This window comes from Pseudomonas sp. GW821-FHT09C09 (assembly GCF_059418105.1).
Window position 1 is genome coordinate 400,278 of sequence record NZ_JBWKPF010000002.1, and the last position, 112,641, is coordinate 512,918.

General features: G+C 60.4%; 107 protein-coding genes and 1 pseudogene (2 of these 108 running past the window's edge). 33 read left to right on the forward strand and 75 right to left on the reverse strand.

What is annotated here, in order from left to right; all coding sequences use genetic code 11:
• Both AC07NR_RS06785 and AC07NR_RS06790 read right to left on the reverse strand, forming a co-directional pair.
• Positions 1–635: the start of an ATP-binding protein gene (locus tag AC07NR_RS06785; RefSeq protein ID WP_495078136.1), read on the reverse strand. It extends 700 nt beyond the left edge of the window; only the first 635 of its 1,335 coding nucleotides appear in the window; the start codon lies at positions 633–635; its stop codon lies beyond the left edge, outside the window.
• Positions 632–1,357: a response regulator gene (locus tag AC07NR_RS06790; protein ID WP_134826812.1), complete on the reverse strand. Its 726-nt coding sequence runs from the start codon at positions 1,355–1,357 to the stop codon at positions 632–634. Before AC07NR_RS06790 ends, AC07NR_RS06785 begins: the two co-directional genes overlap by 4 nt.
• A 146-nt stretch (positions 1,358–1,503) precedes the next feature.
• On the opposite strand from AC07NR_RS06790, the gene AC07NR_RS06795 reads away from it, so the two are divergent.
• Positions 1,504–1,830, forward strand: a complete 327-nt coding sequence (locus tag AC07NR_RS06795) for a hypothetical protein (protein WP_495078137.1) — start codon at positions 1,504–1,506, stop codon at positions 1,828–1,830.
• The gene (locus AC07NR_RS06800) at positions 1,830–2,510 is read left to right on the forward strand and encodes a DUF3313 domain-containing protein (RefSeq protein WP_495078138.1); all 681 of its coding nucleotides are present in this window, start codon (positions 1,830–1,832) and stop codon (positions 2,508–2,510) included. The genes AC07NR_RS06795 and AC07NR_RS06800 overlap by 1 nt, the downstream gene beginning before the upstream one ends.
• Positions 2,511–2,521: 11 nt before the next feature.
• On the opposite strand, the gene AC07NR_RS06805 is transcribed toward AC07NR_RS06800, so the two are convergent.
• The 3 genes and pseudogenes from AC07NR_RS06805 to AC07NR_RS06815 form a co-directional block, all read right to left on the reverse strand.
• Positions 2,522–3,808, reverse strand: a complete 1,287-nt coding sequence (locus AC07NR_RS06805) for a carbohydrate porin (RefSeq protein WP_495078139.1) — start codon at positions 3,806–3,808, stop codon at positions 2,522–2,524.
• Positions 3,809–3,891: 83 nt separating this feature from the next.
• The gene (locus AC07NR_RS06810) at positions 3,892–6,297 is read right to left on the reverse strand and encodes a glucose/quinate/shikimate family membrane-bound PQQ-dependent dehydrogenase (RefSeq protein ID WP_265814453.1); all 2,406 of its coding nucleotides are present in this window, start codon (positions 6,295–6,297) and stop codon (positions 3,892–3,894) included.
• 272 nt (positions 6,298–6,569) lie between these two features.
• Positions 6,570–7,691 (reverse strand): annotated as a pseudogene (locus AC07NR_RS06815) (aminotransferase class V-fold PLP-dependent enzyme); the annotation flags it as partial.
• A 148-nt stretch (positions 7,692–7,839) separates the two neighbouring features.
• Here AC07NR_RS06815 and AC07NR_RS06820 point away from each other — a divergent pair.
• Positions 7,840–8,451 carry a dTMP kinase gene (locus tag AC07NR_RS06820; RefSeq protein ID WP_248739669.1) on the forward strand — a complete coding sequence of 204 codons (612 nt, stop codon included), beginning with the start codon at positions 7,840–7,842 and terminating at the stop codon, positions 8,449–8,451.
• Here AC07NR_RS06820 and AC07NR_RS06825 read toward each other — a convergent pair whose 3' ends face one another.
• Positions 8,452–9,018 carry a TetR/AcrR family transcriptional regulator gene (locus AC07NR_RS06825; RefSeq protein WP_248739670.1) on the reverse strand — a complete coding sequence of 189 codons (567 nt, stop codon included), beginning with the start codon at positions 9,016–9,018 and terminating at the stop codon, positions 8,452–8,454.
• Between the two features lie 118 nt (positions 9,019–9,136).
• Here AC07NR_RS06825 and AC07NR_RS06830 point away from each other — a divergent pair, with 118 nt between their 5' ends.
• Genes AC07NR_RS06830 through AC07NR_RS06840 form a run of 3 tightly spaced genes read left to right on the forward strand, consistent with a single transcriptional unit; the run spans position 9,137 to position 14,861 of the window.
• Positions 9,137–10,294, forward strand: coding sequence for a MexC family multidrug efflux RND transporter periplasmic adaptor subunit (locus AC07NR_RS06830; protein WP_248739671.1), 1,158 nt, complete (start codon positions 9,137–9,139; stop codon positions 10,292–10,294).
• 27 nt (positions 10,295–10,321) lie between these two features.
• Complete coding sequence (locus tag AC07NR_RS06835) at positions 10,322–13,453, forward strand: multidrug efflux RND transporter permease subunit (protein WP_495078140.1); 3,132 nt, start codon at positions 10,322–10,324, stop codon at positions 13,451–13,453.
• Between the two features lie 4 nt (positions 13,454–13,457).
• The gene (locus tag AC07NR_RS06840) at positions 13,458–14,861 is read left to right on the forward strand and encodes an efflux transporter outer membrane subunit (protein WP_305832966.1); all 1,404 of its coding nucleotides are present in this window, start codon (positions 13,458–13,460) and stop codon (positions 14,859–14,861) included.
• 82 nt (positions 14,862–14,943) lie between these two features.
• On the opposite strand, the gene AC07NR_RS06845 is transcribed toward AC07NR_RS06840, so the two are convergent.
• The 3 genes from AC07NR_RS06845 to AC07NR_RS06855 form a co-directional block, all read right to left on the reverse strand.
• On the reverse strand, positions 14,944–15,510 hold the full coding sequence (locus AC07NR_RS06845; RefSeq protein ID WP_305832965.1) for a TetR/AcrR family transcriptional regulator: 567 nt from the start codon (positions 15,508–15,510) through the stop codon (positions 14,944–14,946).
• Between the two features lie 134 nt (positions 15,511–15,644).
• Positions 15,645–16,565 carry a LysR family transcriptional regulator gene (locus AC07NR_RS06850; RefSeq protein ID WP_495078141.1) on the reverse strand — a complete coding sequence of 307 codons (921 nt, stop codon included), beginning with the start codon at positions 16,563–16,565 and terminating at the stop codon, positions 15,645–15,647.
• Positions 16,566–16,601: 36 nt separating this feature from the next.
• A complete protein-coding gene (locus AC07NR_RS06855; protein ID WP_495078142.1) occupies positions 16,602–17,576 on the reverse strand; it encodes a quinone oxidoreductase family protein in 975 nt (324 codons plus the stop codon).
• Positions 17,577–17,850: 274 nt separating this feature from the next.
• Between AC07NR_RS06855 and AC07NR_RS06860 the strand changes: the two genes are divergently transcribed.
• Positions 17,851–18,510 (forward strand): carbonic anhydrase, encoded by a 660-nt coding sequence (locus tag AC07NR_RS06860; protein ID WP_085709845.1) that lies wholly within the window; start codon positions 17,851–17,853, stop codon positions 18,508–18,510.
• Between the two features lie 189 nt (positions 18,511–18,699).
• On the opposite strand, the gene AC07NR_RS06865 is transcribed toward AC07NR_RS06860, so the two are convergent.
• From AC07NR_RS06865 to AC07NR_RS06890, 6 genes are all read right to left on the reverse strand, one after another.
• Positions 18,700–19,059: a DUF6124 family protein gene (locus AC07NR_RS06865; protein WP_495078143.1), complete on the reverse strand. Its 360-nt coding sequence runs from the start codon at positions 19,057–19,059 to the stop codon at positions 18,700–18,702.
• A gap of 530 nt (positions 19,060–19,589) precedes the next feature.
• Entirely contained in the window at positions 19,590–19,910 is a 321-nt protein-coding gene (locus AC07NR_RS06870) for a hypothetical protein (protein ID WP_495078144.1), read from the reverse strand.
• Positions 19,911–21,094: 1,184 nt separating this feature from the next.
• The gene (locus tag AC07NR_RS06875) at positions 21,095–21,547 is read right to left on the reverse strand and encodes a hypothetical protein (protein WP_495078145.1); all 453 of its coding nucleotides are present in this window, start codon (positions 21,545–21,547) and stop codon (positions 21,095–21,097) included.
• A 294-nt stretch (positions 21,548–21,841) separates the two neighbouring features.
• Positions 21,842–23,173, reverse strand: a complete 1,332-nt coding sequence (locus AC07NR_RS06880; RefSeq protein WP_495078146.1) for a KAP family P-loop NTPase fold protein — start codon at positions 23,171–23,173, stop codon at positions 21,842–21,844.
• A gap of 173 nt (positions 23,174–23,346) precedes the next feature.
• The gene (locus AC07NR_RS06885; RefSeq protein ID WP_495078147.1) at positions 23,347–23,538 is read right to left on the reverse strand and encodes a hypothetical protein; all 192 of its coding nucleotides are present in this window, start codon (positions 23,536–23,538) and stop codon (positions 23,347–23,349) included.
• 62 nt (positions 23,539–23,600) lie between these two features.
• A complete protein-coding gene (locus AC07NR_RS06890; RefSeq protein WP_495078148.1) occupies positions 23,601–23,882 on the reverse strand; it encodes a hypothetical protein in 282 nt (93 codons plus the stop codon).
• A 103-nt stretch (positions 23,883–23,985) separates the two neighbouring features.
• On the opposite strand from AC07NR_RS06890, the gene AC07NR_RS06895 reads away from it, so the two are divergent.
• The gene (locus tag AC07NR_RS06895) at positions 23,986–24,618 is read left to right on the forward strand and encodes a hypothetical protein (RefSeq protein ID WP_495078149.1); all 633 of its coding nucleotides are present in this window, start codon (positions 23,986–23,988) and stop codon (positions 24,616–24,618) included.
• A gap of 673 nt (positions 24,619–25,291) precedes the next feature.
• Positions 25,292–25,852, forward strand: a complete 561-nt coding sequence (locus AC07NR_RS06900; protein ID WP_495078469.1) for a class-II aminoacyl-tRNA synthetase family protein — start codon at positions 25,292–25,294, stop codon at positions 25,850–25,852.
• 129 nt (positions 25,853–25,981) lie between these two features.
• On the opposite strand, the gene AC07NR_RS06905 is transcribed toward AC07NR_RS06900, so the two are convergent.
• From AC07NR_RS06905 to AC07NR_RS06930, 6 genes are all read right to left on the reverse strand, one after another.
• Positions 25,982–26,575 (reverse strand): hypothetical protein, encoded by a 594-nt coding sequence (locus AC07NR_RS06905; protein ID WP_495078150.1) that lies wholly within the window; start codon positions 26,573–26,575, stop codon positions 25,982–25,984.
• A gap of 98 nt (positions 26,576–26,673) precedes the next feature.
• Entirely contained in the window at positions 26,674–27,441 is a 768-nt protein-coding gene (gene phnE / locus AC07NR_RS06910) for a phosphonate ABC transporter, permease protein PhnE (RefSeq protein WP_495078151.1), read from the reverse strand.
• Positions 27,438–28,265, reverse strand: a complete 828-nt coding sequence (locus tag AC07NR_RS06915; protein WP_495078152.1) for a PhnE/PtxC family ABC transporter permease — start codon at positions 28,263–28,265, stop codon at positions 27,438–27,440. Before AC07NR_RS06915 ends, phnE begins: the two co-directional genes overlap by 4 nt.
• Positions 28,259–29,056 carry a phosphonate ABC transporter ATP-binding protein gene (locus AC07NR_RS06920; protein WP_495078153.1) on the reverse strand — a complete coding sequence of 266 codons (798 nt, stop codon included), beginning with the start codon at positions 29,054–29,056 and terminating at the stop codon, positions 28,259–28,261. Before AC07NR_RS06920 ends, AC07NR_RS06915 begins: the two co-directional genes overlap by 7 nt.
• Positions 29,053–29,913: a putative selenate ABC transporter substrate-binding protein gene (locus tag AC07NR_RS06925; protein ID WP_085709856.1), complete on the reverse strand. Its 861-nt coding sequence runs from the start codon at positions 29,911–29,913 to the stop codon at positions 29,053–29,055. Before AC07NR_RS06925 ends, AC07NR_RS06920 begins: the two co-directional genes overlap by 4 nt.
• 100 nt (positions 29,914–30,013) lie before the next feature.
• A complete protein-coding gene (locus AC07NR_RS06930) occupies positions 30,014–30,910 on the reverse strand; it encodes a LysR family transcriptional regulator (protein WP_085709857.1) in 897 nt (298 codons plus the stop codon).
• Positions 30,911–31,075: 165 nt separating this feature from the next.
• Here AC07NR_RS06930 and AC07NR_RS06935 point away from each other — a divergent pair, with 165 nt between their 5' ends.
• On the forward strand, positions 31,076–31,825 hold the full coding sequence (locus AC07NR_RS06935; protein WP_495078154.1) for an SDR family NAD(P)-dependent oxidoreductase: 750 nt from the start codon (positions 31,076–31,078) through the stop codon (positions 31,823–31,825).
• Positions 31,826–31,835: 10 nt separating this feature from the next.
• Here AC07NR_RS06935 and AC07NR_RS06940 read toward each other — a convergent pair whose 3' ends face one another.
• On the reverse strand, positions 31,836–32,507 hold the full coding sequence (locus AC07NR_RS06940; RefSeq protein ID WP_085709859.1) for a paraquat-inducible protein A: 672 nt from the start codon (positions 32,505–32,507) through the stop codon (positions 31,836–31,838).
• A complete protein-coding gene (locus AC07NR_RS06945) occupies positions 32,504–33,100 on the reverse strand; it encodes a paraquat-inducible protein A (protein ID WP_114882977.1) in 597 nt (198 codons plus the stop codon). The genes AC07NR_RS06940 and AC07NR_RS06945 overlap by 4 nt, the downstream gene beginning before the upstream one ends.
• 166 nt (positions 33,101–33,266) lie before the next feature.
• On the opposite strand from AC07NR_RS06945, the gene AC07NR_RS06950 reads away from it, so the two are divergent.
• Positions 33,267–33,953 (forward strand): alpha/beta hydrolase, encoded by a 687-nt coding sequence (locus AC07NR_RS06950; RefSeq protein WP_495078155.1) that lies wholly within the window; start codon positions 33,267–33,269, stop codon positions 33,951–33,953.
• A gap of 23 nt (positions 33,954–33,976) precedes the next feature.
• On the opposite strand, the gene gstA is transcribed toward AC07NR_RS06950, so the two are convergent.
• The gene (gene gstA / locus AC07NR_RS06955; protein WP_495078156.1) at positions 33,977–34,588 is read right to left on the reverse strand and encodes a glutathione transferase GstA; all 612 of its coding nucleotides are present in this window, start codon (positions 34,586–34,588) and stop codon (positions 33,977–33,979) included.
• A 107-nt stretch (positions 34,589–34,695) separates the two neighbouring features.
• Between gstA and AC07NR_RS06960 the strand changes: the two genes are divergently transcribed.
• On the forward strand, positions 34,696–35,592 hold the full coding sequence (locus tag AC07NR_RS06960) for a transcriptional regulator GcvA (RefSeq protein ID WP_495078157.1): 897 nt from the start codon (positions 34,696–34,698) through the stop codon (positions 35,590–35,592).
• A gap of 122 nt (positions 35,593–35,714) precedes the next feature.
• The gene (locus AC07NR_RS06965) at positions 35,715–36,131 is read left to right on the forward strand and encodes a cupin domain-containing protein (protein ID WP_495078158.1); all 417 of its coding nucleotides are present in this window, start codon (positions 35,715–35,717) and stop codon (positions 36,129–36,131) included.
• Between the two features lie 100 nt (positions 36,132–36,231).
• On the opposite strand, the gene AC07NR_RS06970 is transcribed toward AC07NR_RS06965, so the two are convergent.
• Entirely contained in the window at positions 36,232–36,393 is a 162-nt protein-coding gene (locus AC07NR_RS06970) for a hypothetical protein (protein ID WP_495078159.1), read from the reverse strand.
• Between the two features lie 185 nt (positions 36,394–36,578).
• Between AC07NR_RS06970 and AC07NR_RS06975 the strand changes: the two genes are divergently transcribed.
• Complete coding sequence (locus tag AC07NR_RS06975) at positions 36,579–37,037, forward strand: GNAT family N-acetyltransferase (RefSeq protein ID WP_495078160.1); 459 nt, start codon at positions 36,579–36,581, stop codon at positions 37,035–37,037.
• A gap of 108 nt (positions 37,038–37,145) precedes the next feature.
• On the forward strand, positions 37,146–38,576 hold the full coding sequence (locus tag AC07NR_RS06980; RefSeq protein ID WP_495078161.1) for an amino acid permease: 1,431 nt from the start codon (positions 37,146–37,148) through the stop codon (positions 38,574–38,576).
• Positions 38,577–38,589: 13 nt separating this feature from the next.
• On the opposite strand, the gene AC07NR_RS06985 is transcribed toward AC07NR_RS06980, so the two are convergent.
• Both AC07NR_RS06985 and AC07NR_RS06990 read right to left on the reverse strand, forming a co-directional pair.
• Positions 38,590–39,009, reverse strand: a complete 420-nt coding sequence (locus tag AC07NR_RS06985) for an organic hydroperoxide resistance protein (RefSeq protein WP_085709867.1) — start codon at positions 39,007–39,009, stop codon at positions 38,590–38,592.
• A 125-nt stretch (positions 39,010–39,134) separates the two neighbouring features.
• Positions 39,135–39,752, reverse strand: coding sequence for a LysE family translocator (locus AC07NR_RS06990; protein WP_495078162.1), 618 nt, complete (start codon positions 39,750–39,752; stop codon positions 39,135–39,137).
• A 66-nt stretch (positions 39,753–39,818) separates the two neighbouring features.
• On the opposite strand from AC07NR_RS06990, the gene AC07NR_RS06995 reads away from it, so the two are divergent.
• The gene (locus AC07NR_RS06995) at positions 39,819–40,736 is read left to right on the forward strand and encodes a LysR family transcriptional regulator (RefSeq protein ID WP_495078163.1); all 918 of its coding nucleotides are present in this window, start codon (positions 39,819–39,821) and stop codon (positions 40,734–40,736) included.
• A 13-nt stretch (positions 40,737–40,749) separates the two neighbouring features.
• Here the strand turns inward: AC07NR_RS06995 and AC07NR_RS07000 are convergent, their stop codons facing one another.
• Both AC07NR_RS07000 and AC07NR_RS07005 read right to left on the reverse strand, forming a co-directional pair.
• Positions 40,750–42,123, reverse strand: coding sequence for a sensor histidine kinase (locus AC07NR_RS07000; RefSeq protein WP_248741603.1), 1,374 nt, complete (start codon positions 42,121–42,123; stop codon positions 40,750–40,752).
• A complete protein-coding gene (locus AC07NR_RS07005; protein WP_119430041.1) occupies positions 42,101–42,793 on the reverse strand; it encodes a response regulator transcription factor in 693 nt (230 codons plus the stop codon). Before AC07NR_RS07005 ends, AC07NR_RS07000 begins: the two co-directional genes overlap by 23 nt.
• Before the next feature lie 117 nt (positions 42,794–42,910).
• Between AC07NR_RS07005 and AC07NR_RS07010 the strand changes: the two genes are divergently transcribed.
• The 4 genes from AC07NR_RS07010 (at position 42,911) to AC07NR_RS07025 (ending at position 49,360) form a co-directional block, all read left to right on the forward strand.
• Positions 42,911–43,600, forward strand: a complete 690-nt coding sequence (locus AC07NR_RS07010) for a response regulator transcription factor (protein ID WP_114882989.1) — start codon at positions 42,911–42,913, stop codon at positions 43,598–43,600.
• 104 nt (positions 43,601–43,704) lie between these two features.
• Positions 43,705–45,123 carry an efflux transporter outer membrane subunit gene (locus AC07NR_RS07015; protein ID WP_495078164.1) on the forward strand — a complete coding sequence of 473 codons (1,419 nt, stop codon included), beginning with the start codon at positions 43,705–43,707 and terminating at the stop codon, positions 45,121–45,123.
• Positions 45,120–46,286, forward strand: coding sequence for an efflux RND transporter periplasmic adaptor subunit (locus AC07NR_RS07020; RefSeq protein WP_495078165.1), 1,167 nt, complete (start codon positions 45,120–45,122; stop codon positions 46,284–46,286). Before AC07NR_RS07015 ends, AC07NR_RS07020 begins: the two co-directional genes overlap by 4 nt.
• Positions 46,283–49,360 (forward strand): efflux RND transporter permease subunit, encoded by a 3,078-nt coding sequence (locus AC07NR_RS07025; protein ID WP_495078166.1) that lies wholly within the window; start codon positions 46,283–46,285, stop codon positions 49,358–49,360. The genes AC07NR_RS07020 and AC07NR_RS07025 overlap by 4 nt, the downstream gene beginning before the upstream one ends.
• 3 nt (positions 49,361–49,363) lie before the next feature.
• Here AC07NR_RS07025 and AC07NR_RS07030 read toward each other — a convergent pair whose 3' ends face one another.
• Both AC07NR_RS07030 and AC07NR_RS07035 read right to left on the reverse strand, forming a co-directional pair.
• Positions 49,364–50,428: a YncE family protein gene (locus AC07NR_RS07030; protein ID WP_495078167.1), complete on the reverse strand. Its 1,065-nt coding sequence runs from the start codon at positions 50,426–50,428 to the stop codon at positions 49,364–49,366.
• Between the two features lie 37 nt (positions 50,429–50,465).
• Complete coding sequence (locus AC07NR_RS07035; RefSeq protein WP_495078168.1) at positions 50,466–52,325, reverse strand: ABC transporter ATP-binding protein; 1,860 nt, start codon at positions 52,323–52,325, stop codon at positions 50,466–50,468.
• A 296-nt stretch (positions 52,326–52,621) separates the two neighbouring features.
• Here AC07NR_RS07035 and AC07NR_RS07040 point away from each other — a divergent pair, with 296 nt between their 5' ends.
• The gene (locus AC07NR_RS07040) at positions 52,622–53,062 is read left to right on the forward strand and encodes a hypothetical protein (RefSeq protein ID WP_085709877.1); all 441 of its coding nucleotides are present in this window, start codon (positions 52,622–52,624) and stop codon (positions 53,060–53,062) included.
• A gap of 59 nt (positions 53,063–53,121) precedes the next feature.
• On the opposite strand, the gene ybiA is transcribed toward AC07NR_RS07040, so the two are convergent.
• From ybiA to AC07NR_RS07095, 11 genes are all read right to left on the reverse strand, one after another.
• On the reverse strand, positions 53,122–53,667 hold the full coding sequence (ybiA, locus tag AC07NR_RS07045; protein ID WP_495078169.1) for a riboflavin biosynthesis intermediates N-glycosidase: 546 nt from the start codon (positions 53,665–53,667) through the stop codon (positions 53,122–53,124).
• Positions 53,668–53,750: 83 nt separating this feature from the next.
• Positions 53,751–53,972 (reverse strand): hypothetical protein, encoded by a 222-nt coding sequence (locus AC07NR_RS07050; protein WP_495078170.1) that lies wholly within the window; start codon positions 53,970–53,972, stop codon positions 53,751–53,753.
• Between the two features lie 154 nt (positions 53,973–54,126).
• Positions 54,127–54,531 (reverse strand): DUF4259 domain-containing protein, encoded by a 405-nt coding sequence (locus AC07NR_RS07055; RefSeq protein ID WP_495078171.1) that lies wholly within the window; start codon positions 54,529–54,531, stop codon positions 54,127–54,129.
• Positions 54,532–54,638: 107 nt separating this feature from the next.
• Complete coding sequence (locus AC07NR_RS07060) at positions 54,639–55,094, reverse strand: hypothetical protein (RefSeq protein WP_248741613.1); 456 nt, start codon at positions 55,092–55,094, stop codon at positions 54,639–54,641.
• Between the two features lie 249 nt (positions 55,095–55,343).
• The gene (gene dmpG / locus AC07NR_RS07065; protein WP_495078172.1) at positions 55,344–56,363 is read right to left on the reverse strand and encodes a 4-hydroxy-2-oxovalerate aldolase; all 1,020 of its coding nucleotides are present in this window, start codon (positions 56,361–56,363) and stop codon (positions 55,344–55,346) included.
• Positions 56,364–56,373: 10 nt separating this feature from the next.
• Positions 56,374–57,315: an acetaldehyde dehydrogenase (acetylating) gene (locus AC07NR_RS07070; RefSeq protein WP_495078173.1), complete on the reverse strand. Its 942-nt coding sequence runs from the start codon at positions 57,313–57,315 to the stop codon at positions 56,374–56,376.
• Between the two features lie 58 nt (positions 57,316–57,373).
• Positions 57,374–58,165, reverse strand: coding sequence for a 2-keto-4-pentenoate hydratase (locus AC07NR_RS07075; RefSeq protein WP_495078174.1), 792 nt, complete (start codon positions 58,163–58,165; stop codon positions 57,374–57,376).
• Positions 58,162–59,913 (reverse strand): bifunctional 3-(3-hydroxy-phenyl)propionate/3-hydroxycinnamic acid hydroxylase MhpA, encoded by a 1,752-nt coding sequence (mhpA, locus tag AC07NR_RS07080; RefSeq protein ID WP_495078175.1) that lies wholly within the window; start codon positions 59,911–59,913, stop codon positions 58,162–58,164. The genes AC07NR_RS07075 and mhpA overlap by 4 nt, the downstream gene beginning before the upstream one ends.
• Before the next feature lie 13 nt (positions 59,914–59,926).
• Entirely contained in the window at positions 59,927–60,937 is a 1,011-nt protein-coding gene (locus AC07NR_RS07085) for a VOC family protein (protein WP_495078176.1), read from the reverse strand.
• A 9-nt stretch (positions 60,938–60,946) separates the two neighbouring features.
• Positions 60,947–61,816, reverse strand: a complete 870-nt coding sequence (locus AC07NR_RS07090) for an alpha/beta fold hydrolase (RefSeq protein ID WP_495078177.1) — start codon at positions 61,814–61,816, stop codon at positions 60,947–60,949.
• Positions 61,817–61,985: 169 nt separating this feature from the next.
• A complete protein-coding gene (locus AC07NR_RS07095; protein WP_085710178.1) occupies positions 61,986–62,591 on the reverse strand; it encodes a TetR/AcrR family transcriptional regulator in 606 nt (201 codons plus the stop codon).
• 195 nt (positions 62,592–62,786) lie between these two features.
• Between AC07NR_RS07095 and AC07NR_RS07100 the strand changes: the two genes are divergently transcribed.
• Positions 62,787–63,860, forward strand: coding sequence for an amidohydrolase family protein (locus tag AC07NR_RS07100; RefSeq protein ID WP_495078178.1), 1,074 nt, complete (start codon positions 62,787–62,789; stop codon positions 63,858–63,860).
• A gap of 110 nt (positions 63,861–63,970) precedes the next feature.
• Positions 63,971–65,266: an OmpP1/FadL family transporter gene (locus AC07NR_RS07105; RefSeq protein ID WP_495078179.1), complete on the forward strand. Its 1,296-nt coding sequence runs from the start codon at positions 63,971–63,973 to the stop codon at positions 65,264–65,266.
• On the opposite strand, the gene AC07NR_RS07110 is transcribed toward AC07NR_RS07105, so the two are convergent.
• The 11 genes from AC07NR_RS07110 to AC07NR_RS07160 form a co-directional block, all read right to left on the reverse strand.
• A complete protein-coding gene (locus AC07NR_RS07110) occupies positions 65,267–66,220 on the reverse strand; it encodes a fumarylacetoacetate hydrolase family protein (protein WP_248739711.1) in 954 nt (317 codons plus the stop codon).
• A 67-nt stretch (positions 66,221–66,287) separates the two neighbouring features.
• Entirely contained in the window at positions 66,288–67,358 is a 1,071-nt protein-coding gene (locus AC07NR_RS07115; RefSeq protein ID WP_495078180.1) for a 2,4,5-trihydroxytoluene oxygenase, read from the reverse strand.
• A gap of 211 nt (positions 67,359–67,569) precedes the next feature.
• On the reverse strand, positions 67,570–68,811 hold the full coding sequence (locus AC07NR_RS07120) for an OprD family porin (protein WP_495078181.1): 1,242 nt from the start codon (positions 68,809–68,811) through the stop codon (positions 67,570–67,572).
• 103 nt (positions 68,812–68,914) lie between these two features.
• Entirely contained in the window at positions 68,915–69,970 is a 1,056-nt protein-coding gene (locus tag AC07NR_RS07125; protein ID WP_495078182.1) for an amidohydrolase family protein, read from the reverse strand.
• Positions 69,971–70,071: 101 nt separating this feature from the next.
• Positions 70,072–71,280, reverse strand: coding sequence for a 3-(3-hydroxy-phenyl)propionate transporter MhpT (mhpT, locus tag AC07NR_RS07130; RefSeq protein ID WP_248739715.1), 1,209 nt, complete (start codon positions 71,278–71,280; stop codon positions 70,072–70,074).
• An 84-nt stretch (positions 71,281–71,364) separates the two neighbouring features.
• Positions 71,365–72,375, reverse strand: coding sequence for a 4-hydroxy-2-oxovalerate aldolase (gene dmpG, locus AC07NR_RS07135; RefSeq protein ID WP_495078183.1), 1,011 nt, complete (start codon positions 72,373–72,375; stop codon positions 71,365–71,367).
• A gap of 10 nt (positions 72,376–72,385) precedes the next feature.
• Positions 72,386–73,321 (reverse strand): acetaldehyde dehydrogenase (acetylating), encoded by a 936-nt coding sequence (locus AC07NR_RS07140; protein ID WP_495078184.1) that lies wholly within the window; start codon positions 73,319–73,321, stop codon positions 72,386–72,388.
• 12 nt (positions 73,322–73,333) lie between these two features.
• Positions 73,334–74,122: a 2-keto-4-pentenoate hydratase gene (gene mhpD / locus AC07NR_RS07145; RefSeq protein WP_495078185.1), complete on the reverse strand. Its 789-nt coding sequence runs from the start codon at positions 74,120–74,122 to the stop codon at positions 73,334–73,336.
• 14 nt (positions 74,123–74,136) lie between these two features.
• Complete coding sequence (locus AC07NR_RS07150) at positions 74,137–75,015, reverse strand: alpha/beta fold hydrolase (protein ID WP_423203473.1); 879 nt, start codon at positions 75,013–75,015, stop codon at positions 74,137–74,139.
• Positions 75,016–75,031: 16 nt separating this feature from the next.
• Positions 75,032–75,985, reverse strand: a complete 954-nt coding sequence (mhpB, locus tag AC07NR_RS07155; RefSeq protein WP_495078186.1) for a 3-carboxyethylcatechol 2,3-dioxygenase — start codon at positions 75,983–75,985, stop codon at positions 75,032–75,034.
• A 1-nt stretch (position 75,986) separates the two neighbouring features.
• A complete protein-coding gene (locus AC07NR_RS07160; protein WP_495078187.1) occupies positions 75,987–77,645 on the reverse strand; it encodes a bifunctional 3-(3-hydroxy-phenyl)propionate/3-hydroxycinnamic acid hydroxylase in 1,659 nt (552 codons plus the stop codon).
• Between the two features lie 135 nt (positions 77,646–77,780).
• Between AC07NR_RS07160 and AC07NR_RS07165 the strand changes: the two genes are divergently transcribed.
• Complete coding sequence (locus AC07NR_RS07165) at positions 77,781–78,569, forward strand: DNA-binding transcriptional regulator (RefSeq protein WP_423203476.1); 789 nt, start codon at positions 77,781–77,783, stop codon at positions 78,567–78,569.
• Between the two features lie 188 nt (positions 78,570–78,757).
• Here AC07NR_RS07165 and AC07NR_RS07170 read toward each other — a convergent pair whose 3' ends face one another.
• The 19 genes from AC07NR_RS07170 to AC07NR_RS07260 all read right to left on the reverse strand — a co-directional run bounded on the left by AC07NR_RS07170 (position 78,758) and on the right by AC07NR_RS07260 (position 98,025).
• Positions 78,758–79,273 (reverse strand): cupin domain-containing protein, encoded by a 516-nt coding sequence (locus AC07NR_RS07170; protein ID WP_248739723.1) that lies wholly within the window; start codon positions 79,271–79,273, stop codon positions 78,758–78,760.
• A gap of 118 nt (positions 79,274–79,391) precedes the next feature.
• On the reverse strand, positions 79,392–81,002 hold the full coding sequence (locus AC07NR_RS07175; RefSeq protein ID WP_495078188.1) for a gamma-glutamyltransferase family protein: 1,611 nt from the start codon (positions 81,000–81,002) through the stop codon (positions 79,392–79,394).
• A 25-nt stretch (positions 81,003–81,027) separates the two neighbouring features.
• A complete protein-coding gene (locus AC07NR_RS07180; RefSeq protein ID WP_495078189.1) occupies positions 81,028–82,119 on the reverse strand; it encodes a polyamine ABC transporter substrate-binding protein in 1,092 nt (363 codons plus the stop codon).
• 20 nt (positions 82,120–82,139) lie between these two features.
• Positions 82,140–82,919 (reverse strand): amino acid ABC transporter ATP-binding protein, encoded by a 780-nt coding sequence (locus AC07NR_RS07185; RefSeq protein WP_495078190.1) that lies wholly within the window; start codon positions 82,917–82,919, stop codon positions 82,140–82,142.
• 2 nt (positions 82,920–82,921) lie between these two features.
• A complete protein-coding gene (locus tag AC07NR_RS07190) occupies positions 82,922–83,698 on the reverse strand; it encodes an amino acid ABC transporter permease (protein WP_085709894.1) in 777 nt (258 codons plus the stop codon).
• 11 nt (positions 83,699–83,709) lie between these two features.
• Entirely contained in the window at positions 83,710–84,516 is an 807-nt protein-coding gene (locus tag AC07NR_RS07195; RefSeq protein WP_495078191.1) for an ABC transporter substrate-binding protein, read from the reverse strand.
• A gap of 79 nt (positions 84,517–84,595) precedes the next feature.
• A complete protein-coding gene (locus AC07NR_RS07200; protein WP_495078192.1) occupies positions 84,596–85,264 on the reverse strand; it encodes a GntR family transcriptional regulator in 669 nt (222 codons plus the stop codon).
• A 281-nt stretch (positions 85,265–85,545) separates the two neighbouring features.
• Positions 85,546–86,421, reverse strand: coding sequence for an SDR family oxidoreductase (locus AC07NR_RS07205; protein WP_495078193.1), 876 nt, complete (start codon positions 86,419–86,421; stop codon positions 85,546–85,548).
• Between the two features lie 25 nt (positions 86,422–86,446).
• Positions 86,447–87,595, reverse strand: a complete 1,149-nt coding sequence (locus AC07NR_RS07210; protein ID WP_248739727.1) for an acetyl-CoA C-acetyltransferase — start codon at positions 87,593–87,595, stop codon at positions 86,447–86,449.
• A gap of 78 nt (positions 87,596–87,673) precedes the next feature.
• On the reverse strand, positions 87,674–88,729 hold the full coding sequence (locus tag AC07NR_RS07215) for an acyl-CoA dehydrogenase family protein (RefSeq protein ID WP_495078194.1): 1,056 nt from the start codon (positions 88,727–88,729) through the stop codon (positions 87,674–87,676).
• Positions 88,730–88,739: 10 nt separating this feature from the next.
• Positions 88,740–89,906: an acyl-CoA dehydrogenase family protein gene (locus AC07NR_RS07220; RefSeq protein ID WP_495078195.1), complete on the reverse strand. Its 1,167-nt coding sequence runs from the start codon at positions 89,904–89,906 to the stop codon at positions 88,740–88,742.
• A 10-nt stretch (positions 89,907–89,916) separates the two neighbouring features.
• Positions 89,917–90,672 (reverse strand): enoyl-CoA hydratase family protein, encoded by a 756-nt coding sequence (locus AC07NR_RS07225; protein WP_495078196.1) that lies wholly within the window; start codon positions 90,670–90,672, stop codon positions 89,917–89,919.
• A gap of 11 nt (positions 90,673–90,683) precedes the next feature.
• Positions 90,684–91,751, reverse strand: coding sequence for an NAD(P)H-dependent flavin oxidoreductase (locus tag AC07NR_RS07230; protein WP_495078197.1), 1,068 nt, complete (start codon positions 91,749–91,751; stop codon positions 90,684–90,686).
• Positions 91,752–91,753: 2 nt separating this feature from the next.
• Positions 91,754–92,626 carry an enoyl-CoA hydratase gene (locus tag AC07NR_RS07235; RefSeq protein ID WP_248739732.1) on the reverse strand — a complete coding sequence of 291 codons (873 nt, stop codon included), beginning with the start codon at positions 92,624–92,626 and terminating at the stop codon, positions 91,754–91,756.
• Positions 92,627–92,650: 24 nt separating this feature from the next.
• Entirely contained in the window at positions 92,651–93,445 is a 795-nt protein-coding gene (locus AC07NR_RS07240) for a CoA-transferase subunit beta (RefSeq protein ID WP_495078198.1), read from the reverse strand.
• Between the two features lie 12 nt (positions 93,446–93,457).
• Entirely contained in the window at positions 93,458–94,339 is an 882-nt protein-coding gene (locus AC07NR_RS07245) for a CoA transferase subunit A (protein WP_495078199.1), read from the reverse strand.
• Between the two features lie 11 nt (positions 94,340–94,350).
• The gene (locus AC07NR_RS07250; RefSeq protein ID WP_495078200.1) at positions 94,351–95,247 is read right to left on the reverse strand and encodes a VOC family protein; all 897 of its coding nucleotides are present in this window, start codon (positions 95,245–95,247) and stop codon (positions 94,351–94,353) included.
• A gap of 347 nt (positions 95,248–95,594) precedes the next feature.
• Positions 95,595–96,716 carry an LLM class flavin-dependent oxidoreductase gene (locus AC07NR_RS07255; protein ID WP_495078201.1) on the reverse strand — a complete coding sequence of 374 codons (1,122 nt, stop codon included), beginning with the start codon at positions 96,714–96,716 and terminating at the stop codon, positions 95,595–95,597.
• 124 nt (positions 96,717–96,840) lie between these two features.
• A complete protein-coding gene (locus AC07NR_RS07260; RefSeq protein ID WP_495078202.1) occupies positions 96,841–98,025 on the reverse strand; it encodes an acyl-CoA dehydrogenase family protein in 1,185 nt (394 codons plus the stop codon).
• A 257-nt stretch (positions 98,026–98,282) separates the two neighbouring features.
• On the opposite strand from AC07NR_RS07260, the gene AC07NR_RS07265 reads away from it, so the two are divergent.
• The 6 genes from AC07NR_RS07265 (at position 98,283) to AC07NR_RS07290 (ending at position 104,802) form a co-directional block, all read left to right on the forward strand.
• On the forward strand, positions 98,283–98,798 hold the full coding sequence (locus AC07NR_RS07265) for a flavin reductase family protein (protein WP_248739738.1): 516 nt from the start codon (positions 98,283–98,285) through the stop codon (positions 98,796–98,798).
• Between the two features lie 9 nt (positions 98,799–98,807).
• A complete protein-coding gene (locus tag AC07NR_RS07270; RefSeq protein WP_495078203.1) occupies positions 98,808–100,487 on the forward strand; it encodes an FAD-binding protein in 1,680 nt (559 codons plus the stop codon).
• Entirely contained in the window at positions 100,475–101,230 is a 756-nt protein-coding gene (locus tag AC07NR_RS07275; RefSeq protein WP_495078204.1) for a glucose 1-dehydrogenase, read from the forward strand. The genes AC07NR_RS07270 and AC07NR_RS07275 overlap by 13 nt, the downstream gene beginning before the upstream one ends.
• Before the next feature lie 13 nt (positions 101,231–101,243).
• Positions 101,244–102,329: a 2Fe-2S iron-sulfur cluster-binding protein gene (locus AC07NR_RS07280; RefSeq protein ID WP_495078205.1), complete on the forward strand. Its 1,086-nt coding sequence runs from the start codon at positions 101,244–101,246 to the stop codon at positions 102,327–102,329.
• A gap of 100 nt (positions 102,330–102,429) precedes the next feature.
• Positions 102,430–103,176: an SDR family NAD(P)-dependent oxidoreductase gene (locus AC07NR_RS07285; protein ID WP_495078206.1), complete on the forward strand. Its 747-nt coding sequence runs from the start codon at positions 102,430–102,432 to the stop codon at positions 103,174–103,176.
• A gap of 69 nt (positions 103,177–103,245) precedes the next feature.
• Positions 103,246–104,802 (forward strand): FadD3 family acyl-CoA ligase, encoded by a 1,557-nt coding sequence (locus tag AC07NR_RS07290; protein WP_495078207.1) that lies wholly within the window; start codon positions 103,246–103,248, stop codon positions 104,800–104,802.
• A 39-nt stretch (positions 104,803–104,841) separates the two neighbouring features.
• Here AC07NR_RS07290 and AC07NR_RS07295 read toward each other — a convergent pair whose 3' ends face one another.
• Together AC07NR_RS07295 and AC07NR_RS07300 are read right to left on the reverse strand one after the other, a co-directional pair.
• A complete protein-coding gene (locus AC07NR_RS07295; protein WP_495078208.1) occupies positions 104,842–105,711 on the reverse strand; it encodes an SDR family NAD(P)-dependent oxidoreductase in 870 nt (289 codons plus the stop codon).
• Positions 105,708–107,453 (reverse strand): FAD-dependent oxidoreductase, encoded by a 1,746-nt coding sequence (locus tag AC07NR_RS07300; protein WP_495078209.1) that lies wholly within the window; start codon positions 107,451–107,453, stop codon positions 105,708–105,710. The genes AC07NR_RS07295 and AC07NR_RS07300 overlap by 4 nt, the downstream gene beginning before the upstream one ends.
• Before the next feature lie 275 nt (positions 107,454–107,728).
• Between AC07NR_RS07300 and AC07NR_RS07305 the strand changes: the two genes are divergently transcribed.
• The 3 genes from AC07NR_RS07305 (at position 107,729) to AC07NR_RS07315 (ending at position 111,736) form a co-directional block, all read left to right on the forward strand.
• Positions 107,729–109,306 carry a DUF1302 domain-containing protein gene (locus AC07NR_RS07305; RefSeq protein WP_114883137.1) on the forward strand — a complete coding sequence of 526 codons (1,578 nt, stop codon included), beginning with the start codon at positions 107,729–107,731 and terminating at the stop codon, positions 109,304–109,306.
• A 23-nt stretch (positions 109,307–109,329) separates the two neighbouring features.
• Positions 109,330–110,709 carry a DUF1329 domain-containing protein gene (locus AC07NR_RS07310; protein ID WP_305832895.1) on the forward strand — a complete coding sequence of 460 codons (1,380 nt, stop codon included), beginning with the start codon at positions 109,330–109,332 and terminating at the stop codon, positions 110,707–110,709.
• Between the two features lie 76 nt (positions 110,710–110,785).
• The gene (locus AC07NR_RS07315; protein WP_495078210.1) at positions 110,786–111,736 is read left to right on the forward strand and encodes a 5'/3'-nucleotidase SurE; all 951 of its coding nucleotides are present in this window, start codon (positions 110,786–110,788) and stop codon (positions 111,734–111,736) included.
• A gap of 46 nt (positions 111,737–111,782) precedes the next feature.
• Here AC07NR_RS07315 and AC07NR_RS07320 read toward each other — a convergent pair whose 3' ends face one another.
• Positions 111,783–112,641, reverse strand: partial view of a 3,4-dihydroxy-2-butanone-4-phosphate synthase gene (locus AC07NR_RS07320; RefSeq protein ID WP_495078211.1) — the 3' portion only. The gene runs 254 nt beyond the window's last position; the window shows 859 of its 1,113 coding nt (coding positions 255–1,113); its start codon lies beyond the right edge, outside the window — the gene reads right to left on this strand; it ends in the stop codon at positions 111,783–111,785.

Sequence of the window (112,641 nt, forward strand, 5' to 3'; positions counted from 1 at the left end):
ATCTCGATGGGCGGTGCGTTCAGGTCGACGCCAAAACGCCTGGCGGCCCCGGCAAAGCGTTGCAGCGGATTGGCCAGTTGGCGGGTGGCGATCCAGGCAACCAGCAACGTGGCGATCAGGCCGAGAGAGGCAATCACCGCGATCCGGGCGTTCAGGGTCAGGCCCCAGCTACGCTCCGGCGGCGTGAAGGACAGCCAGCTGCCATCGGTCAAAGGGATGAGGGCGACATAGTGAGCCTGCGCACTGCCGGCCGGCCAGTCGTCAGGATTGAACACTTCGACTTCCCGATGACTGCCCAGCAATTGCTCCAGCGCCGGAATTTTCGAGGTCTCGACCGCGGCGCCGTCCCCGGGGAAATTGAATGAGGCGCGCTGTGCATTCCACACCACTTCAAGCGTCGGGGTGCTGGCGGCGCTCGCCAGCTGCGGGCGCAATGGCGCGGGCGCCGCTTCGATCACTCGTGTGGTCGCCGCAATTCGTTCCAAAAGGCCGGTGCGTTCGATGGGCGGACGGGCCCAGATGCCCGCCACCTGCACGAACAGGGCATTGAGGAGCAGTGAGGCGAGCATCGCCGCGACAATCGTCAGGGCGATCCGGCGACTGAGGGTGTCGCGCGGCAGGATTCGACCGATCATGAGCGGCTGACCTTGGCCGTGAACATGTAGCCGCCATTGCGCACGGTGCGGATCAGGTCCGGGCGTTTGCTGTCCGGTTCGATCTTGCGCCGCAAGCGGCTGACCTGCACATCGATGCTGCGATCAAAGGCGTCGTGGCCCTGGCCGTGGGTCAGGTCGATCAGTTGCTCGCGGGTCAGGATCCGTTGCGGATGTTCGAGAAAGACCAGCAGCAGATCGAATTCCCCGCCGGACATCGGAATCATCACGCCCTCGGGTGAGCGCAGCTCGCGGCAGGTAATGTCCAGGTGCCAACCGGCGAAGGTCATCACCGGGCGTGCAGGCTCGCTGGTGCGGTGGCCATGCTCGCCGGCGCGGCGTTGCAGCGCACGCACCCGGGCCAGCAATTCCTGGGGTGCGAAGGGCTTGGTCAGGTAATCGTCGGCCCCCAGTTCCAGACCGACAATCCGGTCACTCAATTCAGCCATGGCTGTCAGCATGATGATCGGGATCCCCATCTGCGCGCGGATTTTCTGGCACAGGCTCAAACCGCCTTCACCCGGCAGCATCAGGTCGAGAATGATCGTGTCCGGCCGCGCCCGGTCAATGGCCGCCCACATGGCCTGGCCATCCGTTACCACCTCGACTTCGTAGGCGTGCTGAACGAAGAACTTCTTCAGCAGGGACAGAATTTCTACGTCGTCATCGACGATCAGCAGTCTGCTCACGTTTGCAGGATCCATGAATCAAAAGAGGGCATCTAAAACCATTTTGATCGCGGGGTCATTTATTTCAATCCAGCAACATTCCTTCCGGGCGGACATCAGCCGGACATCCTCGGGCAAAAAAACTCGGGCACTCTGCCGGCATTCCATCCAAGGGGGTTCATATGAAGGATATGAAAAGCGCTTATTCGACTCAGGAGCATGGTGCCGTGCGCCCGCTGATCCTGACCCAGCGCACCACTAGCAGCGTGTTCAACGCGCCGATCTTCTTCCAGGAAACCTGCCTGGGAATCGCTCCGGACCAGAGCCAACTCGTCATGCGCCGCTACTTCGAGCGCTTCAGTCCGGCCGACAGTCATTGGGTGGAATACATCCACTCCATCCCCACGACCGAATTCATCCACTGGATCATGACCCACGGCCAGTTGCGCATCGAGTGTTCTGAAAACACGCCGTTCGGCCAGATTCAGACCGCAGGGGAAGCGCATTGATGAGAAACCGTCATTCGCTGGTGCTGTTGTTGGCAGCGACTTTGAGCCTGTCGGCCTGCAGCAGCAAAAAAGTCGAACCGGACATGTATTCCGGGTTTCTCAACGACTACAGCATGTTGAAGGAGCAGCAGACGCCCTCGGGGCAGACGATTCTGAGCTGGGTCAGCCCGGCGTTATCGACTGGGCGTTACACCCGGGTTTATCTGGCGCCGAGCCAGTTCTATCCGCAGGTTCAACCCACGGGGCGAATTCCGCAGAGTACGTTGTCCGGTGTGACCCGCTACTACGACGCAGCCCTCCGGCAGGAACTGGGCAAAACGCTGCCGCTGGCCTCCGGGCCCGGCCCGAACACACTGGTTGTGCGACCCGCGATCACGCAAGTCGCCACCAGCACTCAGGGTCTGCGGTACTACGAATGGCTGCCGATCACGCTGGTTGCGGCCGGCGTGAGCACCGCTGCCGGCATTCGTGATCAGGACAGTGAAATCGCCACGGAAGTGTCGATCGAGGACGGATCCACCGGTGAGGTGGTGGCGAAAGTCGTGCGCAAGGGCACGGGCGTGCCATTGGAAAACGACAAACAGGTGATGACCGCCGAGAACGTCAAAGGCGTGCTCGACGGTTGGGCCAGCGATCTGAGCCAAACCTGTGTCGCCGCGCGCAAGGTGACCGCGCGGTGACAGCCGCTACGTCACAGCGCCGCTTTTACCTGTAGGCCCACAACCAGTGCATTGTCGATGTCCTGACCGGAGAACGCGCCCGGCTCGATGATGTACTGCAGGTTCGGACGCAGGGTCAGCCATGGCGTGGCTTGATAACCGTAACCGAGCTCGATCAGTTGTTCGGCGCCGTCGATATTGGAGAGCGGCGTGCCGTTGGCCAGTGCGGCGTCTTGTTGCACGTCGCGGCTGCGTGGGTTCTGTACGGCGCGGCCGTAGCCCAGGGCGACGGTGTCACGCGGGCGGCCTTCGAACGGTTTGTACAGGACCACCCCGGCGCCATACCACTTGCTGAACGGCGAAGCCGCTTCGCTGGCCGCCGAGTATTGACCGAAAGCGTGCAGGCTGCGGCCTTCGGAGGTTGGCGAGCTCCACACGGCCTGATCGATCAGCAGGTAGTGGCCGCCACGACCGGACACTTCCTTGTCGCTGCCGATGCGTTTCACGTCGGAGCTGTCGTAGTAATAACCGAGTTTGTACTCGCTAGGCAGGGTGCCGGCATGTTTGTAGACCAGTTCGACCGGCACCACGGTGCCGGTGGTGTGTTTCGGTCCGAGGTGCCAGGCGCGGCTGGAGTTGCCGTTGCTTTCGGGATCGACGTTGAACGCCGCCACGCGCAGTTGCCATTCCGGCGAAAGGTCGTATTTCACCCGCACACCCAGGTGCGCGTTGGGGTAGTTGGTCCAGCCGCTGCCGCCGGACATGTTCAGCGGATGGCCGCAGAAACCGGCGTTCATGAAGTTGCAGAGAATGCCGCTGTCGAGGCCGCCGAGGTCATTGCCCATGGCCATGTAGCCGAGTTTGACGTTCAGCGCCGGGGTGAACAGGGTGCGCTCGTAACTCAGTTCGGTGAGGCGGGTGTAGAGCCCGCCGTAGTTTTCCTGGATCGGCAGACGGTTGCCGACCAGATCTTCCGAGGCGCTGTTGCCGCGCCGGTCGTTGATGGTGAGTTGGACCTTGCCGGCGTTGTCGACGCCATAGATTTTGCTCAGATCAAATTGCGCGCCGAGCTTGATGTTCTGTGAGTAACGGGCGGAGCGATGCAAACCGCCATCGGCGTTGTAGGCGGTTTCGCCGGTGTAGTCGCCGGTGAACTTGACGCCGTCTTCGTCGAGCTGGTGGCGCAGGCCGCCCCAGTCGCCGGTCAGGGTGTTGCGGGTGAACACGTTCGAATCGGTGTCAGCGAAAGCGGGCAGGGCGGTGCTGCAGGCAAGAGCGAGCAGTACGCCAGTGTGGGAAAAACGAACAACGAATGACATTGCTGAAATCCAGAGCCAGGAACATGAAACGGCGCGACACCCGAAGGTGCCGCGCGCAGTGAAATGAAGGAGGGCGCAGCGGTTTACGGCAGGGCGTACGCCATGACGTAGTCACCACGATCAGTCGACTGACGGGCGCCACCGGCGGTGATGACCACGTACTGCTTGCCGGTTTTCGGCGACACGTACGTCATCGGGCCGCCCTGGCTGCCGACCGGCAGACGGGCTTTCCAGATTTCTTCACCGTTGCCGCTGTTGTAGGCGCGCAGGTAGAAGTCCTGGGTGCCGGCGATGAAGATCAGGCCACCCTGGGTCGACAGGGTGCCGCCGAGGGTCGGCAGACCGATCTTGATCGGCAGGTGCATGCGGATGCCCAGTGGACCGGTGTCTTCAACAGTGCCGACCGGAACCTGCCAGGCGACTTTCTGGGTCTTCATGTCGATCGCGGTCAGGGTGCCGAACGGCGGTGCCTGGCACGGAATGCCGGCCACCGACAGGAAGCGGTTCTTGTTCACCGCGTATGGCGTGCCTTTCAGCGGAACGGCGCCCATGCCGGTGTTCAGCGCTTCGCCACCGGAGGTTGCCTGACCTTTGTTCTGCGACGGAATCATCTGAATCCACAGACCCAGACGCATGTCGTTGACGAAGATGAAACCGTGCACCGGGTCAGTGGAGATGCTGCCCCAGTTCATGCCGCCCAGCGAACCCGGGAAGCTCAGGGATTTGTCGGTGCCCGGCGCGGTGTACAGGCCTTCGTAACGCATCGACTTGAAATCGATCCGGCACAGCAGCTGGTCGTACGGGGTGGCGCCCCACATGTCCGACTCGGTCAGGTGCTGGGCACCGATCTGCGGCATGCCCACCGATTTTGGCTGGGTAGGCGAGTAAGGTTCGTTCGGAATGTTCGACGCCTTGACCGGTACTTCTTTGACTTCGGTCAGTGGTTTGCCGGTGGCGCGATCCAGTACGTAGATCTGCCCGGCCTTGGTGCCGATCACCAGCGCCGGTACGGTTTTGCCGTCCTTGGTGAAGTCGATCAGGCTTGGCTGCATCGGCAGGTCGAAGTCCCAGAGGTCGTTGTGCACGGTCTGGTAGACCCACTTTTCTTCGCCGCTGTTGGCGTCCAGCGCCAGGATCGAAGCACCGTAGGTGTGGTCGAGCTTGTTGCGTTCAACACCGTAGATGTCGGTCGACGAACTGCCCATTGGCAAGAACACGGTGTTGGTTGCCGGGTCGTAAGACATCGGCGCCCAGCTGTTCGGCGTGCTGCGAACATAGGTCTTGCCATCGGCCGGGGCCTTTTTATCCTGCGGGTTGCCCGGGTCGAAAGCCCAGCGCATTGCACCGGTCATCACGTCGAAACCACGGATCACGCCGCCCGGCATGTCGGTCTGCACGTTGTCTGCCACGCGACCGCCAACGACCACGGTGGTGCCGGCCATCAGAGGGGCGGAGGACAGTTGATAGTAGCTGTCCGGGACATCACCCAGACCGGCCTTCAGATCAACCTGGCCGTTGTTGCCGAAGCCCTGGCAGAACTCGCCGGTGTCGGCATCGACCGCGATCAGGCGGGCGTCGATGGTGTTGGTCAGCAGACGGCGGGTGCAGTTGGCGGCAGGAGCGGCCGGGGTTTCGGTGACTGGCGAGCTGGCCGGTTTGGCAACGGCTGCGCTGGCATCGAAGTAGGCCATGCCACGGCAACGCTGCCAGACTTTGGACTTGGCGTTGATCGCGTTTTTCCAGAGTTCCTTACCGGTGTCGGCATCCAGCGCAATCAGGTTGTTGTGCGGGGTGCAGATGAACACCTTGTTGCCGATCTGCAATGGGGTCAACTGGTCTTCGGCGCCATTGCCATCGCTCTCGGCGATGTCGCCGGTGTGATAGGTCCACGCGACTTTCAGTTTGTCGACGTTGCTGCGGTTGATCTGGTCCAGCGCGGCGAAGCGGCTGCCACCTTCGGTATTGCCGTAGTGCGCCCAGTCTTTCTGCGCCTTTTCCGGCTCGACCGGGGTCAGGCCCGGGCCGGTGCCGGTAGGGGCGACGGTCGGGTGCGCGACGAACATATTGCCGGCAGCCACGGCCAGGCCAACTGCCAGGACAGCGGCAACGCCGTAAGCACCGCGACCCGCAACGCCGCCATTGGCGCGTTTCAGCATCGGGTAGACCAACGCAACTGCCAGACCCACGGCGCTGAACATGAACAGGCGCGAGAACACCGGCCAGAACACCAGGCCTGCGTCGCTCACTGCCCAGATCGCAGTCCCGACCAGAAACGCTGCGAACAGCCAGGCGCCGGCAGGCTTGCGGCGAGCGATCAGCAGACCGGACAGGGCCATGACCAGACCACCCACCAGGAAGTACCAGGAGCCTCCCAGGCTGACCAATTTCACACCGCCAGCCGCCAGTGCCAGGCCGAGCAGGGCGATGATCACCCCGAGCCCGACCAGAATGAATGTTGATATGCCCGAGAGGCGTTGACTCTGCTTCACGTTGAATGTCCCGTTGAAATGAGGCGGGCAGTATATCGTTAGGTAACTACCTAGTTAAATCACTAATTCAGAATGAAAGGGGTTTTTGCGCTCAATGGTGCGACGAATCGACGCTGGCCTTGTCCTCGCGGGTCCTCATGGACAATAGGAACGGTGGAAAAATCTTTTATTTGCCAGCAGATATGGAAGTTATGACAGGTTGATCAAGGCTGATGGTTTCCGCCGAACAGGATCGGCGGAAACGGTATTTGCTGCGGGCGAGAGTAGGGCCTCACCTCATCCAGTGCCTGCTCAAGCGTGCTGACCGTACGCTCGATGTTATGCAGCTTTTCCAGTCCGAACAGGCCGATACGGAAGGTCTGGAAGTCGGCCGGTTCATCGCATTGCAGCGGCACCCCGGCGGCGATCTGCAGGCCGTGGCTGGCAAACTTCTTGCCGTTTTTGATATCGGCATCATCGGTGTAGCTCACCACCACGCCCGGGGCCCGAAACCCGGCAGCGGCCACGCTTTTGAAGCCCTTGCCGGTCAACATTGCGCGCACCCGGTCACCGAGAACCTGTTGTTCGCCGCGGACCTTTTCGAAACCGTAGGCTTGGGTCTCGTTCATTACGTCGTTGAACCGCGCGAGGGAATCACTGGGCATGGTCGCATGGTAGGCATGTCCGCCCTGTTCGTAGGCCTGCATGATCTGCAGCCACTTCTTCAAGTCGCAGGCGAAGCTGCTGCTTTGCGTGTGCTCGATGCGCTCGAGGGCCAAGGCACTGAACATCACCAGAGCGCAGCAAGGGGAGGCGCTCCAGCCTTTCTGCGGTGCGCTGATCAGCAGGTCGACGGCACATTTGTGCATATCAACCCAAAGCGTGCCGGAAGCGATGCAGTCCAGCACGAACAGCCCACCCACCGCATGCACGGCGTCGCCGACGGCCCGCAGGTATTCGTCGGGCAGGATAATCCCTGAAGAAGTTTCAACGTGGGGTGCAAAGACAATCTGCGGCTTGTGCGTGTCAATGGCTGCCAGGACTTCGTCCAGAGGCGGCGGGGCGTAGGCAGCCTGGCGTCCCGTTTCGACTGGTCGGGCTTTCAGCACCGTAGTAGCCGCCGGGATGTTGCCCGTCTCAAGGATCTGGCTCCAGCGATAACTGAACCAGCCGTTGCGTATCACCAGGCATTGCTGGCCGGTGGCGAACTGTCGCGCCACCGCTTCCATGCCGAAGGTGCCGCTGCCCGGAACCACCGCAACCGCCTCGGCGTTGTAGACCTGCTTCAGGGTCCTGGAAATGTTCTTCATCACGCCTTGAAATGACTGCGACATGTGGTTGAGCGAGCGGTCGGTGTAGACCACGGAGTACTCGACCAATCCCTCAGGATCGATACTGGGGTATAGCTTTGACATGGGGTGACTCCTTCTGTGATTCCCTGGCAGTCAAAAGGTCTGGCGAACATCATCGGGAAGCAAGTTTAGGCAAAGGGCAGGGATGAGCTGAGTGAAATGCAGAAATGAGGATAGAGTGGTCATCAATGCCTCAATCGTTGTGTGAAAAATGAATCGTCCGCTGTTTGTTTCTCTGGATGGGCCAAAAGGAACCGGCAAAACCACATTACTGGAAGCGGTGACGGCAGTACTGAGGGCCGACAACAAGAAAGTCATCCGGCTTTGCGAGAGAAAAAGCGATCCGCACCGGGGTGCCACCATGGCCCTCGTCAATGAACTCGCCAGAAATCACTCCCGGGATCTGGAGTGGGCGGTGTGTCAGCGCTTTGCTGATAGCCGGAGCTGGATCTCCCGGCACGTGCTGACGGAACAACCGCCGGGCAGCATTATCCTGATCGATCGCTGGTATCCGTCGGACGCCGCGTTTCGCCATACCGTCCCGTTTGCGGAGATTCTCCGGTTGAATATCGAGCGAAACGTGCAGGTGCCTGACCTGCATGTCGGCGTCGTCACCGCGCCGGATATTTCATGGGCCAGGGCAAAGGCACGATCCAGAGGACTGGGCGGTACTGTGATCCAGAGGCACGCTGAACATGTCGCGTGTACGGAGATGTTCGAGCAAGCGGCTGCCGATCACGGCTGGGTTTTGTGCCGTAATGAAGGCACGATCGAAGACGCCACTATGCAGGTGGTTTCCGAGATCCATAAATTGTTTGGCTGATCAAGAAAGACGCCGAACAGCCAGCACCCCATTCAAAAACATTTGTTCAAGCGTCCGCGCCGAATCCGCATGGGCCGCACGCCCGCGCAGTTCGGCATCCACCAGCCCGTAGACCAGCGATATGAACAACTCGGTGAAGATCGCCGCAGTGATATCGATGCGAAACAATCCTGCCTGTTGGCCTCGCAAAAAGAACCTGTCCAGCGCCTCCAGATAAAACAGCCAGCGCCTGCCCCCCTGTTCCAGGTCGAGGAAGTCAGGGCGGTATTGCGCCATCAGAAAGGCCAGCAGCTCGCGGTGGGCGAGGTGTTCGCGAATCAATCGGCGCAGCGCCTCCAGCGGTTCCAGATGCTGCAGGCCGGCGTTGTCGATGATCAGCTTCAGCGTGCCCTCGGCGTGCTCTTCCAGTTTGGCCGTCAGGTTTTCCCGTGTTCCGCAGTAGCGGTGCAGGGTGGCCTTGCTCACGCCTGCCTGTTGCGCCAGTTCCTTCATCGTCGCCCGCGGCCGGTTGGCCACGGCCAGGGTCAGCGACTTGAGCAGCTGTTCATCATGGGAAATCGAGTTCATCAGAGGCCTTGAGCGGTGTTCATATAAGATTCACAAAATACTCACATGAGACATTATTGACTCATTAGGATTTGAAACGTAGCATTCGCGCCAAATTCGATCAAGCCTTGGGTGAGTTATGGGCAATTTGCGTGCGGTAGGAATGGCGGGGTCGCTGGCAGTCGCCATTGCATTGGCCGGGTGTGGACCGGCAAGTGAACAGGCGGCGGTGGCGGAAGTGGCGCGCCCGGTAGAAGTGGTGGCAGTGAAGACCGAGCCTTTGGCGCTGACGTCGGAGCTGCCGGGCAGGGTGGAACCGATGCGCATCGCGGAAGTACGCGCTCGGGTGCCGGGCATCGTAATGCAGAAGCGTTTTGAAGAAGGCGCGGATGTGAAGGCCGGGGATCTGTTGTTCCAGATCGATCCGGCACCGCTCAAAGCCGCGTTGTCGCGAGCTGAAGGTGAACTGGCTCGCGCCCAGTCCGTTGCGCTTGAGGCGCAGGCCCGGGTCAAACGTTATGAACCGTTGGTGAAGATCGAAGCGGTCAGCCAGCAGGATTTCGACAGCGCCATGGCGGATCTGCGCAGCGCTCAGGCAGCTACGCGTTCGGCCCAGGCCGATCTGCAAAGTGCCCGGCTGAACCTCGGTTATGCCTCGGTGACGGCACCGATTTCCGGCCGCGTCGGCCGTGCGCTGGTCACCGAAGGCGCCTTGGTCGGGCAGGGGGACGCGACGTTGATGGCGCGGATTCAGCAACTGGATCCGGTCTACGTCGACTTCACCCAATCGGCTGCCGACGCGCTGCGTCTGCGCGAATCGCTCAAGGACGGAAAGCTCTCCGCCGACGACAACAAGGCGCTGTCGATTCGTGTCGATGGCACTAACTACGAGCGTCAGGGTGCGCTGATGTTTACCGATGTCGCGGTGGATCGCGGCACCGGGCAGGTGTCGTTGCGCGGCAAATTCGCCAATACCGACGGCGTGCTGTTGCCGGGCATGTATGTCCGCGTGCGCACGCCACAGGGCACCGACAGCCAGGCCATTCTCGTGCCGCAACGCTCGGTGCAACGGGGCAGCGATGGTTCTGCACAGGTAATGGTGGTCGGCGCGGACGAGCGGGTCGAAGCGCGCAGTGTGGTCACCGGCGCCATGCAGGGTTCGCGCTGGCAGATCAGTGAAGGCCTGAAAGCGGGCGATCAAGTGATCGTCGGTGGTCTTGCCGGACTGCAACCGGGGGCCAAGGTCGTACCGGGTCAGTCTCAGGCCGTGGCTCAGTCGTCCGAGTCGAAACAATAAGGGCGCCGTCGCCGCGAGGATTTCCCGATGTCCAAGTTTTTCATCAAACGCCCGAACTTTGCCTGGGTGGTGGCGCTGTTCATCTCTCTGGCCGGCCTGCTGGTCATCCCGATGCTGCCGGTGGCGCAGTATCCCGACGTTGCGCCGCCGCAGATCAAAGTGACGGCAACCTATCCCGGTGCCTCGGCGAAAGTGCTGGTGGACTCGGTCACCAGCGTGATCGAAGAGTCGCTCAACGGTGCCAAGAACCTGCTGTATTTCGAGTCGACCAACAACTCCAACGGTATCGCCGAAATTGCGGTGACATTCCAGCCGGGCACTGATCCGCAGCTCGCTCAGGTCGACGTGCAAAACCGCCTGAAAAAGGCTGAGTCGCGCATGCCGCAAGCCGTGCTGACCCAGGGTCTGGAAGTGGAGCAGGCGAGCGCCGGTTTCCTGCTGATCTATGCGCTCAACTATAAGGAAGGCTCCCAACACACCGACACGACCGCGCTGGGCGACTACGCCGCGCGCAACATCAACAACGAACTGCGCCGGGTGCCGGGCGTCGGCAAGCTGCAATTCTTCTCATCCGAAGCTGCGATGCGCATCTGGCTCGACCCGCAGAAACTGGTGGGTTACGGCCTGTCCATCGACGACGTGAGCACCGCGATTCGCGGGCAGAACGTGCAGGTGCCGGCCGGCAGCTTCGGCAGCACGCCGAGCAGCAGCCAGCAGGAACTGACCGCGACCCTGGCGGTGAAAGGCACGCTGGATAATCCGCAAGAGTTCGCACGTATTGTCCTGCGTGCCAACGAGGACGGCTCGACGGTCAAGCTGGGCGACGTCGCCCGCGTGGAGGTCGGCCAGGAAAGCTACAACTTCAACTCGCGCCTGAACGGCAAACCGGCCGTGGCCGCAGCAATCCAGTTGTCCCCCGGCGCCAACGCAATCCAGACCGCAACCGCCGTCAAGGAACGCCTGGCCGAACTGTCGGCGTACTTCCCGGACGACGTGGAATACTCCGTTCCCTACGACACCTCGCGTTTCGTCGACGTCGCCATCGAGAAGGTGATTCACACCCTGATCGAGGCGATGGTGCTGGTATTCCTGGTGATGTTCCTGTTCCTGCAGAACATCCGCTACACGCTGATTCCGTCGATCGTGGTGCCGGTGTGCCTGCTCGGCACGCTGGTGATGATGTACCTGCTGGGCTTCTCGGTGAACATGATGACCATGTTCGGCATGGTCCTCGCCATCGGCATTCTGGTGGACGACGCCATCGTGGTGGTGGAGAACGTCGAACGGATCATGGCCGAAGAAGGGTTGTCGCCGGTCGATGCCACGATCAAGGCCATGGGGCAGGTATCCGGTGCGATCATCGGTATCACCCTGGTGCTCTCGGCAGTGTTCATGCCGCTGGCGTTCATGTCCGGTTCGGTGGGGGTGATCTATCAGCAGTTCTCGGTGTCGCTGGCGGTGTCGATCCTGTTCTCGGGCTTCCTCGCGCTGACGTTCACCCCGGCCCTGTGTGCCACGCTGCTCAAGCCGATTCCGCAAGGGCACCATGAAAAGCGCGGCTTCTTCGGCGCCTTCAACCGTGGCTTCGCACGGCTCACCGAGCGTTACTCTATCCTCAACAACGGACTGGTCGCCCGTGCCGGCCGCATGATGCTGGTGTACGTCGGCATTATCGCGATGCTCGGTTACTTCTACCTGCGTCTGCCGGAATCCTTTGTGCCCGTGGAAGACCAGGGCTACATGATCGTCGATGTCCAGTTGCCGCCGGGCGCAACCCGTACCCGTACCGAAGCGACCGGCGAACAGCTTGAGCGCTATCTCGCCTCCCGTGACGCGGTGCAGTCGATGTTCCTGGTCTCGGGTTTCAGCTTCTCCGGGATGGGCGATAACGCGGCGCTGGCATTCCCGGTGTTCAAGGACTGGTCGCTGCGCGGCGAAGATCAATCGGCGATGGCCGAGGTCATGGCGCTGAACGAACAATTTGCCGTGACCAACGACGGTGCCGTGATGGCGGTGCCGCCGCCACCGATTGATGGCTTGGGTAACTCCGGTGGTTTTGCGTTGCGTCTGCAGGATCGTGCCGGCCTTGGTCGCGAAGCCTTGCTCGCCGCCCGTGACCAGGTGCTCGGTCAGGCCAACGGCAACCCGAAAATCCTCTACGCCATGATGGAAGGTCTGGCCGAATCGCCACAATTGCGAGTGGTGATTGACCGTGACAAGGCGCGCACCCTGGGCGTGAGTTTCGAGTCCATCAGCAGTGCGTTGTCCGCCGCATTCGGCTCCGAAGTGATCAACGACTTCACCAACTCTGGCCGTCAGCAACGTGTAGTGGTGCAGGCCGAGCAGGGCGACCGGATGACCCCGGAAAGCGTGCTCAAACTGTACGTGCACAACAGCGCCGGCAATCTGGTGCCGCTGAGCGCTTTCGTCACCACGCACTGGGAGGAAGGCCCGGTGCAGTTGGTGCGCTACAACGGTTATCCGTCGATCCGCATTGTCGGTGACGCCGGGCCGGGCTACAGCACCGGTGAAGCCATGGCGGAAATGGAGCGAATCGCCGCGCAATTGCCGGCAGGGTTCAGCTACGAGTGGACGGGGCTGTCGTATCAGGAAAAGGTCTCCAGCGGTCAGGCGACGCAACTGTTCGCGTTGGCGATCCTTGTGGTGTTCCTGTTGTTGGTGGCGCTCTACGAGAGCTGGGCGATTCCGTTGACAGTGATGCTGATCGTGCCGATTGGTGCCATCGGTGCGGTACTCGCGGTGATGGTCGCCGGCATGCCCAACGACGTGTACTTCAAGGTCGGCCTGATCACCATCATCGGTTTGGCGGCGAAGAACGCGATCCTTATCGTCGAGTTCGCCAAGGAACTGTGGGAGAAGGGATACAGCCTGCGCGATGCAGCCATCGAGGCCGCGCGCCTGCGCTTCCGCCCGATCGTCATGACCTCCATGGCGTTCATTCTCGGTGTGGTGCCGCTGGCACTGGCCACCGGGGCAGGGGCGGCGAGTCAGCGTGCAATCGGTACCGGTGTGATTGGCGGGATGCTCAGCGCGACATTGCTGGGCGTGCTGTTCGTACCGATCTGTTTTGTCTGGGTGCTGTCGCGGTTGCGCAGCAAACCCGCGCCTGTCGAACAACCCGCTTTGGCTCAGGAGTGATTCCATGCGTATTTCAGCATTCTCTACGCTGGTGATCGCCATGCTGTTGGGCGGTTGCTCGCTGGCACCGACTTATGAGCGTCCTGTTGCGCCGGTTGCCGAGCATTGGGCGGGAGAGACGACGAAGCAGGGCAGTCCGATCAATCAACTGGCGTGGCAGACGTTTATCGTCGATCCCGAGCTGCGCCGCCTGGTGGTAATCGCGCTGGACAACAACCGCTCACTGCGCCAGACGCTTCTGGACATCGAACAGGCCCGGGCGCAGTACCGCATTCAGCGGGCCGACCGGGTGCCGGGCTTGAATGCCGGCGCCTCCGGCAATCGTCAGCGCCTGCCGGCGGATCTGGCCAGCAATGGCCAGGCGGGAGTTGCCAGCAGTTATCAGGTCGGCGTGTCGCTGCCTGAATACGAACTGGATCTGTTCGGCCGGGTAAAGAGCCTCACTGACTCTGCGTTGCAGGAGTATCTGGCGACTGAAGAGGCGGCCCGCGCCGCACAGATCGCCCTGATCGCCGAAGTCAGCCAGGCTTATCTGATTCACGATGGTGCCCAGCGTCGTCTGGAGCTGACTCAGCAAACGCTGATCAGCCGCGAATACTCGTTCGCGCTGATCAGCCAGCGCCGCTCGAACGGCACGGCCACTGCACTGGACTATCAGGAAGCGTTAGGGCTGGTAGAGCAATCCCGCGCCGAACAGGAAAGCAATCTGCGGCAGAAACAGCAGGCCTTCAACGCGCTGGTGTTGTTGCTCGGCACCAAGGATGCGGCGAAGTCGATTCCCGAGAGACTGTCGACGGAGCCGATGCTGGTTCAGGACATTGCGCCTGACACCACCTCCACCTTGATCGAGCGCCGACCGGACATCCTCGCCGCCGAGCATCGATTGCAGGCGCGCAATGCCGACATCGGCGCTGCTCGGGCGGCGTTCTTTCCGCGCATCAGCCTGACCGGCAGCTTCGGCACGTCCAGCGCGCAGATGTCCGGTTTGTTCGACGGAGGCTCGCGGTCCTGGAGTTTTGTGCCGAACCTGTCGCTGCCGTTGTTCGATGCCGGGCGCAACAGTGCCGGCCTGAGCCTGGCGGAAGCGCGCAAGGACTCGGCGGTGGCAGCTTATGAGGGCACGATTCAGACGGCGTTTCGCGAGGTCGCCGATGCATTGGCCGCCACCGACACCCTGCGCCGGGAAGAGGCGGCCCGACGCGCATTGGCCAACACCAGCAGCGAAACCCTGAAACTGGCCAAGGCGCGTTATGAAGGTGGCATCGACAGTCACCTGCGCTACCTCGATGCCCAGCGCACCAGTTTCGTCAACGAAACGGCGTTTATCGAAGTCAGCACCCAGCGGCAGATTGCCCTGGTCGATCTGTTCCGCTCGCTGGGCGGAGGCTGGTCGCCGGACAAGTCCTGACAGGAGCTCCTTCGGGTTGGCGCATCCAACCCTTTAGCCCCGTGAATCGAAAGATCACGGGGCTTTTTTGCAGGGTGAAATGCTATTGAGGACGGGCAGGATTGGCAGCGCCATGCAGGAACATCTGTTCCACGACGTTGGCCGAGTTGGCACTGGCGGCACGCCCACGGCGTTCGGCATCGACCATGGCGAAGATCATGGTCAGGAACAGCTCGGTGAAGACCGCCGCCGTGATATCGATACGGAACGCGCCCAATTGCTGGCCGCGCAGAAAAAAGGCATCGAGGGCATCGAGGTAAAACTGCCAGCGCTTGCCTTCATCGGTGTCGGTGAACGTGTCCGGGCGATACTGAAAGAGCAGAAACACCAGCATTTCACGATGTACCAGATGCTCATTCACCAAGCCGCGCAGGGCTTGCACCGGATCGCCATTCAACAGGTCGGTTGTGGTGGTGATCTGGTTCAGAACGGTCTCACCGTGGCTTTCCATGATCTGCACCAGATTGTCACGGGTGCCGCAGAAGCGGTGCAGCGTCGCCTTGCTGACGCCGGCGGCTTCAGCCAGTTCCTTGAGCGTCGCGCGTGGACGATCAACGATGGCCAGGGCCAGTGCCTTGATGAGTCGTTCGTCTTGGGGAGTCAGGGACATCAGTGGGTCTCGGAGCGAATTTCAATGCGTGGGATTGTGCAGGAAAAGGCCCGTACCCGACCAGTTGAAATTCCCCCGGAACCGCGGCCTGCCTGAGTTTTCGTAGAGTTCTCGCTATTTCGGCGCAGGCTTTGTCATGTCCGCCAGGGTGCACCTTCGGCAAATGCGCTCTCGATCCAGTCCTTGAACGCCGTAGTTGTCGCCGTGTTGAACCGCGCCGACGGCCGCACGAAATATACCCCCGCATCGGTATCCAGCTGCCATTCGGGAAGCACCCGCACCAGACGTCCCTCGCGCAGGTCTTTGGTCATCAGCCAGTCACCACCGGCCAGAATCCCCACCCCCATGCGAGCGGCACACAGCTGTGCTTCATTGTCGTTGCTCACCAGACGGCTGGGCACCCGAATGGCGATTTTCTCCCCGGCACGTGTCAGTTTCCACTCGGGGTACGAATGCAAACCGGTGAATCCCAGACAATGATGGGCAGCGAGATCTGCCGGAGTTTTCGGTTCGCCGTGCTGTTGAAGGTAGGAGGGCGCGGCACACAGGATCCGGCGGTGATCGCAAAGTTTTTTCGCCACCAGTCGATTGTCTGCCAGCTCGCCGATACGGATCGCTGCGTCGAAGCCCTCAGCGACGATATCGACGAAGCGCTCGGCGTATTCAACTTCGAGCGCCACATTTGAATGTGCCAGGGCGAAGGCTGAAACGATGTCGCCCAACCACAGCCGTCCCATGGCAGCCGGCAGAGCAATGCGCAAACGCCCGCGAATTTCGGCAGCGCCCTCGCGGGCATCCTGCTCCGCTTCGGCGATCAGACTGACCGCATGCCCGAACCGGGCCACCAGACGTTGCCCTTCATCAGTGAAGCGCAATTGCCGGGTAGTACGCTCGACCAGCCGTACCCCCAGTCGTGACTCCAGAGCGCCAAGGCGTTTCGAAAGCACCGAGGGATGGCGCTGCAACATTCGACCCGCTGCTGCAAACGAGCCGTGCTCGGACAGGGCCAGCAGGGTGGCGACCTCATCAGCCTGACGGCTATCGAACAGATCCATGCAGCGGCAACCCTCGTGAATGACGCGGTAAAAAACTCAAGGCACCAGCACAACTGCACCCGATAGACCGCCCCGGTGCAAGTCGGCGTGGGCCTGGGCGGCCTCCGACAGCGGATAACGACGCCCGACCTTGGGCCGGATGATACCGGCGTCAATGGCTTGCAACACGTCTTTTGCGCGCTGCTGGTATTCCTCCGGCGTAGCGGTGTGGGCGGCAAGGGAGGGTCGGGTCAGGAACAGCGAACCCTTGGCATTCAGAGTACTGATCTCCACCGGCATCGGCGCGCCCGACGACATGCCGAACGACACCAGCAATCCGCGCGGGCGCAGGCAATTCAACGACGCCTCGAAAGACACCCGGCCAATCGGGTCGTACACGACATCCACTTTCCTGCCCCGCGTGATGTCGGTCACCGTTTCGGCCAGCGTCGCTGCATTGAACACCAGCACTTCATCACACCCCGCCAACCTGGCTTGCTCAACACTTTCAGCGCGGGACACCACCCCTATCACAAACGCCCCCAAATGCCTGGCCCACGGCACCATGAGTTGCCCCAGTGCACCTGCCGCGCCGTAGATCAGCACCGTCGAACCCGGCCCGACGGGGTAAGTGGACTTGAGCAAATACTGCGCGGTGATGCCCTTGAACAACGAGGCTGCAGCGTCCTCGAAGCTCAGGCTGTCGGGGATCTTCACCAGCCGATTGGCCGGATAGAGGCGGGCGCCGGCATAAGCCCCGATGGGGCCCGTGGCATAGGCGACCCGGTCGCCGACCACCACATTCGTCACATCGGCCCCTGTTGCCACGACGCGCCCGGCACCTTCAAGCCCCAAACCGGAAGGCAGCGCCAACGGCACAGCACCGGAACGTTGGCTCAAATCGAGCGGATTGACACCAATGGCGAACTGCTCCAGCCAGACCTCGTCGGGGCCAGGTGCCCGCACCTCGGTGTGCTCGAACTGAATGATCCGAGGCTCACCGGTTTGGTTGATGACGGCGGTGGTGACCATGTTGAACGCTCCCTTGAATTGATTGTGGGGAGAGTTTAAGCGCGTGCACGGGAAGCACTAGTAGGGATGGTTGCAGTTCATACGTGCACACTGTGCAGCAACGGGCAAAGGTTTCGTGATTTGAATCGATACCCAACGCCTCGACTCAATCCACCGACCGCCATTGATTGAATACATCCAATGCGCGCGAGGTCTGCAATAATGACCACCATTGCGGCGCGAGGGCATGTCGAGTGCTCGTGTCGGTATCCGGCATTTTGATTTGGAGGATTCCATGCGTGACATCATTGATGGCTTTCTGCGTTTCCAGCGCGAGGTCTATCCGCAACGTGTCGAGCTTTTCAAGCAGCTCGCAACAGAACAGAACCCCAAGGCGTTGTTCGTCACCTGCTCGGACAGCCGTGTAGTACCTGAACTCCTGACACAGCGCGAACCGGGCGAGCTGTTCGTGATCCGCAACGCCGGCAACATCGTGCCGTCGTACGGTCCTGAACCGGGTGGCGTTTCGGCCACCGTCGAATATGCGGTTGCCGTGCTCGGTGTAAAGGACATCGTCATCTGCGGCCACTCGGATTGCGGGGCGATGGGCGCGATTTCACGCTGCACCTGTCTGGATCACCTTCCGGCCGTAGCCAACTGGCTTCGCCACTCGGACGCCGCGAAAGCGATCAACGCCGCGCATGAATTCGATACGCCACGTGACAAGCTCGATGGCCTCGTGCGTGAAAACGTGATCGCACAACTGGCGAACCTGCGCACTCACCCATCGGTGGCACTGGCGCTCGAGCAGGGGCGTTTGAACCTGCATGGCTGGGTCTATGACATCGAGGCGGGCTGCATCGATGCGCTGGATGGCGCCACTCGCCGCTTCATCAAACTTTCCGATTCACCGACCACCGTTGCCGTCGCTGCGCGCAACGTTGACCAGGTGTAACGCCGACGGACGAGTCAGGACGGAGATCGCTTCGTCCTGTCGTTCGGACTCGGGGCGTTTTTGATTCCGGATATGTTTTTCTTCAATCCGATCACCTGTTGATCGAGCCTGCGCCGAAGTTTTTGCCGTACTGGTTTTCGTGAACGGCTGTAGAAGCAGCCATCGACTGCTTCTACAGCCACCGACCGCTTACGCCACTTCGACGTGATCCAGCGCCTGATTCACCGCCAACCGGGCGACCATCACCACCTGCGCAATCCCCAACGCCGTCTTGCGATGCGAGGGTTCGAGCGTGGACGCAAAGTTATTCAACATCTCGGTGGCCGAACCCAGGGATTCGCTGGCATTGGCCAACAGGGATTCAGTGTTGTACTTGGGGTTGGCCCGGAACATCGGCTCGGGATCGACGCAGCACGACATCACCCGGGAAGACGGGGAGAGGTAGTGATCCAGAGCACGCTCGGCGGCGTCGTGGAATTTCTTCGAATCGGGAAATTCGTAAGGGGAGGTTGGGTCGGTTTCGGGTGGGTTGGGTGTTGGTTTGATCATGGATGTATCTCCTGGAAAGCTATCTAGGAGCCATCAACCTTCGCTACCAAACGTTGGGTGGTGGCCATGCTCAGGTTGGTAGACCGGTCCAGGAACCCGGCGCTTCCGAAGAAGCCCTGCGCAGGCCACCATAAAAATGCAGAGACGAGAACGATCCCTGCAAAAAGGTGGCGCTATGCGCCTGGAAATACCGGGCTACCAAACCCGATCACTGTTTTTCAGTGACCCCAGAACGATAAAACCCGCATGCCAGACGCACAAGCCGGCGGATTCTGGCGTAGTCGTAGGCAATGACGCAAGGCGTTGTAGCCTTGGGGAAGTTACGGCAGGTTGCTTTAAACGTGGCTGTGTAAAACGCTGATTACTGACATGAGTACCGTCAGTCAGCCCTCCGATCAAGGTGGGACTCGAGACCAAGTTGCACGTTGCGAATGTCCGCTATCGGCCAAAAGCTGCCGTTCATTAGCTACTCTAAAAGCCGAGGAAGTTAAAAAATTAATCTTGACCAGTATCGATAATTGAACATGTGTTTACTCTCGGAGGAGAGGCTTAACTTTGCTACCTAGAGCTACCTCTTCCATCTCTGGGAGATTCTGAATTAGGTCTGACAACACATCGACAATTGCATATGCCTTCTTGTGAATCTCATCAAGCTCTGCCACGGTGAAAGAAACAAAGCTTCTATTGTATTTGCTCCCCATAGGAATGCCGCCAGAAAAATTTGTGCCGAAAATCTCTTCATCACTGCTTCGTGACCAGCAAAAATGTGCAAATTTGTTCCTGTCTGCTCTGAGTGGAGTAATTTCATTATTCAAGTCTAAGATTTTTTTGATCTGCTCCTCGCTTATCATCTGATAGCCATATCGATAGTTGTGTATTTTTCAAGCTTCATTTATAGCATCTTGACGCGCTGCTCCGGACAATCGATCCGTGTAAGTACGAGCCAAAAACTCTGGTGTTACCAATAATCGAGATAGCAATACACCTAGTAGGAACTCAATATTAGACCATTCAACAGTCAGCCTGCCAATGGCTTGAAAGTGTTCGTTACTGAGTTCGGCGTATTGCGATGAGTGATTTAGCGGCATTATGTCTCCGAAAAGTTTAACTGCTTTAAGTGGGTGCGTTTTGATAGCTCGTCGCCTCATGTTATTGGCGACTATGTAAGCTTTCGCTCCATTTATGAAGGAGTGCGTGGCACAAGTATCAAATTGGACGTCGATAAAGGTTAAGGATAGCAGAGCTACACCTGTTTTCCATTAGCCTATCAGACCGCTGCTTCTTGCCGAACGTAGACTTAGGAAGGGGTCAGGTGCAGGAAGTATCGCAGAACGCTGTTTGGAGGCTTTATGCTCGATGCAATCGAGAAGCGAGCTAAAAAGTTGAATTTGATTATTCCTTTCTCATCTAATCTTTCTCACTAATTCTCGCGTAGTTATTAACTTTACCATGCCATGTGATATGGCCCGAAAAGAAAAGAAAAAAGCGCTAAAAGAATTGAGTATTAGCAGGATGGGTATGAGGAATACCAGTAGTAGACAGGTAGTCGATTCACTGGTTCGCAAATTTATACTTAATTGTGAAATTACGGTTGCGATAATTGCGCCGCTTGCTAAGCCTAGCGCGAACAAAACCGTTGCCTGAAGCGCTCTCTCAGCAGCGTATAAGGATCGACGCTGAGCGGGTCCGGGCTGAAGCGCCCTTGACCTATTGTACAATAGAGCGGAAAAGCCAAACAAAATCGCGAGGGTCGGAAAGCATAGCGTTGCAAGGTATAGAAACTCACTACGAACAAGGTAGTGGTAAATTAATGAAAAAAATATTGTCGCGCCCAACGACCAGATCAGAAAGAAAAATAGTTTAATCAATTGCCGAGCTATTAAATTTACAGCGCGATTCAGCATGTGAGCATTCCTACTTGTTGAGTATGCCTGAATCGATTCACAAGCGATTTAGGCATACTCAATGTGAAGAATTCTAAAAAATATGAATTCCGAGATTTTTATTAATTCAATTGGTAGTGTAAGAGCTATATTTAGGGTGTCATACCACGTCCTGAGATTTCTTTGTTGAATCTATCGATAAGCTCGGTCTCGGGCAAGTTGAAATCATTCATCAGCTTGTAGTAGTTCGACACCGCGAGGTCAAGCAAATTTAAAGTTTCACTAGCAGGGTCAAAGCACACGTCATCATCACCTGATTTGTTAAGGTGTTTCGTCCGGTTTTTTGCGTAGTTCATGATCGCCTCTATCTCCCTCGCAGATGATTCCTTTCCCCCACTTAAAAATCTAGAAATTCTTACCGCGCCATCCCTGAGGGCCTTGTAGGAGGAATCCTCACCCAACCGGGTGACGTAAACACCAAGAATCTCTTCTGCAGCACCTGCTAAGTGCAGCGCTGCAAAATAGTATTTTCCCTCAAAATAAGTTGCCAATGCCCGATCCAACAGCTCGGCAGCAACTAAAAGCTTCTGTGTAGGCTCGCGCATTGTTTGACTCCTAAACTGCACATATGCATGGTTCGTAAAGTCTAGTCTAGCCAAAGTTCAAAATGCCAAGCTAGCTGCAGACATCACTGGGACGAATTTCGACCACCTTCCTGAGAAGTCTTCGCGGTAGCTAGTACCCCTAAAGCAAATAATAGAATCCTAGCTCTGTCGGATGTCATCCACCAGGCGAAAGCCCAGTGTTACGTATGGCAGCTTTTGGCCGAAAGCCGCCAGTAGTGGAAGTCGTATTTCGGCCCAAGGCTGAATCAACATAGACAAATTGGTGTTCACCCTCTAAGGAATATTGAAGATTGATATTTTATTTATTGCAGCATGAAGTGTTTTTTTTCTATCTCCTCTGTGGCTGCGAGAAAATAGCTTTTTGCAAAAGTCGCTTTCCGGCAGCTGTGAGTATTCATTATCACTCATTAATAAAGCCTTTATCCACCTCAAGCTAAAGTGAAGCTCATGCGGAAACTTCTCTTCATCTGACTCGTCATAATTGAGAATCGCATATACCTCTGAGTAAGAAATAACTCCCTTACTTAATTCAGAGAATAACTTAGGGTGTGTGACTTTAATAACGCAGAGCGCAACGAAAAGCCCAATAATCTCGTCGTTGGGTATGCGACCCGACATAGATGTAAGGACGTAGTTACTATAAGCTCTCTCCATCTGCCTCAATGTCATACTTAGCTGATCACCCAGTGCGGCCATTAAAACACTTACATCTTCTTTGTGAGCGACGTCATGTACATCAGCTAAAAAATCACAATATATAGATACGGTACTTTTGTCGCTATATCCTTTGAGAGGTAGCTCCGCCTCAATCGTAAAGAATTTTTGCAAGTATGTGTGCGCATCTATGTTGGTGCCATATGTTGCGCGAATCGACTCTTGCAGCTGTACTTTATTGACCACCAATACAAATGTAATATTTTTTACAGAAAACATATGCTTGATTTTTTCAAGCATTTCTACGGCAAATGACGGGCGACATCTGTCCAGTTCGTCAATAATGATAATTAGGGAATTATTGCCGCTCTGCTCTAATAGAGCCGGAATAGTTGAAAGGTAACTTTTAAAATTAATTATCGATGCGCATTCTTTTTTGTGATTTATAAGTCTCGCCTTTATGTACTCTTCTGCGCTTTTACTAATGTCAACACCTGCTCCTTCAACTGCCTTGTCCAAATCCTTAAAGTCATCCCCACTAATCAATCCCGCAGTTGCGGCTCTGATTCCGACTTTTGTACCGATTGAAAGAAGGTGTGCGCCCACATGCTTCGCTTTGTCTAAAAAAACTTCAGTTTTGTCTTTTGGTATTTTTTGGTGCACATAATCAGTGATGGCACCAGCTACAACCAAGAATGCATCGTCTACGTAGTCTGAAGCGAAGGCATCAATATAGATGTTAGGAACGTTGCTCTCATCTAATAGTGTTTGCCAAGCTCTAACGAATGATGTTTTACCTTCACCCCAGTGACCGTTGAGACTGATCACTAATGGGTCATTTGTTTTGCGAACCAAATTGGTGAGTGATTGGGCAAAGGGCTTTCTATTGAAGAGGTCTTTTCCGAAGCCTGTTGTATTTATATTTTCATATTGCGGTATGTAAAAGTTCATTCGTAATTCCTTGTGTGTCACTCATTCATTTGATCAGCATATGCGGAGTTCGTGTTTTACTTAATTTGCACCGATTTTTTGGAAAATCCTCTGAAATTGCAGGGATGTGCACTGGCCGGGTGGAGGCGCGGAGCTAATTGAACATAGGACGGAATTATTCGTAACGCGGCAAATCAGCCGGCGCGGAATTCACCCTTGGCTTTCACCGCTGGTTTACCCAGCACGTACCACACAAACGTTCTGCCGCTGTCGTCACCATTGCCACCAGATGTTACTGCCAGGAGCTTCCAGCCATCGGCCAAGCGTTTGTTGGCAATCTCGGCACCAACTACTTGTACTACTTCTGTCGCTTCACTCATTTGCATCGGCCTTGCTCCTTTTTACCTATGCCGCTCCAGAATGGACCAGCGGGGGGGAGGGGGCATTTTTACTTGGTCTGTCGACGATAATGGGTCACAAATATGCGGTTGCGTCCAACGTCAAATCTGCCGACGCCTTCGCACACTTGACCATTGACTGTCACCCATACCTGATTGAAGTCGGCCAGCCCCTCCAGAGGCTCATGCAAGGTAATGATTAATTGCCGATCACGGCCGCTCTGTGCCTCCTCTATCGTCACATCAACATCCGTGTAGCGCTGGCTCGGTTCTTCGCTTTGGGGTCTGCCGATAATGGCGTAAGCGAGCTTTAAATCTACAATCGTTCTCATGAGAATTCCTTTCCGATGTCGTTACCGTGGGTCAAGTGTAGTAAAACCGATTCTTCAGCAGCGCATAAATTTTAATTTTGCAAACACTCATAGGAAAAATCTAATGCCTTTGCTGCATCGATATGAATCACTCCTGCTGAAAAAAAGCGTGTGCCTATCGCAGCCTTACGCGAATCGCATGAGTCAATGCCTAGCGTTGCGACTTCAATATCTCTCATCACGCAGACTCATCAATAAATTTTCAGTGTTAGATGAGATAGCTTTGCTCGAAAAAACACCAACAAGTCGCTTTACGGGAACAAAAGCAGCTGAAAAGTTTAGAGGCCCCATTTTAGGGCGCTTTTGGCACAAGCATTACTTCGGCGCGAACCATTTGCCTCAGAATTTTTTGAATAAATGGTTTGGCGATTACGCAGAAAAAAATGGGTTACTGAGAACTAAGCTGCATGAAGTTTTGAGGACGGACGAAGATGATACAGATATCGAAAAGTATTGGATGGCTATGGCCAATCGTATATCCCATGCACTCGTATATGAAGGATTTGAAGCAAGAAAGAAAAGAGGAGCGTTAACAGGAGAATGGCTAATTTATTATGAGCATGCTGGACTGAATTATTACTTGGATTTGGCTGGCCATCGGGAGTTAGAAAATCAGCAAAAACTTTTTGAACGCTTGATGACTGAATGCGGATGGGAGTTCCCTTTCGCGTTCGAACTGTCGGCTACTAGCAGTTAGGTTCCTCCGATGTAAGCCGCGCTTCGAGGCCGCTAACCATAATAATAAAATCACCGCTTCTAGTGATACATCGTAATTTTCCGCTTATTGCTGTGGTTTCAACCGGTAGCTAGCGAACGTCCGCTTTTGGCAGTAGGCGGTCGCTCGCCGATGTCCGCTTCTGGCCGAAAGCGGACCTTGGCGAATTCCTGCCTCTCAGATTAATTTTTCGAGTAAATAAATCTGTCCCCATTATCAAAAATCCGTCAACGATTTCATTTGAAAAAATGGGACAGATGGGGGGTGAGAAAAACTCTGATCCAACGCCCACTAATGGCCCAGCCTGTGTGAAAACGGCTTCGGTGGGACGTGTCGCCGGTTTGTCAAAAAATGCGGCGCCTTGTAAGCGCTCCCACTTTTGTGCAAGGATTCGTTATGACTAAATTTATTCCAAGCAATCGCCATCATCATCACGGACCTCGCTCAGGGTGCCGCGGTTGCGTACGCTCATCGATTAGTCAGAGTTCGAACCATCGAGTCTGACCTTTCAGTGAACCAAACCAAGGCGCCAATGGCGCCTTTTTTATTGCCTGTAAATTGGAGATTTTGAAAATGACTATGCTTCGTGGAACTCGATTAGTGACTGGGAAAGAAGCTGCAATCATGCGTGAGATAGAAGGCTGTTTTCGGAGCTATCTTCATCGATGCCGGGGCTGAGGAGGCCATAGTTCCTGCGCTATGGGGCCAAGACACTTTTATTGAGAAGGCCGGCGGGAGTGAGATTATAGGACAAATGTGGGCCTTCAATGACAAGGCCGGACGTCCTTGTTGCCTCATCCCAGAAGCTACTGCGCTCTTTCAGGAGCGCAACGATGTGCTTCTCGGGTCACGAAAGGAAGCGATGTTTTTCTATGTAGCGCGATGTTACCGGTATGAACGACCCCAATCCGGTCGTTATCGCGAATTCACTCAACTGGGACTCGAAATTCTTAGCCCCACACCTGCACAGGCTTTGGAGCGTAGCCAAACGATCTGCACTGGATTTCTTGATTCGCTGGGATTGGAATATGAACTCAGTCTCGCAGTGAAGCGTGGACTAAGTTATTACCTTGAGGGGAATGGCTTCGAGGTGCGTTGCTCCGTATTGGGCGCACAACAACAAGTTGTCGGCGGCGGTGCGTATCGAGAAGGCGCTGGGTTCGGCATCGGACTTGAACGGTTGGTGCTGGCCTCAGGACTGACTCGGAGTCTGTGATCTTTAAGGCGCCTCCACCAGGAGGCGCTTTCAAACCAGACAGGACGAAATGGTATTAAAAACATGGGGGCGGATTTGTTATTCGAAAAAATAAATCTGCTCCATTTGGTTCTTGACTTCCTTGTCGCTTCAGTTTTCGTTGATGTGCAGAGTATTGAAAAATGCATAACCAACAATATAAGAACCTATTTTATTCGTACGAGCGGTCACCCATACGGCATTCATATATCGTTTATTTTGCTCGTAAAGATCTGACTTCTTTGTGCAGAGTTGAATTTTTCGGCGTGTGTTTGGGTCCTCTATCCGAATGCCTGCCTCGCAGCGGCTGTACTTTCCAGTGGCGGGTCCTGGAAAGGTTATCTCATACGATGATTCGTAATTGACGATTTCTCCAGGTAGAAGGTAAGCGATAACATCATAAGCATGGAGAGAGAAGGCGAAACTCAAGCAAAAGGCAGTAAGAAAAGAACTTATTACATGTTTCGCTATTTTTTCAGCAGGGCGGCTGTAGAACGTCCTGCCAGCAAAAATAGCTCCAACCAGAACGCCGAATAGCAGGTATGTCGTTAATTCGGGTATTTCCGGCATCAAGAATGTATGCGCTGAAATGCGGGATGCCCAAGTTATATAAAATAGCCAAAGGCCCAAAAGCAACAACACAATGGCTGCACCAGCTATCTTTTTTGAAGTTTTTACAGGTGAGCCAGGTTTCGTTTCTTGCATGTTGTTCTTACTTATGTGTGGCTGATTAATTAAGGTTTTTTGGGGTTTCCTACGCCTCCCCAAGGTTTCGGGTGACGCCGCTCCAGCGGTGTTCAAACCTACGCCTTAACCCACCGCCCCCGACTCCAAGCACTCAACGAATCCACTCCAAGCACCAACCCCAACATCGCCAAAATCACCGTCCCCGCCTGCGCCTCCTGAAACAGGCTCAAGCTCACATACAACATCTGCCCCAGCCCCCCAGCGCCGACAAACCCCAGCACGCTGGCCATCCGGATGTTGTTCTCCCACCGATACAAACAATACGCCAGCAACTGCGGTGCCAGGTTTGGCAGGGTCCCGTAACAGAACGCCACAACCGGATTCCCCCCTTGCAGCCGAATCGCCTCCGCCGGTTCCGGTGGCGTGTTTTCCAGCGCTTCAGCAAACAACCGCCCAAGCACCCCGGTGGTATGCAGTGCCAGGGCCAAGGTGCCAGCGTTAGGACCGAGGCCAGCTGCAAACACCATCAACGCAGCCCATACCAATTCAGGAATGGCGCGCAGGCCGTTGAGCAGCAGGCGGGCGGCGCTTTGTAATGGCCAGCCAAAACGCCCGGCGGCGGGGAGTGCTAATAGCAGTCCCAGGACGGCGGCGAGGAGGGTGCCGAGGGCGGACATGGCGAGGGTTTCCATGGCGCCGTGGAGGATGGCGTGGAGGTAACCGGCGCTGAAGTCGGGGCTGAGGAAGCGGCCAACGTACGAGCCCATTTGTTTCAGGCTGGTGGCGCTGCCGAGTTCTTCGAGGTCGAGGCCCAGGTAGGCGAACGAGGCGATGACGGCGAAGACGATGGCGAGGATCAGCGCCGTGTTGATCAGGCGCTTCATGTCAGTCTCCAGCGCAGCAGGCGGCTGAGTTGGTCGGCGCCGAGCACCAGCAGGAGGAAGGTCAGGAGCATGCTGGCGACTTCGCCGCCGGCGAACATGCGGATCGACAGGTCGATCTGCTGGCCGAGGCCGCCGGCGCCGACGAAGCCCATCACCACCGAGGCGCGGATCGCGCATTCCCAGCGGTAGACGGTGTAGGAGAGCAGTTCCGCCGCGACGTTGGGCAGCACGCCGTAGGCGAAACTGGCCAGGCGTCCGCTGCCGGCCTGGAGCAAGGCGTGGGCCGGGCGCTGGTCGGTGGATTCGAAGATTTCCGCGTAGACCTTGCCGAGCATGCCGCTATAGGTGATGGCGATCGCCAGCACGCCCGCCGCCGGGCCGAGGCCGACGGCGCGCACGAACAGCAGCGCCCAGACGATTTCCGGCACGCTGCGCAGGAAGATCAGCAACCCGCGCACCGGCCAGCGCAGCAGCCGGCCCAACAGGCTCGGGCGGCCGCCGTGGGACGCAGCGGACAGTGACAAGGCGCGGCTGGCGAGCAAACTGGCCGGCACCGCCAACACCAGTGCCAACGCCATGCCGGCGGTGGCGATGGCCAGGGTTTGCAGGGTGGCTTTGAGCAGCAGTTGCAGAAAGTCCCGGTCATGGGCCGGCGGCCAGAAGGTCGAGACGAAGCGGCCCATTTCGCTCTGGCTGTCGGCGTGCAGCAACACGCCGAGGTCGAGTTCGCTGAGCTGAATGCCCGGCCACAGCAGGGCAATCGCCAGCAGTGTCAGCAACAGGCGTGGCAGTGCGGCGGGGTCGCGGGTGTCGGCGCTCAGCATCGTGGAATCTGCACAATCAGCGGCGTCAGGGCCGGCGCCGGGGATTGCAGTTGTTCGTTGGCGTACAGGCTGTCGAGCATGTCGTGGCTGACCTGATCGGACGGGCAATCGAACAGGATCTGCCCCTCGCGCAAGCCGATGATGCGCGGGAAGTGCGCCAGCGCAAGGTCCACCGCATGCAGGCTCGCCACCAGCGTGACGTTGTGTTCCTGGGCGTGGCGCGACAGCACCGTCAGGGTGTGCCCGGCGAGGACCGGGTCCATGGCCGATACCGGTTCGTCCGCCAGCAAGACGTCCGGCGCCTGATACAGCACCCGAGCGATGCCCACCCGCTGTAACTGCCCGCCAGAGAGTTGCTGGCATTGGCTGAAGAGTTTGTCCGCCAGATCCAGCCGCGCTAAAGCCGCGCGAGCGCCGGGGATGTCCAGTGGATGCAGCAGATTGATCAGGCTTTTGCCCAGGCGCCATTGCCCGAGTTTGCCGGCCAGCACCGCCGTCACCACCCGTTGCCGGGGCGGCAGGGGCGGTGCCTGATGCACCAGGCCGATTTTGGCGCGCAGGTGTTGGCGCTGGCGGGCGGACAAGTGCCAGGCCCGTTGGCCCAGCACCTCGATGTCGCCGCTGCTCGGCCGAATCGCGGTGGCCAGCAGGTTGAGCAGGCTGGATTTACCGGCGCCGGACGGGCCGATGATCGCCACCTGCTCGCCGCTGTTGATCTGCAAATCCACACCACGCAGGGCTTCGACGCCGTTGGCGTGGTGCAGAAAGACTTGCTTGAGGCTCAGGGTCATTTCAGCAGTTCGGCGGCGCGGGCGGCTTCCTCGATGCCTTTGTAGTTGTCGGGGCTGGTTTCGATGAAGCGGCTGGCGGCCTGCAGGTCGAGGATTTTCTTCTGCTCGGGGTTGGCCGGGTCGAGGGCGAGGAAGGCTTTTTTGATTTTCGCTGCCAGCGCCGGGTCGAGGGTGCCGCGCACGGTCCAGTTGTAATCGAAATACGCCGGAGTAGTAGCGAAGACCTTGACCTTATTGGTGTCGACCTTGCCGGCGTCCACCAGTTTCTGCCAGACGCTGGCGTTCAGCACACCGGCATCGACCTTGCCGGCCTGCACCCAGGCAACGGTGGCGTCGTGGGCACCGGAGTAGCCGACGCGGCTGAAATAGGTTTCCGGTTTGATGCCGTCCTTGAGCATGAAGTAGCGCGGCATCAGGCTACCGGAAGTCGACGATACCGAACCGAAGGCGAAGGTCTTGCCCTTGAGGTCGGTGAGGCTTTTCACGTTCGGGTCGGCGGTGATGAATTTGCTGGTGAACTGCGCGTCCTGCTCGCGCTGCACCAGCGGGATCACCGGCGTGGTGGCGTCGGTTTTCAGCCGTGCCTGGACGAAGGTGAAACCACCCAGCCATGCCATGTCGAGGCGGTCGGTGGCCAGGGCTTCAACCACGGCCGGGTAGTCGGCCACGGGAACGAACTGCACTTTCATGCCCAATTGCTGCTCCAGATAAGCCCCCAGTGGTTCGAACTTGCGCAGCAGTTCGGTCGGGGCCTCGTCGGGAATCGCGCTGACTTTCAACACGTCTGCGGCCTGGGCCAGCAGGGTGGAAAAGGACAGGGCCAGACCTGCAGTCAGTGCCAGGGTGCGTTTGAGCATGGGAATCTCCGTTTCATGGGCGTCAGGATCGGTGCGTAGCCTGCGGAAAAACGTCGGCGGCTGCAACGTCAGGTTAGACGAATCGGCGCGACAGCGAGGCTCAGTCCACCTGCGCGAAGCGCTCTACCAGCCAGTCGATGAACACCCGCACACGGTTGCTCAGGTGCCGGTTCGGCGGATACAGCAGGTGGAACGGGTACGCCGGCGGGCGCCAGTCAGTGAGGATCGGCACCAGTTCACCGCGTTCGATGGCCGCCCTGACTGTGTAGCTGAATGTGTGAATGATCCCCAGCCCTGCCAACCCGGCTGCCAGATGCGCGTTGCTTTCGTTGACGCTGACCAGACCTTTGCCCTCGATTTGATGGCGTTCGCCGTTGCGCTGGAAGTTCGACGGCAGGATGCGCCCGGTGGAGGCCGAGCGATAGGCGATCATTTGATGCCGGGCCAGCTCCAGCGGGTGCATCGGCGTGCCGTGGCGCTGCAAATAGTCGGGCGTGGCGCAGGTGGTCCAGGACACTTCGCCCAAGCGGCGCACAGCCAGGGCCTGTTCGGTCAGCGGGCCGCCGCGAATCACGCAGTCGACGCGCTCGCTGATCAAGTCCACCGGGCGGTCGCTGACGCCCAGATCGACCTGAATGTCCGGGTAGCGCTCGAAGAACTTCGGCAATTCGGGAATCACCAGCATGGTCGCAGTGGAGCCGCCGATGTCCACGCGAATCCGGCCACGGGGCAAGCCCTGGGCCTGGCTGAAACCCTGATCGATGTCGTCCAGTTGATGCAGCAGTTGCTGGGTCAGCTGGTAGTAGGAAGCGCCGTCGGCCGTCACGGTGAGGCGCCGGGTGGTGCGTTGCAGCAGGCGCACGCCGAGGTGGCTTTCCAGTTGCCCGATCAGTTTGCTGACCGTGGTTTTCGGCTGGTTCAACGAGTCGGCGGCTTTGGTGAACGAGCCGCTTTCCACGACGCGGGCGAACACGCGGATCGCCAGTAACTGATTCATCGGGCTGCACTCAAGGATCGAAGACAGGGCTGAGTATTGTGCATATCTGTGCACAAACAAAACCGATTTTGCGGATTTTTCAATTCAATCCATCGGCCTAAAGTCGCTTCCAACGGCTCACCTACGACCCGTCATCTTCCCCGAAACGGTTACTGGAGATTCATCATGAGCAACAGACTTGAAGGCAAAATCGCACTGATCACTGGCGGCACCACCGGCATCGGCCTGGCCTCGGCGCAGGAGTTCGTCGCCCAGGGCGCCACGGTATTCATCACTGGCCGTCGTCAAACCGAGCTGGACAAAGCCGTCGCCGCCATCGGCCCTCGCGCCATCGGCATTCAGGGTGATGTGGCGAAGCTGGACGATCTGGATCGCATCTACCGCGAAATCGCCGAGAAGGCCGGGCACCTCGACATCCTGTTCGCCAATGCCGGGGGCGGTGACATGCTGCCGCTGGGTTCGATCACCGAAGAGCACTTCGACCGGATTTTCGACGCCAACGTGAAGGGCACGCTGTTCACCGTGCAGAAGGCGCTTCCGCTGTTGCGCGATGGCGCTTCGATCCTGCTGACTTCATCGACCACCTCGGTACAAGGCACGGAAAACTTCAGCGTCTACAGCGCGAGCAAAGCCGCCGTACGCAACTTCGCCCGGTCGTGGCTGCTGGACTTGAAACCTCGGCGCATCCGCGTCAACGCCATCAGCCCCGGCCCGGTGCGTACGCCAGGTCTGGCAGGGCTGGTGCCGGCGGAACACGCGCAAGGGCTGTTCGATCAACTGGCGTCGGTGGTGCCGATCGGGCGTCTGGGCGAACCGAGCGAGATTGCCAAGGCTGCGCTGTTCCTCGCTTCGGATGACAGCAGCTTCGTCAACGGTATCGAACTGTTCGTCGACGGCGGCACCGCGCAGATCTGATTGGAGACACTCAATGCCCCGGCACTTGTTCGTTCGAGTGCCGGGGTTCGTCTGTTTCATCGGTTTCTTCGGCCGGCGCCTTGTCCCAGATCAGGCGCGGGTCGAAGCTCATGGCCGAGAGCATGGTGAACACCACCACCAGCCCGAAAAACAGAATCCCCGGTCGCGGCTCGATATCCCCCAGCGCCTGGAACTTCACCAGCGCCGCCACCAGCGCGACCACCAGCACATCGAGCATCGACCAATAACCGATCAGCTCGACGAACCGATACAGCTTCGAACGTTCCCGGCGCGCCCAATGGCTGTCCCGTTGCACAGTGACCAGCAGCAGCGTCAGCGCAATGAACTTGATCCCCGGCACCGCGATGCTGGCGATGAAGATGATCAGCGCAATGTCCCACGCGCCGTGTTCCCAGAATTCCAGCACGCCGCTCATGATGGTGCTGTCGGCGCCGTTGCCGAGCAGGGTGGTGTTCATCACCGGCAGCAGATTCGCCGGCACGTAAAACGCCAGGGCGGCGAACATGTAGGCCCAGGTGCGGGCCAGCGAGTTGGTCTTGCGCCGGTGCAGCGGTGCGTCGCAGCGCGGGCACTGGTGCGGTTCGTCGGTCATGTCGCAGGCCAGCCCGCAGCTGTGACAGAGGCAGAGGTTGAGTTCGCTGGCGGTCGGTGGTCGTTTCACAGGATGTCCCACAAATCACGTATGTCGCGTCCGGCAACGCGGATCAGCAACAGGCTGAGCACGGCCAGCGCAAACAGGCCGATGCCGGGAATCACATCGAGCATGCCCGCCAGTTTGAACACCGCCACCATCGCCCCGAGCAGGCACACTTCGAGCATGCTCCACGGCCGCAGTGCTTCCAGCCAGCGCATGCACAGTTTGAAGGCCGGCGAGCGGCGCGAGGCGAGGGCGAAGCTCAATACCCAGATGAGCAAAACCAGTTGAAAGGCCGGGGCGATGATGATCGAGATCGCCGCGACCATCGCCATGAAGGTGATCGGCCCCTGACTCAGGGCCAGCACCGAATCCCACAGGGTTGCGCTGTTTTTCAGGCCCTTCATGCTGATGCTCATCACCGGGTAGAAATTGGCGAACAGCCACAGCATCGCGGCAGTAAAACTCAGGGCCAGACGCTGCTCCACGCTCAGGTTGTTGTGGCGCTGGAGCACGCCGCCACAACGGGCGCAGAGGGATTTCTGGTAGCGGGCGAGCGTGGCTTTTTCGTACACGCAGTCGCAATGCTCGCAGATGATCAGGTGATCAGTCGTGGCCATGGGGCGCTCGTGGGGGGAAGGGCTTGAACCTTCTTCAATATAGGCGCGTTGGGGCATCCGACAACTGTCACATCCCGAAATGCACCTTTGGTCTGCCGGCCCGCCGGGTTTGTGGAAGCGTTCCATACTCCTTGGCGCCGAATTCATTACGAGCAGGAGCAGGGCCATGAGTGAAAAACCGACGATTGTGCTGGTACACGGGTTCTGGGGCGGGGCCGCGCATTGGCGCAAGGTGATTGTCGAGCTGTCGCGCAAGGGCTACAGCAAAGTCCAGGCGGTGGAGATGCCGCTGACGTCGCTGGCCGACGACGCCGAGCGCACGCGCAAAATGGTCGCGCAAGTCAACGGCCCGGTGCTGCTGGTCGGGCATTCCTACGGCGGAGCGGTGATCACCCAGGCCGGCAATCAACCGAATGTGACGGGGCTGGTGTACATCGCCGCGTTCGCCCCGGATCAGGGCGAAAGCCCCGGCGGCATCACTCAGGAACATCTGCCCGCCGCCGCGCCGAATCTCGCCCCGGACAGCGACGGTTTCCTCTGGCTCAAGGCTGACAAGTTCCATGAAAGCTTCTGCCAGGACCTGCCGGCGGATGAAGCGCTGGTGATGGCCGTCACCCAGAAAGCGCCGCTGGCCAGCACCTTCGGTGATGTCATCAGTGATCCGGCGTGGAAGCACAAACCGTCGTGGTATCAGATTTCCAGTCAGGACCACATGATTCATCCGGACAACCAGAAACGCATGTCGGCCCGGCTCAATGCGAAGAAAGTCATCACCCTCGACGCCAGCCACGCCTCGCTGGCCTCTCACGCTGCCGAAGTGGCGGCGCTGATCGACGAGGCCGCCAAGGCCTGACAACGACCACGCAACCGGGCGTTTCAGACCGGTTGCGTGGCTTCCTCTGCTGCGATTGCAATCCGCACGCTGGGCCGCTCGGCGATGCGCGTCATGTAGTTCGCCAGCGCTGGCCAGTCTTCGATGGCGATGCTGAATGTCGGCAACCACTTCAGCACCGTGAACAGATAGGCATCCGCCACGCTGAACGCCTGCATCAGAAACGGCTGGGTCGCAATGATGCGGTTCAGGTAGTCCAGACGTTTGAAGAGTTTGTGTTTGAAGATCGTTTTGCTGGATTCCGGGATTTCGCTGTTGAACAGCGGCGCGCTGCCGCCGTGGATTTCCGAACTGATGAAGTTCAGGTGCTCCTGCAGGCGCGAGCGCTCCCAGGTGCCATTGGCCGGGGCCAGCCTCTGGGCGGGAGCGAGGTCGGCGAGGTATTGCAGAATCGCCGGGCCTTCGGTCAGCACCTCGCCGTTATCGAGCATCAGCGCGGCCACGTAGCCCTTCGGATTGATCTCGCGAAAGTCCCGGTCATCGGCGGTGCGCTTGGTCTGGTTGTTGACCCGGATCAGTTCGAACGGCAGCGCCAGTTCTCGCAGCACAATGTGCGGGGCCAGCGAGCAGGTCATGGGGGCGAAGTACAGTTTCATGGGATCTCCTTCAAATGAAGGCCCAGAATCCGGCATTGTGGCGGCGCTTCGCAAAGGACATCTGCAGTGCTAGCGTATGACAAAATCTCATGGACTGAAGAAGCCCCATGCTCACCCGACTACCGTCGCTCAATGGATTGCGCGCCTTCGAATGCGCGGCCCGACACCTGAGTTTCACCCGCGCCGCCGAAGAACTGAACGTCACGCAAACCGCAATCAGCCATCAGATTCGTCGCCTAGAAGATGAACTCGGCGTGCGCCTGTTCATGCGTTTGAAGGACGGTTTGGCGCTGACCGAAGAGGGCAACGCCTATTTTCCCGGTATTCGTTCGGCGTTTATGGAACTGCGCCATTCGACCGAGCGTTTGCTGGAGGCGAACAATCAAAGCGTCCTGACGATCAGTACTTTGGTTTCGGTTGCATCCAAATGGCTGTTGCCGCGTCTGCCGTCCTTTCGCGAGGCATTTCCAGAGATCGATGTGCGCATCAGTGCATCCACCGAATGGGTGGACTTTCGCAAGGGTGGCATCGATGCGGCGATCCGCTACGGCAACGGAAACTGGCCGGGACTGCGCGCCGACTGGCTGATGGCCGATGAGATATTCCCGGTATGCAGCCCGCGTCTGCTCACCGGGCCGGATCCGATCAAAGCGCCGGCTGATCTGGCCCGGCACACCTTGCTGCACGTCAGCGGGCAGACTGCCGATGACTGGAACGCCTGGCTGAACGCCGCAGGTCAACCGCCACCCTCGGCCAAAGGCCCGCGCCTGACCTTCGACCTGGCCATGATGGCGGTGCAGTCGGCGATTGACGGGCAGGGCGTGTGCATCGGGCGATCGACCTACGTCGAGGACGATTTACGCGCGGGGCGGCTGGTGGCGCCGTTTGATTTGCGGCTCAAGTCCGACTCGGGTTTCTACTTCGTCACGCCCCATGAAAACGCCGGCTCGAAAAAGATCGTCGCCTTCAGGCAGTGGCTGTCGCAGATGGTGCGAGTTGTATGAGCGTGTATCAATCCCGCCCTTATACACAGTGAGCTAACAAGCGCCGATATCGGGACACATTCCCGGTACATGCCCTCTTCAAAGTAGCGGCGTCACTTCACTACTTCCAAGAGGGCAACACCATGCGCCGCACACTCCTGATGACCGCAGCCGCCGTACTGGTTTCAATGACCGGCCTGGCACACGCCGCCGACACCGCCCCGGCCAAGAGCTGGCAACAAGGCCTGAGCCGCACGGATCTGGTCCATCAGGACCTGGGCGCTGCGGATCGCGAAGTGATCCAGGCGCGGGTCGATTTCGAACCGGGCATCACCTCGCCTCGACATGCCCACCCGGGCGTTGAAGTCGCCTACGTGATAAGCGGCACCTTCGAATACCAGCTCGAAGGCCGGGCGCCGGTGACGCTCAAGGCCGGCGATTCGCTGTTCATCCCGGAAGGTGTGGCGCACATCGCGAAGAACATCGGCAACGACAAGGGCTCGGAGCTGGCGACTTACATCGTCAAAAAGGGCGAGCCGTTGTTGATCCTCAAGCAATAACGCCCGGGATACTGAAAAGGCCTGCCAATGTGGCAGGCCTTTTTTTGTTGTCGGCGGACTCAACGCAGGCTGATGCTGCCCGATTCGAACTGAAGCAACTTCAGCGCATATCCACCTCTTCCACAACTCCGGCAGATGCCCTTTGCTTGCGCCGCTTGAGCCAGCTGAAAAACGCATGCACCGGATGCAAAACAGCCGTCAGCACGCCAAGCAGCAGGATGATGAAAAGGATGATCAGCGGGATGCTTTCGTGCGAGAACATGGTGGGTTACTCCTGTAGTCACTATGTTGGAACCCGCAGACTAGACGCATCCGGTGATGTTTTTGGTGAACGTATGTTCATCCTCTGGCGCTTCGATTGTGCTACGGCGAGGCGGTGGATTTGCTCCGGGATCGTCATCCATCGCATGCTGGGCGCCTCATTCACCACTACTGAAGAGGCTCCCCTTGCAGACCCTCCGCCGCGCCCGACCCGAAGACGCCGCGCCCATCGCCGCTCTGGTCGATGAGGCCTACAGCCCTTACATCCCGCGCATCGGCCGCAAGCCAGCGCCGATGCTCGATGACTACGAGCAAGTGCTGCGTGAAACCGACACATTCGTGCTGACCGACAACGATGAAATCCTCGGTGTGCTGGTGATGAGCCAGGAGGGCAAGGAGTTGCTGCTGATCAACGTCGCGGTATCGCCTCGGCACAAGGGCAAGGGCCTCGGCAAAGTGCTGATGACCTTCTGCGAAACCCATGCCCGGAGTCTCGGTTGCGATGCGGTGCGGCTGTACACCCACGAGCGGATGACCGAGAACGTCGCCATCTATGAAAAGCTCGGTTTTGTGGAAACCCATCGCGCCACCGAGGACGGATTTGCCCGGGTTTTCATGCGCAAAGCGCTTGTCGGTTCTCGCTGACCGTCACCCGGGCATGTCGAAATCAGGCATCGGCATGCCGCACCCGGGCTATTTGCGTTCAACTTCAGCCACGTAAGGTGAGGCGTCCATCAGAGAACAACAAAAACAATGAACAGCCTGAATTCGAAGGAATCGAGCGGTCAACTGGCGCAGGGGTTCAAGCCTCGCCACGTGACCATGTTGTCAATTGCGGGAATCATCGGCGCGGGGTTGTTTGTCGGTTCCGGGCACGCCATCGCGGCGGCGGGGCCAGCGGTGTTGCTGGCGTATCTGTTTTCCGGCCTGCTGGTGGTGCTGGTCATGCGCATGCTGGGGGAAATGGCGGTGGCCCGACCGGACACCGGATCGTTTTCCACCTATGCCGATCAGGCCATCGGCCGCTGGGCCGGCTTCACCATCGGCTGGCTCTACTGGTGGTTCTGGGTGCTGGTCATCCCCATCGAGGCGCTGGCCGCCGGACATGTCTTGAATCAATGGTTTCCCCAGGTCGATGCGTGGCTGTTTGCGTTGGTGTCGATCATTCTGCTGGTAATCACCAATCTGTTCAGTGTCTCCAAATACGGCGAGTTCGAATTCTGGTTCGCCATGGCCAAGGTCGTGGCGATCATCGGTTTCATCGGCGTGGGTTTCGCCGTGCTGATGGGCTGGATTCCGGAACGCGAAGCCAGCGGACTCAGCCGGTTGATGGAAGAACACGGCGGGTTCGCCCCCAATGGTCTGTCGGCGGTGGTCGGCGCCTTCATCACCATCATGTTCAGTTTCATCGGCACCGAGGCGGTGACCATCGCCGCCGCCGAATCTGACAATCCGGCACAGAACATCGCCAAGGCCACGCGCTCAGTAATCTGGCGCATCGGCGTGTTCTATCTGCTGTCGATCTTCGTGGTGATCTCCGTGGTGCCCTGGAACGATCCGCTTTTGGCGTCCGTCGGTTCCTATCAGCGCGCACTGGAACTGATGAATGTTCCCCACGCCAAATTCATGGTCGATGTGGTGGTGCTGATCGCGGTGGCCAGTTGCATGAACTCGTCGATCTATATCGCTTCGCGCATGCTGTTTTCCCTGGGGCTTCGCGGTGATGCACCGCACGCGTTGAAAGTGACTTCCGGCGCAGGCGTGCCGAGGGCGGCGGTGATTGCCAGCAGCGTCATCGGCGCCGGGGTGACGTTGCTCAGCTACTTCATGCCCGCCGGCCTGTTTCAATTCCTGCTTGCCAGCTCCGGTGCCATCGCGTTGCTGGTGTACCTGGTGATCGCGGTTTCCCAGCTACGCATGCGCCGGATGCTGCTTCGGCAAAATGTTGAGCTGACCTTTCGCATGTGGCTGTTTCCGTGGCTGACGTATCTGGTGATGGCGTTCATCTGTGCCGCGCTCGCGGTGATGATGGTGACGCCGGAGCATCGTCTGGAAGTGACGTCGACCATTGGCCTGGCGCTGGCGATTTCCTTTATCGGGCTGGTGACCACCCGTCAGCATGGACAGCCGAACGTGTCTGTTCCGGCAAAACAAAACGCCCGAGGCACTACCTCGGGCGTATAGGGAGGATCGGGATTCAGATCAGGCGCAGGGTCACGTCGATGTTGCCGCGCGTGGCCTTGGAGTAAGGGCAGGTCTGGTGCGCGGCTTCCACCAGCGACTGGGCGACCGAAGGTTCCAGCCCCGGCAGGCTGACATTCAAGCGTGCCTGCAGGAAAAACGCGTCGCCGGTCTTGCCCAGATCGATTTCGGTCTCCACCGCCACATCCGCCGGCAACCTGATCTTCAGCGCAGCCGCCGCTTTGCCCATGGCGCCGATGAAACAGGCCGACCAGCCGGCCGCCAGCAGCTGTTCCGGGTTGGTGCCACTGCCATTGGAGCCCGGTGGCGACAGCTTGACGTCCAGATTGCCGTCCGAACTGCGCGAGGCGCCATCGCGTCCGCCGGTGGTGCGGGTCTTGCCGGTGTACAGCACGGTGTCGATTTGATTGATCATGAGAAGGCCTGCCTGTGTGAGTGGTTGAGTCGGAAGGAAGGTTCCGATGGCCCACACTTTTGCATCGGCATGTACCGGGGATGTGTCATGAAACGGGGGTTATGTATCGCTGTGTAGCAATGCGTTCAGCCTGATCGCTGAGACAGCGTCAGCAGAACCCCGAAGCCCACGAGCAGGCCGCCGAACGCCCGGTCAATCCACTGCCGTGCCGCCAGCAGTTTCTCCCGCACCCGCCCGGCCGAGAAACACAGCGCCACCAGGCTGAACCACAGCACATGCGCCCCGGCAATGAACACCCCATAGGCCATTTGTACCGGCAGGCCGGTGTCCGGCCGGACGACACCCATGAACAGGCTCACGATGAAAATCGAGGTTTTGGGATTCAACGCATTGGTGAGAAAACCTGAACGCAACGCGGCCAGATCCGAGAGGACAGATGATGCAGCATCCGGCTGCTGAACGTCAGGTCTGGAGCGAAGCATTTTGATGCCCAGATAAACCAGATACGCAGCCCCCGCCAGTTTCAGTGCATTGAACAACCAGGGCGATTGTTGAAGCACCAATCCGAGACCGAGCAGGGTGTAGCCGATATGCACCAGCACTCCGAGACCAATGCCCATCGCGGTGAGAACGCCTGCGCGTCGAGAGAGCAGCAAACCGTTGCGCGAGACCAGGGCGAAGTCCGGTCCGGGGCTGATGCATGCCAGCAGGGTGATGGTGATTACGACTATCCATTCGCTCATGGTGGAACCTTGGGTGGGTTGGTGATAGAAAGCCATGTTTACAGATAGCGAACGCTGGAACTAACGATGATTTCTGAAGCAAATGGTGAATCTGACTCACCGTTTTCCGAGGGGCGTATGCCGTCTCTGCTAGCGCTGCGTTGCTTCGAATCCGCGGGCCGGTTCGAGAACTTCGCCCGTGCGGCTGACGAACTGCATCTGACACCCGGCGCCATCAGCCGGGCGGTGCGCCTGCTTGAAGAGGATCTGGGCGTTGACCTGTTCGAGCGGCGCCAGCGAAGGGTTTTCCTGACTGAGCCGGGCAGGCGACTGCTGAAAGCGGTGAGCGAAGGTTTGGGGGTGATGAACCAGGCCGTCCGCGAGATCCGCACTGAGGCGCGCCGTACGCGACGGCTGGTCTTGTCCTGCGAGCCGACGCTGTTGATGCGCTGGTTGATTCCACGCTGGAGCGATTTCCAGAAACAACATCACGGCCCGGACATCCATCTGGTGGCGGGCGGCGGTCCGTTTTCATTTGAACAGGGAATCGACCTGGCCATTCGCCGTGACGATTTCCCCCGGCCTCCGGGTTACCACGCCGAGCGGTTGTTTGCCGAGAAGGTCGGGCCAGTCTGCCGGCCGGATAAGGTCGGTCAGTGGTTCGATGAAAGCGGCAAAGGCCTGCGTGCCACGACGCCTCTGTTGCAAACGAGCAGCCGACCCACGGCCTGGCAGGAATGGGGCGACGCAGCGGGCCAGCCGGTTCCTGCGACGCAGAGGCAGGCTTTCGAACACTTTTACTTCAGCATTCAGGCGGCTGTCGCAGGCCTTGGAGTGGCCATTGGTCCGTGGCATCTGGTCCGCGACGATATCGAGAGCGGGGTGTTGGCCGCACCGGCAGGCTTCGTTGAAGACGGCTCGCATTATTGCCTGCTGTCGCCTGCGCCTCCCAAACCGGGCAGCCTGGAACTGGATTTGCTGGAGTGGTTGCGGTCGGTAGGTTGAGGCCTGTCGGTTTTCAATGGCTGGCCGGCGTTGCCTTGCCCAGCAGATCAATCCGGCATCCCGGCGCCGCATCGTTCACCGTCACCCGCATGTCATGCAGGCGCGCGACCGCCGACACCATGCTCAAGCCCAAGCCGTTGCCCGGCGTATGGCGGCTGGATTCGGCGCGGTACAACCGGCGCAACACCGCTTCGCGCTCGGCCGGGGGAATTCCGGGGCCATTGTCGGTGACGCGAATGCCCACGGTTTCATGATCGGCAATCACGCTCAGGCGCACCTGGCTGTGGTCGGGCGAGAACTTGATGGCGTTGTCGAGCAGGTTGCACAGGGCGTCGAACAGCAGTTGTGCGTCACCGGCCATGATCGCGGGAGCCTGACTGTTTTCGATGGTCAGGCTGATGCCGCGCTCTTCGGCCAGCGGTTCGTACAGTTCGGCGGCATCGGCGCTGATCAGGTTCAGATCCAGCGGCGCGAAGTGGCTGCGCCGGGCGCTGTTTTCGATTTCGGAAATCCGCAGCAGGGCCTTAAAGGTCAGCAGCAAGGCCTTGGCTTCGGTCAGCGCCGCATCGATGCTGGCGGCGTATTGCGCTTCATCCAGGCCCCGGCGCTGGGTACGTTCCAGGCCGGCGATCAGGCGCGTCAACGGGGTGCGCAGGTCGTGGGCGATGTCGTCGCACACGCCTTTGACCTCGCTCATCAAACGCTCCAGCTCATCGAGCATGCCGTTGACCACCGAGGCGAGGCGGTCGATGTCGTCGTTGTTGCCCTTGACCGGCAAGCGTCCTTTCAAGTCGCCCTCGATGATGCCCTTGATCGAGCGACTGACCTTGTCCAGCCGCCGGTGTGCCGAATAACCCAGCACCACGGCGCCGAGCAGACCGACCAGCAACAGCAGCAGGCCACCGGAAATCAGCGCGTTGATCAGCAGTTCGTCGAACTCGCGGATGTCGTGGACGTCCTGGGCGACCAGCAAGGTTTTGCCGTCCGCCAGTTTATGCACGATGAAGCGCACCGGCCGGTGATGCCCGTTGGACTTGAGCCAGCGAAACTCCTGCGGTTTGTCGTAGGCGGAGAAGGGCGGCAGTTCTTTGATCACGCCGGCAATGAATTTGCCGTCGGCATCGAACAGGCTGTGGGGCAGGCGCGCTTCGACGTCCTGCAGGGCATGCTTGCGGATTTCCTGCAGTTGCAGTTCCGGCGGTTGGGCGCTGCGGTTTTCCACTTGTCGATACAGGGCGGTGTCGGCTTCGGTCTTCAGGTAGAACGCCGTTTGCCAGTAGACGTAACCGAACAACGCCAGAAACGAGCAGCCGAACAGCCCGAGAAACAGCAACGCCGTGCGAAAGCTGATGGTGCGTGGGATTTCACTCAGGTGAACGGAGGACATACCCGGCTCCACGAATGGTATGGATCATCGGCGGCTCGCCGTCGCCATCGACCTTGCGGCGCAGGCGGCTCATGTGCACTTCGATCACGTTGGTGCGTTCGTCATAGCTGTAATTCCACACCGCTTCGAACAGCATGGTGCGGGTCACCACCTGATCGGCGTGGCGCACCAGATGTTCGAGCAGCGCGTATTCCCGGGGCACCAGATCGATGGTGCGTTCGCCGCGTCGTACGGTGCGGCTCAAGAGATCGACGTCCAGGTTACCGACCTTCAGACGGGTTTCCTGAGTCACGGCCACGGGTTCGGCACGGCGCCGGTTCAGGGCGTCCAGGCGGGCAGTCAGCTCGATGAATTCGAAAGGTTTGGTCAGGTAGTCGTCGCCCCCGGCGCGCAAGCCGCGTACCCGTTCGTCCAGCGCACTCAGGGCGCTGAGGATCAGCACCGGGGTGTTCACGCTGGCGGCGCGCAACGCGGTGAGCACACCCAGGCCGTCGAGGCCACCAGGCAACATGCGGTCGAGCACGATCAGGTCGAACGGTTCGCCGAGGGCTTTCAACAGGCCTTCACGGCCATTGTCGACGCTGCTCACGGTGAAACCGTGGTCAGTCAGCGCCGCTTCGATTTCGCGGCGGGTGGGCAAGTCGTCCTCGACGACCAGAACATGGGTCATGGCTTTTGAACCACTCACATCATCAGGCAGAGATGGCATAGTGTGGCAAAGCCTGCGGTTGCGCCACGTTCCCGCCGGATAAATAAAAGTTCAGGTTGGCTTGATGGAGTAGGTGCCTTGCGCATTCTCGTGGTTGAAGACGATGCCCAGACCGCCGCTTACCTGCTGCGCGGTTTGAGCGAAAGCGGGCATGTGGTCGATGTTGCCGGTGATGGCAACAGCGGTCTGGACATGGCGCTGGAGGGGATCCACGACGTGTTGATCGTCGACCGGCGCCTGCCCGGCCTCGACGGCATCGGCCTGATCAAGGCCTTGCGTGCGCGGCAGGTGCGGGTGCCGATCCTGATGCTCAGCGCCCAGGCCTCGACCGAGCAGAAGGTCGAAGGTTTGCAGGCCGGTTGTGATGATTATCTGGCCAAGCCTTATGCGTTCGCCGAAGTGCTGGCGCGGCTCGAAGCCTTGCTGCGCGGGCGCGATCAGGTCGCGGGGCCGGCGCGGCAACTGGTCGTCGGCGAGTTGCAGCTGGACTGCGCCACGCGCACGGCCGTACGCCGAGGCAAGGTGATTGCCTTGCAGCATCGCGAAGCCCTGTTGCTGGAAAAACTCATGCGCCACAGCGGCCAGATCGTCACCCGCGACATGCTGCTCGACAGTGCCTGGGATTACGATTTCGACCCCAACAACAACGTCATCGACAAACACATCCACCGTTTGCGGCGCAAACTCGATGACGGTTTCGACTATTCGCTGATCCGGACCATCCCCGGCGCCGGTTACAGCTTCCAGACGACGCCCGAGCAAGGCTAAACAAAAGTTTATCTGCCGGGGAACGCTCTGGCAGGCACCCCTCGCTATCTTCGCCGCATTCGTGGATCGCTCCACAAAGGCTCAAGCGGGGAGACAGCTTGCTCATGTCGGTTCCAAAGACCAAGGCGCGCAGACGGCGCGTTGCATTTCAATCATCAGCGACGCTGATCCTGTTGGGCGTATTGACCCTCGGCGGCTGCTCGATGGTGCCCGCGTATCGGCAGCCCGAGTTGCCGCTGGCCCAACAGTGGAACGCGGCTTCTGGCGGGCAATCCGCTGCGGGCGGTCAATGGTGGCGCGAGTTTCACAGTGCCGAGCTGGATCAGTTGATCGACCGGGGGCTGGCCTCCAACTTCACCCTCAAAGCCGCGATCAGCCGTATCGACGAGGCGCGGGCCTCCGCGCAGGTCACCGGCGCCGGGCAATATCCGGCGCTGAACCTGGGCGGCAACTATCAGCGCCAGAACAATTACGGCACCACGCAAAAGCGCAGTGTGTTTGCCGAAGCCACCTATGAAGTGGATTTTTGGGGCAAACAGCGCGCCGCCGCCGATTCCGCCGATGCGCTGGCCAACGCCACCGCGTTCGATGCCCAGACCCTGCGCATGAGCCTCAGCGCGAGCATCGCCGACAGTTACTTTCAGGTGCTGTCGCTGGAAGAGCGCCTGCGTCTGGCCCAGTCCATCGCCGACGATGCACGGCAAGTGCTGGATCTGGTGGAAATCCAGGCCAGTCAGGGTGCCGTTTCCAACCTCGAAGTCGCCCAGCAGCGCAACGCCATGCAGACCTTCGAAGCGGCAATGCCGCCGCTGCGTCAGCAGCGGGATCAGGCGCTGTATCAACTGGCGGTGCTGGTCGGCGCGCCGCCCGAGGGCTTCCATTTGCAGGGCGACAGCCTCGGTGCCGTGCAGGTGCCGCAACCGGCGACCGGTCTGCCCATCGGCCTGCTGCGTCAGCGGCCGGATATCCAGGCTGCCGAAGCGCGGCTGAAGTCTGCCAACTTCGATGTCGGCGTGGCCCGTGCGGCGTTCCTGCCCAACCTGTCGCTGGACCTGCTGGGCGGTATCGACACCCTCGCCGGCGGGCAGATCTGGAGCGTCATCGGCACCCTCGGGCAACCGGTGTTTGCCGGGGGCCAACTCAAGGGCCAGCTGCATTTCGATCAGGCCCACGTACAGGAACTGACCGCCAGTTATCGCGAGTCCATCGTCGAAGCCCTGCAAGACGTCGAAACCCAGATCAGTGCCGCCCGCGAACTCGACAAGAGTTACGCGTTGAACGCCTCTGCAGTGGATTCGGCACGGGAAGCGGCGCGTCTGGCGCAAGTCCGTTACCGCCTCGGCTCCACTGACTTCCAGACGCTGCTGATCGTCGAACGCACGCAATATCAGGCCGAAGACACGCTGTTGCAGGTTCGTCTGCAACACCTTCAATCGGCGGTCGGCCTGTTCCGGGCCCTGGGCGGGGACTTTTCCGCTGACGCTCTGGCACTCAATTCTTCTGTTCAGGTGACTCATCCATGACTGTCCTGCACCCACGTCGTCGCACCGTTTTCCTGGGCGTCGCGGCACTTTCGCTGGCGGTGGCCGTCGGCGGTTTTCAATGGATCAAACAGGCTCACGCTGCGCCGGTGAAAACTGATGCCGGCGCGATTCCGGTACAGATGAGCAAGGTCAGCCGGCAGGACCTGCCGGTGTGGATCAGTGCCATCGGCAACGTGCAGGCGCTCAACAGCGTCAATGTGCGGGTGAGGGTGGACGGCGAGTTGCAGAAAGTCCTGTTCAACGAAGGGCAGACCGTCACCGCCGGCAGCCTGTTGGCCGTAATCGATCCGCGGGTTTATCAGGCCCAGGTCGCGCAGGCTCAGGCGTTGCTGGCCAAGGATCAGGCGCAGCTGGCGAACCTCAGGGTCAACCTCGATAGGGCCAGCAAACTCGCAGCCGCAAAAGCCGGGCCGACCCAGGACGTCGACACTTACCGCGCGCAACTGGCCGCGCAACAGGCGACCGTGCAGGCCGATCAGGCGGCGCTGGATGCGGCGCGGCTGCAACTGGAGTTCACCCAGGTCAAGGCGCCGCTGACTGGCCGGACCGGCCAGCGTCTGCTGGATGTCGGCGCGATTGCCCACGGTGCCGAGGCGACGGGGCTGGTGACGATCACCCAGATGAATCCGATCTCCGTCGCGTTCGCTGTCTCCCAGGACGAACTGGCGGAGATCCTTGAGGAAAACGCCAAAGGTGCCTTGCAAGTGGTCGCCATGACCCGCGATGGCCAGCAGGAAATCGCCAAAGGTCATCTGAGCTTCATCGACAGCCAGGTGACGGCGACCAGCGGGCAGATCCAGCTCAAGGCGCAGTTCGACAACGCTGACGCCAAACTGTGGCCGGGTGAACTGGTGAGCGCGCGCCTGCTGGTGCAGACCCACCGCGACGTGGCCGTTGTCCCGGCCGATGCGGTGCAGCTGGGGCGTCAGGGCAATTTCGTCTATGTGGTCGATGCCGATCAGCGGGTACAGCCGCGTCTGGTGGATGCCGCCAATGTGGTGGACGGCAAACAGTGGATTCGCCAGGGCCTGAATGCCGGCGAAACCGTTGTGGTGCAAGGCCAGTCGCGGGTGGCGCCGGGGTTGAAGGTGATGCCGGTAAAGACTGACACCACCGCCGACCTGGCGGAGGCCGCCCGATGAATGCGCTGGCCGGACTGATTCAACGGCGTGTGGGGCTGAGCCTGCTGGCGCTCGGCGTCATGCTGCTCGGGGCTTTCGCTTACTTCCAGTTGCCGGTGGCGCCGCTGCCGACGGTGGATTTCCCGACCATTCAGGTCACCGCCAAACTCTCCGGGGCGAGCGCGGAAACCATGGCCTCGTCGGTGGCAACACCGCTGGAACGGGCCTTCGCCGCCGTGCCGCAAGTCACTTCGATGACCTCGTCCAGCGCCGCCGGCAAGACCCAGGTGGTGCTGCAATTCGACCTGTCGCGGGACATCGACGGTGCCGCGCAGGACGTACAAACGGCGATCAACACCGCCACGCCGAACCTGCCCAAGACCATGTCCAGCGCGCCGACCTTCAACAAGGTCAACCCGGCGGAAGGCACCGTGCTGTCGCTGGCGGTGACGTCGCCGACCCGCACGCTACCGGAGCTGGATCGCTACGCCGACAACTACATCGCCCAGCGTCTGTCGCAAATGCCCGGCGTCGGGCTGGTGGATTTCCATGGCGAGCAGAAACCGGCGGTGCGCGTGCAGATCGATCCCGATGCGCTGGCCGCTCGCGGCCTGACGCTGGAAGATGTGCGCAGTGTCATCGGCGTCAGCACCCTCGATCAACCCAAGGGCACCCTCGATGGCCAGAGCCGTTCGATCACCCTTGGTGCGACTGACCAGTTGCTCGATCCTCAGCATTATCGCGACCAGGTCGTTGCCTATAAAAATGGCATGCCGATCAAGCTCGGCGATCTGGGCCGGGTGATCGCCGGGGCCGAGGACACTCAGCAAGCCGCGCAACTGGGCGGCGAACCCACGGTCATCGTCGACATCCACAAGCAACCGGGTTTCAACCTGCTGTCGACCATCGCCACGATCAAGGCCAAGTTGCCTGAACTGACCGCGTCCTTGCCCCGCGACGTGCAGGTGCAAGTGGTGGGCGACCGCACCCAGACCATCGAAGCGTCGGTCAATGACATGCAGTTCACCTTGCTGCTGTCGATTGCGCTGGTGGTCGTGGTGATTTTCGTGTTCCTGCGCAAGGCCACCGCCACGCTGATTCCCAGCCTGACCATTCCGCTGTCGCTGGTGGCCACGTTCGGCGTCATGTATCTGCTCGGCTACAGCCTCGACAACCTGTCGATCATGGGCCTGGCGATTGCCGTCGGGTTCGTGGTGGACGATGCCATCGTGGTGATGGAAAACATCGTCCGACACCTGGAGATGGGCAAGTCGCGCCTGCAATCGGCAGTCGATGGCTTGCGCGAGGTGGGCTTCACTATCGTCTCGATGACGGTGTCGTTGATTGCGGTGTTCCTGCCGATCCTGTTGATGTCCGGCATCGTCGGGCGTTTGATGCGCGAGTTTGCGGTGACCGTCAGTGTGGCGATCATCATGTCCGGCATCGTTTCGCTGACCATCACCCCGATGCTCTGCGCCTGGCTGCTCAAACCCCATGCCGATCAGGAAGAAGGACGTTTCGCCCAGGCCTGCGAGCGGGTGTTCGACCGGTTGCACAACGGCTATCGGCGCAGTCTGGACTGGGTACTCGATCATCAGCGCATCACCATGGCGGTGGCCATCGCCACGCTGGCGGCCACGGCGGTGCTGTATGTCGGGATTCCCAAGGGCTTCTTCCCGCAGCAGGACAACGGCCTGATTCAAGGCGTGGCGGAAGCGGCGGCGGACATTTCGCCGACGGCCATGCGCGCCCAGGTCAACCGTGCGGCGGAGATCATCGGTCAGGATCCGGCGGTGGCGCGGGTGTATTTCTGGATCGGCCCGAACCCGACGGTCAGTCAGGGCAAGGTGATGATCAACCTCAAGCCGTTCAGTGAGCGCACGGCGAGTGCTGCCGAGGTCATCCGGCGCTTGCAGCCGGCTCTGGATGGATTGTCCGGGGTCAAGGTGTTCATGCAGGCCAACCAGGACATCCAGATCGGCGGCCGGGCCAGCAAGACCCAGTATCAATACACCCTGCAGGACCCGGACAGCGTCGAGCTGGATCACTGGAGCGGGGTGCTGCTGGCCAAACTCAAGACCTTGCCGCAATTGCAGCACGTCACCTCTGACCAGCAGCAGGCCATCCCGCAATCGACGCTGGTGATCGACCGTCCGACCGCTGCGCGCCTGGGCGTGACCGTGCAGGCCATTGATGACGTGCTGTACGACGCGTTCGGCCAGCGGCAGATCGCGACCATGTTCACGCAACTGGATCAGAACCATGTGATTCTGGAGCTGGACCCGAGCTGGCAAACGTCCACCGCGACCCTTGAGCATCTGTTTGTTCGCGCAAGCTCCGGGGCACTGGTGCCCCTGAACCTGTTGGCCAGCCTGAAGACCGAGCAGGTGCCGATCATCATCAACCACCAGGGCGTGTTCCCGGCCATTACCCTGTCGTTCGATCTCGCGCCGGGCCATGCCTTGAGCGAAGCGGTCAGCGCGATCAATCAGGCGTCGCTGGCGGTCGCCATGCCTGACACCGTGGCGGGCAGTTTTCAGGGCACGGCCCAAGCGTTTCAGGATTCGCTGAAGTCGCAGCCATGGCTGATTCTGGCGGCGATCCTGACGGTCTACATCGTGCTCGGGGTGTTGTATGAAAACGCGATCCACCCGCTGACGATCATCTCGACCTTGCCGTCCGCCGGTTTCGGCGCGCTGCTGGCCTTGATGCTGTGCGGGCAGGACCTGTCGGTGCTGGGGATGATCGGGATCATTCTGCTGATCGGCATCGTCAAGAAGAACGCGATCATGATTGTCGACTTCACCCTGCAGGCGCAGCAGCGTGGCTTGTCACCGCGTGAAGCAGTGAGGGAAGGGTGCCTGTTGCGCTTGCGGCCGATCCTGATGACTTCGCTGGCGGCATTGCTGGGCGCGGTGCCGCTGGCGTTCGGGCACGGCGCCGGTTCGGAGTTGCGTCAGCCGTTGGGCATTGCGATTGTCGGTGGCCTGGCGGTTTCGCAGATCCTGACGCTCTACACCACGCCGGTGGTTTACCTGTGGTTCGAGCGTCGGCGGCGCAAGGCACACGCCACCGAGGTCATCGAGGCTTCCTGACGCTTACTGCGCCTTGTAGGTCAGGACGGTGAAGGTGTCGGGGTGAAATGCCGGGTCGGGCTTGGGTTGTTCCCGGCTCGGCGCCGGCTGGGTGAAGTCGGCGGTGAAGAGATAGGCCTGACTGCGTTGGGCGTCGAGCACCATGTTGTGCGCCCATGGCCGGGTCCCGACAGTGCCGCGCAATTGGTATTGCCCTTGATCGTCGCGCTGGACAATCGCAAGGCTGGCGTCGGCGCCGCTGGGCACCAGCAACTGGTCTTTCTCCCGATCGTAAGCCAGCGCGTTCACGGCGCGGCCGATGGGCAAGGTGCTCAAGGCCTTGCCCGTTTTCAGGTCGGCGACCACCAGAATCGGGTCAGCGCCACGGCAGGCCACGAACAGGCGTTGACGCGATTCGTCCACGGCCAGTGCGCTGGGTTTGCTGCAACCCTTGAATGTCCAGAATTGCTGCTGTTCAAGCTTCGCCCCTGAAAGCACGGCGACTTTATCTTCGTCGCGCATGGGGACGATGAAGTGGCCGTTTTCAAGGATCACCGGGCCGTCGAGCTTTTGCGCAGGAATGTCCACCGCATCGGTCAGGCGATCGGTTTTCGCATCGATCAGGTACAGCGTCGAATGATCGCCGCGCCGGCCGCTGGTGACGATCAGCCGGTCGCGGCTGGCGTCGTAGACAAGGTTGTTGAGGTTGCCTGAATCGAGCTTTAGCCGCTGCAGGACTTGCAGCCGATCCAGCGCCACGATGCCCAGCGTTCCATCCATGTTGGCGACATACGCGCGGTTGCGTTCCGGTACGAAGGCAACAGCGTTGGCGCCGGCGGAGTTGTCGAGGGTCTTCAGCAGTTTCTGCTGGTCGACATCGAACACCGACAGCCCGTTTTCGCGGCGGGCCACGAACAGTTGCGCGCTCTGCGGTTGCAGGGCGGCGAAGCCCCAACTGTGACCGTCACCGGGCAATGCCTTGGCAGCGTTCAGGGTGTACAGCAGCGGCGCGTCGGCCTCGGCATATTGGGCGCCGGACAGGCAGACCGTCAGGACGGCAAGCGCTCGCCAGGTTTTTGCAAATACCATTCAAAACCTCAAAATTTCAGTGTTCGGCAGGAACGGTTCATGCCCGGTCCATTGCTTCATCCAGCCCTTGATCCTCACCGAGAAAACCGCCGCTCTGATGCTGCCAGAGCCGCGCGTAGGTGCCGTTTCGTTCCAGCAGCTCGGCGTGGGTGCCTTGTTCGATGATGCGGCCCTCGTCCATGACAATCAGCCGGTCCATGGCGGCAATCGTCGACAAACGATGCGCAATGGCGATAACGGTCTTGCCCTGCATCATTTCATCCAGACTTTCCTGGATCGCGACTTCGACTTCGGAATCCAGTGCACTGGTGGCCTCGTCAAGCAGCAGGATCGGTGCGTTCTTGAGCATCACTCGGGCGATGGCGATACGTTGGCGCTGACCGCCGGACAGCTTGATGCCGCGCTCGCCCACCAGGGTGTCGTAACCGGTGTGACCCTGGCGATCGCTCAGTTGGCTGATGAAGCCTTCGGCCTGGGCGTTGATCGCAGCGCGGTGAACCTGCGCATCGGTGGCGTCCGGACGTCCGTAGGCAATGTTGTCGCGGATCGAGCGGTGCAACAGCGACGTATCCTGAGTGACCATGCCGATGGCGCTGCGCAGGCTGTCCTGTGTTACCTGCGCGATGTTCTGCCCGTCGATGCGAATCGTACCGCTGTCGACGTCATAAAAGCGCAGCAGCAGATTGATCAGCGTCGATTTGCCGGCCCCGGAGCGGCCCACCAGACCGATTTTTTCCCCGGCGCGGATGTGCAGGCTCAAGCCGTCGAGCACCTGGCGCTCGCCGTTGTAGTTGAAGTGCACGTTGTCGAAGGTCACGGCACCACCGGAAGGCACCAGCACGCCGGCGTCGGGCGCGTCTTGCACCTTGGGGCCGCGGGTGAGGGTGGCCATGCCGTCCTGCACGGTGCCGATGTTTTCGAACAGCGAGGTCATCTGCCACATGATCCAGTGGGACATGCCGTTGATCCGCAATGCCATGGCAGTGATCGCGGCCACGGCACCCGCACCGACCTGACCCTGATGCCAGAGCCACAGGGCGTAACCGCCGGCACCCAGGATCAAACCGACCACCAGGGCCTGATTGACGATCTCGAACTGACTGACCAGACGCATCTGGCGAAAACCGGTGAGCTTGAAGTCTTCCATCGCCGCCCGCGCGAAGTGCGCTTCGCGGTTGGAGTGCGAGAACAGTTTGACGGTGGTGATGTTGGTGTAAGCGTCGGAAATACGCCCCGTCATCGACGAGCGCGCATGGGCCTGTTCCTGCCCGACCTGTCCCAGGCGCGGCACGAAATACAGCATCGCCAGACCGAACAGGGCGACCCAGGCTATGAACGGCAGCATGAGCTTCAGGGCAAACCCACCGGCCAGGGCGATGATCGCAATGAAATAAACGCCGATACCGGGAGCGATTTCGATGATCGTGAACAGCACTTCGCGCACGGCCAGCGCGGTCTGCATCACTTTGGTCGTGACCCGGCCGGAGAACTCGTCGGAAAAGAACGAAAGGCTTTGCCGCAGCATCAGGCGATGGAAGTCCCAGCGCAGGCGCAGCGGCAGGTTGATGGCCAGAATCTGGTGCTGGACCATCGTGCGCAACGCCACGAGACCAATGCTGGTGAGCAGGACGATGGCGATGCCCCACAGCACGCGGCTTTCCTGACCGCTCGCGGCGCCGCCGGCCTGCCAGGTCGAGAGCAGGTCCACCACTTGCCCGAGAAACGAAAACAGCCAGGCTTCGTAGATCGACACACTGGCACTGAGCAGCGCCAGCGCAAGCACGTAGCCACGGGCACCCCGGGTGCAGGCCCACAGAAAACGCATCAGGCCAACGGGCGGTGGCGGCGCCTCGTCGGGCGGGAAAGGATCGAGCCTGCGTTCAAACACGCGAAGCATAAGGGTCTCCGAAATGATCAGGTTCAGGGGAGTATGCCATCTTCGCCGCTGGCCCCGGATAGGAGGACAACGATCGCTCGGCCATCTTTGACCATTGGTCAGTTCTCAATACTATCCAACAGGGTAAAGACTATTTTTTATCCGGGTCAGCGAAGTGACAGCAGCCCTTGGGAAACGATCACTTTAGCTGAGCCCGGTGACGCAGCTTTCAGGATGGATCTTGAAAGGCGCGGAGCATCGTTCGCTCGATGCGTAACGGAGAACCCGCGCCTTTTCACTTGTTAAGGAGAACGCAGATGGCAAGCAATCGAGTACTCGAAACCTCAGACAAAACAGCGCTCGTCGAAGCCGAGGTGTATCGCTGGTACAACCTGTTTTTCCCGTGGTCACGCGGCATGTCTTCGCAATCGGAAGGCGCCATAAAACCTTTGTACGATGCGCTGGCGGACGATTTTCGTGTGGTGCTCACGGATGGCCAGATCATGGAACGCGCCGACTACTGGGAACGACTGTGGGGCCTGCATGGCAAGCGTGCCGGGAGCCCGGAATCGCATATCACCAATTTGTCGATCACGCCGCTACCCGGTGGTTTTTTCCTGACGGTGTTCGACCTGGTCAAGGACGGGATCACCAAGAAGAAAGTCGACTCGGCGCTCATGCGTCTTGATGAGAACTCCCCATCGGGTATTTCGTGGATTTACGTCCATGAAAGCGAGCATGAGAGGGCGGCCGCGTAAGGTTTCCGATTTCACTTCTGTGCGCCGGTCGCGGTGTTAATCGCCGCGACCTGGGCGACTCATTCTTCGTCGCGGATCTGCATCAGCGCGAACCCCAGCAGATTCAGGCCTTGCCACAGGTCGGGGTTGCTCGCGTTTTGGTGATCCTGGGCGAGGCCGATGCCCCAGATGCTGTCGACCGGACTTGCCTCGACGATGATGCTGGAGCCGGTTTCCTTGAGGAACGCATGCAGTTCCGGGTTTTGCGAGAACTTGGCCCGGTTGGCCCGGACGACAATCTCGTATCGATGTTCCAGCCATTCGTGTTCGTTGAAACCGCGCACCTTGCGGCCAAGCGCCTTGGCTGCGTTGGGTGTGGGCGCCAAAAGTACTTGAGCACGAATGTCCTGATCGCCGAACAAGGCGGCCTTCTCGGCCATCATGAAATGTTCGGCAGTCGCGTAGCGTTGCCCGTCGACAACGAATTCGGCTTCAAACCACTGACTGAAGCACGAAGCAGTGACGCCGTGCTTGCTGCGCTGGTGTCCCCAGAAAAAGACATAGTTCAGATCCTCTCCGGCGTTGAAACGGGAGCGGAGGTCTTCCAGGTATTTGGAATCGTGCAATTGGACTTCCTTGGCAATTGGATTTTGGCGTGGGAGGTTTACCACGATATGTACTCACGAGAGACTCGGCGAGCCTGAATACCTCACTTCATTCCTGCGCCATAGAAATGGTTGAGTAGTATCAGCTCAATCACAGCGACAAAAACGCACAGCACAAGAAAGCCGGGACTGAAGACACGCTTGCGACCGGATGAGCTTATATTCATCCAGTCAGTGCCTGAATCTGCGGAAATCAGCAGCAGGAACGCTATCCAGGTACAGGCCCAGACTTTGCCCCAGAAGCCAAGATTTCTGAAAGAAGTCATCCGTGTTTTTCCGTATGCCGCTTGATTCGGCAGATCTTTAATTGTTGGTCAGGCCTGGCGGGGGCATTTACGCCTTCACGACACTTGGTTATGAAGGCGGAGAAAAGGGGACTGATTTATTTTCTGAGAAGTTAAGTCAGTCCTCTTTTCGATACTATCGACCTAGCGATGCTTTTATAAGGCGCAGTCCGTCTTGCCAAGACTCGTATTCTTCACTCTCGATCCAAAGCTCCGCGAGCTCTGAGTTTTCGGATAACACACGCTCAATGACCACTTGTGCTTTGGTGAGCAGAGCCGAACCTGGTTTAGTCGTTTGACTCTTCACCCAAGTAGATAGCGCCTCATCAAGGGTTCCAGGGATTTCCTGGCCGTTGAGCAACGCCAAAACCGCTGCAGCAGCTATCCCACGGTCTGCCTCGGGAGCCTCCAGATACTCATCCGCTGCAATTACATCCTCCAGCGCTGACTGGATCAGATCGAGATTGCTGGACTCGCTCAGTTCAATAGCAAAATCAGCTGCTTCGTCGTTCCCAAATGCATGAATTGACCATGTACCCATCGATTATTCGTCCTTTAACATCGGTGCTGCAGCACCAAGAATTTACGCAGTTCGGAAGTGCGGTTGCAACTTGCGGTTTTTTTTCGTACGCGGAGTAAAAGTGCTGATTACTTGTTCCGCATCAGCACATACGCTTCACCGCCGTTCCGGTCATGGTGAAGAATAAAGTTGTTGTCCTGGATACGCACCTTCGATGGCACACGATCTGCTACCGGCGTTTGCGAGTAAGTCTGCGCGGCGCTCAGCAGCTGGCGGGTCAGACTGTCGTCGGGTTGGTTCGGAGTGGTAACGACGCATTCCTTTTCGGAAAGTTGCACGGAGAGGTTTTTGTCTGCGGTGAAGCCGATGCGCGTAAAGCCCATGTCCTGAAGGTCATTGATGCCGAACCGCTTGGCCGCTTCAGCGGAGCCGGCGAATGAAGGGGCGGTCTTCAGGCAGATGTCGACGAAGGCTTCGATGGCCTTGGAGGTGACCGGCGTTGATGCAGTTGGCGTTGCAGTGGTGCAGCTGGCGAGGACTAACAGGCTGGACAAGGCGAGGGGGCGGAACAACATATTGGACATGCAGCGGGGTCCTTCCATTTGAAATTCGAAATACAGGCGTGAGCTGAGCGGCGCCGGAACGGACCGCTTGCGAATGGTAAATCAAATCGAGTACGGGGCTTATGACTTTGTTAACCCCGGTGTTTGCTGGCAGCGCGCTCGCGACGTGAGCCGGTGCGCACCAGGGCTGGCCTGACAAGGGTCGGCAGATTCGCTTATCCAGGACCGGCCCACCGCTGCGTGGGCGGCAAGCCGGCAATGTTGCGCGGTTCAGCGCTTGAGCAGGTCCAGCGCGACGTCGACGATCATGTCTTCCTGACCGCCAACCATACGACGTCTGCCCAGTTCGACCAGTATGTCCAGGGTCTTGAGGCCGTACCTGGCGGCGGCATTTTCGGCATGCCGCAGGAAGCTTGAATAGACGCCGGCATAACCCAGTGCCAGGGTTTCACGGTCGACCCGTACCGGGCGGTCCTGCAACGGACGCACGATGTCGTCGGCGGCATCGAGCAGCGTGTAGAGGTCCGTGCCGTGGTTCCAGCCGAGACGTTCGGCGGCGGCGATGAACACTTCCAGCGGCGCGTTGCCGGCGCCGGCCCCCATACCGGCGAGACTTGCATCGATCCGGTCGCAGCCTTCCTCGACAGCGGTGATCGAGTTGGCGACGCCCAGCGACAGGTTGTGGTGGGCGTGCACGCCGGTTTCGGTTTCCGGTTTCAGAACGGCTTTGAAAGCCCGGAAGCGCTCGCGAACATCCTGCATGTTCATCGCGCCACCGGAGTCGGCCATGTACACGCAGGTCGCGCCATAGCTTTCCATCAGCCGGGCCTGGGCCGCCAGGTGCTCAGGGGCGATCATGTGGCTCATCATCAGGAAACCGACGGTGTCCATGCCCAGTTCGCGAGCGTACTCGATGTGCTGTTTCGAAACGTCGGCTTCCGTACAGTGCGTGGCGATGCGCACCACGCGTGCGCCGGCATCATAGGCGGCCTTGAGGTCGTGCACCGTGCCGATCCCCGGCAGCAGCAGGGTGGTGATTTTGGCGTGCTCGATGACATCGGCAGCCGCTTCGATCCATTCCAGATCGGTATGGGCGGCAAAGCCATAGTTGAAGCTCGAACCCTGCAGGCCGTCGCCGTGGGCGATTTCGATCGAATCGACCCTGGCCTTGTCCAGTGCGCGCGCAATGTCCTGAACATTCTGCAGCGAGTACTGATGTCGGATGGCATGGCTGCCGTCGCGCAGGGTCACGTCGGAGATGTAGATTTTCTTGCCGGGATTGAATGTCATGTCGGGCCCCTCAGGCGTTGAGCATCGACTGCGCCATGCGCTCGGCGGTGGCCAAGGCAGCGGAGGTCATGATGTCGAGATTGCCGGCGTAGGCTGGCAGGTAATGGGCGGCGCCTTCGACCTCAAGGAATACCGAGGTCTTGAGGCCGCTGAAGCGTCCCAGACCCGGAATGTTCAGGGGTGCCGATTCGGCAATGACGTCAAACTGAACCTTCTGTTTCAAGCGATAGCCCGGCACATAGGCCTGGACGGCCGCCACCATCTCCTCGACGGAAGCCTCGATCTGCGCCTGATCGGCGGTTTCGGACAGCACGAACACCGTGTCACGCATCATCAGTGGCGGTTCGGCGGGGTTCATGATGATGATCGCCTTGCCTCTGGAGGCCCCACCCACCATTTCGATGGCCCTGGAGGTGGTTTCTGTGAACTCGTCAATGTTGGCGCGGGTGCCGGGGCCGGCCGATTTGCTGGCGATCGAAGCGACGATTTCGGCGTAGTGAACCCGGGCAACACGGGATACGGCGGCGACCACTGGAATGGTCGCCTGACCGCCGCAGGTGACCATGTTGACGTTGAGTCGATCCAGATTTTGCTCCAGATTGACCACTGGAATGCAGTAAGGGCCGATAGCTGCCGGAGTGAGGTCGATCAGGCGGATCCCCGGCTTGATCGAGCGCAGGCGTTTTTCGTTCTCGATATGGGCGCCCGCCGAGGTGGCATCGAAGACGAAGTCGATGTCCTTGAACGCGTCCATGCGGGTCAGGCCTTCAACCCCCTCGTGGGTGGTCGCGACGCCCATGCGTTCGGCACGGGCGAGACCGTCGGACGCTGGGTCGATGCCGACCATCACCGCCATTTCCAGATGTCTGGCGTTGCGCAGAATCTTGATCATCAGGTCGGTGCCGATGTTGCCGGAGCCGATGATGGCGACCTTGAGTTTGGTTTGACTCATGGGAGCAATCTCTCAGAATGGCCAGGCCACGACAGCCCGGCGCAGAAGGACGGGCAGGTCAGATGAAGCGGCAACGGATCTGGCCAAGTCGGGTCAGGTGCAAGCGCAGGCTGTCCCCGGCCACGACAGGTGTCATCGGCCCCAGGGCGCCGGAGAGCAGCACGTCGCCGGCCTGCAAGGGACGGCCCATCCGGGCCATGGTGCGAGCCAGCCACAGGCAGGCGTCCACCGGATTGCCGAGGCATGCGGCACCGACACCGATCGACGCCGTGGCGGCATTTTTTTCCAGCAGCATGCCTTCCAGCCGAAGGTCCAGGGAGGCAAGTGGAGTCGGCTGTTTACCCAACACATACAACCCTGATGAAGCGTTGTCCGCCACCGTGTCCACCAGCGATATGTTCCAGTTCTCGATGGCCGAGTCGACGATTTCCAGCGCAGGCACCACGTACTCCACCGCCCGCAGCAGTTCCGCGAGGGTCGTATCTTCATACGCAAGATCGCGGCCCAGAACGAACGCAATCTCGCCTTCGGCCTTGGGCTGGATCAACTGACTGATCTGGATTTCACCGCCATCGGCGATTTCCATATCGGCGAACAGCATGCCGAAATCCGGTTGATCGACGCCCAGTTGCTGTTGCACGGCAGACGAAGTCAGTCCGATTTTACGGCCGACCAGACGCCGTCCCTGGGCCAGGGCCCGTTGGGTGTTGATCTCCTGTACGGCATAGGCGCCGGTCAACGAATCGATACCGAAAGTGGACGAGATCCGTGCACAGGGTTCGCGTTGCTCCCGTGCTCTGGCCAAGGCAGCGGCGGCGTCTTGCAGAGGCTTCAGAGGGAACTGGCTCATGCGATTTTCCTCAGCAGGCGGGGCTCGTCTGCGACGACTTCAGCGCCGGGGCTCCATTGCAGCTGGAACTTGAGTTCGTTGATGGCCCGATCCAGATCCGCAGCTTCGACCATGGCGAAGGTGAATTTGTCCGGGCGCACCACGGCGATGGCTCCGCTGGAGAACCCCGAGCGTTTGAACCAGGCCACCATCTCGCCCTGCACGTCCTCCAGTTCGAGCAATTCACTGGTATTGGAACGGTCGGTGTCGGCGCCCTGTGGACGGGTGCCGAACGGGAAGAGGGTGGCGAAACGCGTGTTCTGGATATCCAGCAATTTCCGGGAGGCCTGACTCAGGTGGGCGCGTGGATCGACTTCAAGACCGATCAAGGCAAAACCGTCGCCCAGCAGGTCATCGAGCAATACGCGCAGGCCCTTGAAGGTGCGGACTTCGGGTTGCGGAATCATCCGGCCTTCCGGCGAGCGCCGGTGGCGGCGTGGCATGCCCAGATAGCTGTCAGGGACATAGGTCGGGGCCGGTTTGAAACGGCCTTCGCGAACATAGCGGCCGAGAAATGGTGTCGCCAGGACGGTCTTGACCAGCAGGTTGCGCATCAGGCTGGAAACCGGACTGGACATCGAGACGAAGTCCTTCATCTGCACCGAAATATCAATCATCGCCTTGGCATGGTGGAAGCGTTCGCTGCCATAGGTGTCAAGCAGTCGCTCACCGGCTTGCCCCTTGATCACGGCGTCGATTTTCCAGGCCAGGTTGTAGGCGTCACGCACACCGGAGCTCATGCCCTGGCCCATGAACTGCGGCGTCATGTGGGCAGCATCGCCGGCAATCAATACCCGGCCCTTGCGCCAATCCTTCGCCACCAGCGCGTTGAAGGTGTAGACCAGCTTGCGTTTGACCTCGAACTTGTCCGGATCGACGTAACGGCTGATCAGGTTGCGCACCACGGTCGGGTCTTCCATCTGTTCGCGAGTCTGGCCGGGCATCAGCATGAATTCGAAACGATGGAAACGACCGGGCTGAGGACAGCAGACTGTCGGGCATTCAGGGTCGCAGATAAAGCTGAAGTAGGGCAGATGACGCAAGGCGTCCTCGCCTTCCTTCATCTCCAGGTCGACCACCAGCCAGGGTTCGGGAAAGTTCTTGCCGCTCATGCCGATGCCCAAGGCCTCACGAACCGTACTGCGGCCGCCGTCAGCCCCCACCAGATAGCGCCCGCGAATGGTTTGCGGGTCGGGATCGACTTCGGATGCCTGCCGGGCATCCGTCGCATCACTGAAGCGGAAGGTGCTGGTGGCCTGATGGGTCACGGTCACCCCATGTTCATCCTGGGTGAACTGCGTGAGTTCACGACCACGGGCAACCCGCACATTGGGGTAACGCTCGAGCAGATCGCTCAGCGTGGTTTCCAGCCAGGGCTGGTAAAGGAAGTTGATGATCGGCCAGCCGTAAGGGCGATCGAGGCGCCAGTACTGGCCGAGGATCTTGCCATTGGCCAGCACCCATTGAGCGGGTGTATCGACTTGCATGTTGGCTGAAAGCTCGGCGGCAACACCGGCCGCCTGCATGACGCGCATGCATTCGTCGTCCGTATAGACCGCACGGGCGTTGCCGTAAAACATCGGCTCGCGTTCCAGTACGAGCACCGACAGACCTCGCTTGCCGAGCAGATGCGCGAGCGTGGCGCCCGTCGGGCCAAGCCCGGAAATAATCACATCGACGCTCGTTACAGACTCGTTTTTGTTATTCATGACGATATCTCTCTTACAGCGGTGAATATTCGGACTTGAGCAACGAACGTGTGCCGCGGGCGAAGTTGGCCAGGTTGGTGGTCAACGTGTGCCAGGCACCGCTTTTCTCCGGGCGATGCCCCCAAAGGCTGATGCCTTGATAGGAGGTTGTGCGCCAAAGAGCCTCATCGACCACCCTGGCGTTGCAACCCAGTTCCAGCTCGAAACCGCTGGGGCTCATCACGTAGAACGATTGCTCACGGTCGTTGGGGTGCTCTCCGATTTCGTGGGCCATTTCGAAACCGAGGGTCCGGCAACGCAAATAGGCGTTGGTCAGTTCACCGACCGAGGTGGTCAGCATGTTCATGTGCTGTACGCGGGTACGAATCGGATCCATCGGCAGGCCACGCAAGCGGGCGATGGCAATCGAGTGGTGACGTTCGTTGACCCGGAAGAAGTCAATGTCCAGGGTCACTCCGGCAATCCGCTCGACGATGTGGTCGCTGGCTCTGGCATCAAATATTTCCTGCCAGAAGCGCTGCATCTGCTGTGGTTTGCGCGAGGTGATCGCCAAGTGGCCCATTCCGGCGGAACCGGTGATGAAACCTGCACTGAGCATGTTCAGGGGCTTGTCGCTCAGCAGCGGCTCCCAGAACAGCTCGACGGCCATGCGTTTGGGGCCGAGCACCCGCCAGAACCTTTTCACGCCGCGTTGTGCGGCTTCTTCCGGTTGGCTGGGCTGCGCTTGGATACCGAGGCGTTGCAGGCGCTTGAGCACTTCGTCGAGGGTGGCCTGGTCGCGTAATTGCCAGCCGACGGCGAGAAAATCTTCCTGCGGGCCGCGCTGGATAATGATCCGCCGCTGGTGCTGATCCATACGGAAAGCCAGGGTTTGCTCGTCCGAACTGGCCAGGTGCAGACCGATGCCGTGCTGGAGCAGCTCACGCCAACGCGCCAGGTGGCGAGACTCGATCAACGCATAGCCCATGCTGCTGGCGCCGAAGATGTCCGGCGTTGTTCGACTGATCGTTGCTTGATTGTTCATGACGACAACTCAGCGCGCTGTGCGACTGGCGAGGAACGCCAGGGTCACGGAGTTGAATTCGTCCGCACGTTCCCACTGCACCCAATGACCGGTCCGGCTGAACAGGTAGAGGTTGCAATCTGGCATGCGACTGCGTAGCGCCTCGCCACCGCTGGGACGGTTGACCTTGTCTTGCGCGCCCCAAAGCACCAGGGTCGGAACCTGGCAATGCTTGAGGCGTGAATCGCGGGTGAAGTCCCAGCGCGAGAAGCGGGGAATACCGGTTGGCCGGCGCAGGGGAGGGGCCGCAATGACCTGCGGGTCGATACTCGCCTCGAAACGTTCGCGGATCATTTCGTCACTGACCTGGCTGCCGTCATACACCAGGTAGTCGCGGATAAAACGCGTGATCTTGGCCAGCGTCGGGCCTTCACCGTTGTAGTACTCGAGCAACAGCTTGAGACCGGGTGTCGGCAGGCTGCGAGTGGTATTGACGCCACCGGGGCCCATCAGCACCAAAGCCGACACCCGGCCGGGTGCATCCAGCGCCATGCGCAAGGCACAGGCACCACCCAAAGAGTTGCCCACCACGTGGGCGCTGCTGATGTTCAGGGTGTCGAGCAGGCCGAGCATCGCCCCCGCCAGATCGCCGAAGGGGTCCTTGCGATCCACACCTTTGGTGGAGCGGCCGTAACCGGGCATGTCGACCACAATGACGCGGAACTGCCGGGCAAGCGATTCGATATTGCGCGAGTAGTTTGAGAGCCCCGAGGCTCCCGCTCCGCCACCATGAAGCATCAGCAGGGGATGGCCGACGCCCGTTTCGCTGATGAAAATCTGCCGACGACCCACTTGTACCGTTCGCGAGGTCAGGGCAGGAAGAGGTTCTTTATTGTTCATTGTCAGTTCCTGGCGTAAGGCACTTCGACCCGGGCGGTGGGTCAGTGCTTGCGACAGACTCTAACACTCAAGATTAGAATTGAACAACAGTGTTCAATTGTCTTTTTTGCGGGCAATAAAAAAGCCAGACTCCCCAAGGGATCTGGCTCAAGAAAGTCAGCGTAGGACTTCAGGCTGCGAGAAGGGGCAGATCCTGTGTAGCTATGCCGCGCGCTTCATCGGCTGGCACGCCGAGCGCCCTGAGAACGAATTCGGCCATATCGGAACCCGCGTCGCGCCAGGTCTTGTGCCCCTGAAGTACCAGCATCGTGGCCCCCAGCACGCCGCCACCGATCATCGCCATCACCGAAGGCAGTTGCTCCTGTCGAAAGCTGTATTGCTCACTGCTCAGGCCGCTGAGCACATCGTGCATGGGTGGGCCGCTCCACATCTGTTGCAGCGTCTCATTGCTGGCCCCGTAGCGCACGATAAAGGCTCCCCAGTGCGGCTCTTCATGGGCGCGGCGGATATACAGGCGGATACCGGTGGCCAAGCGGACGGCGGGGGATGCATGGGGATCCGTACTGCGCGCGGCCCTGTCGTTCATCTCGGCACTGAGCTGGCTGGCGACATCTTCGAACAGCGTCTCCACCGAGTTGAGGTTGTTGTAGATCGTGCCGCGCGCTACCCCGGCGATCTGTGCCAGTTCGCTGACATTGACCTCTTCGACACGTTTCTCGACAAACAGCCGGATCGCAGCTTCATGGATGCGCTTCTGCACGGGACTGAGTTTCAAAGCAATGAGCTCCAACGGAGAGATTCCGGACATTGAACAAGCGCGTTCAAAATAAAGCAAATCAGCGTTTGCCGATCATTGACATAATTGAACACAAATGTTCAATATTGATCTCGAAAGTTGTACGCCCACCGAGCACAGCTCTTTACCCAATGGCCGCAGGCGCTCGGTCGAAGCCCAAACAAGAGAGTCAGCATGTCAATCAAGCAAGGCCGTATCGATGTCCACCATCACATCATTCCCCCCGCATTCGTCGATGCGATGAATACCAGAGGGCTGCACTCCGTTGCGGGTGCGCCGCTGCCAGACTGGACCCCGGAAAAATCCATTGAGGTGATGGATGCGAACGGCATCGAACGGGCGATCACCTCGCTGTCTGCGCCCGGCGTCCACTTCGGTGACGGGGTCCAACAGGCCAGCGAGCTGGCGCGACGCTGCAACGAGTTCGCCGCGCAGATGCGCACGCGCTACCCGAGCCGCTTCGGCAACTTCGCGGTGCTGCCGATGCCGTTCACCGAGGCCGCCTGCCGTGAAGCCATTCACGCGCTGGACGTGCTCAAGGCAGAGGGCATTGTTTTGCTGGGCAGCACCGACGGGGTGTTTCTGGGTGATCCGCGCTTCGACGAACTGATGGCCGAACTCGACCGCCGAAAAGCCGTGGTATTCATCCATCCCAACATGCACCAGACCAGCGAAAGCATCGGTCTGCAGACCCCGGGATTTCTCATCGAGTTTCTCTGCGATACCACGCGCGCGGCGGTCAATCTGATCCTCAGCGGGACCATGGAGCGCTATCCCGGCATTCGCTGGATTCTGTCCCACTCCGGCGGCTTCCTGCCGTTTGTGGCCTGGCGTGTTTCGCTGGCCAACATGTTGCCGGAATTTCAGCAACACGCGCCGCAAGGCGTCATGACCTACATCCGTCGCTTTTACTTCGACACGGCGTTGTCACCATCACCTTATTCCATGGCGGCGCTCAAGGAGCTGGTGGAACCGTCACACATTCTTTTCGGCAGTGACTTTCCCTTCGCCCCGGCTCCCGCCACGGCGCTGCAGTGCCGGACGCTGGAAAGCCTGGAGATGTGGTCGCCGGCGATCATGCATGGCATCAACCGGGCCCATGCACTCAGTCTTTTTCCGCAGTACAGCCAGCCCAATGAAGTGGTCACCCCGGCACCGATCTATGAGGGCGAATCCTTCTCTCAACGCTTGCGACGCAGCATGACCCGACCGATCGGTGCGCTGGCCGAGCGGATGCGCAAACGCTGAATCAACCCGTCGCCATGGATGGCCGGCGACGCTTCACATCATTGAATCCAACGATCCATCCGCGTGCCTTGGGTGTTCGCACCCACCAAAAAAATAACAAGAGCCAGATCATGACAATAAGAAATCAGCTTTGCGTGCTGGGGCTTTGCCTCACCTCCACTCAACTCCTGGCCAACGGCCTGCAAATCAACGAACAGAGCATCAGCTCGGGAGGCAAGGCTTATTCCGGTCGGGCTTCTGATGTGCAGGACGCCTCGATCGTTTACGGCAACCCCGCCGGCATGTCCCGCCTGGCGGGTGAACACGTCAGTGGCGGTCTCAGTTTCATCGATGTCAGTTCGCGCATCAGCAACGTCAATACCACGGTGTCGGGCACTTCGCACGGCGATATGGTGCCTGATCCGATCGTCGTGCCGTCGGGCTTCTACACGCTGCAACTCAACGAGGACTGGCACGTGGGTTTCGGGGTTTACGCCCCGTTTGGCGGGAGCACGGACTACGAAAGCAACTTCCAGGGACGCTACCGCAGCTCGCAGACTCAGGTGAAGGTCGTCACCTTGCAGCCGACGGTCAGTTACCGGATCAATGATCGACTGTCCGTGGGGTTTGGGCCGACGATCAACCGCATCGACGGGCTGCTCGAAAGCAAGATCGCCAACAGCGCGGTGGGCGGGCAGGGCGACGGGACCGTCAAAGTCACCGGCGACGACACGGCAATGGGCTTCAGTCTGGGCATCCTGTTCGACCCGCTCGACGACCTGACCCTGGGGCTCACCTATCACTCCAGAGTCGATTACAACCTGAGCGGAAAGACCAAGGTCTCCGGTGCCAATGGATTGCTGGCACCGATCCCGGTGCTGGGGCTGCCGGGACTCAACGGTAAATATGACGCGAGCCTGGATTTCACTTCACCGGAAACGGTCGATGCCTCGGCGACCTGGCGCATCAATGAACGACTGGATGTCTCCGCCGGCGCGTTGTGGAGTCGCTGGAGCCGCGTGCAGGAATTGAGGGTGCTGAACTCCGGCGTGCCACAGGCCTATGGCCCTTTCGATACGATCCTCGAAACCCTGAAGTGGCGTGACACCTGGTCGTTCTCCACCGGCATAGCCTATCGCCTGAACAAGCAATGGAAGGTTCGTGGCGGGATCGCCTATGAGCCGACGCCGATGCCCAATCAGTACACGTCCACCCGTGCACCAACGGGAGACCGGAAGATTTTCACGGTTGGCCTGAACTGGCAGATGACCGATCAGACCTCTCTGGATCTGGGATACGGCTACATCCACGAAGATCCGGTGAAGGTTTCACAGGACACGTCCCAGGGCGGGCTGCGTCCGGGTTACAGCGCCACCTACCAGAACACGGTCAATGGCCTTGGGCTGCAGTTGAATCACAGCTTCTGATCAGTCTTGCTCGACGACAAGATTGCGCTGGACACCCAGATCGACAATGCCGTCCGCGCTACGGATTCTCGCCTCGACCCTGTCGCCCGGCTTGAGGTAGCGCTCGCGACGGGCCTGGGCCTTCAGAAACAGTTTCCACTTGAGGGCCTCGGGCAGCAGGGCGGCAATGCGCTGGGTGGCGGGTGATGGAATGGCCAGCGCACAGCCGGCCGGAGTGCCTGTGGCAATCAGGTCTCCGGCCGCGAGATCTTGCACGGCAGACAGTTCTGTCAGGGTCTGCGCAGGGGGGTAAACCATGTTCGCGGTATTGTCGTCTTGGCGCAGTTGGTCGTTGACGGTCAGGCGCAGCTGCAAGGCCTTGAGGTAGTGCATCTGGTTGGCTTCCAACAGACACAAATAAGGCCCGACCGGGCCGAAGGTGCGGAAACTTTTGCCTTTGTAGAACTGCATCTGCGGAATCTGGATGTCCCTCGCCGAATAGTCATTGACGATGACCAGTCCGGCCACGAACTGGTGCAGGTTGCTGTCGTCAATCTGGACCGGGCCGTTGATGTCGCTGCGCATGACCAGGCCCAACTCGATCTCGTAGTCGAGAAAGCGGACATGGCGTGGCTTGATCAGGTCGCTGTCGGCCGGGCAAATGCAACTGGCTGCCTTGGTAAACATCATGTTGTACGACTTGGCGTCCGGATCCATCCCGGACTCGATCATGTGCTGACGGTAGTTGGCACCCTGACAGACAAACTGCTGGTTGCGGGTGACCGGGGAGAGCAGCCGCACTTGATTGAGGTCGAGTGTCGGGCTCTTCAGGTCGCGCAACTGCTCGATGCTGACTTGCCGGATGAACTCGCCGGTTGTCGCGTATTGCCCAGAAACGGGCGTGATGCGCTGATTGTGAATACGTCCCCATTGGACGGTGTTCTGATATTCGAAACGGACAACCTGCACAGCCATGACAACGACTCCTGGGGGGTGAGGAGGGGGCCAGCGCCAACCTCGTGTGGTTTGTGACGCTGCAAAATCAGGCGAACAGGCGTGCCAGTGTGATCAGCTTGCGCACGCTCAGATCCGGACTGCGGCGAAGATGGCGGAACAAGGAAAGAACATTCGCCGGTGTCAGTTTCGGTTTGGTAAAACTTCTGGGCATGGATTCGCCCCACTGGGACATCGCCGCTGCGCTGACACTGTGTAGACCTGTGGGCTGGTCGGCAGTGAACCGGTCACCATCACAATAGTGCTCGTGCTTGTCGCCGAACGGGTCCTGCCAGTAATCGAAGATCTGGCTTCCAAGAATGTGCCGGCCAATACCCCAGGCATGGCGCCAACCCTGGTCCCGAAGAACCTTCTGGCCCATGCCGACGGCGTCCAGATCGACCACCTCATAAGCGCTATGGCTGTAGGCCGGCATGAATCCCTGGGCCAGGGCCAGCGTGTGATGGTCGGCTGGCGTGTCGTCCAGATTCAGACGCAGGAAGGCCACCGCCGGCGAACCGTCAGGCAGCAACTGCACGTCGCTGGGAATGAATCCGAAGTGTTGTGTGTACCAGGCGCAGGTGCGCTGGAAGTCCGCCACTTCCAGCACGAGATGGCCAAGGCGAATGATCTCCGGGGGAACCATTGGCGGACGCTGGGTTGCATTGATGCGTACCACGCTATCCCCGAGGTTGAGCGGCAAGGCCGGGCGATGGGGCCGGGCGCCAACCACTGACTGACCATGAAGGGCCTCGACGAGAAAACCGGACGGGTCGCGCAAGATGACTTGTTCGCCACCGCCGGGGTGATCGCACGGCATGATGGGTGAGGCTTGTGGTAGCAAGCTCAGACGCTCCAGGTCGGTACGGGAACCGACACTCAGACCGAAACCAATAAAACGTGGCTTCTTGCCGCGATGTACGCGATAGCAATAGGGCGTCGGTCCGGTGCCACGTAAAAGCAGCAGATCCGCATTGCGCAGAACCGTCAGCAGCCCGAAGTCCTTAAGAAAGCGCTCGGTCCGTTCCAGATCCGGCCGTTCGAAAATCAGATGAGTCAGTGCGCGAGCGCGTACGGTGGGAGCGTCGTGGCGTGCTGGCTGTGCGGGATTGAGCTTCACTATGGGAGCCTCTGGACGCGAGAGTGTGGCGCAGCGCAAGTTGAACACGATCGTTCAATTTGAGTCAAATATGTCACCTTGGTGGGAGCCGGAAAACATAAATTTTCCGGACCAGGCCGAGATCGATTTTGTGAAGGTCTCTTCTGATCTCAAGAAATCAGACCCGCGAACATTGACTGTCTGCTTTTGCCCGAAAGCTCCCGTCTCATACTCACCACAATTGGACAGAGTAATCCACATTGACTCTCAACTCGCCGACGTTACGCGCAAAGTCACTGTTGTAGTCGGCCTGACGAATCCTGAATGCCACATCCTTGAACGTGCCGCTTTGAATCACGTAAGAGAGCTCTATTCCACGTTCGCGTTCTTTGCTGCCGATGGCATCGCCTGGCAGTTCAATGTGATCGCCCTTGATGTAGCGCCACATACCGCGCAGCCCGGGAATGCCTAAAGCCGCAAAGTCGTAGTCGTACCGAATTTGCATCACACGCTCGTTGGGATTAACGAACTCGGAGACCAATGCGCCTTCGGTGTTGACGTTGACACTCGTACCTGAAACGTAGGGCAGGGCCGTATCGCCCGTGAGTTGCATGTAACCCACGCCCAGGGAATGAGCACCCGCCAGCCAGGTAAACATACTGCTCAACGTTTGGTTATCGACGGCTCCCGCTTTTTCATTGCCGTTTTCACGACTGTTGAAATAACGTAAATCGGTCTTTAAACGGCTGTGCCCAAGGTCCAGGAAATGCACCAGGTCGATATAGTCCTGCTCATACAGATCGTTAAGCGTGGCGTGGTAATAGCGGGTAGTAAGGGTTTTCGACCAGTTGTAGTCAGCCCCGACAATATTCAAATCGTTTGAGGTCGCCCCGGCCTTGAATCGGCGGTTGGGATTGGCGATTGCCATGGGTTCAAAATCAGTGGAGTCGCGATATTTGATGCGATCCAGATGCGCAACATGCAACGTTAACCCATCCATTTCTTTGGACGTCAGGTAGCCCCCCCGCAGTAAAGGCGGGAACAACCGCATGGTGTTAGCCAGCAACACAGGCATCAAGGGTTGCAGTGTGCCCAGTTGCACCTCTGTCTTTGAGTAGCGCGCCTTGGCAGCCAGGCCGAATTTGGAATAATCATCTGCAACTTCGTGAGTCGAGGCGTTATACGCCAGTATGCCGGTGCCGGTTCTACCAGGGCCTGAATCAAGCTTCACGCCGAGCATTCCGACGGCATTCAAACCCAAACCGATCGTGCCTTCGGTATAGCCCGAGGCATAGTTGAATATGAAACCCTGTGCCCACTCTTGTGCCTGGGACTGGCCACTGCCATCGCGATAATCCCTATCGTAATAGAAGTTGCGTAACGTCAGTTTTGCAGAGCTATCGCTGATGAAGTCATTTGCCTGCAAGGATGAACTGATGGCGACGAGGGTCGTCAGTACAAAATTTTTGTTCATTTTGGCCTTCATTTTGTTGTTATTGATAGGCGTGTACTGAATGAAAGGCGAACGAATCCGCCTCGCCGACAAACGAGGTCGGCGAGGTGGATTTATTGCGTGTTCAGTTTTTTAGATGTGGAAATAACGTCAGGCCGGATTGACGATTGATGGCACTTAACTGACCTTTGGAGAAACCCTGGTAAGTGTCTAGGTTATGTGTGAACCATTTAACTTTGTCGTTGATTGCATAGGGTATGTCACTGCCAAAGAGCACATGACCGGGGCGCGCGAACGCCATCAGACTCGGCAGCACGGTTGCACTGGCGGACAGTGCAGTATCGAAATAGAAGTTCTGCATCTGACTGATCAGTTCTTGAGGGGTAAACCCCAGGCCAAGATTGCCCAGGCTTTGCGCAAATCGATCAGCCCCGTAGGGAATGAAACCGCCAGCGTGGGACAGAATGATTTTGACGTCAGGGTATTTGGCAGGTACTCGATTCGCCAGCAGGCTCAATGCCGCGCGGGTCGTATCAAAAGGATAATCCGCCGTGGGGCCAGGAATGCCAGGGATAAGTTCCAGCCTGGGTTGAGTCGGGTGGATGAGCACGACAGCCTTGTAGGCTTCCAAAGCCTGCCAGACCGGATCGAAGTGGGCGTCGCCCAGGTAGAGACCGTCGTAGTTTGAAAGCAGAATCACGCCTTCGGCTTTCAACACCGTCATGGCGTGTTCCAGCTCCTTCAAGGCACCTTCGATGTCTTGCATCGGCAGGGTCACAAAGCTGCCAAAGCGCCCTTTATGATCACTGGCAAGTTGCGCGGCGTATTCATTGACGCGACGCGCCATATACAGGGCCGCCTGCCCCTTCCAGCCCGCGACACCCGGCGCAGTGAGCGAGAGCATGGCCATGTCGATGCCCAGGCTGTCCATGAACTCGATGTCCGAGACGGGGTTCCAGGCTGGCATTTTCCAGCCTGACGGATCGCCGCCATTTTTAGCCAGGTCGGCCGCCCAGAAATCCGGAACGAAGTGATGGTGTACGTCAATGCGCCGGGCATTCGTGTTGATCATTCCATCCGAAAAAGGTGAAGCGGTAGAAGCGACGGCAGGCATTACGGACATGACAGCACCTGCGGAAATGGCTACGCCTGTAGCGTTCAGGAAGTCTCTGCGTTTCATGGCGGTTTCCTTGTCAGCGACGAATTTGAACAGGGCGGTGTTCAATTCAGGGTTATGGAGCAGCCCCGTACTGTTCTAGCACGGGGTTCGAGAAAGGGGTTTCAGTCGATTTGAGCGCCGTTGCGCCGTACCGACAGGTAGAACATCGCCAGGGCGGCGATGACGATGCCGGGTGCCGAAGCCATCATCACCCCGGTGGTGCCGGTGCCGAGTGCGAGCATTTTGCCGGCGACCAAGGGGCCGCTCATGGCACCCAGGCGGCCGATGGCGACGGCGCTGCCGACGCCTGTGGCGCGAATCGTCGGACGATAGAAGTGCGGTGCCAGGGCATACAGCACGCATTGACCGCCGGTGGCAAAGAAACCGGCGACGAAACCGGCTGCCAGCATGCTTTCCCACCGACTGGCCAGACCCAGAGCCATCAATGAACCGAGAATGCCGACGTAGATCAGCGCGGACAGGGCCCAGGCCGGCAACCGGTCCATCACCCAACCCAGCAACAAGGTGCCGAAGGCCGCGCCAAACTGCAGTGCCAGCATGACCCAACTGGCCTGGCGGCCGCTGAAGCCCTGGCCGACCAACAGGCTGGGCAGCCAGTTGATCAGGATGTACACCACCATCAGGGTGAAGAAGTAACTGACCCAGATCATTAGCGTCGGCAGCGCCGCTCCTTCTCGGAATAGACCCCGGACCACTCCGGTCGGAGCAGATTCACGGGCGTTGCGAAACTGCGCCGACTCCGGCAGATACAGCCCCAACAGCGGCACGATCAACAGCGGCACCACGCCACCGACGTAGAACACTACCTGCCAGCCGCCGGCGAGGTCAGCGATGCCGATGCTGGCTGCCAGTGCCGCACCCAGCGGCACGCCGCAGTACATCAGGCTGACGGCAGTGCCACGCAGACGCGGGCCGGCCACTTCACTGGTCAGGGCGATCAGGTTGGGCAGGGCGGCACCGAGCCCCACGCCGGTGAGGCAACGGGCAATCATCAAACTGTTGAAGTCCCAGGCCATGGCCGTGATCAGGGAGAACAGCCCGAACAGTGCCACCGAGGCCATCAGTACCCGTTTGCGGCCGATGCGATCGGCCAGCAGGCCACCGAGGAATGCACCGGGCAACAGACCGAAAATCCCGGCGCTGAAGACCCAGCCCATGTGCAGTTTGTCCAGCTGGAAGGCTGCCGCCATGCCTTGGGCGGCGATCCCCGAGGCTTGCAGGTCGAGGCCTTCCATGAGGGCGACGAGGAAGCAAAGACTGATGGTCCGTGCCATGTACAGCGTGGTGGTTGTCACGTTCAGCGATGTCATGGGAAGTACCCGTTTTATTGTTGTAATGGGCAAAGCAGAACCGACCGACCGCTGCGTGGACGGTCGGCCGGGGTGGTACAGGGGTCAGCGTTTGAGCAGGTCCAGCGCGACGTCGACGATCATGTCTTCCTGGCCGCCGACCATGCGCCGCTTGCCCAGCTCGACAAGAATGTCGAGGGTCTTGAGGCCGTATTTGGCGGCGGCAATTTCGGCGTGGCGCAGGAAACTGGAGTAGACCCCGGCGTAACCGAGGGCCAAGGTTTCGCGATCGACCCGCACCGGGCGGTCCTGCAACGGACGCACGATGTCGTCGGCGGCGTCCATCAGGGTGTAGAGGTCGGTGCCGTGGTTCCAGCCCAGGCGCTCGGCGGCGGCGATGAACACTTCCAGCGGCGCATTGCCGGCGCCGGCACCCATACCGGCGAGACTGGCGTCAATGCGATCGCAGCCTTCCTCGACGGCGGTGATCGAGTTGGCCACGCCGAGCGACAGATTGTGGTGGGCATGCATCCCCGTCTCTGTTTCCGGCTTGAGCACCGCCTTGAACGCGCGGAAACGATCGCGCACGTCCTGCATGTTCATCGCACCACCGGAGTCGGCCATGTACACGCAGGTCGCGCCGTAGCTTTCCATCAGCCTGGCCTGCGCGGCGAGCTGCTCGGCCGGGATCATGTGGCTCATCATCAAAAAACCGACGGTGTCCATGCCCAGCTCGCGGGCGTACTCGATGTGCTGTTTCGAGACATCCGCTTCGGTGCAATGGGTGGCGATGCGCACCACCCGGGCTCCGGCGTTGTAGGCGGCCTTGAGGTCATGCACGGTGCCGATCCCCGGCAGCAGCAGGGTGGTGATTTTGGCGTGCTCAATGACATCGGCCGCTGCTTCGATCCATTCCAGATCGGTATGGGCAGCAAAGCCATAGTTGAAACTCGAACCCTGCAGGCCGTCGCCGTGGGCGATTTCGATCGAATCGACCCTGGCCTTGTCCAGTGCGCGCGCGATGTCCTGAACATTTTGCAGCGAGTACTGATGTCGGATGGCATGGCTGCCGTCGCGTAGGGTCACGTCGGAGATGTAGAGTTTTTTGCCGTTCATGAAATTCTCCTCAAGCCTTTTGCATCGACTGCGCCATGCGCTCGGCGGTGGCCAAGGCAGCGGAGGTCATGATGTCGAGGTTGCCGGCGTAGGCGGGCAGGTAATGGGCGGCGCCTTCGACTTCGAGGAACACCGAAGTCTTGAGCCCGGAAAATTGTCCGAGGCCCGGAATGTTCAGTGGCGCGTGTTCTGGAATCACGTCGAACTGCACTTTTTGCTTGAGGCGATAGCCCGGCACATAGGCTTGCACTGCCGCCGCCATCTCCTCGACGGAAGCCTCTATTTGCGCCTGATCGGCGGCTTCGGACAGCACAAACACGGTGTCGCGCATCATCAGCGGCGGCTCGGCCGGGTTCATCACGATGATTGCCTTGCCCTTGGCTGCACCGCCGATCACTTCAATGGCCCTGGAAGTGGTTTCTGTGAACTCGTCGATGTTGGCACGGGTGCCGGGGCCGGCGGATTTACTGGCGATCGAGGCGACGATCTCGGCGTAATGCACCCTGGCCACCCGCGACACCGCCGCGACCATAGGGATGGTCGCCTGGCCACCACAGGTCACCATGTTGACGTTTGGCTGAGCCAGATTCTGTTCCAGGTTGACCACCGGCACGCAATACGGACCGATGGCTGCCGGGGTCAAATCTATCAGGCGGATGCCGGGTTTGACCGAGCGCAGGAACGCATCGTTCTTCACGTGGGCGCCAGCCGAGGTAGCGTCGAAAACAAAATCGATGTTCTGGAACTCGTCCATGCGCACCAGGCCTTCGACACCTTCGTGTGTCACTGCCACGCCCATACGCTGGGCGCGGGCGAGGCCGTCGGAGGCAGGGTCGATGCCGACCATCACCGCCATTTCCAGATGCGTGGCGTTACGCAGGATCTTGATCATCAAATCGGTGCCGATGTTGCCCGAGCCAATGATCGCGACTTTGAGTTTGTTCATGGTTGTTGCCCCTTATGCAAAGTCGACCGCGACACGACCGATACCGTCGATCTCGGCTTCAAAACGGTCACCGGCAGCGACCGCGACCATCGGCCCGAGTGCGCCGGTCAGAATGATGTCGCCGGCGCGCAGCGGATCGCCCAGGCGGGCCATGGTGCAAGCCAGCCAGACCGCAGCATTGAGTGGATGGCCCAGGCATTCGGCGCCGATGCCGCTGGATACTTCCTCGCCTTTGCGGGTCATGCGCATGGTGGCTGCCTGCAGGTCGAGGCCGCCGATCTGGCGGGTGCTTTCGCCGAGGACGAAACAGCCACTGGAGGCGTTGTCGGCCACGGTGTCGACGAAGCGGATGTTCCAGTTCTGGATCCGGCTGCCGACGATTTCCAGCGCCGCAGCGACCCAACCGGTGGCGGCCAGTACATCGGCGAAAGTGGTCTCGGTGCTCGGCAGGTCACGCTCGAGGATCAGGGCGATTTCCGCCTCGATCTTCGGCTGCATCACGCGACCGATCGGTACACGATCGTTGTGGTCATAGCGCATGTCGGCGAGCAGGGTGCCGAAGTCAGGCTGATCCACACCCAGTTGCTGCTGGACCTTGGGATTGGTCAGGCCGATCTTCCGGCCGATTACGGGGTTGCCATTGCCCACCGCGTGAGCAATGTTCAGGCGCTGAATGGCGTAGGCGGCGTCTGCATTGTCTTCGCCGATCAGTTCGCGCAAAGGCGCGATGGCTTCGCCGTGGGCCTGGGCCTGGCGCAGGTCGCTTGCCAGTTGCTCCAGTGTGGCTTGATTCAGGGTCATGGTGGCCTCGGTCATCAATGGGTCAGGAAATCCAGCACCAGGCGGTTGTAGGTGTCGGCGTGTTCCCACTGGGCCCAATGGCCGCAACGGTTGAACACGTGCAGTTGCGCGTCGGGCAGGCCGGCCAGCAGGCGCAGGCCGGTGTCCATCGGCACGAAGCGGTCCTCGCGGCCCCAGACAATCAGGGTGCGGGCCTTGATCTCGTGCAGGCGATGGCTGAAGTCCGGGAACTGCTTGGGGTTCAGGGTGCTGCTCTTGACGAAGTTTTCCAGGTGATCGCGGCGCGCCAGGATGTTGTCCAGGCGGGTCTGGAACATCGCGTCGGTGATGCTGCTGGCGTCGAAGACGAAGACGTTCATCATCTTCTTCAGGTTGTCGATGGTCGGCTCGCGGTACAGTGCGCCGATCAGCTTGATGCCCTCGGTGGGTTGCGGGACGAAGGCGCTCGGGCCGCCGGTGCCGCCGCCCATCAGGATCAGTTTGCCGATGCGTTGCGGGTAGGCGAGGGCGAACGCCACGGTGCTGTGGCCACCCATGGAGTTGCCGATGATGTGCACGCGGTCCAGGTCCAGCACGTCGATCAGGCCTTTCAGGGCGCGGGCATTGAGGTCCGAGCGCGAGCCATCGCAGACCACCGGATCGCTTTTGCTCCAGCCAGGACAGTCCATCAGGATCACCCGGTAGCCGGCGTTGACCAAGGGCTCGATGTTGCAGTGAAAGTTGGCCCAGCCGCTGGCACCGGGACCAGAACCGTGGAGCATGACCACGGTTTCGGCGCCCGGATTTTCGGGGATTGGACCGACATCGTTGTAATGCAGTTGCAGGTCCAGGTCGCCTTCCTTGATGCGGGCAAAGCGGCTGGTGGAAGCTTCGGTGAATCCAGTGGCAGTCATGGCAGTTCCTCGAAATTCAGTGATGGTTGTGCTGTGGTCGTGCGCCGAGGCTGGCGAAGCCGGCGATCCATTCAGGGATCGGTCGGTAGTAGCGGTCTTCGGTCTGGTACGGGCCGAAGGAGGAGAGGGCGGCGAACGCCGCGACCCAGGTTTTCACTTCGTGGGTGGACTTGCCGGCCAGTGCCGACAGTTCGTCATTGCCCAGCCCATCGAAGTCGCTCAGGCGACCCTGTTCGAGACTGTCGAGAAAGCCCTGGTCCCAGGTCGGGTTGAGCGGATGCAGGCAGTGCTGGTCCTGAACGAAATCCCTCGCGGCCTGGATGACCCGGTTCTGGCGGGCCAGGCGCTCATCGGCAGGCAGATCGCGGCCGCTGCCCATCAGTCGGTCCGCCATACGCGCATCGACTTTGGCCAGCTCCGGCACCGGAGGCTGGTGCGACAAGCCGCCGGAGGCCAGAAACAGCACACGTTTGTTCAACGTTTTAGCCCATCGACCGATGGCCTCGCCTAGCAAGCGGGCACGCTTGAAGCCGGGCAGAGGGACCGCCACTGAATTGATGAACACCGGGATTACCGGACAGCCTTGCAAACCGCCAAGCAACAATTCCAGTGGCTGAGCGAAGGCATGGTCGACCTGCATGCAATACGAGACGGCGGTGTCGACCCCGGCATTGAGCACCGCCTGGGCGCACGATTCAGCCAGCGCCTTGGGCACGTCGAGTTCACCGGCAGCCGTGCCGAAATCGCCGATTGCATGGGCAGCCATACCGATGCAGAACGCCGGCATCACGTCGTAGAAAAAGCCGTTGTAGTGGTCCGGGCCGAACAGCACGATCAGCTCCGGGGCGAAGCGGGCAATACGCTCACGGGCCGCGGCGGTCATGCCGTCAATTTCGGCCAGCACCTGCGGTTCGGGGTCGACGAACCCCACCAGCGGCGTGTGGGACATGCAATGCAGATAAGCGCTCATCTCAGGCCACCTTGCTGGCGACGAAAGTCGCGGCCGGTTGCGGCAGAGCCTTGAGCGCAAGGATCAACTGATCGCAGGCCTGACCCACGGTTTGCGGAATGGCCAAACCGGCAACAAAACGGTCCGGGCGTACCAGGGCGATGGACGAGGCACCGTGGGCGAACCACTCGCGGATCCGGCCGGTGCTGTCACCGACGCGAATCACGCCTTTGCCGGCATCGCTGGCGGCCTTGAGCTGGACGTCCGGCAGCACCTGAATGAAGCGCGTACCCAGCGCCTGCCACTGTTCGATTTGCGCAGCCGAAAGGCCCCAGGTCGGATCGCAGCCCCAGGCAATGATTGCGAAATGCTTGCCGATCACTTCATCGAGCAGCAGCCGCTCGCCGGCTTCGGTGAGCACCTGCGGCTGGATGAACATTTTGCCCACCGGCGAGGCGCTGTCTTGTGCGGCGATCAGTGCGCCCTTGGTGTATTGCGGCATCGGCTTGAAGCGCATTTCCAGGAAGAAGCGTTTGACCGGCGGCAGATAGTTCAGCAACCAGGACACACCATCGCGCAAGGTACCTTGCCAGCGCTTGGGCGGCGCCAGTACGTGACCGGCAAGCACTGACAAATCGATCATTGCCTTGGCGTGGTCGCGACGTTCCTGTTCGTAGCTGTCGAGCAGGCTATCGGCGGCCAGGCCTTGGATCACCATCGCCAGTTTCCACGCCAGATTGGACGCGTCGCGCATGCCGCTGTTGTAACCCTGGCCTTGCCAGACCGGCATGATGTGCGCGGCATCGCCGGCCAGCAGCACCCGCCCCTGACGGAAACGACCGGCCAGACGGGCGTTGTGGGTGTAGACGCGGCTACGGATCAGCTCGATGTGGTCCGGGTTGGGCAAGACTTTGCCGAGCAGCTTGCGCAAGTTTTCCGGTTTGCTCAGCTCGGCTTCCGTCTCTCCGGGCATGACCATGAACTCGAAACGCCGAACGCCATGGGGCAGGGCAGCGGAAACGTAAGGGCGCACCGGGTCGCAGCACAGGTAGACATGAGGGGTGCCCAGCGGATCGTTGGCGATATCGACCACGATCCACTGGTTCGGCGCGGTCTTGCCTTCGAAGCTGATGTCCAGGCTGCGCCGCACCAGGCTGTTGCCGCCGTCGCAACCGATCAGGTAGCGGGCATTCAGGCGCTCGCCGCGACCGTTTTGATCTTTGAGGTTGAGCACAACGGCGCTGTCGCTTTGTTCGAAGCTCTCCAGTTCGCGACTGAAAAGTACTTTGACGTTATCGAAGCGTTGCAGGCCGTCGAACAGCACGCGGTCGGCCAAGGGCTGGATGAAGGCGTTGCGTCGTGGCCAGCCGAATTCATCGGTCTTGGGCTGGATATCGGCGAAGCAGCGACCCTTGGGAGTAAGGAAGCGCATTGCGTGCCAAGGGGTGGTGTGGGGCAGCACGGCGTCGGCCAGGCCCACCGCCTGGAAGGTACGCAAGCTTTCATCGTCCAGGCCAATGGCGCGGGGGTAGTCGATCAGGCTGTCGAGTTTTTCCACCAGAGTGACTTTCACGCCACACTGGCCAAGGTAATTGGCGATCATCAAGCCGACGGGACCGGCGCCGACGATGGCGACGTCGGTGCTCAGCTCCAATGGGGTAGGCGTGGGTGCAGAACTCATGGATATCTCCCTACAGCGCTTTTGGATTTCTTGTTGGGCGCAGTATGGAAATGGTCGGGCTGGTCGACAACGACAACCCTTGTTAGTGTGCACCAGGTGCACAACGTTGATTTACAAGCAGAACGGAGCGATTCGATGAGCGAGACCGAATACAAGGCCGTACGTGGATTGATGCGCGGCCTGGCCCTGATCAACGGCCTGAATCGCTTCGACGGCGGCGCCAGCACGGCACAACTGGCCGAGCAGAGTGGGCTGCACCGCACCACCGTCAGGCGCCTGTTGGAGACCTTGCAGGCCGAGGGTTACGTGCGGCGTAGCGAGTCCGACGACAGCTATCGGCTGACCCTGAAAGTGCGGGAATTGAGTGAGGGTTTTCGCGATGAGCAGTGGATTTCGTCCATCGCGGCACCGCTGCTGGGCGAGCTACTGCAGGAGGTAGTCTGGCCCACCGATCTGTGCACCCTGGACGGCGACGCCATGGTGATTCGCGAGACTACCCATCGCTTCAGTCGCCTTTCGTTCCACCGTTCCATGGTCGGGCGGCGCCTGCCGTTGTTGATGACCGCCACCGGGCGTGCCTACTTCGCTTTTTGCCCGCCGGCCGAACGTGAAGAACTGATTGAGTTGATGATCAGCCGCGAAGACGAGCAATCCGCGCTGGCAGCGGACCGGCGTTTTATTGAAAGGTTGGTGGAACATACGGTAAGCAAGGGATACGGAGAAAATAATTCCCACTGGGGCCAGGAGCGCAAGATCGCCGCCATCGCCATTCCGATCACGCATGAGTCGCGGCTAATGGGTTGTCTGAACCTGGTGTACATCGCCAAGGCAATGTCGGTGGATGAAGCGGCTCGGCGTTACCTGCCAGCGATGCACAGTGTGGTGCGAAAGATCCAGGTTGAGTTGAGTGGCGAATCGGAGTGACAGGCCATAAAGCAGGTTTCGTAAAGTTCCGCTCTGACACATAATTTAACATAATATACATTACACGTAACAAAGTATTACGAGATCAGCCCGGTTGCGCACACGATTTCAATCTCCAACATCTCTCTCCAAAGCACCATGCCGCATGATGCCAGGTGATCACACGATCCATTTCAAATGTACGGCTCTCAATCCTCATCACGCGTCAGCTTTTCAATCAGCGCTCGATGCTGTGGATACTGCGCTGTGAGTTTCTGCCGATTCCCCATTTCCATGTCCGCAAAATCAAACCCTGGCGAAACCGCTTCGCTGATCAAGCCAAATCCGTTCTCGCCATCGAGCAGTCTGGAGGCTTTCCAGATTCCGCCCGGTACGTGCAGCTGTAGATGTTGTCCTGCCAGAATGTCGCTGCCCATCACGAATGTCTGCAACGAACCGTCAGCGTGAATAAGGCTGTACTCGATGGCATCGCCCAGATGGAAATAATGCAGGATGTCCGACTGGTTGAAATGAAACTGGCCGACCGGTGAATCTTCGGTCAACAGGTAGTAAATCGACGTCATCAGATAACGCGGTCCGCCCGTTGTTTCGAGCATGTCCCGGTGGTCGGCCTGATAGGTTCTGCGAAAGAATCCGCCTTCGACGTGAGGTTCAAGGTCCAGTGATGCGATCAGGTTTGACGCAGTAATCGAGTGTGGATTCATGACCTGCTCCAACGATTTTCAATACAGCCTGTAATAACTCGACTAAACGGTCATTTAGTGTAGTTAACCTATAATGGCTTCACATTCGAAGACGTTCGCTGCACTTTTACTTTTGGCTTTACCACGCCGCAATATGCGAATCCGCCCTCGGCTCAGTCCCGCCACACAGCACGCCACTGACCGGATCACAAAGAATGATCTGCCCCCGGCCGTAATCCGTCAGATCACAGTCAATCTGCACCTCATGCCCCCGGCGCATCAAGGCATTGGCCAGATCCCTCGAAGCTCCCTGCTCGATCCCAACCTTCATTCCCCCCAGCCATTGCCAACGCGGAGCGTCCAGCGCTGATTGCGGGTTCAGGCCAAAATCCACCAGGTTCATGACCATCTGCACATGCCCCTGAGGTTGCATGTACCCGCCCATCACACCAAACGGCCCTAGCGCCTGGCCATCCTGGGTCAGGAAGCCCGGAATAATCGTATGAAACGTCTTCTTGCCCGGCGCCAGGCAGTTGGCGTGTTCCGGATCAAGACTGAACTCCTGCCCCCGGTTCTGCAGTGCAATGCCGCTGTCAGGCAGCACCACACCCGAACCAAAGCCGTGGTAATTGCTCTGGATGAACGACACCATGTTGCCTTGGCCATCGGCCGTTGCCAGATACACCGTGCCACTGGCATGAGGATCTCCTGGCTTGGGTGGCTGTGCCTTATCGCCGATCTGCCCACGGCGCCGTGCGCTGTAGTCATCATTCAACAGATCGGCCACCGCCACGCGCATGTGCAGTGGATCGGTGATGTAGTGCAAACCATCACTGTAGGCGAGTTTCATGGCCTCCAGCTGACGATGCCACGTCTGCTGGCTGTCACGATGATCAAAGTCGAACCCCTCGAGAATCTTCAATGCCATCAATGCAACCAGACCCTGGCCGCTTGGCGGAATTTCCCAGACATCCACACCACGATAGTTGACGTGGATCGGCTCCACCCACTGCGCACGGTAATGTTCCAGATCCGTGGCTCGCAGATACCCGCCAGTCGCCCGTGAATGGGCATCCAGCCGTTGGGCCAACGCGCCACGATACAAACTTTCACAGCGGCTCTGTGCCAACTCTTCAAGCGTCCGCGCTTGCGCTGGATTACGAAACAGCTCCCCTGCCCTCGGCGCCCTGCCCTCAATCAGGAACGTATCGAACCAGGCGTCCAGCACTGCGTCGCGATGGGGACCGAACTCATCCAAAGCAACCTGCCACTGATGGGCAACCACGGGCGACAGCGGAAAACCATCCCACGCCAGGCTGATCGCGGGCTGCAGCAAGTCAGCGAACGGTAATACCCCAAAGCGTTGAGAAAGCTCGGCCCACGCCGACGGGCAACCAGGCACCGTCACCGGCGTCCAACCATAAAGCGGCATCTGTTCATGGCCGGCAGCCTTGACCGCTTCGATGCTCAAAGCTGCAGGCGCATGGCCGTTGGCATTGAGTCCATGCAACTGATCCTTGAACCAGACCAGAGCAAAAGCATCACCACCAAGACCGCAACCCGTAGGCTCGACCACGGTCAGCGCTGCCGCCGTGGCGATGGCGGCGTCGATCGCATTGCCACCCTTTTGCATCATCTCGATACCGGCCTGAGCGGCCAGCGGCTGGGACGCCGCCACCATGCCTCGACGGGCAAACACGCTTTGGCGTTGCGACGGATACGGATACTCGTGAGCAGAAAATTTCAGCATGGCAAAGACTCTTCAAAACAAGGATTCATTGGCCGGACTTGATCCGGTTCCATTCGCGGGTCATCAGGCGCTGGATGTTTTCCGGCAGATCGGCGGAGACAAAGGTGTGACTGATCACTTCGTCGCCCGGGTAGATCCCCGGGTTGCCGCTGACCTTGGGATCCATCAAAGGCGTGGCGTCCTTGTTCGGGTTCGCATACCCGACGTAGTCACTGACCGACGCAATCACCTCGGGTCGCAGCAGATAGTTGATCACCGCATGGGCGTTGGCCACGTTGCCGGCGTCCTTGGGGATCGCCAGCATGTCGAACCACAGGTTCACGCCTTCCTTGGGAATGACGTAGCGGATATCGATGTTTTTCCCGGCCTCGCGGGCCCGGGTCTGGGCCTGCATCACGTCGCCGGAGTAACCGATCGCCACACAGATATCGCCATTGGCCAGGTCCGCGGTGTACTTCGATGAGTTGAAGTAAGTCACCGACGGTCGCAAGGACATCAGCAGTTTCGACGCCTGCTTGTAGTCGTCCGGCTTGACGCTGTTGGGGTCCAGCCCGAGATAAAGCATGGCTTGAGGAATGATTTTCACCGGCGCATCGAGAAAGGCCACGCCGCAGCTTTTGAGCCTGGAAAGGTTTTGCGGATCGAACACCATGGCCCAGGAATCCAGCGGCACGTCCTTGCCCAGCACCGCGCGGACTTTCTCCTCGTTGTAGCCAATGCCCACGGTGCCCCACATATAAGGCACGGCGTAGCGGTTACCCGGATCGGCCGCTTCCAGACGCTGCATCAGACGCGGGTCGAGGTGCTTCCAGTTATCCAGCAACTCACGCTGCAGCGGCTGATAGGCGCCGGCCCGGATCTGCTTCGACAGAAACTGGCTGGAAGGCACCACCACGTCATACCCCGAGTGCCCGGAAAGCAGCTTGGCCTCGAGCATTTCATTGGTGTCAAAGATGTCGTACTGCACCTTGATGGCGCTGTCTTTCTCGAAGTTCTTCAGGGTGTCGGGGCCAATGTAATCGGACCAGTTGTAGACTTTCACCACCGGGTCGGCAGCCTGGATCATGGGCACCACGGCAGCGCAGCACAGGGCCGCAAACACGCTCGATAAACGCATCGTCAATATCCTTGTGAGTCTCACAGCACGCGGCTGAGAAAGGCTTGGGTACGGGGATGGGTGGGGTGACTGAAAATCTGTTCCGGTGGGCCCTGTTCGATCAGTTCACCTTGGTCGAGCACCACCACACGGTCCGCGACCTCACGGGCAAAACCCATTTCATGGGTGACCACCACCATCGTCATGCCCTCCTCCGCCAGTTCCTTCATCACCTGCAGGACCTCACCGACGGTTTCCGGGTCCAGGGCGCTGGTGGGTTCGTCGAACAGCATCGCCTGGGGCTTCATGGCCAGGGCCCGGGCAATCGCCACCCGCTGCTGTTGGCCACCGGAAAGCATGGACGGGTAATGGTTGGCCTTCTCGGCCAATCCGACACGCTTGAGCAGTGCCCGCGCCTGTTCCTCCGCTGCCTTGCGCGGCACACCCAACACCTGAATCGGGGCTTCGATGATGTTTTCCAGTGCGGTCATGTGCGGGAACAGATTGAAGCGCTGGAACACCATGCCGATGTCCCGCCGCTGACGGGCGATGTTGCGTTCCGAATCCCGCACCAGGCTGCCATCGGCCTTCGTGCGGTAGCCCATGGACTGCCCGTTGACCCGGATCTGCCCGGACTGAATCTCTTCCAGTAAATTGATGCAGCGGATAAACGTGGTTTTGCCCGCCCCCGAGGCGCCGATCAGCACCACCACTTCACCGCGCCGGACTTGCAGGGAAATCCCTTTGAGAATTTCGAGGTTGCCGAACGACTTGTGAATGTTCAGCGCTTCGATGATCAGTTCGTCACTTTGATGCGCCATGGTTAACGTCCCCTCAGCAGTTTCAGCGTGCTGCGACCGAACATCCGGCTGGATGCCGGCGGCGGCGACGAAGGTCGATCCGACTGGCCGAAGCGCGTCTCCAGCCAGCGCTGGAAAAAGCCCCACAGCGTCGTGAGCAACAGGAAATAGATCGCCACCACGAGGTACAACTCGAACACCCGGAAAGTCGCCGAAGTGACCATTTGCGTGCTGAGCAGCAACTCCTGCACGCCGATCACACTGACCAGCGTGGTGTTTTTAAGCATCACGTTGAACTCGTTGCCCAGCGGCGGAACGATGACCCGAAACGCCTGCGGCAAAACGATCCGGCGCATCAGCTTGGCGAAGGTCATGCCCAGGGAACGCCCGGCCTCGTATTGCCCCTTGTCGACGGCACCAATACCGGCGCGAATGATCTCGGCCATGTACGCGCCTTCGTTCAGGCCCAGTGCGATGATTGCAGCCTGAATATTGCCGGGGACCACCAGCCCGAACAGCTCGATGTCTTCGAAGCGGAAAATCCCGCCCGCCGCCAGCGCCGTGTAAAGGAACACGATCTGCACCAGCAACGGCGTCCCGCGCATCAGCCACACATAAAAGCGCACCGGCAGATGCAGCAACGGGTTCTTCGATAACCGCAACAGCGCAGCGGCCAGCCCCAAAACACAACCCAATAACATGGCCAGCACACTGATCAGGCACGTCAGCCAGAGCCCGGTGAGGTAGACCCCGCTGGGCTGCAACAGGTACTGCCAGAACACATCCCAATTGAAGTTCATCAACGCTGACCTCAATCGAGAGTGTCGCTGGAGACGTGCCATTTACTCAGGAGCTGGTTGTAGCTGCCGTCGCTGCGCATGTCGGTGATCACCTGCTGCACGGCGGCACTCAGTTGCGGATCGTCCTTGCGAATGCCCAGTCCGGTGAGAATCCGGCTGAAGGCCGGAACGCCTTCCTCGAACAGGTCCGGGGCCATGGCGGCGTAATAACCGGCGGTTTCGACGGTTGTGCCGTAAGCATCGACCTGATTGATCCGCAGGGCCTGGAATGCATCGGTGTCGGTGTTGTAGACCACCAGTTTCATCGGCGGCTTGCCGGCCTTGGTCAGGCTTTCGTTCTCGGTATCGAGCAAGGTCTTGATGGTCGAACCGTTGAGCACCGCGATCTTGTGCCCGCTGAGATCAGCCAGGGTCTTGAGCCCTTTCGGATTGCCCTTGGGCACTACCACCGCCTGGCTGGAATACATGTAGTTGACGATGTCGATCACCTCGCGGCGCTCGGGCTTGTCGAACAGCTGGTCGACGATCATGTCGCACTGCTTGGCCAGCAACGCCGGCAGCAATCCGGAGAACGGAATCACCCGCCACTCGACCTTCTTGTCCCCCAGACGTTTGGCGACTTCCAGGCCCAGGTCGACGGTCAGGCCCTTGGGCTTTTGCGCTTCATCGAAGGAAACCAGAGGCGGCGAATCCATGCCCGAGCAATAGGTCAGTTTGTCGACCTTGAGCAAACGCTCCGGCACGGTGGGTGCGGCAACCGCCCACTGCGTACAGAGCCCCAGGGAAATTGCAGCCAACAACAGGCGAGACGTATGCATGACCAGACACTCCAGTTCGGTTAGTAACGGGGCAGTTCTCAAAGTCACAACATCGGCGGGCTTGGTGCCCGCTCTGTGGTTATCGTTCCGATTGCAGAAACTTGATCAGCTCAGGGACCGTGCCTTCGATGTGCTCGCGCACCACCGCTTCGGCCTTGACCGCATCACCGGCGCGTATGGCATCGAGGATCACCACGTGTTCCTCGCGTGCACTCAGCGGCTTTTCACCGTGTTGTAGCCAAAGGCGCATGGGAGCTTCGATCAGCGAGTAAAGCGCGCTGATCTGTTTCACCAGACGCGGTCGTCCGCTGAGGCTGCACAGGTATTCATGGAACTTGCGATGACGACTGACCCACTCCGCGCTCTCGTCGCGGTAGTCATCCATTTCATCGAGCAGGCGTTCCAGGGCCGTCAACTGACGCTCGCCGATCTTCGGCACGGCGACTCGAATCGCCAGCCCTTCCAGCGCGCTGCGCATCTCGAAGACTTCGTGCATTTCCTCGACATCCAGACCGCTGACAATCGCACCGCGATTGGGCCTGAGCGTCACCAGCCCCTGTGCATCGAGACGTCGAAAGGCTTCGCGCACGGGCATCCGGCTCATGCCGATTTCGCCGGCGATGTCCTCGGCGATCAGCCGGTCACCTTTGCGGTAGCGACCGCCGCAGATGCCTTCCAGAAGAAAGTTGTAGGCCTCTTCCTCGGCAGTCATCGGTTGGCGCTGTTCATAGGCGGGAGCGAATTGCATGGAGGCACCTTTTGTCTTTTTGTATCCAATTATCCACGGATACATAAAAGCAGAATGCGTGCCAGAACCTGCTGCACCGCGCCAAGCGTTTGATTCGGATGAATTAAGGAGACAATTCGCCGTGCACAACCATCAGAATTGCCGGCACGAAGATCGGGATTTGCTACCTATTGGCTCATTGCGAGACCGGAAAAGGTGCAGAACGGTAGCTAAGTAACATCCATGGAAACGGCAGCACACTCGCCTGCCATAACAGCAGGCGAATGCCAGGCGCCCGTATCTCAGCTGCCATACACCTTCGCAGCCGGCACCGCCCGATTCAGCAATTGCGCGACCGCCCCGCCGACTTCGTCCACGGCCCAGCGGCCCTGCCTGTCCAGTTCCGGCCCGCGACGCCAGCCATCGGCAATCGACAACTTGCCACCCTCCACTTCAAACATCTGCCCGTTCACCGATGCGGATTCCTGCGAACCGAGCCAGACCACCAACGGTGCGACGTTCTCCGGCGCGAAGTAGTCGAAGCCCTCTTCCGGTTTTTTCATGACGTCGGCAAACACCCCTTCGGTCATGCCGGTGCGCGCGGCCGGGGCCAGGGCGTTGACGGTAATCCCATAGCGCCCGAGTTCCGCCGCTTGCACAAGCGTCAGCGCAGCGATGCCGGCCTTGGCTGCGGCGTAGTTGGACTGGCCAATAGAACCCTGCAAACCGGCACCGGAGCTGGTGTTGATGATCCGCGCACTCACGGTCTGGCCGGCCTTTGCCTGCTCACGCCAGTACCGCGCAGCGTGGCTGGAAATGCAGAAATGCCCCTTGAGGTGCACCGCCATCACCGCGTCCCAGTCGGACTCGCTCAGGCTGGTGAACATGCGGTCACGGCAGATGCCGGCATTGTTGACCACCACGTCCAGCCCGCCAAAAGTTTCGATCGCCTGGCGCACAATCAACGCTGCATCGTCATAGCGGGTGATGTCGTTGCTGTTGGCCACCGCCCTGCCGCCCTGGGACTCGATGGCATCCACCACCGCCAATGCGGCCTCACGGTTGATGTCGTTGACCACCACTTTCGCGCCCTCGGCGGCAAACGCCAGCGCATACGCCCTCCCCAGCCCTCCCCCGGCACCGGTGATGATCACGACACGGTTTTTACAGATCTGCATGGTGCTGCTCCCGTCAAAACTTCATTCACAAGCGTTCGATGATGGTCACGTTGGCCTGCCCGCCGCCTTCGCACATGGTCTGCAAACCGAAGCGGCCACCGCTACGCTCCAGTTCATGCAACAGGCTGCACATCAAGCGCGTGCCGGTGGCACCCAACGGGTGGCCGAGGGCAATCGCGCCGCCGTTGACGTTGGTCTGTTCGTGGGGATAACCGGTCTCTTTCAGCCAGGCCATGGCGACGGAGGCAAAGGCTTCGTTGATCTCGACCCGGTCAATGTCTTCGAGCTTCATGCCGGCGCGCTTCAATGCATAAGCCGTAGCCGGAATCGGCGCCGTCAGCATCCAGATCGGGTCTTCGGCACGCACGCTGAGGTGATGGATTCGCGCACGCGGCGTCAGTCCGTAGCGTTTGAGCGCCGCTTCGGACACGATCAGCATCGCGCTCGCCGCATCGCAGGTCTGACTGGACACCGCCGCCGTCACCCGGTCGCAACCAAACAGGAAATCCAGTTCGGCCATTTTCGCCAGGCTGGTCTGACGCGGCGTTTCATCGTGAACCACGTCGGCCAGGGGCACGATTTCACGCAGGAACCGTCCCTCCTCGATGGCGCGCAATGCGCGTTGATGGGACTCCAGCGAATACGCTTCCAGTTGCTCGCGGGACAATCCCCACTTCTCGGCAATCATCTGCGCCGAACGAAACTGGGTCGGCGGTTGCGCGCCGTAGCGCCGTACCCAGCCTTCGGAGCCGCTGAACGGATCACTGAAACCCAAAGGCTCGGCCGCGATCATGGCAGACGAAATCGGGATCTGCGTCATGGTCTGCACGCCACCGGCAATGACCACGTCCTGGGTGCCGCTCATCACCGCTTGCGCGGCAAAGTGCACCGCTTGCTGGGACGAGCCGCACTGGCGATCAATCGTGGTGCCGGGGACCGATTGCGACAACCCGGCAGCCAGCCAACTGGTGCGCGCAATGTCCCCGGCCAGCGGGCCGATCGTATCGACGCAGCCAAAGATCACGTCGTCGTAATCCTCATCGGGAATGCCGTTGCGCTCGACCAGCGCTCGCAAGACGTGGGCGCCCAGATCGGCCGCGTGAATATGGCTCAAACCACCCTTGCGCCGCCCGGTAGGCGTACGCAGGGCGTCGACAATATAAGCTTCAGGCATCGTCTACCTCAGTGCGAAGGTTGAAGATAGGCCGAGAACCTGTGGGAGCGAGCAAGCTCGCTCCCACATGGCATCGGTCTAGAAAGTGCTTCCTGCGCCCAGTGCGCATTGGCCGTCGAACAAGGCTGTACGGATCCGCTCTTTGTGAGCACCGCGATCGCCCCAGACCTTGTCCAGCGCCCAGGCGCGTTTCATGAACAGGTGCAGATCGACTTCCCACGTGTAGCCCATGGCGCCGTGGGCCTGAATAGTGTTTTTTGCGGCAAGCATGGCGGCTTCCGAGGCCGCCAGTTTCGCGTGGGAAACCAGCACCGAGCGGTTCGGCTGCTGTTCGGCGACAGCATAGGCCGCGCGATACAGCGGCCCCTTGGCGAACTCGATCTGCACCGCGACATTCGCCATCAAATGCTTGACCGCCTGAAACGACCCCACCGGTTTGCCGAACTGTTTGCGCTCGAAGGTGTAGTCCACCGCCAGATCGACCATGCGTTTGGCCAGCCCCAACATCTGCGCGGCACTGCCCAGCGCGCCACGATCAACCGCCTCCACCCACAGTCGCCGCCCCTGTTCGCCGGAGGCCACGCAGGTCGCAGGCGACGGAGTCCAGGAGACCTGGAACAACTGCCGAGCCGGATCGACCGACACGTTGCGGGTCAACTGCACCGCACCCGGTTCGACCGCATGCACCTCATCGCCATGAGCCAACAACAGCAGATCGGCGACATGGGCATCGCTGACCAGCGGATTACCCGGTTCGGCCACCGCCAGTCGTGCACTGCCTTCTGCGATACGCCCAAGCCAGTCCTGCTTGAGTGCCGCGTGGCGCTCATCAAGACCCGCGAGCAACGGCACACCCACCAGCATCGTCTCCACCAGCGGCTCGGGCAGTCCGGCATAGCCGCATTCCTGAGCGAGCAGCACGAAGTCCAGTTCACTCATGCCCATTCCGCCAAACGCTTCGGGAACGGTGAGTGCGGTCAGCCCCAACTCGACCAATTGCGCCCACAGCTCATCACTGCGCCCGCTCTCGGTCTGCCAGAGTTCGCGAATGCGTTCCGGCGTCACTTCGTTGATCAGAAAATGCCTGACGTTGTCCTGGAACAGCAGTTGGTCGCGGCTGAAATTAAAGTCCATGGTCTCTTCCTCAAGCACGCGGCATGCCGAGCATGCGTTCGGCAATGATGTTGCGCTGGATCTCGTTGGTGCCGGCGTAGATCGGCCCGGCCTGGGCAAACAGAAAACCTTCCAGCCAGTGACCGACATCGCCCGCCGCCGGGGCTTCAGGCAGCAGTTCGCCACGCAGGCCGAGAATGCTCATGGCGGTGTCGTGCATGCGCTGATCGAGCTCCGACCAGAAGATTTTGTTGGTCGAGGATTCCGGCCCGATCTTGCCGCCCTGCACCAGCTGCGACGCGGTGCGGTAGGTGTTGAGGGTGTAGGCCTCGGCGTCGAGCCAGGCGCGCATTACCGCCTCACCAATCGCCGGGTCGCGGTCGGCCTGCTCGCGATTGGCCTGATACAACTGCACCAGACGCCGGGCGGTTTCCTGAAAGCGTGCGGGGGAACGCAGCAGCAAACCGCGCTCGAAGCCGGCGGTGGACATCGCCACATGCCAGCCCATGCCCTCGCCGCCCAGCGCGTTTTCCACCGGGACCTTGACGTCGTCGAAGAAGATTTCGGCGAACCCGGGCAAGCCGTTGAGCTGAGGAATCGGCCGCACCGTGATTCCCGGCGTATCCAGCGGCAGAAGAATGAACGTCAGGCCATGATGACGTTGCGAGTTCGGATTGGTGCGGAAGATCCCGAACACCCAGTCGGCCCATACGGCGCGGGTCGACCAGGTCTTCTGGCCGTTGATGACGTAGTGATCGCCGACCCGTTCAGCCCGCGAACGGATCGCCGCCATGTCGGAACCCGCCCCCGGTTCGGACCAGGCCTGGGCCCAGATGTCCTCACCGGTGGCCATGCGCGGCAGAAAGCGCGCTTTCTGGGCTTCGCTGCCGTATTCCATCAGCGTCGGGCCGAGCAGGAAAATGCCGTTCTGATTGACCCGTGCAGGCGCCTCGGCGCGGTAATACTCCTCCTCGAAAATCAGCCACTCGATCAAGTCGCAACCGCGCCCGCCCAGCTCTACCGGCCAGGTGACCATGCCCCAGCGTCCGTCGTTGAGGCGGTTTTCCCAGGCTCGGTGTTGAGCAAAACCTTGCTCGGTGTCGAATGATTGCAGCGGCTCGCGCGGCACGTTGGCCGTCAGCCATGCCCGTGCTTCGGCGCGAAAGGCCTGTTGGGCCGGGGTATAAGTCAGATCCATGTGAGCACCTTCAGCCGTTGAACCGGGCATCACGTTTCTCGATGAACGAGTCCCGTGCTTCCTGTGAATCCAGTGAGCGATAGGCTTCAAGCGTGAAGCCCTGCTCCCAGCGATACTTGTCTTCCAGATTGCCGTCCTCGATGCCGTTCAGTGCTTCCTTGGCGAGGCTGATCATGGCCGGGCTCTTGGCCGCGATGGTACGGGCGATCTGCAACGCGGCTTCACGCAAGTCTTCGCGCTTGACCACGCGCTCCACTGCTCCGAGGCGCCAGGCTTCGGTCGCGTTGATCGGCTCGCCGGTGAAGTACATGTGCCGGACCTTCTGCACCGGGAACAACCGCTGCAAATGCGCGCCACCGCCCATGGCGCCCCGGTCAACTTCCGGAACGCCAAAAGTCGCGCACTCGGAGGCCACGACAATGTCGGCAGCGCCGCACAGACCGATGCCGCCGCCGAGCACAAAACCGTGCACCGCCACGATCACCGGTTTCGGGTTGCGGTGAATGGCCTTGAAACTGTCGTAGTTGCCCTTGTTGACCGCGACGATCAGGTTGCCGTCGGCGGCCAGTTCCTTGATGTCGACCCCGGCGCAGAAGCCGCGACCTTCGGCCCGGATCACGATGACCCGCACGCGACTGTCGGTTCCCAGCCCTTCGATTTCACGGGCGATATCGGCCCAGGTCCGGCAGTTGAAGGCGTTGACCGGCGGCTGGTTGAACACCAGTTCGGCAATGCCGTTATCGATACTGACGCTGAATGGCTGCATGTTTTTTCCTTTCACGACACGCGACGGCAGAGTTCGTCCAGACGCAATTCGGCGTCACGAACGATCTGCTCGATCAATTGGGCACAGCTCGGCAGGCTGTCGATGGAGGCCGCGACCTGCCCCGAAGGCAACACGCCTTCGGCGGGCAATCCGTCGACCATGGCTTTCTGGATGACCATCGGTGCGTTGGCGGCCATGATGCTTTGCGCGGCAGTCAGGTCTCCGCTGCTGCGCATTTTCAGAGCGCTGGAAAGCAACTGAGTCAAACTCATGCCGCTGAGGCGGCGGTAAGCCAGACCGCTGCGCACCGCGAGCACCCAGCGTTTGAACACGCCGCTGGTTTCCAGTCGGTCGAGCAATTCATTGCGGATCATGCGTTGCGGCATGCCGTCGATGGCGCGGCTGACGATGATCGCCGCCGGGTCCTTGATCGCCAGGTAACGCGCCAAGGTCTGCGCCGGCACCGGGCTTTCGGCACACATCAGAAACCGCGTGCCCATGGCAATGCCTTCGGCGCCATAAGCCAGCGCCGACACCAGCCCTCTGCCGTCCTTGAAACCGCCGGCCGCCACCACCGGAACCGACACTGCGTTGACCACCTGATCGAGCAGCAACGACGTCGGCACCGAACCGGTATGCCCCCCGCCCTCGCCGCCCTGTACGGTGACGGCATCGGCGCCCATTTCCACGGCTTTCTGCGCGTGTTTCAGCGCGCCCACCGTGGGAATGCACACCACACCGGCATTCTTCAGCCGCTGGATCATCTGCTTGCCGGGCGAACGGCTATAGCTGACCGCCCGCACTTTGTGGCGCAGCACCAACTCGACGATGTCGTCGGCGTTGGGCTGGTACATATGGAAATTGACCCCGAACGGCTGATCCGTCAGGCGCCGGGTTTCAAGAATCGCAGCCTCCATGTGCTGCGGTTCGATGGTCGCGCCGGCGAGAAAACCGAAGGCGCCGGCATTGCTGGTGGCGGCCACCAGTTTCGGGTCAGCCACCCAGCCCATCGCGGTCTGGATGATCGGATAACGGCAGCCGAGCAACTCGGTCAGCCGGGTATTCAAAGAGATCGCCATATTCACGCCCCACCTGTGGAGCGTTGCGAGCTGGCCATGGCCCTGGCGTCGTAACCACCGAGCCGGTCGCCGGACACCAGTTCGTTGTGGGCATGGGCGAAATGGTGCAGGCCGAAGACCATGTCCATGGTCGCGCGCTTGCCCATCAGGTCTTCGGCGTTGTTGACCGCCTGCTTGCTCAGTTGCAGGCCCAGGCGCGGCATCTGGGCGATGCGCCCGGCGATCTCGAGGGTTTCCTGTTCGAGGGATTCGCGAGTCACCACCCGATTGAGCATGCCCATCTGATAGGCGCGCGCCGCCGGCATGCGTTCGCCGAGGAACAGAAATTCCTTGGCGATACGCGGGTTCAGTTCATGCACATGGGCAAAATACTCGACCCCGGGAATGCCCATGCGCACCACCGGATCGGCAAAGTACGCATCCTCGCTGGCCACAATCAGGTCGCAGACCCACGCCAGCATCAGCCCGCCGGCAATGCACGCGCCCTGCACCATGGCGATGGTCGGCTTGGGCATGTCGCGCCAGCGCCGGCACATGCCCAGATAGACTTCCTGCTCCCGGGCGTAAAGAAACTCACCGCCGGGTTTGTTGGTGTGGTCGTACCAGAGACTCGCGCGGTCGAACGTCTTGTGAACGTCCCGCCCCGGCGTGCCAATATCATGCCCGGCGGAAAAGTGCTTGCCGGCCCCGCGCAGCACGATGACTTTCACCTCGTCGTCATCGCAGGCACGGCGAAACGCCGCGTCCAGCGCGTAGGTCATCTGCGAGTTCTGGGCATTGTGGTACTCGGGGCGATTCATGGTGACCAGCGCCACCTCCCCGCGTACCTCGTAGAGCACCACGTCGGCGGCATTATTATCGTTATGTTCAGCCATCACTTTTCTCCGAAACGGTGCGACTCAGCGCTGGCCCGGCGGGTTGTCTTTGAGCTGACTGGCGCGCAGGTTATGCGGGTCCAGTCGCCCGATCAGTTGCAACTGCTCGGCTGTGGGTGCCGCTGTCGTCGGGCAATCCTGTGGCACATGCAGCTCGAACCCGGTGTTGTCCTGCACCTGCTCGACGGTCACGCTGGGGTGCAGCGAACGGATGCGCACTTGCCGTTGCGGGCCGAGAAAATCCAGCACGCACAGATCAGTCACGATCAGGCGAATATCGATCTCGTCCAGCGACCAGCCCCGGGCCAGGCGCGCCGGGTTGTAGCCGACCGAGGCGACCATATCGACCTCGCCTTCGACGAACACCCGACGGTTGTGGCTGGGCACGCAGAACGAGTTGGCATGGCTGATCGAGTTACCGGGAAAGCCCCGCACGCCGAGCATTTGTGCCTTGGGTTTGGTGTAGTCACCGATGCAGGAAATGTTCGCCTGGCCGAAGCGGTCGATTTGCGTCGGGCCGACCAAAGCGTGGCGCTTGCCGCTCCAGACGTTGTCGAAAATCCGCGAAAAGCCCATCCAGCTGTCGCGCTTTGGCTCGTAGCCGTTGCGTGCGCCCAACGGCACCGGCTCGGCAACCATGTAAGCTTCGGAGTCGGTCATCAGCAATTGCGGATTGCTGGTCAGCATGCTCAATGAAGCGGCCAGTCGCGGAATCACTCCGATCCCGGTGGCAAGCACCTCGCCGTCATCGCACCAGGACTCGGAAGCGGCGCAGATCATCAGCTCGGCGAGGCTGTAAGTCGTTGCAGAAGTCGTCATGTCTAGGCTCGCTTAGTAGACCGGCAAAGGAAGCTTGCGGATGGCGTTCAGGCCGCCGACCTTGTCCAGATACTGTTCGTGGGTGCAGTCGACATAGTCGCGGACGTAGTCCTGCCAACCCTCGGCCGCCTGGGCAGACGCGTTGTAGGCCTTGAAATGCGCGACATCGAAGCCGTACAGCGGCGCGCAGGACGACGGGTGCGCACCGCCCGGCACGTGGGCAACGGCGGTGGTCAGGTTGCGTTCCCAGAACACCTGATGCGCCCGGGCCGGATCGGCATGGAAGTAGTCGCTGTCGACCAGTTCGTCACAGGTCACGTAACTGTGGGTCGCGGCGCGCACGAGCAAGTCGTCCATGTAGTGATCGGGACCGCTGATCTGGCACACACCGCGCACATCGGCGCGGTCGACGTGAATCAGCGCCGCATCGAGCTTGAGCGCCGGCATGGCGACCCATTGCTTGTTGTCGGCATAAGGCGAGTCGATCAACTTGATTTGCGGGTTGTGCTTCAGCACATCGGTGCCCAACCCCACGGCCGTCGGTATGAACGGCACCTTCATCGCAGCGGCACGCAGACCGAGCAAGAGCATGCCTTCATCGATTTCCATCACTTGCAGCGCCGCGTCCTGACGTGCCTTGCGGAAGTACGGTTCCAGCGGAATGAAATCCAGCGACACGAAGGCAAACACCAGTTTGCGAATCTTGCCGGCCGCGCAGAGCATGCCGACATCGGCGCCGCCATAGGCGACCAGAGTCAGGTCCTTGAGGTCCGAACGCAAAATCTCCCGCACCAGCGCCATGGGTTTGCGCCGCGGGCCCCAGCCACCGATGCCGATGGTCATGCCGTCACGCAGCTGGCCGACCATTTCGGCCGTGGTCATTCGCTTGTCCATCGTCGTATTCCTCATTGGCGACCGACACTGAAGTCATGGCCCCAGTGGCTGACCACGGTGCTTTCGAACGGCGTGTGCTGATCCCAATCGACCACCAGGCCATCGCAGCCGTATTCCAGGTCAAACCCGGACGGGGTCTTGATGTAGAACGAGATCATCTGGTCATTGGTGTGCTGGCCGAGGGTGGCGGACATCTTCACGCCGTTGGCCTGCACCCGGTCGAGGGCCCGACCCACTTCATCCAGGGCGTTGACCTCGACCATCATGTGCACGCAACCGTGAGGCATCGGGCACTCGAAAATCGCCAGCGAGTGGTGACGACCGTTGTTGCAATGCAGGAAGTGAATGCGTTTTTGCGGCTCGGCCGGATCCGGTGTGAAGCGGACTTTCATCAGGTCCGACAGGCCGAAACCGAGCACCTGTTCGTAGAAATCCCGGCAACGATCGAAGCTCGGCGCCGGCAGCACCACATGGCCCATGCCCAGTTCATTGGTGACGAAGCCCTTTACGCCGACCGGCGAAACGAAACGTGCGAAGTCCTGCAACGGGCCCCAGAACAGTTCGTGGCGGTTGCCATCCGGATCGCTGAAGTGCACCAGTTCCTGGACTTTACGGTCCCGGGCCTGAGCCTCGGTGCCACGGACGACTTGCACATCGGCACGTTCCAGCTCGCTGACCGCCTGTTCAAGCGCCGCTTTGCCCGACACTTCCCAACCGCAGGCGCCGAAGCCGTTCTCGGTGTTTTTCTCCACCAGAATCCGGTGGTGGCGTTCGTCCATTTTCAGGTACAGACGCTCATCGTCATTGCTGCCAGCAACCATCATGCCGAGCACCTGACTTGCGTACTGCCGCCACTGCGCCAGATCGCTGGATAACAGGGTGACGTAACCCAGACCACGGATATCCATGGATGCACTCCTCGTTGTTCTCAGGCCGAGCCGCCCGACGGCAAATGCCGGGGGGACTGTATCGAGGCCTATTCAAACGGGTTCGCAGAGGGGAAACATCGTCCAATGGGACTAGCGCAGCCCCGGAAAGCAGGCATAAAAAAACGGGCCTTGGGGACCCGTTGGAAATGGGGACTGGATTCCGTTCCAGCCCTTGATAACGCGCTGATGAATGGGGTTCACACCAACCCTGTGGGAGCGAGCTTGCTCGCGATAGCGGATTTTCAGTACCGAAGGTGTCGACTGACCCGACGCCATCGTCGGAACGCCGCCCGGAGCAAGCTCGCTCCCACAGGGGCACCTCCGTGTCAGGCCTTGCGGAAGTGCGGAATGACTTTCTCCCCAATATTCTTCAACGTCTCCAACTGCGCCCACTGCGGCACCGTGCCCATCTGGCAGATAAACAGAATCTCGTCGGCGCCTGCATCGATCAGCCGCTGCACATAACCGATGCAATCCTCAACGGTGCCGTAGGCATGGTTGGGGTTCATCATGGCCATGGTCGGGTCGGAGAAATCGACGCTGACCTCTTCCGAGGCAAACCGCGACTTGATCACGCTCTGGCCATTGCCATCGACGAACGTGTCATCCTTCCACTTTTCCGGGTCCGGACGCTCGCCGCCGCCGTACCAGTAACCCAGCGACTCCATGAAATAACGCTGGCCACGGATGCCGATGCGCCGCGCTTCTTCGTTGTTTTCCAGCACGATCGCCGGGCACAGCGCGGCGATGTGGCGGTTGGGACGGAAGCCCACCTGATGTTTCACGTCACGGTTATCCCAGGCCTGGTGATAGACCTCGACCTTCTTGGCGATCTCTTCCGGGCCGCCAAAACCCAGCACCAGTGCGCCCATGCCGCGACTGCCGGCCTTGTTCAGCGATTCGGTGTTGGTGCAGGCCAGGTACATCGGCGGGTGCGGATCCTGATAAGGCTTGGGGTGGATCGGCCGTTTCGGGATCTGCACAAAATCGCCCTGATGCTCGATCTCATCGAACACGAACATTTTCGGGATCAGATACATCATTTCGTCGATCTGCGGCTGCAACGTCGTCAGGTCATAGCCGAAGGTGCCGGCCTCCTGCTGGGTACCGCCCTTGCCGACGCCGAAGTGCACGCGCCCCTTGGACAGCAGGTCGAGGGTGGCGATGCGCTCGGCGACTTTGACCGGGTGGTTCATCGCCGGCGGCAGGCAGACCACGCCGTGGCCGATGCCGATCCGCTCGGTTTTACCGGCGACGAACGCCAGCATGGTTTCCGGGGCGGACATGTGCGAGTAGTTGCTGAGCGCTGTGTGCTCCACACACCAGAACGTATCGAAACCCAGTTTGTCGGCCAGCACGGCCTGTTCGACGGTGTCTTCGAAAATCTTGCGATCGCCCTCACGGCTGGAATCCACCGTCTGGGCTTCGTAAATCAGGGAAAATTTCATGGTTGATCCTTGTACTTGTTGGATGCGCAACCGGCGCGGGTGAGCGACGCCTTGGCGCTCATGCTCAGGGAAGGCCCGGGCGCCGGAATCCTGCAAACGGACTAGCCGATTCAGCGCAATGGGCTCAGAGGAAAAAGTCGTTGCTGTCCTGGCCCATGCTCACGGCGCCGAGGTTCCAGGCGTACTTCGCCGGGCTGTTGGCGACGTGGGCGCGACCGGTGTGAATGTCGCGAAAGGCGCGGTTGATCGGGTGGCTGCGGAAGATCGTCGAAGCGCCGCTGTTGAACATCAGCTCGCCCACTGCCTTGGCGCATTTGTCGGCGACCAACGCCGAGTCGTAACGCATCTTCACTCGCTCGGGCATGCTCAGCGGCTCGGCTTTTTGCGCCCGCTCCAGCATCAAGGCGAAGTTGCGATAGAGCACGGTCTTGCATTCGTCGACGCAGACCATGGCGTTGGACAGCGCCGATTGCGCCGCCGGGTCCTGGACCATCTTGCGTCCGTCATTGACCCCGACTCGCGCACGGTTGTGCTCGACAAACTGATCCACCGCGCCTTGCAGCGCACCGATGGCCGCCGACGACACGGCCCGCACGAAAATCTGCCCGAACGGCAGGCGAAACAGCGGCGCGGTGTTCACCGCATTCCCGGGGCTGTTCTGCATGAAACCGTCGAACGCCCGATGGGTGCGGTATTCGGGAACGAAGGCGTTCTCCACCAGGACATCGTGAGAACCGGTGGCTTCCAGCCCCATGACGTTCCAGTTATCGAGAATCCGGTAGTCACTACGCGGCACCAGGAACGTCCGGTAATCCGGCGCACCACCGGCCTCTTCCGCCGGCACCAGTGCCCCGAGAAACGCCCACTCGCAATGCTTACTGCCGGACGAAAAGCCCCAACGCCCGCTGAGCCTGAATCCGCCCTCCACCCGTTCGACCTTGCCCACCGGCATATAGGAAGAAGAAATCAGCACGCTGGAATCATCGCCCCAGACATCCTGCGCCGCACGGTCATCGAACAGCGCCATCTGCCAGTTATGAATTGCCACGACGCCAAGCACCCAGGCCGAAGACATGCAGCCCTCGGCGAGGGTCATCTGCACTTCGAAGAAATCCTTGGGCTCCAGCTCATAGCCTTCCCAACGTGCCGGCTGCAGGATGCGGAAGAACCCCGCGTCCTGGAAATCCTTCAGGGTTTCTTCCGGCAACTGGCCGGCGTGCGCGGCGTCGAGGGCGCGCTCACGCAGAATCGGTACCAGCTCGCGGGCACGCTGGCTCAGACGCTGGCGAATCAGGTCTTGGTTGAGCATTTTTATTGTTCTCCATTGTTCACCCCGTCCGCCGGGGCGCGCGTGCAGCGAGGCACGTGCCGCACTTGCGGTGCCTGCCTCCTGTGCGGCATTCAAACAATGTGAAAAGCGCCGGGCATCCCTCAAACGGACCATGTCGGCGATGATCCGAAGCACGTACGCAGCCCACCCAAAGGCCTAGTCCCCTCGGACGATGCTGCACAGGCACGCCAGCGCAAAAATCCATCGCACTCCAGTACAACCACAGGACGAGTGCGATGAACGACGACAATCTGAAAGCCGACATGCTCCAGGCCATGCGCCGTCTGGCCAAGTCAGTCACCATCATCAGTACCAGCAACGGCTCCGAGCGTTTCGCCATGGCCGCCACGGCGGTGGATTCCCTCAGCACCGAGCCGCCATCGCTGCTGATCTGCGTGAACAAGACCGCCTCTTCCCACGCGGCGCTGGCCACCGGCGCGGACTTCTGCGTGAACATTCTTGGCGTCGAACAACAAGGTCTGGCCCATCGCTGCAGCGGTTCGATCAAGGGCGAAGCGCGCTTCGATCAGGGCAACTGGCTGACCAGTCCCGGCGGCATTCCGTACCTGAGTGACGCCCAGTCGGCGATCCTCTGCCGTCAGGACGGCCACTTCAGCTATGGCACCCACACCGTGTTCATCGGGCGCATCCTGCAAATCCACACCAGTGACACCATCACTCCGCTGGTCTACCTCGACGGCAGCTACACCACCACCGCCAACCCGGCATCTGCCTTTGCTGCTGCGGGCTGAGGCCGGGCCATGGACGCTCAACAACAGTTGTCGCCATTGCGCGTGAACAGCGCCGAGCAGTTGGACTGGGACGATCACTGCGATTTGCTGGTGGTCGGGTTTGGTGGTGCCGGCGTCTGCGCGGCGATTGAAGCCGCCAGTCGCGGGCTGTCGGTGTTGGCACTGGATCGCTTCGCCGGCGGCGGCGCTACGGCCATCAGCGGTGGTGTGGTGTATGTCGGGGGCGGCACGCCGTATCAGCGCCAGGCCGGTTACGACGACAGCCACGACGCAATGTTCAACTACCTGCGCCAGGAAGTCGGCGAGGCCGTGAGCCCGCAGACCCTGCGCGGTTTCTGTGAAGGCAGTTGCGAGCAACTGGCCTGGCTCGAACGCCAGGGCGTGGCATTCGAATCCAGCGTGCCACCACACAAGACGTCCTACCCGAGTGACCAGTTTTACCTTTATTACTCCGGCAACGAAGCCGTCCCGGCCTACGCCGCGATCGCCAAACCGGCACCGCGCGGCCATCGCACCAAAGGCCCCGGCCTGTCGGGCGCAAGCCTGTTCGCCCCGCTGAAAGCCAGCGCCTTGCGCCTCGGCGCACGCCTGCGCAGCCAGTGCGAAGTCCGGCGTCTGGTGATCGATGCCAATGACCGCGTGGTCGGCGTCGAAGCCTGGCAGTTGCCACCGGGGAGTCGGGCAGCGAGGCAACATGCCCGCTTGTCACACTGGGCCACGGCGATTCACATGTACGCGCCGGCAGTGGCCGATCGGTTGCGCGCTCGCTTGCGGCGCATCGAACTCGCCAGTGCCGAACGCCAGTTGATTCGCGCCGACCAGGCCGTGCTGCTGAGCGGCGGCGGTTTCATCTTCAACCGCGATTGGGTGCGTCAGCATGCGCCGCGTTATCTGCCCGGTCTGCCGCTGGGCACCACCGGTTGCAACGGCAGCGGCATCGCCCTGGGCCAAAGTGCCGGCGGCCGCGTGGCGCGGATGGATAAAGTCAGCGCCTGGCGTTTCATCAACCCGCCGCTGGCCTGGGCCCGGGGCCTGATCGTCAATGCCCGTGGCGAGCGCTACGCCAATGAAGAAATCTACGGCGCGACCCTCGGCCATTCGATGGTGGAAGAGCAGGACGGTCGCGCCATCCTGATTCTCGACCGGGCGCTGGTACGCGAAGCGCTGCGACAAGTTGGTCCGGGCAAAGTCTGGGCCTTCCAGCGTTTGCCGGTGCTGCTCAATCTGCTGTTCAACGCCAGGCGCAGCCGCAACCTCGCGGATCTGGCCAAGCGTTGCGGCTTACCGCCTGACAACCTGCAACGTACCGTGAACACCTACAGCCGCGCCGCACGCGGGGACATCGTCGATCCGTTCGGCAAATCGCAAGCGATGCTCGCCGACATGGATCAGGGCCCGTGGTACGCCCTCGACCTGTCCTTCGCCAGCCGCCTCTTCCCCTGCCCCGTCATCACCCTCGGCGGGCTGAAAGTCTGCGAAACCAGCGGTCAGGTGCTGAACCACGCCGATCAGCCGATTGCCGGCCTGTACAGCGCCGGGCGCAACGCGGTCGGGGTCGCTTCCAATCTGTATGTCTCGGGCCTGTCCCTGGCCGATTGCATTTATTCCGGCCGGCGCGCCGCCGCCCACGTGGCCGAACAACTTGCTGCTCAAACCACACGCTCAGGAGAACAACAATGCAACGTGTAGAAGGCAAAGTCTGCATCATCACCGGCGCCGCCAGCGGCATCGGTCGCGAAGACGCCCTGCTGCTGGCCCGCGAAGGTGCCAGGGTGGTGCTGACCGATCTCAACGAAAGCGCCGGCCGTGAAGTGGCCGCGCAAATCGGCAGCAACGCGCTGTTCATCCGTCACGACATCGCCAGCGAAAGCGACTGGCAGAACGTGATCAAGACCACCCTGGAACACTTCGGCCGCCTCGACGTGCTGGTCAACAACGCCGCCATCCTGGCGTTGGGCAGCATCGAAGACACCACGCTGGAGCTGTGGCAGAAGGTGCAGAAAATCAACGGCGACGGCTACTTCCTCGGCTGCAAGTACGCGATCCAGGCGATGAAGGAAACCGGCGGCGGTTCGATCATCAACATGTCGTCGGTGGCGGCGCTAGGCGCGATGCCGATGTTCTGCGCCTATTCGGCGTCCAAAGGCGCGGTGGCGGCGATGACCCGCTCGATTGCCCTGCACTGCAAACAACAGGGTTACCGCATTCGCTGCAACAGCGTGCACCCGGACGGCGTCAACACGCCGATGACCCAGGCCCTCACCGGTGGTGTGGCGATCAACCAGCAAGACCTCGATCAGGACCCCATGAACCGCATGTGTGCGCCGGCCGATATCGCCAATGTGGTGCTGTTCCTCGCCACCGACGAGTCGCGATTCGTCAACGGTGCCGAGATCCGCGTCGACAACGCCCAACTGATCAGCGGGCTCTGAGGCCGAGGTGAACATGGGCACGCAACAACAGAACCTGACACCGGCCCAGGCCACGGCAGCCAGCCATTCCTTGCAAGTGTGCGCGGTGATTGATGAAACCACCGATGCCCGCTCGCTGGTGCTGGACATCCCGCCAGACCTGCGTGAGCGCTTTGCCTATAAACCGGGGCAGTTCCTGACGTTTCGCGTGCCCTGTGCCGGCAAACTGCTGACCCGCTGCTATTCCATGGCCAGTTCGCCGCTGACCGACGAGCGACCCAAAGTCACGGTGAAACGGGTCGAGGGCGGTCGGGTGTCAAACTGGATGAACGAGGTGAAGGTCGGTGACTGGCTGGAAGTATTGCCGCCGGCCGGGCATTTCTGCCTCGATGAGCATCAACCGGATGACGACAAACCTTTGGTGCTGTTCGGCGGCGGATCGGGCATCACCCCGGTGTTTTCCATTCTGAAATCGACGCTGCAGCGCAGCCGCCGGCCGATCAAGTTGATCTACGCCAATCGCGATGAAGCGTCGGTGATTTTCAAGGATGAGCTGCGGCAACTGGCCCAGGCCCATCCGGAACAACTGCAAGTGGTACACGCGCTCGACTCGGTGCAAGGTTTCCTGACCGCCGCCCAAGTGCGCCATTTGCTGAAAGGGTCTGCCGGCGGCGATTACTTTATCTGCGGCCCGGGTCCGTTCATGGACACCGTCGAACGGACGTTGCTGGAGCTGGGCGAAGCCGCTGAACGCATCCATGTCGAGCGCTTCGTCTCGCCGCCCGATCCCGACGAATTGCTGGCGGAAGAAGCCGCCGCCCGGCAAGCCTCCCTCGCCTCGCGCTGCGAATCGCTGGTGATCGTGCTCGACGGTCAGCAACACGAAATTGCCTGTCAGCCCGGCGATACCCTGCTGCAAAGCTGCAAGGCCGCCGGCCTCGATGTGCCCTCTTCCTGTGAAGAAGGTTTTTGCGGCGCCTGCATGTGCGTGGTCGAGGAAGGCGAAACCCACATGGCCCGCAACGACGTGCTCAGCCCCCGAGAACTGGCCGAAGGCTGGACCCTGGCCTGTCAAAGCCGCCCGGGCGGTGCGCGGGTGCGCTTGAAGTTCCCGGATTGAGCGCCCGTCGACAATAGTCTCAACGGACGATCTCCCGGATGCGATCTGCAGTTAGACTCGGCCAGCCCATTGGCCCAAAAACAATAAAAGAGGTGCAGTTATGGCTCGTTTGCAAAACAAGGTCGCGGTGGTTACCGGCGGCGCATCGGGGATCGGCCTGGCGTGCGTGCGGCGCTTTGCCGCCGAAGGCGCGCAGGTTGTGGGCCTGGACATCGGCAACGCCCCGGCGGACTTTCCGGGCCTGTTCATGACCCTGGATGTGCGCGATGAAGCGCAGGTGCAACAGGTCATGCAGGAAGTCATCAACCATTTCGGCCACATCGATGTACTGGTCAACGCGGCCGGCGTCGCCGACCAGGGCAGCGTCACCCAGACCAGCACCGCCAACTGGCAACGGGTGCTGGACATCAACCTGACCGGCAGCATGCTCACCAGCAAATATGCGCTGGCTTCGATGGAGCCCCGGCGCAGCGGCTCGATCATCAACATCGGCTCGATCTTCGGCCTGCAGGGTTGCGACGGCAACGTTGCGTACAACGTGTCCAAGGGCGGCATCAACCAGTTGACGCGTTCGATGGCGATCGACTTCGGTTACGCCAATATTCGCGTCAACGGCCTGTGCCCCGGCCTGATCGAAACCCCGATGACCAGCATGGTCCGCGAGCACGAAGCCTTCCACGCCTTCTTCGCCTCGCAACACATGCTCAATCGCTCCGGGCAGCCGGAAGAAGTGGCCAACGTCGCGCTGTTCTTGGCCTCGGACGAAGCGTCCTTTGTCAGCGGCCAGATGATCGCCGTGGACGGCGGTTTCTCCGCCGGCCGCCGCTTCGCCCCGCCCGCCGCCTGATTTTCCTTGCCGGGCGCCTGCCCGGCACACCCCTTTCTTCCGCACCTGTCCTCTGGCCGAGGAGGCCCCATGCTGCCTGTCGAAAACGCACTGACCATCGTCCAACTGTTCGCCAACGCTGCCCGCAACTATGGCGACCGCCCGGCCATCGAGGATGACGGGCGCTCGATCAGCTACCGGCAACTCGATCAACTGCGCGACCAGGCCGCCCGGGCGTTACTGGCGTTGAACGTTCAACCCGGCGACCGTGTGGCGATCTGGGCACCGAATATCTGGGAATGGATTGTCGCCGCCGCTGCGCTGCAAAGCGTCGGCGCCGCGCTGGTGCCGCTCAATACGCGCATGAAAGGCAGCGAGGCCGGTTTTATCCTGCGTCAGAGCGGCGCCTGCGTGCTGTTTGCCATTGGCGAATTCCTCGGCGCCGACTATCCGCGCATGCTTGCCGCCGAAGAGCTGCCGGCGCTGCGCCATATCATCAGCTTGCGCAGCGATGGCTGGGACGCGTTCCTGGCGCTGGCTGGCGACGTCTCGCCCGAAACCTTGCAAACACGCGAGCACGCGCTCGGCCCGCAAGACCTGTCCGACCTGCTGTTCACTTCAGGCACCACCGGCAAGCCCAAAGGCGTGATGAGCAATCACGGGCAAACCCTGCGGGTGGTGCGGGACTGGAGTGAAGTGGTCGGTTTGCGCGAAGGCGATCGCTACCTGATCGTCAATCCGTTCTTCCATTCCTTCGGTTACAAGGCCGGCTGGCTGGCGGCGCTGATGCGTGGTTGCACCATCGTCCCGCAGCAGATCTTCGACGTGCAGGCCGTGCTCGAATGCGTGCAGCGCGAACGAATTACCGTGCTGCCCGGCCCGCCGACTCTCTATCAATCCCTGCTCGCCCACCCGCAGCGTGATGCATACGACCTGACGTCCTTGCGCATTGCGGTCACCGGAGCCGCGACGATTCCGGTGGAAATGATCCGCCGCATGCGCGATGAGCTGGGTTTCGCCACCATCGTCACCGCGTATGGCCTCACCGAAACCTGCGGTTTCGCAACGATTTGCCGGCCGGGAGATTCGCTGGAACTGCTCGCATCCACCAGCGGCCGGGCCATGCCGGGGGTGGAAGTGCGCTGCATCGGCGCCAATGGTCGCAGCCAGCCGGTGAACGTTCCCGGCGAAATCCAGGTGCGCGGCTACAACCTGATGCAGGGTTATTTCAATGATCCGCAGGCCAGTCAGGAAGTGCTCGATGCCGACGGCTGGCTGCACACCGGCGATATCGGTGTGCTCGACGAACAGGGTTATCTGCGCATCACCGATCGCCTCAAGGACATGTTCATCACCGGCGGTTTCAACGTTTACCCGGCGGAAATCGAACATTGCCTGCTGGGCTATCCCGGCGTGGCACAAGTCGCGGTGATCGGCATTCCGGATGAGCGTCTGGGCGAAGTGGCCATGGCCTTCCTGCTGCCGGCGCCGGGTGTCGAGATCGAGCAGGCCCGGTTCCTCGCCTGGTGCCGTGAGCAAATGGCCAACTACAAGGTGCCGCGCCGGGTGCAGGTGCTGGAGAGCATGCCGCTGAACGCGGCGGGGAAAGTGACCAAGAATGTGTTGCGGGAGTGGGCGTTGAGCTGACTGCTGTCCCCCAGTGGAAACCCACTGGGGGAATGACCTTCAGATCACCCGGGCGGGATGCTGCTGACGTGGATCGCCCAGCAGGGCGCGATGGGATGGCGGCTGACGACCGCCGTCTTCGTTGATGCCGTAACCGGCAGCGATTTCGGCGGTGATCAGTGTCCGCCCCGAGAGCGCCATCAACTGCGGATCATTGAGCAAGGCGTGGATCACCCGGCCATTGAATTGCGGGGTTTCGGCGTGCGCCAGAAACGCCTTGTACTGCTCGCCATGCTGTTCGCCGGCAATCAGCGTGCGCTCGGTCAGTTGCGGCCCGAGCCACAGCGATAACGCCGCCACGCCACGACCCTCGAAATCGATGGCCATGTCCGCCGCCAGTTTGTCGCAACCGGCCTTCTGCGCACCGTACGCCGGACCGTGCATGTAGCAACCGCCACCAAAGGACGAAGTGAAGCAGATCAGCCCCTGCGGGCTGTTCAACAACAGCGGCGCGGCGTGATAACCGGCGATGTACGCCGAGCGCAGGCCGACGTCGAGGATGCGCACCAGGTCCAGCGGTTTCTCCCAGAACGGCCCCGGTTCGATCAACTGGTCATGAATGAATGCGGCATTGTTCACCAGCAGATCCAGCCGCCCGCATTCGCGTTCGACCTGGGCGAACAGCGCCGCCACTTGCGTATCGTCGGCGTGGTCGCAAACCACCGCAACACCCTCTCCGCCCGCCGCTGTAATTGCGGCGGCCGTGTCCTCCAGTGAGCTATTCAGGGCCTGTCCGTACAGATGCGCACCTGCAGCTTCCGGCGCACGCCCGGTGACGTAAACCCGCATGCCCGCCGCACCCAGCGCCAGGGCGATACCTTGACCGACGCCGCGACTGGCGCCGGTCACCACTGCCACTTGCCGATTCATTTGACGCTCCCGAACTGACTGATCACTGCCCCGCTCTTCTGGCTCTGGCGCTTGATGTGATTGGCCGCCAGGTAACCGAAGGTCATCGCCGGGCCGATGGTGGAACCGGCCCCCGGATAGGTGCGGCCCATCATCGACGCGGCGCTGTTGCCGATGGCGTACAAGCCTTTGATTGGCTGGCCGTCCTCGTGCAAGACCCGGGCGTGAACGTCGGTCAGCAACCCGCCCTTGGTGCCGATGTCACCGGCATCGATGCGCACGGCGTAGAACGGCCCCTTGAACAACGGCGCCAGGCATGGATTGGGCGTTACATGGGGATCGCCGTAATAGCGGTCGAACAGCGACTCACCCTTGTGGAAGTCTTCGTCATAGCCGCGCACCGCCATGCCGTTGAAACGCTGCACCGTGCGCAGCAGCCCGGCCGCATCGATACCGATTTTGTTCGCCAGGGTCTGCAGATCCGGCGCCTTGAAAAAGTAATCACGCAGATGTTCGGGCAGTTGCCAGTCGCGCTGGGCGTACCCCGGCAACAGCGCGCCGCAGGGGTATTTGCGGCGGAACTCGGCGTCGAACACCATCCAGCAAGGCACGCTCTCGGCGCCTTCGCGGTTGCTGGCGTACATCGCCTCGACGATATCGGTGTAGGGCGCGGCCTCGTTGACGAAGCGCTCGCCCGCCGAATTGACCAGTACGCAACCGGGCAACGTCCGCTCGACGAACATCGCCCGTTGTTTTTCCTCGCCGCGAACATGGGTGGTCGGCGCCCACCAACTGTGTTCCATCAGCGCCGTGCGGGCGCCGATGGCTTGGCCTGCGCGAATGCCGTCACCGGTGTTGTGCGGCGGCGTGGCGCTCCAGTCGGTCTTTGACGGTTGCGGCAGATACTGCGTGCGCATCGCCTGATTCCGTTCGAAACCACCGGCGGCAATGATCACGCCGTAGCGCGCCTTGACGTTCAAGCGCAAGCCGTCGCGACAGACCCGTGCACCGCCGACCCGGTCGCCGACGATCAGCAGTTCTTCCAGCCCGCAGTTCAGCCACAGCGATTTGCCGCGATCCTGCAACGAACAGCGCAAGGCGCCGATCAGGGCATTGCCCAGGGTCAGGTAGCGATCACGCTTCGACAGGCGCCGCCCCTCGCGGTCGCGCCAGTAACGCCACATCACCTTCAGCGTCAGGCGCAACCAGCCGGGGCCACGGCACAGCAGGACCTGCGCCTCTTTCATGGTCATCGCCATGCGCCCCATCATCAACGTGCCGGGGGATGGCGCACGCATGCGCAGGAATTCTTCACCCAGCTCGGCGGCGTCGAACGGTTGCGGGTCCATGGAGCGATAACCGGGTTTGCCGCCTTCGACTTCCGGATAGTAATCGGCGTAGCTGGCCTGGGCCTCGAAGCGCACGCGGGTCTTCTGTTCGAGGTATTCGACCATTTGCTTGCCGTGCTCGACATAGGCTTCGATGCGCCCGTCGTCGATCTCGCCGTGGGTCACCGCGCGGATATAGGCAATCGCTTCGGCGGCGCTGTCACTGCCGCCCAGCGCTGCGATCCGGTGGTTGCCTGGAATCCAGATCCCGCCGCCGGACACCGCCGAGGTGCCGCCGTACTCGTTGCTCTTTTCGATCAGCAACACGTTCAGTCCCAGGTCGTGAGCGCGCAGCGCGGCGGTCATCCCGCCCGCTCCGGAACCCACCACCAGCACATCGCAGCACTCATCCCATTTGATCTCGGCAGCTTTCATGCGATCACCCTTGCTCAGCGCCTTCAAGGCAAAAACCGCCGGCCGGATCTTCGTCCGGCGCAGTCGGTCTCGGGATTGTTGGGCCCGTGTGCCGGGTGGTCATCGTCCGATGGGACTAAGGAATGTTCGTCCTGCCCTTGTGCAAATCGCCCCGTGCAAATCGCTTAGTCCGCTTGGACGATGTTGCGTCAGATCGGTGACCGCATAGTCGCCCACGGCACCACTCCCCCCCTGAAATGCAGGTCGGGCAGGTCTGACCTGGGCATGAGGACGACATGATAAAAACAATAATCGCCCCACAATCGCTACACCCTCGCGTACAACTGGCCGTGCTGTTGCTGGCCGGTGGACTGGGCAGCCAGGCCAGCGCGATGACCTTCCAGCCGAGCGAAGATCTGAGCGTCGACTGGGACACCACACTGACCTACAGCCTCGCCTGGCGGACCGAGGGTCGCGATCACAAACTGACGGCCAACGCCGATGCCAACGACGGCGACAATGCGTTTGCCAAAGGCAGCCTGATCAACAACCGCGCCGGTTTCCTCACCGAAGCCAACATCAAATGGCAGGACGACTACGGCGTGTTCGTGCGGGCCACGGGGTTCTACGACAACGTCTACGATCAGGACAACGACAACAACACCGGCACTTCGAACTGCTTTGCCGGCGGCCATTGCAGCCGGCCGGACCGTTTCTCCCAGGACACCATCGACCAGCACCGCAACGAATTGCGCATGCTTGATTACTACGCCTACGGCACCTGGGATCTGGGCGGGCACAACCTCAATGCGCGGCTGGGTAATCAGGTGGTGAGCTGGGGTGAAAGCCTGTTCTACCCCGGCATCTCGGCGGCGCAGAGCCCGGTGGATGCGACCAAATCGACCACGCCCGGGGTCGAGGTCAAGGAAATCCTCCTGCCGGTCGGGCAACTGTTCACCCAGTTCAGCCTGACCGACAGCCTCGATATCCAGGCCTACTACCAGTACAAATGGGAAAAGACCCAGTTGTTCGGGGTCGGCAGCTACTTCTCCACCACCGACTACATCGACGAGGGCGGCTACAACGACGCCAGCGGTTTCGTGACGCGTCTGGCCAACGACAAGCCGAGCAATCAGGGCCAGTACGGTGTGGCCTTCACCTACGCCGCCGAGTCGCTGAACAACACCGAGTTCGGCATTTACTACTCGCGCTATCACGACAAGACGCCGTCGCTGGACTTCCAGTCCGAACTCGGTCGCTACCGTGCGGTGTACTTCGACAACATCGACCTGTTCGGCGCCAGTTTCTCCACGGTGATCGGCGATGTCAGCTGGGCCGGTGAAGTCAGCTACCGCGACGGCGCGCCGGTGATGGTCAACAACGGTTTCTCCAGCGCGGTACGCGGCAAGACCATGCAAGCGCAGTCGTCGATGATCTACGTGCTCGGCCCGACCTCCTTCGCCGACAACACCACCCTGACCGGCGAGGTCGTCTACAACACCGTGATCAGCAACGACAAGTCGCAACCCGTGACCCTGGCGCCGGGCTTCACGTCGCCGGGCACCGACAGCCTGGTCTACGACCGCGAAGCCTGGGGTTACACCGCGCAGGTCAGCTTCGATTACAACGACGTGTTCAGCGGCTGGGACATGTCCGTGCCGATCACCTACAGCACTGCGGCCCACGGCGACAGCTCGATTGTCGGCTCGATCAACCAGGGCGAAGGCGACGACCGCGCCAGTATCGGCAGCTCGTGGCGCTATCTGGGCAACTTCACCGTCGAAGCCCGCTACAACGCCTACCTGGGCAACGCCAACAACAGCCCGTTGGCCGACCGCGACAACGTCGCCCTCAACTTTAAATACCGGTTCTGATTCCCCTGTCGGAGGAGCACAGCATGTCTCGATTCACCCAAACGTTATTGAGCACGGCGCTGACCGTAAGCCTGCTCGGCAGTGGCCTGGCCTACGCCAAGGTCAGCCCCGAAGAGGCCGCGCGACTGGGCCAGGACCTGACCCCGATGGGCGCCGAAAAGGCCGGCAACGCCGACGGCAGCATCCCGGCCTGGAGCGGCAAATGGCGTGGTCTGCCGCCGGGTCTGAAATTTGCCGGCCCCGGCACGCCGTACCCGGACCCGTACGCGGCGGAAAAACCGCTGTTCATCATCGATTCGAAGAACATGGACAAGTACGCCGAGAACCTGTCCGACGGCGAAAAAGCCTTGCTCAAACGCTACCCGGATACCTTCAAGATCCCGGTGTACCCGAGCCATCGCGACTTCCGCGCCGACCAGCGTCTGGAAGACCTGATCAAGAAAAACGCGGTGACCGCCGAACTCGACAACGATAACAACGACACCAAGAACGCCTGGGGCGCCTCGCCGTTTCCGATTCCGAAGAACGGCAGCGAATTGATGTTCAACCACACCCTGCAGGGCCGGGCCAACACCGAAGAAGCCAACTATGGCCAGGCTGTGGTGTACGCCAACAAGGAAAAGGTGCTCGAAGAGGTCAACTACAAGATCTTCTCGATCTGGTCCAGCCCGGACAAGAACCTGGACAGCGCCAACGGCATCCTGACCAATTTTCTGATCACCACCCTGGAACCGGTGCGCAAGAAAGGCGAAATCGTGGTCGGTCACGAATTCATCAACCCGACGGCCTCGCCGCGTCAGGCCTGGCAGTACAGCCCCGGCCAGCGCCGCGTTCGTCGCGCCCCTACCGTCGGCTATGACTCGCCGACCGGCGCCGGCGGCTTCCGGGTGTACGACGAAGACCGCTTGTTCAACGGAGCGCCGGACCGCTACAACTGGACCATCGTCGGCAAAAAGGAACTCTACATTCCGTACCACAACTACAAGATCGACGACCCGAGCGTGACGGCTGACCAGATCCTGTCGACCACCGGCCACGTCGATCCGCAGTACATGCGCTACGAGAAACACCGGGTCTGGGTGTTGCAGGCCACGCTCAAGGAAGGCGCCCGTCACGTTTACGCCAAGCGTGTGTTGTATCTGGATGAAGACACCTGGTCCGCAACCATGGCCGACAACTACGATGCCCGTGGTCAGTTGTGGCGCACCAACATGCAGACTTCGGTCTACGCCTACGACATCCAGCGCTACCACGCACGTCTGGGCATCTACCATGACCTGATTGCCGGCTCCTATCTGGTTGACCGTCTGCTGGTCGATCAGAAACCCGCCAAGCTCAATGCCACCGCCTTCTCCGAAGACGAATTCACCCCTGGCAACCTGCGCAAACTCGGCACCCGCTGAACCCGCCACGCCCCGACTGATTCATTCGGTCGGGGCGTTGTTTTTTTCTCAATTTGCACCTTGATGGAAACTGCCCATGAACAGATTACTCACTGCGGCCCTTGCCGTGGCCGGCCTCGGTTTGTCGATGCAGGCCAATGCCCTGAACATTTTGCTGACCAACGACGACGGCTGCCGCGCCCCCGGCATCGACGCGATGTACCGCGCACTGACTGCCGCCGGGCACACCGTCACCCTGGTCGGCCCGTTGAACGACAGCAGCGGCATCAGCGCTGCCAGCGTCGTGGTGCCCGGTCAGGCGTTGGCGGTGACTGAGCTTGCGCCCGGCAGATTCTGCGTCGGCCCGCCCGAGAGCTACACGCCGCCGGCCGGCAAGACTTCGGCCATCGGCACACCGGTGGATGCGGTCAACGTCGGGCTGGACGTGTTGCTCAAGGACACCCCGCCGGATCTGGTGGTGTCCGGCATCAACTTCGGTGAGAACGTCGGCCCGCTGACGCAGATGTCCGGCACCCTCAACGCCGCTGTCCGGGCCATGTTCAAAGGCGTTCCGGGGGTGGCGGTGTCGACGGCCATCGACATGGACCTGATCATGCGCGACCAGCAGGCCGGCTACCGCAAGACCCTGGGCGCCATGGACGACACCGCGAAATTTGCGGTGAAGGTCATCGAGCAGGCCCATCAGAGCTGCGCCAAGCACAGCTGCAAACTGAACGTGCTCGGGCTGCCGGGCGTCAACGGGTTGAACCTCAACTACCCGGCATTGCCGGCCAATCAAGTCAAAGGCGTGAGTTTTGCGCCAATCGGCAATTGGGACCGAGTGAATTTCACCTCACAGCGCGGCGCCGACGGAACGGTCAACGTCAACCTGGTCGCACCGCCAAAACCTACGGCCATTCAGCAGCAGGCCGATGCGTATCAGCTGTGGCAAGGGCATGCAGTGATTACGGTGATCGCCGGCAATATGAGCGCGCCGCCGGCGGTGCAGGATCAGGCGAAGAAAATGCTCAAAAGCGTCCAGCCTTGAAACGACACAACCCCTGCAGGTGATCACCCGCAGGGGTTGAACGGTTTCAGACAGCGGGTTGGAACGGCACGAACTCGGTGACTTCAAGATCGAATCCTGAGACCGCTTTGTAAGGCACCGGCGAACTCATCAGGCGCATCTTGCGCACGTTCTGATCCCGCAGGATCTGCGCGCCGATGCCGAGCGTACGATGCGGAAAATGCGGTGGGCGGGATTTGCCGCCGCTGCGCTGACGCAACTGTTCAAGCACGCCGTCAGCGGTTTCCTTCTGCGCCAATAACACCAGCACACCGCATTCCGCCGCCGCGATACTCGCCAGCGAACGCTCAAGGGTCCATTGCTGCGGTCCGTTTTCGCTTTCGCAGCCCAGGGCATCACGCAGGGTTTCGATGCTTTGTACCCGCACCAGAACCGGTTGAGCGCTGTCGATACGGCCCTTGACCAGCGCCAGATGCAGCGCGCCTTGATAGGTGTCCTGATAGGCCGTCACCTGAAACTCGCCGTGACGGGTCAGCAACGGATAGGCCTCGCCGCGCTCGATCGTGCCTTCGTGAAGGATGCGGTAGTGAATCAGCTCGGCAATGCTGCCGATGCGCAGGCCATGGCGGCGGGCGAATTCGTGCAACTGCTCGCCTCGGGCCAGTTCACCGTCCTCGTCGAGAATCCCCACCAGCGTCGCCGCCGGTTGCAGGCCTGCGAGACGGGTAAGGTCACACGCGGCCTCGACATGCCCGGCCCGCTGCATGACGCCACCGGGCAAGGCCTGCACCGGAAAGATATGCCCCGGTTGCACCAGATCCGCCGGGCCGCTTGTCGGGTCCACCGCTACCTGGATCGAGCGCGCCCGGTCGGCAGCGCTGATCCCCGTGGACACGCCAGTGGCGGCCTCGATCGAGCGGGTAAAG

What these genes read in the sequence shown, in the direction of transcription:
- AC07NR_RS06790 (WP_134826812.1), bottom strand. Translation starts at nt 1,357, where the DNA reads ATGGATCCTGCAAACGTGAGCAGACTGCTGATCGTCGATGACGACGTA.
- AC07NR_RS06795 (WP_495078137.1), top strand. Translation starts at nt 1,504, where the DNA reads ATGAAGGATATGAAAAGCGCTTATTCGACTCAGGAGCATGGTGCCGTG.
- AC07NR_RS06800 (WP_495078138.1), top strand. Translation starts at nt 1,830, where the DNA reads ATGAGAAACCGTCATTCGCTGGTGCTGTTGTTGGCAGCGACTTTGAGC.
- AC07NR_RS06805 (WP_495078139.1), bottom strand. Translation starts at nt 3,808, where the DNA reads ATGTCATTCGTTGTTCGTTTTTCCCACACTGGCGTACTGCTCGCTCTT.
- AC07NR_RS06820 (WP_248739669.1), top strand. Translation starts at nt 7,840, where the DNA reads ATGAATCGTCCGCTGTTTGTTTCTCTGGATGGGCCAAAAGGAACCGGC.
- AC07NR_RS06825 (WP_248739670.1), bottom strand. Translation starts at nt 9,018, where the DNA reads ATGAACTCGATTTCCCATGATGAACAGCTGCTCAAGTCGCTGACCCTG.
- AC07NR_RS06830 (WP_248739671.1), top strand. Translation starts at nt 9,137, where the DNA reads ATGGGCAATTTGCGTGCGGTAGGAATGGCGGGGTCGCTGGCAGTCGCC.
- AC07NR_RS06835 (WP_495078140.1), top strand. Translation starts at nt 10,322, where the DNA reads ATGTCCAAGTTTTTCATCAAACGCCCGAACTTTGCCTGGGTGGTGGCG.
- AC07NR_RS06840 (WP_305832966.1), top strand. Translation starts at nt 13,458, where the DNA reads ATGCGTATTTCAGCATTCTCTACGCTGGTGATCGCCATGCTGTTGGGC.
- AC07NR_RS06845 (WP_305832965.1), bottom strand. Translation starts at nt 15,510, where the DNA reads ATGTCCCTGACTCCCCAAGACGAACGACTCATCAAGGCACTGGCCCTG.
- AC07NR_RS06850 (WP_495078141.1), bottom strand. Translation starts at nt 16,565, where the DNA reads ATGGATCTGTTCGATAGCCGTCAGGCTGATGAGGTCGCCACCCTGCTG.
- AC07NR_RS06855 (WP_495078142.1), bottom strand. Translation starts at nt 17,576, where the DNA reads ATGGTCACCACCGCCGTCATCAACCAAACCGGTGAGCCTCGGATCATT.
- AC07NR_RS06860 (WP_085709845.1), top strand. Translation starts at nt 17,851, where the DNA reads ATGCGTGACATCATTGATGGCTTTCTGCGTTTCCAGCGCGAGGTCTAT.
- AC07NR_RS06865 (WP_495078143.1), bottom strand. Translation starts at nt 19,059, where the DNA reads ATGATCAAACCAACACCCAACCCACCCGAAACCGACCCAACCTCCCCT.
- AC07NR_RS06870 (WP_495078144.1), bottom strand. Translation starts at nt 19,910, where the DNA reads ATGATAAGCGAGGAGCAGATCAAAAAAATCTTAGACTTGAATAATGAA.
- AC07NR_RS06875 (WP_495078145.1), bottom strand. Translation starts at nt 21,547, where the DNA reads ATGCGCGAGCCTACACAGAAGCTTTTAGTTGCTGCCGAGCTGTTGGAT.
- AC07NR_RS06880 (WP_495078146.1), bottom strand. Translation starts at nt 23,173, where the DNA reads ATGAACTTTTACATACCGCAATATGAAAATATAAATACAACAGGCTTC.
- AC07NR_RS06885 (WP_495078147.1), bottom strand. Translation starts at nt 23,538, where the DNA reads ATGCAAATGAGTGAAGCGACAGAAGTAGTACAAGTAGTTGGTGCCGAG.
- AC07NR_RS06890 (WP_495078148.1), bottom strand. Translation starts at nt 23,882, where the DNA reads ATGAGAACGATTGTAGATTTAAAGCTCGCTTACGCCATTATCGGCAGA.
- AC07NR_RS06895 (WP_495078149.1), top strand. Translation starts at nt 23,986, where the DNA reads ATGCCTTTGCTGCATCGATATGAATCACTCCTGCTGAAAAAAAGCGTG.
- AC07NR_RS06905 (WP_495078150.1), bottom strand. Translation starts at nt 26,575, where the DNA reads ATGCAAGAAACGAAACCTGGCTCACCTGTAAAAACTTCAAAAAAGATA.
- phnE (WP_495078151.1), bottom strand. Translation starts at nt 27,441, where the DNA reads ATGAAGCGCCTGATCAACACGGCGCTGATCCTCGCCATCGTCTTCGCC.
- AC07NR_RS06915 (WP_495078152.1), bottom strand. Translation starts at nt 28,265, where the DNA reads ATGCTGAGCGCCGACACCCGCGACCCCGCCGCACTGCCACGCCTGTTG.
- AC07NR_RS06920 (WP_495078153.1), bottom strand. Translation starts at nt 29,056, where the DNA reads ATGACCCTGAGCCTCAAGCAAGTCTTTCTGCACCACGCCAACGGCGTC.
- AC07NR_RS06925 (WP_085709856.1), bottom strand. Translation starts at nt 29,913, where the DNA reads ATGCTCAAACGCACCCTGGCACTGACTGCAGGTCTGGCCCTGTCCTTT.
- AC07NR_RS06930 (WP_085709857.1), bottom strand. Translation starts at nt 30,910, where the DNA reads ATGAATCAGTTACTGGCGATCCGCGTGTTCGCCCGCGTCGTGGAAAGC.
- AC07NR_RS06935 (WP_495078154.1), top strand. Translation starts at nt 31,076, where the DNA reads ATGAGCAACAGACTTGAAGGCAAAATCGCACTGATCACTGGCGGCACC.
- AC07NR_RS06945 (WP_114882977.1), bottom strand. Translation starts at nt 33,100, where the DNA reads ATGGCCACGACTGATCACCTGATCATCTGCGAGCATTGCGACTGCGTG.
- AC07NR_RS06950 (WP_495078155.1), top strand. Translation starts at nt 33,267, where the DNA reads ATGAGTGAAAAACCGACGATTGTGCTGGTACACGGGTTCTGGGGCGGG.
- gstA (WP_495078156.1), bottom strand. Translation starts at nt 34,588, where the DNA reads ATGAAACTGTACTTCGCCCCCATGACCTGCTCGCTGGCCCCGCACATT.
- AC07NR_RS06960 (WP_495078157.1), top strand. Translation starts at nt 34,696, where the DNA reads ATGCTCACCCGACTACCGTCGCTCAATGGATTGCGCGCCTTCGAATGC.
- AC07NR_RS06965 (WP_495078158.1), top strand. Translation starts at nt 35,715, where the DNA reads ATGCGCCGCACACTCCTGATGACCGCAGCCGCCGTACTGGTTTCAATG.
- AC07NR_RS06970 (WP_495078159.1), bottom strand. Translation starts at nt 36,393, where the DNA reads ATGTTCTCGCACGAAAGCATCCCGCTGATCATCCTTTTCATCATCCTG.
- AC07NR_RS06980 (WP_495078161.1), top strand. Translation starts at nt 37,146, where the DNA reads ATGAACAGCCTGAATTCGAAGGAATCGAGCGGTCAACTGGCGCAGGGG.
- AC07NR_RS06985 (WP_085709867.1), bottom strand. Translation starts at nt 39,009, where the DNA reads ATGATCAATCAAATCGACACCGTGCTGTACACCGGCAAGACCCGCACC.
- AC07NR_RS06990 (WP_495078162.1), bottom strand. Translation starts at nt 39,752, where the DNA reads ATGAGCGAATGGATAGTCGTAATCACCATCACCCTGCTGGCATGCATC.
- AC07NR_RS06995 (WP_495078163.1), top strand. Translation starts at nt 39,819, where the DNA reads ATGATTTCTGAAGCAAATGGTGAATCTGACTCACCGTTTTCCGAGGGG.
- AC07NR_RS07000 (WP_248741603.1), bottom strand. Translation starts at nt 42,123, where the DNA reads ATGTCCTCCGTTCACCTGAGTGAAATCCCACGCACCATCAGCTTTCGC.
- AC07NR_RS07005 (WP_119430041.1), bottom strand. Translation starts at nt 42,793, where the DNA reads ATGACCCATGTTCTGGTCGTCGAGGACGACTTGCCCACCCGCCGCGAA.
- AC07NR_RS07015 (WP_495078164.1), top strand. Translation starts at nt 43,705, where the DNA reads ATGTCGGTTCCAAAGACCAAGGCGCGCAGACGGCGCGTTGCATTTCAA.
- AC07NR_RS07020 (WP_495078165.1), top strand. Translation starts at nt 45,120, where the DNA reads ATGACTGTCCTGCACCCACGTCGTCGCACCGTTTTCCTGGGCGTCGCG.
- AC07NR_RS07025 (WP_495078166.1), top strand. Translation starts at nt 46,283, where the DNA reads ATGAATGCGCTGGCCGGACTGATTCAACGGCGTGTGGGGCTGAGCCTG.
- AC07NR_RS07030 (WP_495078167.1), bottom strand. Translation starts at nt 50,428, where the DNA reads ATGGTATTTGCAAAAACCTGGCGAGCGCTTGCCGTCCTGACGGTCTGC.
- AC07NR_RS07035 (WP_495078168.1), bottom strand. Translation starts at nt 52,325, where the DNA reads ATGCTTCGCGTGTTTGAACGCAGGCTCGATCCTTTCCCGCCCGACGAG.
- AC07NR_RS07040 (WP_085709877.1), top strand. Translation starts at nt 52,622, where the DNA reads ATGGCAAGCAATCGAGTACTCGAAACCTCAGACAAAACAGCGCTCGTC.
- AC07NR_RS07050 (WP_495078170.1), bottom strand. Translation starts at nt 53,972, where the DNA reads ATGACTTCTTTCAGAAATCTTGGCTTCTGGGGCAAAGTCTGGGCCTGT.
- AC07NR_RS07055 (WP_495078171.1), bottom strand. Translation starts at nt 54,531, where the DNA reads ATGGGTACATGGTCAATTCATGCATTTGGGAACGACGAAGCAGCTGAT.
- AC07NR_RS07060 (WP_248741613.1), bottom strand. Translation starts at nt 55,094, where the DNA reads ATGTCCAATATGTTGTTCCGCCCCCTCGCCTTGTCCAGCCTGTTAGTC.
- dmpG (WP_495078172.1), bottom strand. Translation starts at nt 56,363, where the DNA reads ATGACATTCAATCCCGGCAAGAAAATCTACATCTCCGACGTGACCCTG.
- AC07NR_RS07070 (WP_495078173.1), bottom strand. Translation starts at nt 57,315, where the DNA reads ATGAGTCAAACCAAACTCAAGGTCGCCATCATCGGCTCCGGCAACATC.
- AC07NR_RS07075 (WP_495078174.1), bottom strand. Translation starts at nt 58,165, where the DNA reads ATGAGCCAGTTCCCTCTGAAGCCTCTGCAAGACGCCGCCGCTGCCTTG.
- mhpA (WP_495078175.1), bottom strand. Translation starts at nt 59,913, where the DNA reads ATGAATAACAAAAACGAGTCTGTAACGAGCGTCGATGTGATTATTTCC.
- AC07NR_RS07085 (WP_495078176.1), bottom strand. Translation starts at nt 60,937, where the DNA reads ATGAACAATCAAGCAACGATCAGTCGAACAACGCCGGACATCTTCGGC.
- AC07NR_RS07090 (WP_495078177.1), bottom strand. Translation starts at nt 61,816, where the DNA reads ATGAACAATAAAGAACCTCTTCCTGCCCTGACCTCGCGAACGGTACAA.
- AC07NR_RS07100 (WP_495078178.1), top strand. Translation starts at nt 62,787, where the DNA reads ATGTCAATCAAGCAAGGCCGTATCGATGTCCACCATCACATCATTCCC.
- AC07NR_RS07105 (WP_495078179.1), top strand. Translation starts at nt 63,971, where the DNA reads ATGACAATAAGAAATCAGCTTTGCGTGCTGGGGCTTTGCCTCACCTCC.
- AC07NR_RS07110 (WP_248739711.1), bottom strand. Translation starts at nt 66,220, where the DNA reads ATGGCTGTGCAGGTTGTCCGTTTCGAATATCAGAACACCGTCCAATGG.
- AC07NR_RS07120 (WP_495078181.1), bottom strand. Translation starts at nt 68,811, where the DNA reads ATGAACAAAAATTTTGTACTGACGACCCTCGTCGCCATCAGTTCATCC.
- AC07NR_RS07125 (WP_495078182.1), bottom strand. Translation starts at nt 69,970, where the DNA reads ATGAAACGCAGAGACTTCCTGAACGCTACAGGCGTAGCCATTTCCGCA.
- mhpT (WP_248739715.1), bottom strand. Translation starts at nt 71,280, where the DNA reads ATGACATCGCTGAACGTGACAACCACCACGCTGTACATGGCACGGACC.
- dmpG (WP_495078183.1), bottom strand. Translation starts at nt 72,375, where the DNA reads ATGAACGGCAAAAAACTCTACATCTCCGACGTGACCCTACGCGACGGC.
- AC07NR_RS07140 (WP_495078184.1), bottom strand. Translation starts at nt 73,321, where the DNA reads ATGAACAAACTCAAAGTCGCGATCATTGGCTCGGGCAACATCGGCACC.
- mhpD (WP_495078185.1), bottom strand. Translation starts at nt 74,122, where the DNA reads ATGACCCTGAATCAAGCCACACTGGAGCAACTGGCAAGCGACCTGCGC.
- AC07NR_RS07150 (WP_423203473.1), bottom strand. Translation starts at nt 75,015, where the DNA reads ATGACTGCCACTGGATTCACCGAAGCTTCCACCAGCCGCTTTGCCCGC.
- mhpB (WP_495078186.1), bottom strand. Translation starts at nt 75,985, where the DNA reads ATGAGCGCTTATCTGCATTGCATGTCCCACACGCCGCTGGTGGGGTTC.
- AC07NR_RS07160 (WP_495078187.1), bottom strand. Translation starts at nt 77,645, where the DNA reads ATGAGTTCTGCACCCACGCCTACCCCATTGGAGCTGAGCACCGACGTC.
- AC07NR_RS07165 (WP_423203476.1), top strand. Translation starts at nt 77,781, where the DNA reads ATGAGCGAGACCGAATACAAGGCCGTACGTGGATTGATGCGCGGCCTG.
- AC07NR_RS07170 (WP_248739723.1), bottom strand. Translation starts at nt 79,273, where the DNA reads ATGAATCCACACTCGATTACTGCGTCAAACCTGATCGCATCACTGGAC.
- AC07NR_RS07175 (WP_495078188.1), bottom strand. Translation starts at nt 81,002, where the DNA reads ATGCTGAAATTTTCTGCTCACGAGTATCCGTATCCGTCGCAACGCCAA.
- AC07NR_RS07180 (WP_495078189.1), bottom strand. Translation starts at nt 82,119, where the DNA reads ATGCGTTTATCGAGCGTGTTTGCGGCCCTGTGCTGCGCTGCCGTGGTG.
- AC07NR_RS07185 (WP_495078190.1), bottom strand. Translation starts at nt 82,919, where the DNA reads ATGGCGCATCAAAGTGACGAACTGATCATCGAAGCGCTGAACATTCAC.
- AC07NR_RS07190 (WP_085709894.1), bottom strand. Translation starts at nt 83,698, where the DNA reads ATGAACTTCAATTGGGATGTGTTCTGGCAGTACCTGTTGCAGCCCAGC.
- AC07NR_RS07195 (WP_495078191.1), bottom strand. Translation starts at nt 84,516, where the DNA reads ATGCATACGTCTCGCCTGTTGTTGGCTGCAATTTCCCTGGGGCTCTGT.
- AC07NR_RS07200 (WP_495078192.1), bottom strand. Translation starts at nt 85,264, where the DNA reads ATGCAATTCGCTCCCGCCTATGAACAGCGCCAACCGATGACTGCCGAG.
- AC07NR_RS07205 (WP_495078193.1), bottom strand. Translation starts at nt 86,421, where the DNA reads ATGCAGATCTGTAAAAACCGTGTCGTGATCATCACCGGTGCCGGGGGA.
- AC07NR_RS07210 (WP_248739727.1), bottom strand. Translation starts at nt 87,595, where the DNA reads ATGCCTGAAGCTTATATTGTCGACGCCCTGCGTACGCCTACCGGGCGG.
- AC07NR_RS07215 (WP_495078194.1), bottom strand. Translation starts at nt 88,729, where the DNA reads ATGGACTTTAATTTCAGCCGCGACCAACTGCTGTTCCAGGACAACGTC.
- AC07NR_RS07220 (WP_495078195.1), bottom strand. Translation starts at nt 89,906, where the DNA reads ATGGATCTGACTTATACCCCGGCCCAACAGGCCTTTCGCGCCGAAGCA.
- AC07NR_RS07225 (WP_495078196.1), bottom strand. Translation starts at nt 90,672, where the DNA reads ATGCAGCCATTCAGCGTCAGTATCGATAACGGCATTGCCGAACTGGTG.
- AC07NR_RS07230 (WP_495078197.1), bottom strand. Translation starts at nt 91,751, where the DNA reads ATGGCGATCTCTTTGAATACCCGGCTGACCGAGTTGCTCGGCTGCCGT.
- AC07NR_RS07235 (WP_248739732.1), bottom strand. Translation starts at nt 92,626, where the DNA reads ATGGCTGAACATAACGATAATAATGCCGCCGACGTGGTGCTCTACGAG.
- AC07NR_RS07240 (WP_495078198.1), bottom strand. Translation starts at nt 93,445, where the DNA reads ATGACGACTTCTGCAACGACTTACAGCCTCGCCGAGCTGATGATCTGC.
- AC07NR_RS07245 (WP_495078199.1), bottom strand. Translation starts at nt 94,339, where the DNA reads ATGGACAAGCGAATGACCACGGCCGAAATGGTCGGCCAGCTGCGTGAC.
- AC07NR_RS07250 (WP_495078200.1), bottom strand. Translation starts at nt 95,247, where the DNA reads ATGGATATCCGTGGTCTGGGTTACGTCACCCTGTTATCCAGCGATCTG.
- AC07NR_RS07255 (WP_495078201.1), bottom strand. Translation starts at nt 96,716, where the DNA reads ATGAAATTTTCCCTGATTTACGAAGCCCAGACGGTGGATTCCAGCCGT.
- AC07NR_RS07260 (WP_495078202.1), bottom strand. Translation starts at nt 98,025, where the DNA reads ATGCTCAACCAAGACCTGATTCGCCAGCGTCTGAGCCAGCGTGCCCGC.
- AC07NR_RS07265 (WP_248739738.1), top strand. Translation starts at nt 98,283, where the DNA reads ATGAACGACGACAATCTGAAAGCCGACATGCTCCAGGCCATGCGCCGT.
- AC07NR_RS07270 (WP_495078203.1), top strand. Translation starts at nt 98,808, where the DNA reads ATGGACGCTCAACAACAGTTGTCGCCATTGCGCGTGAACAGCGCCGAG.
- AC07NR_RS07275 (WP_495078204.1), top strand. Translation starts at nt 100,475, where the DNA reads ATGCAACGTGTAGAAGGCAAAGTCTGCATCATCACCGGCGCCGCCAGC.
- AC07NR_RS07280 (WP_495078205.1), top strand. Translation starts at nt 101,244, where the DNA reads ATGGGCACGCAACAACAGAACCTGACACCGGCCCAGGCCACGGCAGCC.
- AC07NR_RS07285 (WP_495078206.1), top strand. Translation starts at nt 102,430, where the DNA reads ATGGCTCGTTTGCAAAACAAGGTCGCGGTGGTTACCGGCGGCGCATCG.
- AC07NR_RS07290 (WP_495078207.1), top strand. Translation starts at nt 103,246, where the DNA reads ATGCTGCCTGTCGAAAACGCACTGACCATCGTCCAACTGTTCGCCAAC.
- AC07NR_RS07295 (WP_495078208.1), bottom strand. Translation starts at nt 105,711, where the DNA reads ATGAATCGGCAAGTGGCAGTGGTGACCGGCGCCAGTCGCGGCGTCGGT.
- AC07NR_RS07300 (WP_495078209.1), bottom strand. Translation starts at nt 107,453, where the DNA reads ATGAAAGCTGCCGAGATCAAATGGGATGAGTGCTGCGATGTGCTGGTG.
- AC07NR_RS07305 (WP_114883137.1), top strand. Translation starts at nt 107,729, where the DNA reads ATGATAAAAACAATAATCGCCCCACAATCGCTACACCCTCGCGTACAA.
- AC07NR_RS07310 (WP_305832895.1), top strand. Translation starts at nt 109,330, where the DNA reads ATGTCTCGATTCACCCAAACGTTATTGAGCACGGCGCTGACCGTAAGC.
- AC07NR_RS07315 (WP_495078210.1), top strand. Translation starts at nt 110,786, where the DNA reads ATGAACAGATTACTCACTGCGGCCCTTGCCGTGGCCGGCCTCGGTTTG.